Genomic DNA, 99577 nt, shown 5'->3' with positions numbered 1-99577 from the left:
CCCCCCCCCCCCCCCCCCGACTGCCTTACTGGCTCACCACCTCGAAGCTGCTTTTGCGGCTGGCTTCATAGGCGTCCTTTTCCAGCGGTTTGGCCTGCGGGTTACCCAGGTCTTCCATGGCCAGCCGGTAGGTTTCAGGCGCCACATAGGCTGCCAGTGCGCACACGCAGGTGATGGCGAAGGCCAGGGCACCGACCACCAGCCAGATATGCTCCGAGCCAGGTGGGGCGACGGCCGCGAACAGCGCCGGCAGCATCGCAGTGAGCATGGTGCCGATGTTCTGTGCGATGGCCATGGCCGACACCCGGTAGCGGGTCTGGAACAGCTCCGGGTAGAAGCTTGGGAACACGGCGTTGTAGCCCTGGTAGACCATGCCCCACATCAGGATCGAGCCGACGAAGGCAAGTGGCACGTTCTGGATGCTGATCGCATACAGGTAGACGAACGCCAGCAGACCCGATCCCAGGCACCCGGCAATCATGGTCGGACGTCGGCCGATGCGGTCCGACAGGTTGCCCACGAACGGAATCACCAGCACCGCGACGATATTGCCCACCACCGGGATCCACAGGTACACGCTCTTGTCGAAGCCGATGCCGTAGGCCGGCTGTACCGCATAGGCCGCGCCGAAGATGGTGGCGACCACCGGGATCACGTTCATCAGTGCCATGAACATCACCAGCACCATGTGTTTCCAGCTGTGGCGGAACGCTTCGCCGATCGGCGACTTGGCCACCTTGTCCTGTTTTTCTTCCTGAACGAATGCCGGGGTTTCATGCACCTCCTTGCGGATGATGAAGCCTGCGATCAGCACCACCGCGCTCATCAGGAACGGAATACGCCAGCCCCATTCGTTGAACGCTTCGCTGGGCATGAAGTAGGCCAGTGGCAGGAACACCGCGGCGGCCATCACCTGGCCGGCCTGCACGCCTTGCAGTGTGTAGCTGGCGTAGTAGCCGCGACGCCCGAAGGGCGCGTGCTCCATGATCATGGAACTGGCGCCGGAGATCTCTCCGGCCACGGCGAAGCCTTGGACCAGGCGCAGGACCACCAGCAAGGCAGGGGCGAGGAGGCCGATGTCGTGGTAGGTGGGCAGCAGGCCTACCGCCATGGTCGAGATGCCCATCAGGAACATGCACAGCAGCAGCACGTTCTTGCGTCCTCGCGTGTCGCCCCAATGACCGAGCACGAAGGCGCCGACCGGACGGGCCAGGTAGCCGACGCCATAGGTGGCCAGGGAGGCGATGATGGCCATCTTCGGGTCGCTGGACGGGAAGAAGATCTGCGGGAAGATCAGCGCTGCCGCCTGGGCATAGATGAAGAAGTCGTAGTACTCGAGGGCCGAGCCGATCCACCCGCTGGCGGTGGCTTTCTTGGCCTGTGAAGAGTGGGCCATGGTGTCTCCGTTGTTCTTGTTGGTTGTCGGATGGCGGTCGCACTCGGGCAGGCATGAGCCCGGATGGCGGCGACTGAATCCATGGTCGTCCAGGGATCTGCGCTGAATCAATTCGTCTTGCTGGCTTCTGTTCGGTTATCGAACACAAACTAACCATTTCGTACAAAGTGCATTGCCGCCACGACTTTACCTGCGAATAATCGATCCTGCCATCGTCGAGAACAAGCAGGTTCACAGGTCAGACGAACCTGCCCCTGTACAAACAACAAGGAACTCCACATGCAGCGTTCGATCGCCACCGTCTCACTCAGCGGTACCCTGCCCGAAAAGCTCGAGGCCATCGCCGCCGCAGGCTTTGATGGCGTCGAGATCTTCGAGAACGACCTGCTCCATTACGCCGGCGCCCCGCGTGAGATTCGTCAGCGGTGTGCGGACCTGGGGCTGGCCATCACGTTGTTCCAGCCGTTTCGCGACTTCGAGGGCTGCCGCCGTGATCGTCTGCACAAGAACCTCGATCGCGCGGCGCGCAAGTTCGACCTGATGCAAGAGCTGGGCACCGACCTGGTGCTGGTGTGCAGCAATGTGCAGCCCGATGCGCTGGGCGATGAGCAACTGCTGGTCGATGACCTGCGCCTGTTGGCCAAGCATGCCGGTGACCGAGGCCTGCGCATCGGTTACGAAGCGTTGGCCTGGGGGCGTCACGTCAACACTTGGCAGCAGGTGTGGCACCTGGTGCGTGAGGCTGATCATCCGGCGCTGGGGGTGATTCTCGACAGCTTCCACACGCTTTCGCTCAAGGGGGATCCCCGTGGGATCCGCGATATTCCCGGCGAGAAGATTTTCTTCGTGCAGATGGCCGATGCGCCGATCCTGGCCATGGATGTGCTGGAGTGGAGCCGGCATTTTCGCTGCTTCCCCGGCCAGGGTGAGATGGACCTCGCAGGTTTCCTGGCGCCGATCATCGCCAGTGGGTATCGCGGCCCACTGTCGCTGGAAGTCTTCAACGATGGTTTTCGCGCCGCGCCTTCGCGTCAGAATGCCGCCGATGGCCTGCGCTCGTTGCTGTACCTGGAGGAAAAGGCCCGTGTGCGCCTGGCCGAGCAGTCGGTCGCGGTGGAACCCGGCGTGCTGTTCACACCGCCTGCGGCGAGCCGCTATGACGGGGTGGAGTTCGTCGAGTTCGCCGTGGATGACGCGGTCGGTGCGCGGCTGGGTGGGTGGTTGAAGCGCCTGGGGTTCGCCGAGGCTGGGCGGCACCGCAGCAAGGCGGTCAGGCTGCTGCGCCAGGGAGATATCAATATCGTGCTCAACGCCGAACCCTATTCCTTTGCCCACAACTTCTTCGAGGCCCATGGTCCATCGCTGTGCGCTGCAGCCTTGCGTGTGGATGACGCCCAGGCCGCGCTGCAACGGGCCGTGGCCTATCGCGGTCAGCCATTCCGTGGTCTGGTCGGCCCCAACGAGCGGGAAGTCCCGGCGGTGCGCGCGCCGGATGGCAGCCTGATCTACCTGGTGGAGCGGGCCGGGGCAGGGCAGAGCATCTACGACAGCGACTTCTGCCTTGATCCGTCGGCTTCTACCGATGGCGGGCTGCAGCGCATCGACCACATGGCCTTGGCCTTGCCGGCCGAGGGTCTGGACAGTTGGGTGCTGTTCTACAAGAGCCTGTTCGACTTCACCGCCGACGACGAAGTGGTGCTGCCTGACCCTTATGGCCTGGTCAAGAGCCGCGCCCTGCGCAGTCCGTGCGCAACGTTGCGCCTGCCGCTGAACATCTCCGAGAACCGCAACACTGCCATCGCCCACGCCCTGTCGAGCTACCGTGGTTCGGGCGTGCACCATATCGCCTTCGACTGTGCCGACATCTTTGCCGAGGTCACGCGGGCCAAGGAGGCTGGCGTGCCGTTGCTGGAGATCCCGTTGAACTACTACGACGATCTGGCGGCACGCTTCGAGTTCGACGATGAGTTCCTCAGCGAGCTTGCGTACTACAACGTGCTGTACGACCGCGATGCGCAGGGCGGCGAGCTGTTCCATGTGTACACCGAGCCGTTCGAGGGGCGTTTCTTCTTCGAGATCCTCCAGCGCAAGGGGGACTACGCGGGGTATGGCGCGGCGAACGTGGCCGTGCGCCTGGCGGCGATGGCCAAGCTGCGCGCGAGCCCGGGCAGCTAGCACGTTCCACATCCACCCTTGCGCTTCCCTGCACCGCCCGGCTCACGGATAATCCCCGCACATTCCAAACAACAGCCTGTGAGTCGGTATGAGTGATCCGCAAGTCAGCCTCGGTCAGTCCGAGGCCGGGGCGCGCAAGTCGCGCAAGAACAACCCGGAGAAAACCCGCGAGGACATCCTCCAGGCTGCGATCCACGAATTCGTCCAGCAAGGCCTGGCTGGCGCGCGGGTCGATGCGATCGCCGAACGCACCGCCACCTCCAAGCGCATGATCTACTACTACTTCGGCAGCAAGGAACAGCTGTACCTGGAATGCCTGGTCAAGCTCTATGGCGACATCCGCAAGACCGAGCACAGCCTGGACCTGGAGTCGTTGCCGGTCGAGCAGGCGATCCGCCGGCTGGTGGAGTTCACTTTCGATCACCACGACCACAATGTCGACTTCGTACGCATCGTCTGTACCGAAAACATCCATTACGGTGAGTTCGTCAAGCAGGCGCCGGTGATCCGCGAAATGAGCAGCCTGGTGCTCGAGTCACTGGCGCGCACCCTGCAGCGCGGGGTCGAGGAAGGCATGTTCCGTGCGGGCATCGAGGTCATCGACCTGCATATGCTGATGAGTTCGTTCTGCTTCTATCGGGTCTCGAACCGGCACACCTTCGGCGAAATCTTCCAGATCGACCTGGCGGACGAGGCGATCAAGCTGCGGCACAAGCAGATGATCTGCGAGGCCGTGCTCAGCTACATCCGCGCCTGATCGCCAGGCGCCGCATCACTCGCCGAGCCGCTGCTCGCGTGAGGGCGGGTAGCCGAAATACGCTGCGTAGCACTTGCTGAAGTGCGACACCGAAACGAACCCGCACGCCACCGCCACTTCCATTACCGACAGGTCCGAGTACTGCAGCAGCCGCCGGCTCTTGGTGATGCGCAGCTCCATGTAGTAGCGCCGCGGCGAGGTGCCGAGCTGGGCCTGGAACAAGCGGTCGATCTGCCGACGCGAGCGGCCGCTGTAGGCGGCCAGCTGATCGAGGCTGAGGGTCTCCTCCAGGTTGTTTTCCATCAGCTCGACAATGGTGCGCAGTTGCAGGCTCATGGACTTCTTCGCCCCGGGCCCGACCTGGCGATAACGGGCACCTGAGAACGACAGGATCTCTTCGACACCTTCGGCCAAGGCATCGCCATACAGCCGGCGTACCAGGCCCAGCATCAGTTCCATGGCGCCATTGGGGCTGGCGGCGGTCAGGCGATCGCGATCGAGGGTGAAGCTGGCCGGCGTGATGCGCGTCTGCGGGCTGCGTTCGGCGAGGCTGGCGCGCTGTTCGGGGTGGATGCTGCAACCGTAGTCGCCCAGCACCCCGGCGCGGCCGAGGAACCATGCACCGCTCCACAAGCCCCCCAGGGCCATGCCGTGGGCCGCGCAGTCGCCCAGCAGGCGGTCGAGTTCGGGATATTTGAGCGGGGTGCGCAGGCCGGCGCAGATGACCAGGAGGTCGGGCTCCTTGAGCTTGCGCGGGTCCAGCTCGCTGGCCACCAGTTCCAGGCCCAGGTCACTGAGCACCCGGTCACCTTCGAGTGACAGCGGAGTGAAGCGGAAACTCTCGGCTCGCAGCAGGTTGGCGGTGACCAGCACGTCCATCGCCACGGTGAAACTGGCCATGGAAAAATGCTCGAGCAGAACGAAGTCGACGCGGTACGGCACCTGTTCGTCGCTGGCGCCGGATTTGAGCCGCAACATGTTACTGGTGCTAGTCTTCTTGCTGAACTGGCGAGGCGTGGGCACAGCGGACTCCGTTTCCTTCGAGGGCGCAGGAAGTGTGCTGGGAGTTGCGGGGAAAGACAATCACTGGCCGGATAATGCCGCGAGCCCTGGCACTGGCGGTAGGCGGATTGGAATGAACCCTTGGCGCCTGGCGTGAACAAATGCAGTACATGCTCACAGGAGAACGCTCATGGAAATCGGAACGGTCTGGATCCTCGTCGCAGTGCTGGTGATTCTTCTGCAGATCTGGGCGATATGGCACATCATCGGCAGCGAGCGCCGTGCCGAGCGCAAGATGTTGTGGGTCGTGTTCGTGGTTTGGGCGCCGTTCCCCGGCCTGTTGTTCTGGGCCTGGCGCGGGCCGCGGGCAGTGAAGGGCAGGGCCGTGCTGGAAGAGAAATGAGCCTTGCCTGGCGCCTGTCGCAAGGACAGGCGCCACGGACTTGGATCGAGGTGCCGATCCCTGGAAAAACCTGTCTGGGCGGGTAGAATTGGCGCTCCTGCCTTCAGCGAGTCCGCCCCATGTCAGCGCCGACACTCGAGCTGTTCCCAACCGGCGCTGAACACGCCGACGTCATCCGCAATCTGTACCAGTTCTATGCCTACGAGTCCTCCGACTGGGAGCAGGAGGACGTCGAGGCGGACGGGCGTTTCTACCTGCATGAGGCGCATATGGCGCGCTACTGGCAATCGCCCGGGTGGTGCGCCAGCCTGGTGCTGGTCGACGGTTTCATCGCCGGTTTCGTGCTGGTCGAGCGCAGCGAGCTGCCAGGCGTCGAGGCCCTGGAACTGGCCGACCTGTTCATCCTCAAGCGCTACCGTCGCCAGGGCATCGGCCGGGCGGTAGCGTCCCAGGTGCTTTGCAGTGGCGCCCACGACTGGCTGCTGCGCTGCTTTCGGCAGGATGAAGTGTCCATGGCTTTTTGCACCCGCATCGTTGCCGAGTTGCCGCGCGCCGTGCAGGTGATCGCGCTGGAAGATGATCCGCAACTGCATTCCTGGCGCGTCATGGCGGTGCGCCACTGAAGTGCCGCACGCGCGAATTTTTGTGAACCACTTCACAAAATCCTGTCGCTCAGCGGCATAATGCCAGTATCTTGAAAAACGGCCCCGCAGGTTCAGGAAGAATGCCATGTCGCTAGTCGCGAGCCCCGACGTCATGTACCGGTTGTTGATCCAGAGTGTGGTGGACTATGCCATCTACCTGCTGACCCCGGAGGGGATTGTCGCCAACTGGAACCCGGGGGCGCAGCGCGCCAAGGGCTATGAGGCCAGCGAGATCGTCGGGCAGCACTACTCGCTGTTCTACAGCGAGGCGGACCGCGCTGCCGGACTGCCGCAAGCCAACCTCGAGCAGGCACGCCGCAGCGGTCGTTTCGAGGAGCATGGCTGGCGCCTGCGCAAGGATGGCAGCCTGCTGCGCGCCCATGTGGTGATCGAGGCGGTGCATGACGACGACGGGCAACTGGTAGGATTCGCCAAGATCACCCGTGACTGCACCGAGCAGTACCATGCACAGATGGCCCAACGCGAGCAGGAGCGACATTTCCGCCTGCTGGTGCAGGGCGTGCGTGACTATGCCATCTACATGCTCGACAGCGCCGGTCATGTGATCAACTGGAACGCCGGTGCCGAGCGAGCCAAGGGCTACAGGGCCGATGAGATCGTCGGCCAGCATTTCTCGGTGTTCTACACCCACGAAGACCGCGTCCGCGGCCTGCCCGAGCATGGGCTGGAGACGGCACGGCGGGAAGGGCGCTTCCAGGCCGAAGGTGTCCGTCAGCGCAAGGACGGCTCGCATTTCTGGACCAGCGTGGTGATCGAGGCCATCCATGACGAGGACAGCGGCCAACTGATCGGTTTCGCCAAGGTGACCCGTGACATCTCCGAGCGTCGCCGCTACGAGCTGGAGCTTCTGCAGGCCAAGGAACTGGCCGAGCAGTACAGCCAGGAGATGAGCACCCTGTCGCAGTTTCTCGATTCGGTGATCGCCAATATTCCGGCCTGTGTCATCGTCCAGGACCTGGCCAGCCAGCGCATCCTGTTGGCCAACCAGCAGGCCGAGCGTTTGTTTGGTGGCCAGGGGGCGAGCCTGATCGGTACGCTGCCCGCCGAGTGCGTGGTGCCGGCTGCCGCCGAGTTTCTCGAGCAGCAGTTGGCGCGCGGCGCACGCAGTGCCAAGGGCTACGCCGCTGAAACCCGTGTCGAAACCCTCGCAGGTGCCCGCACCTTGCGCAGCCGCGCGCTGCTCAGCCAGAACCGCGACAACCAGGCCGATTACGTGCTGTTCATCGCCGAGGACGCCACTGAGGAGCTGGCAGCCCACGCGCAGATCCACCACATGGCCCATCACGATGCACTGACCGGCCTGCCCAATCGCACGCTGTTCCACGAGCGTCTCAAGCAGGCGCTGGCGCGCGGAGAGGACAGTGGCAAGCTGACCGCCACCTTGTGCCTGGACCTGGACAACTTCAAGAACATCAACGACTCCCTCGGCCATGCCTTCGGCGATAAACTGCTGCGTGCCCTGGGCAAGCGCCTGCGTCGAGAGCTGCGCGAGCACGACACCCTGGCCCGGCTAGGCGGCGATGAGTTCGCCGTGGTTCTAGCCGGGCTGGACAACCGCGAGGCGGCCTGCAATACCGCCCGGCGCCTGATCGATGCGATCTGCCCGCCATTCCAGATCGAAGGGCACCAGTTCACTGTCGGCGTAAGCATCGGCATTGCCTTTGCGCCTGAGGACCAGGACAACGCCGAGCTGCTGCTGGGTTACGCCGACATGGCCCTGTACGAAGCCAAGCGCAATGGCCGCAACCGCTACGAATGCTTCCATGTCGAACTTGACGTTGCCGCACGCCAGCGCCGCCTGGTGGAGACCGACCTGCGCACGGCCCTGCACCTGGGGCAACTGCAATTGCACTACCAGCCGGTGGTGGACCAGCAGAGCAACAGCGTCACCGGCTACGAGGCGCTGCTGCGCTGGGAACACCCCAGTCGTGGCATGATCATGCCCATGGACTTCATCCCCATCGCCGAGGAAACCGGGCTGATCCACGAGATTGGTGCCCGCGTGCTGAACCTCGCCTGCCAGGAGGCGGCAACCTGGGAAGGGCAGGAGGTGGTGTCGGTCAACCTGTCGCCGGTGCAGTTCAAGAATACCGGGCTGGTGCATACCGTTTCCCTGGCACTGTCGGACTCAGGGCTTGACCCGCAGCGCCTGGAGCTGGAGATCACCGAGTCGGTGCTGCTGGGCAACAGCGAGGAGAACGTGCGCATCCTGCGGGAGCTGAAAGACCTGGGCGTGTCGATCTCGCTGGATGATTTCGGCACAGGTTATTCGTCGCTGGGTTACCTGCGCTCGTTCCCGTTCGACCGGATCAAGATCGACAAGTCTTTCGTCCACGACATGTGCGACAGCCGCGAGGCGATGTCGATCATCCGCGCGATTACCGAGCTGTCCAACAGCCTGATGATCAAGACCACGGCCGAGGGCGTGGAGTCGGTCGAGCAGATGGAGCGTCTGGCCGCAGAAGGGTGTTCGCACTTCCAGGGCTACTTCTATGGACGACCGGCACCGGCCAGCGAGCGCTTGAAGCAGATTGTCAGGGATTGACGGGCTGGCAAAAACACTTGCCACCCGACGCCCCATCTCTTCTAAACTCGCAGGGTTCGCCTCACCCAGAGATCCGCATGACCACCCGTACCCCGCTGTCCGGCGTCAACCACCCCTTGCGCGGCATCGCCCTGGTGGTGGCCGCGACGTTCCTGTTCGCCAGCCACGACGGGCTGTCGAAGTTCCTCGGTGGGATCTACCCGGTGATCATGGTGGTCTGGGCCCGCTATGTGGTGCATACGCTGCTGATGGCCGGCATCTTCATGCCCCAGGCTGGGCTGAGCGTGCTGCGCACCCGACGCCCGTTGCTGCAGACCTTGCGTGCCTTGAGCCTGCTCAGCACCAGCCTGCTGTTCACGGCGGGGCTTCAGTACTTGCCGCTGGCCGAGGCCACGTCGGTCAACTTTCTCGCCCCGGTGCTGGTCACTGCGCTGTCGGCTCCGCTGCTCAAGGAGCGGGTCACGCCGGGCCAGTGGCTGGCGGTGGTGATGGGCTTCATCGGGGTGCTGGTGGTGGTGCATCCGGGCGGGGCGATGTTCACCCCGGCGATCCTGTTTCCCTTCGGTTCTGCCCTGGGCTTCTGCTTCTATCAGCTGCTGACGCGGATTCTGGCCGCCCACGACAGCCCAACCACCAGCAATTTCTACGCAGGGCTGTGCAACACCCTGATCATGAGTGTGCTGGTGCCGTTCTTCTGGCAGACGCCGCAATGGCAGCACGTGCTGCTGATGCTCGCGCTCGGCGGTTGCGGCATGACTGCTCACCTGCTGCTGACCAAGGCCTTCCGCCACGCAGCGCCGGCGCTGCTGGCGCCGTTCAGTTACTGCCAGATCGTCTTTGCGGGGGTGCTGGGCCTGGTGGTGTTCGGCCAGGTGCCGGACACCACCAGCATCGTGGGCATCGCCATCATCTGCTTGAGCGGCCTTGGCGCCGCCTGGATGCAGCGGCGCAAGTGACCGTCAGCCGTTGACCATCGCCTTGAGCGAGGCGTCGAAGCTGCGCAGGGCATCGGCCTGCACGTTCTGCTCGACCTGCAACTGGTGGGCAAGATTCGTCATGTCACTGGGCAACGCTTCACGGGCCTGACCTTCGGCGCGGCCGATGTAGGTCAGTTGGTCATCGTAGAAGCGTGCGACCACCTGGGTTTCGATGTCTGGGCTGGTGGCGCTGGCGAGGCGGCTCTGGGCATCGAGCAGCACGATCACGTCGGGGTGGTCGGCGAGCAGGGTATCCAGATCGTCGTAGAAGGTGACCTCGGCGAAGGTCTGTGCCAGCGACTGGGCCAGCCAGCTGTAGGCCTGGCTGCCACCGTTGAGCGTGGCCACTTGCACGGCACGCGAGGCGCCAGGCACTGAAGGCGGGGCTTCGCGATGGCGCTGCAGGTAGTCCAGGGTGGCGCAGGCATTGCGGCCCAACAGCACGGCGACATGCTGGCCCGGTGTCAGCGACACGCTGGACAGCTCGGTGGCCGAATAGAAGTGGCCGTAGGGTTGCGCCACCTGCGAGGTGGCCGAGGCGGCACAGCCACCCAGGGCGGCCAGCAGGGCCAGGATCGCGGCAAGCATGCCGCCTTTGCTGATCGATGCCATGATCGTTGCCTCATCGAAGGTTCAATGAAGCCATCTTCCGCCTCCGGTTCTCGCGGTGGAACTTGAAGATATTCATGGTCGCTATCGACGATGTCGATGGGCGGCGCTGCCAAAGCCCGGCCTGACAGACCCAGCCTATCGCCTTTCAATAGTCGCTCTATTAGACCTCTGCCCATGCTGGGCTAGTCTTTCCCGTGGCCTCCCGATTTGCGCGTGCAGCGCCGCGGCCCCGCGTCGGCAAAAGACCGACCACCACCTGATGAAGAGAAGGCCCGAGCCTTGCGGCTCGGGCTGCAGAACACCTGGCATAGACCGGAAATCTGGACAACCGACCCATAAGGTACCCGCAGATGTCGAACGAATCGAAATGCCCGTTCCATCAAACCGCAGGCGGCGGCACCACCAACCGTGACTGGTGGCCCGACCAGCTCAACCTCAGGATTCTCCACCAGCATGGCAGCCAGTCCGATCCGATGGACCCGGCATTCGACTATGCCAAGGCGTTCAAGAGCCTTGATTTCCAAGCCCTGAAAAAAGACCTCACAGCGCTGATGACCGACTCCCAGGATTGGTGGCCTGCGGACTTCGGCCACTATGGACCGTTGTTCATCCGCATGGCCTGGCACAGCGCAGGCACCTATCGCATCGCCGACGGCCGTGGTGGCGCGGGCTCCGGCCAGCAGCGCTTCGCCCCGCTCAACAGCTGGCCGGACAACGTCAGCCTGGATAAGGCCCGGCGGCTGCTGTGGCCGATCAAGCAGAAATACGGCAACAAGATTTCCTGGGCCGACCTGATCGTGCTCACCGGCAACGTTGCGTTGGAGTCGATGGGCTTCAAGACCTTCGGCTTCTCCGGTGGTCGCGCCGATGTCTGGGAGCCGGACGAAGATGTGTACTGGGGCTCGGAGAAGGTCTGGCTGGGTGGCGACACCCGCTACGGCAAGGCCCAGCCACCTGGCAAGGGTGATCTGGTGGCCGAGCCTGGCAAGCATGCGCAGGAGCAAAGCCGCACCGAGCCTGCGGGACGCAATCTGGAGAACCCGCTGGCTGCCGTGCAGATGGGCCTGATCTACGTGAACCCCGAAGGCCCGGAGGGCAATCCTGACCCGGTCGCTTCGGGCAAGGATATTCGCGAGACCTTCGGCCGCATGGCGATGAATGATGAAGAGACCGTGGCCCTGATTGCCGGCGGCCACGCCTTCGGCAAGACCCACGGTGCAGGCCCTGCGGACAACGTCGGCCCCGAACCTGAAGCCGCCGGGCTCGAGCTGCAAGGGCTGGGCTGGGCCAACAAGCTCGGCAGCGGCAAGGGTGGCGATACCATCACCAGCGGCCTGGAAGTGACCTGGACCTCGACCCCGACCCGCTGGAGCAACGAATACCTGAACAACCTGTTCAACTTCGAGTGGGAACTGACCAAGAGCCCGGCGGGCGCCCACCAATGGCGTCCCAAGGACGGCGAGGGTGCCAACAGCGTGCCCGATGCCCACGACCCGACCAAGCGCCATTCACCGATGATGCTCACCTCCGACCTGGCCTTGCGCTTCGACCCGATCTACGAGCCGATCGCCCGGCGTTTCAAGGAGCATCCCGAGCAACTGGCCGACGCCTTCGCCCGTGCCTGGTACAAGCTGATCCACCGTGACATGGGGCCGCTGGCCCGTTATCTGGGCCCGGAAAACCCACAGGAAGAACTGCTCTGGCAGGACCCGATCCCCAAGGTCGATCACCCGCTGGTCGGCGAGCAGGACATCGCGGCGCTCAAGGCCAAGGTGCTGGCCTCGGGTCTGAGCGTTGCCGAACTGGTGTCCACCGCCTGGGCGGCAGCCTCGACCTTCCGTGGCTCGGACAAGCGCGGGGGCGCCAACGGCGGGCGTCTGCGCCTGGAGCCTCAGCGTTCCTGGGCCGCCAACCAGCCTCAGCAGTTGGACAAGGTGCTCAAGGCGCTGGAGAACATCCAGGGCGAGTTCAACAGCGGCGGCAAGAAGATTTCGCTGGCCGACCTGATCGTGCTGGCTGGCTCCGCTGCGGTCGAGAAGGCTGCCAAGGACGCTGGGCACACGGTCAGCGTGCCGTTCCGGCCGGGTCGTACCGACGCCTCCCAGGCGCAGACGGATATCGAGTCGTTCGCCGTGCTGGAGCCGCTGGCCGACGGCCTGCGCAACTTCACCAAGGCCAGGTACAGCGTCAAGGCCGAGAAGCTGCTGCTGGACAAGGCCCAGTTGCTGACCCTCACCGCGCCGGAACTGACCGTGCTGGTCGGCGGCCTGCGGGTGTTGGGCGCCAACCATGGCGGCAGCCAGCATGGGGTGTTCACCGACAAGCCTGGCACCTTGAGCAACGATTTCTTCCGCAACCTGCTGGATATGGGCGTGGAATGGAAGCCGACCTCGGCCGACAACGAGACCTTCGAAGGCCGTGATCGCAAGACCGGGCAGGTGAAATGGACTGGCACCCGGGTCGACCTGGTGTTTGGTTCTCACGCCCAGTTGCGGGCGTTGAGCGAGGTGTACGGCAGCAGCGATGCCGAGGAGAAATTCGTCAAGGACTTCGTGGCGGCCTGGGTGAAGGTGATGGAGCTGGACCGGTTCGATTTAGATCGCGGGGTCCAGAGGTGATGTTGCCATAACGCTGGCATTACTCGCACAAAGTGCTTCTGCGCGCCCTCCGGCTCCCACATCAGCGGAGGGCATTCAGCGACCATCAACCTAGCATCCTTACCAATACCGGTTACCGGCCACGATTTCGAGGTTCAGGATGTTCCAATGACTACGAAGCAACCCGACTGGGAGGCGATCAAGCGAGCCTCTCCGGCCGGGCTGAGTGTGGTCAGGCCCGAGAGGCCTAGTTTTTACTGCACGTACTTGACGGTCGCGCTAACCAGCAACTGATCGTTAACTGTAACTTTGCAAAAGCGCTTCGTAACTGTTTTGTTATCATTCGCGAGCGTGGGGGCGCATTGCAAGAGCACCTTTTTGCCCTCCCAGTCCTTAGCTACACCAGAAGTTGTTGCGCTCGCATACTCTTTCATGAATTTGCGATTCCAAGGCCCGAAAAAGACCTCCGGCTCGCCGCCTCCGAAGAAACCAGATTCATCAGTGGCGCAGATCGTACCTTCCACCCGTTTGCCGTCGATGATATTGGCATCGGTATAGCAATTCATCTGACCGTTCCAGGCGTCTAGATCCACTGGGCCCCTGTTAACCCAAGTGGGCGCGGTAACGCATCCCGAGAGAGTTGCGACTGCGAGAGCGCCAAGGCAGAGGCATTTCATGCAAGACATTGAATTGAGCTTCCTTACTTTTTGAAGCCGCCACCAATACTCGTAATACCCCAAAATTTCAAGTTCAGAGTGATCCATGGGAAGGCCGTACTCTCCATCGTCACTTTCGACCTGTCCGAGCTTTCCTACTTCGGCATCCTTCTGATACCAGCAACCTGGCGTAGTAGGGCAACTCGTCCCTGAGTGGTTGTTGGCATCCATTGGTCCTTGCGTGCAAAAGGAGCCCAGCGCTCGGCCGGGCTTGGGGTGACCTGTTGTTCAGAGGCTTGGTGCCTGTATCGTCGCACGGAGCTGGGCTAGATCCTTGGACGGTATGACATAGGTTCTAGAGAGCATGTCACCGACCCGCTGGCACCTTGCGGACTGCGTATAGATGAAGATCGTTATGATCCCCAGAGGTACGTCAATGTGTCTCATGAACCCTCGGATCAGAGCTTGAACAAGCGTTGGCGGCCCGCCTGCTCCGTTGATGACGGTCAGTCCAAAGACGTACTTTCCTGGTGTTCTACCTTTGAAAAGCCACTCGCACAGGGGATATAGGAATATATGGACGAAGACCAGTTCAAGCCCTGCGAACAATAGGGTCTCTTGATTAGCAAGCCCGAGGCCGAGCAGGACGATTGCTCCGTAATCGATGATGTACGCCCCTATGCGTTTCATTAGAAGGGACGTTCTTGAGACTTCCATCAGGTGCTCCGTGCTGTGGTGTTTGTCATACGAGAAGGGCTCAGTGCTTGGCCGGGCTTGGTTTATCTAGGAATGGGCATGTGACGCAAGTAATGCAGGACGCCGATTTATGCACTTAGAGATCCTCCTGGTGTTCGTGTGGCTTTTTCACGGGCTCCCTTGCCCTGAGGGCTCTACTGTATCTAGCCGGTAAAGCAATCGCCATCACCCGACTCAGGCGACAGCCTTCTGCACCTCGGCCACCTTGGGTTTGGCCGGCTTGAGCCGCGATACCCCCAGCAACACCAGCACCAGCCCGGCAATCTGATACCCCGAGATCGCCTCGCTGAGGATGGCCCAGGACGCCAGCATGGTCAGCACCGGCCCCAGGTTGCCGACCGCCGCAGTGTGCGTCGGCCCCAGGCGCTGGATCGCCAGGGCTACCCAGTAGATCGGCAATACCGTGGAAAACAGCGCCATCATCGCCGCATTGGCCCACACCGCAGCGGGCAATTGCGTCAACTGGGTGACATCCGCCACCAGCAAGTAGTGCGCCAGCACCATCAGCGACGATGCCGAACCACACAGCCCGGCCATGCGCATCGAGCCCATGCGCTTGAGCATCATCCCGGTACCGGAGTAATACAGCGCGTAGGTCACTGCGCTGGCGAACACCCACAGCGACCCCACCAGCACTGCGTGCCCGCCGCCGGCGGCACCCAGGTCGTGCACGAAGGCGATGCCCAGCCCCAGGTAGCACAAGCCCATCGCCAGCAGGGTGCGCGGGGTAGGGCGCTCACGCATCGCGATGGCCTGGAATACCAGCACCAGGGTCGGGTAGGTGAACAGGATCAGGCGCTCCAGCCCCGCGCTGATGAACTGCAAACCATAGAAATCGAACAGGCTCGACAGGTAGTAGCCTAACAGGCCGAGCACTGCCACGCGAAACCCGTCGCCCAGGGTCAGCGGGATGCTCGCCGGGCGACGGCTGGCCCACACCAGCCAGGCGAACAGCGGCAGCGACAGGCCCATGCGCAGCGCCAGCAAGGTCACTGCATCCACAGGCCCCGCAGCGTAGGCAAGCTTGACGAAGATCGCTTTGAAGCTGAAACCCAGGGCGGCCAGGACTGCATAGAGGCTGCCGTTTTGCAGGTGTCGTTCAAGAGAGGTACGCAGGCTGTTCATGCTGAATCCGCAACAAAATAAGTCAGAGGCTTATTCTGGATAGAAGGCCCGAAAGCTAGAATCGCTTTTTCTGGAACATGGCGTTCGCTTTTGGAGAAACCCCATGCACTTCGATCTTCAAGACCTGCGCTTGCTGGCTGCCATCGCTGCGACCGGTAGCCTGAGCAAGGCCGCAGCCGGTTTTCCGGTGGCGGTGTCGGCGGCAAGCACGCGCTTGCGCCTGTTCGAGGAGCGTAGCGGTCTGACCCTGTTCACCCGCAAGGCCGACGGTATGCAGTTGACCCCTGCCGGGCGGCTGGTGCTGGAGTCGGCCCGTGGGGTGCTGGGCGAGGCGCAGAAACTGCAGGACACGCTCAAGGAGCTGGCGGGCCAGCGGCGCATCAACTTGCGCCTGGCGGCTTCGACGGTCACCAACAGCACCTTGCTGCCAGCGGTACTCGGGCCTTTCCTGGCCGACTACCCCGAAGTCGACCTGCTGCTGGTCGAGCACAAGAGTGTCGATGTACTGCGCGTGGTGCTGGCCGGGGAGTGCGAGATCGGCGTGTTCGACGGCAACCTGGTCAACGATGGCCTGGTATCGCTGCCGTTTCGCACCGAGCGCCTGGTGCTGTTGGTGCCCGCCGATCACGAGCTGGCCGGGCGTGAGCAATTGCGGCTGATCGATGCGCTGGATCATGCCTTCGTCTGCCTGCCGGCAGAGCGCGCCATGCAGCGATTCGTCGAGGAGTTGGCGATGAACCTGGCCATGCCGCTGAAGATCCGCGTGCGTGCGCCCAGTTTCGAGGCCATTGCCCAGTTGGTCGCCCAGCGTGCCGGGCTGGCGATTGTCCCGCAGATCGCTGCCGTGCGTGCCGAGCAGGAGCTCGCAGTGCGCCGGGTGGCACTGGAGGAGCGTTGGGCCACCCTTGAGCTGCGCATCTGTTTTCGCAGTTGGGAAGGTCTCAGCTCCCATGCCAGGCAACTGGTCACCTTCCTTTCCGGGCAGTAATCCGATGAGGTGGCACTCTGCAATCCTGCCGGGAGCGCTTACAATCACCGCTTTTGCACTCCAAGACAGGCACGCCGGTCAATGACGCTCGACCCCCCAACCCTCCTGGCCCTGACCGTTGCCCTCGCGGCAGCGGCGGCGCTTTACCTGACGATCGAATGGCGCAGTGTGCGCGAGTCGTCGTTGCTCTACTGGAGTGCCGGTTTCGCCACCATCACCGTTGGCTCCACCCTCGCGCTGCTGCGCATGAACGGCTTCCTGCTGATTGGTATCTGGTTCGCCAACGGTCTGCTGGTGTTCGCGCATTTCTGCTTCCTGCTGGGCGTTGCCCGATTCACCGAAGTGCGATTGTCACGGGGCTGGCTGCTGGTCGTGCTGCTGTGGGTGAGCCTGCTGCTGCTGCCGGAAGGGCCGTCGTGGTCCAAGATCATGCTGGTGGTCAATTCGCTGCTGGTGGCCCTGGTGTCGCTGCGGGCCAGTTTTCTGCTGCGTCCGCACGGTGTGTCGCTGAGTGTGGGGGCGGTGCAACTGCGCTACGTGATGCTGATCCACGGGCTGTTCTACGTGATCAAGGCCCTGACCGTGGTGATTCCGGGAACCTTGATCGACCTTGCGGCCTTTCGCGGGGAAATCATCCAGATCTCGCTGATCGAAGGGGCGATGGCGATCATGCTGATCGCCCTGTCGATGACTGGCACCGAGCGCTACCGTCGTGAGGAGCGTATCGCGCTTTTGGCCGCGCGTGATCCGCTCACGGCGTTGTTCAACCGCCGCGCCCTGGAAGTGCGCGCACCGGCGCTGCTGCGGGCGACCAGCCACGAGCGCCCTGGCGCCGTGCTGTTGATCGATATCGACAACTTCAAGCTGGTCAACGACCTGTACGGTCACACCGCCGGTGACCGGCTGCTGGTGGCGCTGAGCGAAACCATTCGCGGCCTGCTGCCGGCCAATGCCCTGGCCGCGCGACTGGGTGGCGATGAATTCGTCATTCTGCTGGGCAACGCGCGCCGCGACGAAGTCGAGGTGCTGGGCGCGATACTTCGTGAGCGCTTCCAGGACATCGCCGCACAATCCTTCGTCACCCCGATGGCGGTGACCTTGAGCATCGGTGCCAACCTGTTCGATCATCCGCCGGCCAGCCTCACGGCGCTGATCGAACAGAGCGATGCCGCGCTGTATCAGTCCAAGCGCAGTGGACGCGACAGCATGCGCCTGGTGGACGTGACCTTGACGGGCAATTGAGCCTGCGTCGGGTTTTCACTTGTTGTTGATGCATTCGGACTGCACCGAATAACGCACGGTACGCAAGGTGCCCTGGCTGTCCTCGAAGGTCATCAGGCGCGGTACCACCTCGCAGGTGCGCGGGTCGCCCGACTGGCGCACCAGGCGCGCCACATCCAGTGGCATGCCGTAGCGGTAGTCGACGATCTGCGGCATGGGTTTGTCGCGCTTGATGGCGTAGGCGGCCACGGCTTGCTGGTGGGCCTGCAGCAACTGCTCGCTGCGCTGAGCGGAAAAGCCGGTGGCCTGGACGCCGAAGGCCAGCAGGAGCAGGGCGATCGCTGTGCTCAGTCGTTTCATGGGGTGTCTCCGGAAGGGCTGTGGTTTCCGGATCACGCTAGCGAGCAGCAGCCAACAGGGGCATGACGACAGCCTTACAGTTGTGAAAGGTCCGCACGCATGACGCGATTGTAATGTGCCGATCACCTTCCCGTTATCCACCTGCGGCGAGCATCGATGCTGGCCGCGAACGCACCTACGCAACGGCCTGACAAGAACAACAGCCGTTATCGAAGGAGCATCGCATGAGATACCGACCAGGACTTTCCCTGGCCGCGCTGGTGGCGCTGGCCGGTCCTTCGGCGTGGGCCGAGGACGCTGCGAAGGAAGGGTTCATAGAGGGCAGCCGCCTGAGCGTGCTGAACCGCAACTTCTACTTCAACCGTGACAACCGCGACGGGGTGGCGCCGACCTACAACCGGGCCAAGGCGCCCGACAATGGTTATTCCGAAGCCTGGGCGCATGCCGTCATCACCCGCTTCGAGTCCGGCTTCACCGAGGGAACCGTGGGAGTAGGGGTCGATGCCTTTGCCATGCTCGGGCTCAAGCTCGACAGCGGAGGTGGACGCAACGGTGGGCGCAGCTCGTTCGATGTACTGCCGGTGGATCGTGACGGCCAGGCGCGCGACGAATACAGCAAGCTTGGCGGCGCGGCCAAGGTGCGGGTGTTCGACACGGTGCTGCGGGTGGGCGATGTGTTTCCGGCCAACCCGGTGGTCGCGGCAGGGGATTCGCGCCTGTTGCCGCAGAGCTTTCGCGGCGTGACCGTCGAAAACACCAGCCTGGCGGGGCTGAGCTTGCAGGCCGGGCGCCTGCATGCCATGAGCCAGCCGATGTCCAGCGACATGCGCGAGTCTTTCGCGACCTTCTATGGTGGGCCCGTGGACTCGCCATGGATCGTCTATGGCGGCGGCGACTATGCCGTCAACGAACTGGTCAGCGTCAGCCTGTTCGGCAGCCGCCTGAAGGATGTGTGGAACCAGTACTACGCCGGTATCAGCGTTACCTGGCCGTTGAGCGATGAGCTGGCGCTGATCGGTGGCTTCAACTTCTACAACGCCAAGGACGAAGGGCGCAAACGCCTGGGCACCTTCGACAACGACATCTGGAGCGCCAAGGTGGGTGTGCGTTACGGCGCCCACACCCTCGCGTTGACCCACCAACGCAACAATGGCGACGACGATTTCGATTATCTGCGCCAGTCCGACTCGATCTTTCTCGACAACTCCATCCAGTACAGCGATTTCAACTCGCCCAAGGAGCGCTCATGGATGCTGCGCTATGACCTGAACATGGCCGGGTACGGGATTCCCGGGCTGTCGTTCATGACCCGTTACGGGCGCGGCAGTGATGCGGATTACTCGAACGCCAACGCCTACTACATGCGTCGCGACGGCAATGGCGATCCGCTGACCGACCAGAAGCGCTGGGAGCGCGACATCGAGGTCAAGTACGTGGTGCAGACCGGCGTGGCCAAGGATCTCTCGCTGCGCGTGCGCCAGGCGACCACCCGGGCGACGGCGTTCGAGTCCGACCTGGATGAGGTGCGGGTGATCGTCGAGTATCCGTTGTCGATTCTTTGAGCTTGAGCCCATTCACCTTCAGAAGCCTTGCGCTCCTTTGGTTGCAGGTGAATGTCTTGGCGCCTCGATGAGGCGCCTTTTTTACGCCTGTCATTTCGGCAGCGCACATCACCCTTTGTCGGCGGACGGCAGGATGCGATTGATGACCGTGCTGCCGTTGTCGTTACGGGTCAGGTAGATCGGCAGGACCTTGGGCAGGTTGTCCACCAGGCGGCTGACCTCACGGGTGTCGTAGATGCCGCTGATGCGAATGTTACCGACACTGCTGTCGGCCAGCAGCAGGGGTTTGTCCAGGTAGCGGTTGATCACCGGCAATGCCTGGGAGAGGCTGAGGTTGTCGAGTACCAGGCGACCGCTGCGCCAGGCCAGGCTGTTGGCATAGTCGTCGCTCTGTGCCAGTTGCGGCTCGAAGTCACCGATGCGGTAGCTGGCCTGCATGCCGGGGCCGAGGCGGTAGCCGCCTTCGCCACCATTGCTGGAAACCAGCACTGAGCCTTCGACCAGCGTCACCTTGACCTGGTCTTCGTACTTCCACACGTTGAACTGCGTGCCGGTGACCCGCGTCTGGCCGTGACCGGCGCGCACGATGAAGGGGTGCTCGCTGTCGTGGGTCACCTTGAAGAAGGCTTCGCCCTGGATCAGGTCGACCTGGCGCCGGTCCTTGTAGTTGAGGTAGCGCAGCTCGCTGTTCAGGTTGAGTTCGACCTGGCTGCCGTCGTGCAATTGCACTGTACGCACCTGCTGGTCGCTGTCGAAATGCTGGTAGCGATTGGGTAGCCAGCCTTGCTCCCAGCCAATCCAGCCGGCCAGGGGTAGGGCGAGCATGGTGATCACCGCGGCTGAAGCCAGTGGGCGCCAGTTGCGTTGGCGGGGTCTGGCCGCAGGCAGTTCGATCACGTTGGCGGCACGCGGCAGCATGTCGGCGGTCTGCCAGATCTCCAGCATCGCCTGGTATTCCTCGGCATGCCGGGTGTCGGCGGCCAGCCACTGAGCAAACGCCTCACGCTCGTCGGCCGAGCAGTCCTCGGCGTGCAGGCGCATGCACCAATGCGCAGCGGCATCGGTGATGGCATCGTCGTCGAGGGGGGTGAAGCGGTCTTGGTTCATTGCGGCTCCCGGTTTTGCGCATTCTACCTTCCAGAAGGGCTCCGCGAGAACCGAGATAATGGCGAATGACTATCAGTTGCGATTTTTTTCGTCGGTTTTCCGGCGCAAGCGCATGGAGACAACCGAGAGGGCTGGCGGAACAATGACTTAGATAGCCTGCTAATAAAAGCTTTGACATTAACTGCCTAGGCAGTAATATTTTCTAACATCTTTGTTGAGCGATGCCGATGGCCCATTTCACCCCGGAAAATTTCCAGACCTGCGCCATTGGCATGTTGCTCGGCCGCGCCTCGTTATTGAAGGACCGCATTCTCGACTGGCACCTGGAAGCTGATGGCGTTACCGCTGCGCAGTTCAAGGTGCTGATCATCGTGACCCAGTACCAGGTGGATACCCCGGCCGAGCTGTGCCGCTGCCTGGGGCTGGACAGCGGTTCGATGACGCGCATGCTCGACCGCCTCGAGCAGAAGGGCCTGATCCTGCGCAACCGCTGCCCCGACGACCGTCGCCAGGTGCGGCTGGTGCTGACCGAAGACGGTCAACGCTTGGCTGACCGCCTGCCGGAGATCGGGGCAATGGCGATGAACGAGCTGGTCGGTTCACTCGAAGCCGGCGAGCTCAAGACCCTCGAGACGCTGCTGGCAAAGATTCTCTTGGCCGCCAGCGACCCGTTGACGATTGCCCGTTTCGGCGATCGCACCCCTGATCCGACTTGATTCAAAGGTACTCTCATGGCCACACCCTCGGATGCACCCACTCCCGCTGAAGCGCCCGACGCCACGCGCAAGCGCAAGACCTGGCTGCTGGCCCTGCTGCTGGTATTGATATTGGCCGGCGCTGCCGGCTGGGCCTGGTACACGTTGATCGGGCGCTGGCACGAAAGCACCGACGATGCCTACGTCAACGGTAATGTGGTGGAGATCACGCCGCTGGTGACGGGAACCGTCACCAGCATCGGCGCCGACGATGGCGACCTGGTGCATGCCGGCCAGGTGCTGTTGCGCTTCGACCCCAGTGACAGCGAGGTGGCCCTGCAGGCCAGCGAGGCCAAGCTTGCGCGCACGGTGCGCCAGGTGCGCGGCTTGTACAGCAACGTCGATGCGCTCAAGGCTCAGGTGCAGACGCGCCAGGCCGAACTGAAGAAGGCCCGCGAGAACTACGACCGCCGTAAGGTCCTGGCTGACAGCGGGGCGATCGCCGCAGAAGAACTGTCGCACTCACGCGACGACCTGACCGCCGCGCAGAGCGCCCTGGACAACGCCCGCCAGCAACTCAACACCAGCACTGCGCTGATCGACGACACCGTGGTGTCGTCGCACCCGGAGGTGATGGCGGCCGCTTCCGACCTGCGCCAGGCCTACCTGGACAACGCTCGCACGACGTTGGTGGCGCCGGTGACCGGCTACGTCGCCAAGCGCACCGTGCAATTGGGGCAGCGCCTGCAACCAGGCACCGCGACCATGGCGGTGATTCCGCTCGACCAGGTCTGGATCGACGCCAACTTCAAGGAAACCCAACTGCGTGACATGCGTATCGGCCAGCCGGTGGAGATCACCGCAGACCTGTACGGCAGCGAAGTCAAGTACAGCGGCACGGTCGACAGCCTGGGCGCGGGCACCGGCAGTGCCTTCGCTCTGCTGCCCGCGCAGAACGCCACGGGCAACTGGATCAAGATCGTCCAGCGTGTGCCGGTGCGCGTGCACCTGAACCCCGAGCAGCTCAAGGATCATCCGCTGCGCATCGGCCTGTCCACCGTGGTCGAGGTCGACCTGCACGACCAGAGTGGCCCGGCCCTGGCCCAACAGCCACCGCAGCAGGCCAGCTACACCACCCAGGTGTATGACCGCCAACTGGCCGAGGCCGATCGTCTGATCGCCCAGCTGATCCATGACAACAGCGCCGCCAGTGGCAAGACGGCGCAGCGATGAGCAACGGCGCATCCGCCCAGTTCACCCCGCCGAGCCTGCTGCTGACCACCATCGGGTTGTCGCTGGCAACCTTCATGCAGGTGCTTGACACCACCATCGCCAACGTGGCGTTGCCAACCATTTCCGGCAATCTGGGGGTGAGCTACGAGCAGGGCACCTGGGTCATCACCTCGTTTGCGGTAAGCAATGCCATTGCCCTGCCACTGACGGGCTGGCTGAGCCGCCGCTTTGGCGAGGTCAAGCTGTTCATCTGGGCCACCTTGCTGTTCGTGCTGGCGTCGTTCCTCTGTGGTATCGCCCAGTCGATGCCCGAGCTTGTGGGCTTTCGCGTGCTCCAGGGCGTTGTTGCCGGCCCGTTGTACCCGATGACCCAGACCTTGCTGATTGCTGTCTACCCGCCTGCCAAACGGGGGATGGCCCTGGCGTTGCTGGCAATGGTGACGGTGGTGGCGCCGATTGCCGGGCCCATCCTCGGCGGCTGGATAACCGACAGCTACAGCTGGCCGTGGATTTTCTTCATCAACGTACCGATCGGTCTGTTCGCGGCCGCCGTGGTGCGCCAGCAGATGCGCACGCGTCCAGTGACCACCAGCCGCCAGCCCATGGATTACATCGGCCTGCTGACGCTGATCGTCGGTGTCGGCGCGTTGCAGGTGGTGCTCGACAAGGGTAACGACCTGGATTGGTTCGAGTCCTCGTTCATCGTGGTGGGTAGCCTGATTTCCGCGGTGTTCCTGGCCATCTTCGTGATCTGGGAGCTCACCGATCGGCACCCGGTGGTGAACCTGCGGCTGTTCGTGCACCGTAATTTCCGCATCGGCACCCTGGTGTTGGTGGGCGGGTATGCGGGCTTTTTCGGCATCAACCTGATCCTGCCCCAGTGGCTGCAGACGCAGATGGGCTATACGGCGACCTGGGCGGGGCTTGCGGTAGCACCGATCGGCCTGTTGCCGGTGATCATGTCGCCCTTCGTCGGCAAGTATGCGCATCGCTTCGACCTGCGCCTGTTGGCAGGGATCGCCTTCCTGGCCATTGGTGCAAGCTGCTACATGCGTGCGGGCTTCACCAGCGAGGTCGACTTCCTGCACATCGCCCTGGTGCAGTTGTTCATGGGGATCGGGGTGGCGCTGTTCTTCATGCCGACCCTGACCATCCTGCTCTCGGACCTGCCGCCGCATCAGATTGCCGACGGCTCGGGCCTGGCCACGTTCCTGCGGACACTGGGCGGCAGTTTCGCCGCCTCGCTGACCACCTGGATCTGGATCCGCCGGGCCGACCAGCACCATGCCTACCTGAGCGAGCACATCAGCCAGTACGACCCGGCAACGCGTCACACCCTCGAGCAACTCGGTGGGGCGAGCCCGCAGAGCTATGCGCAGCTTGAGCAGATCCTCAACAGCCAGGCCTACATGATGTCGACGGTGGACTACTTCACCTTGCTGACCTGGGTGTTCGGCGCCTTGATTTTGCTGGTGTGGCTGGCTCGCCCGCCCTTCACGGCCAAGGCAGGGCCGGCTTCGGCGGGGCACTGAGGTATACTTGCGGCACGGCTCCGTGCAGCCGTTGCCGCGATCGGGGCTTTTCCCCTAACCTTGTAGGTCTATTCCCTCGACAGTGGCAGTTTCATGGACAAGGTCATTCTCATCACTGGCGCCAGCCGCGGTATCGGTGCCGCGACCGCGCGGTTGGCGGCGCAACAAGGCTATCGCATCTGCATCAATTACCACGCCGACGATCACGCTGCCGAACGCATCCTGGACGAGGTTCGGGCGCTGGGCGCCCAGGCCATCGCCGTGCGAGCCGATGCCAGCGTCGAGGATGAGGTGATCCAGGTGTTCCAGCGGATCGACCAGGAGCTCGGCCCTGTCACGGCATTGGTCAATAACGCCGGGACCATCGCGACCCAAAGCCGGGTCGACGAGATGTCCGAGTTCCGCCTGCTCAAGCTGATGAAAACCAACGTGGTCGGCCCGATGCTCTGCGCCAAGCATGCCTTGCTGCGCATGTCGCGCCGCCATGGCGGGCAGGGTGGTGCGATCGTCAACGTGTCGTCGGTGGCTGCACGCCTGGGTTCGCCCAACGAGTACGTAGACTATGCCGCCTCCAAGGGCGCGCTGGATACCTTCACCCTTGGGCTCGCCAAGGAAGTGGCGGGCGAGGGTGTGCGCGTCAACGGCGTGCGTCCTGGCTACATCCATACCGACTTTCACGCCCTGAGCGGTGATGCCCAGCGGGTCAGCAAGCTCGAACCTGGCCTGCCCATGGGACGTGGCGGGCAGCCGGAGGAGGTGGCGGAGGCTATCCTCTGGTTGCTGTCGGACAAGGCGTCCTATTCCACCGGCAGTTTCCTTGATCTGGGGGGCGGGCGCTGAGCCTCAAGCCAGGATCTTCGTCACCCGTTCGAGCAGTGTTTTCAACTCGAACGGGTTGGAAATGACTTCGGTGTTCGCGGGCAGACCGTCATGGGCTGCCTGTGTTTGCGTGGCATAGCCGTTGATGAGCAAGGTCGTGCAGCCAGGCGTCAAGGCCACATTCATTTCTATCAGTTGCTGGCCCTTCGGGCTGTCCGACAAGGCGGTGCCACCGACCAGCAGGTGCGGGCGCAGCCCCTTGCGCAGGGCGGCAAGCGCTCGATCGGGGCTGGCAAAGGCGTGTACGTCATAGCCTGCCTCGCTCAACAGCTCGCTGATGACCAGCCTCATCGCCGCTTGATCTTCGACCAGCAGGATCGACTGCGCATTTGGCGGGGGCGACAGGCGCTGCGGTTCGTGGGCTTGCAGGGTTTCAGCCCTGGGCAGGTAAAGGTGGACGCAGGTGCCGCTGCCCGGGATCGAATCGAGGTGCATCTGCCCACCTGACTGACGCACGAATCCGTACACCATGGACAGCCCAAGGCCGGTGCCCTGGCCCAGTGGCTTGGTGGTGTAGAAGGGTTCGATGGCCCGTTGCGCGACATCCGCAGGCATGCCCTGGCCGTCGTCCTCGACACGCAAGTGCAGGTATTGGCCCGCAGCGAGCCCCAGGCGCTGCGCTTGCGCCGGGGCCATCTCCAGGTTTTCGCAATGGATCTGCAGGGTGCCACCGTGGGGCATGGCTTCGCGGGCGTTGAGGCACAGGTTCAGCAGCGCGCTTTCCAGTTGCGAGGGGTCGATGCAGGTTGGCCACAACTGTGAGGCTGTGCGGTCGATGAGCTGGATGTCCGAGCGCAGCGAGCTCTGCAGCAGCGCAAGCATGTCGCCGACCAGTTGCTGGATGTCGGTGGCGCGGGGCAGCAGTGTCTGTCGGCGCGAGAAGGCCAGCAGACGCTGCACCAATGACGCGGCCTTGGATGCATTTTGTTCGATGATGTCGAACAGGCGGCTCACCTCATCGTTATGCGGCCCGCCCAAGCGTGGCTTGGCGAGCTCCAGAGCACCGAAAATGCCGCCCAGCAGGTTATTGAAGTCGTGGGCGATGCCGCCGGTGAGCTGGCCAACCGCTTCCATTTTCTGCGCCTGGCGCAACGCCTGCTCGGCTTCGTACAGGCGCTCCTGTTCGAGCGTGCGCTCGGTGATGTCGTAGGCGAACAGACAGGCGCACAGTAGTGGGTTGTCGTCGCTGCGTAGCGGGGTGATCCGTAGCTCGTAGTAGCGCCGATAGGGTGGCCCGTCGAAGGCGACGCTCTCGATCAGGGTTTCACCCGCCAGCGCTCGGGTAACCAGCGGCAGCAGGCAGTGGAGCGGTTGTTCCAGGCCTGCGAGTGACTCGTCGATGCGATCGCCAATCCTCGGGCAGAAGCCATGCAGGCGTTGGAATGTCTGGCGGGCGGTACGGTTGATCGCTTGCAGGCGCAGGTCCGGAGCGATGACGAAGACATTGGCCAGGCTGTGATCGACCAGCTCGATGAACAGCCGGCGTTCGGCCAGGGTCTGGTCGAAGCGCTGCTCCAGTTGCTCGTGCACCCGGCGCATCAGGACGTTGTTCAAGGGCGACATTTCGGCTTGCTGCGCCAGCCTGTTTTCCAGCTCGCCGTTGCGCTGCTGCAAGGCCAGGATCTGTTGGCGCAGTTGGGTGGGATCGTCCATCGCATGCTCATCCTTGGGCAGATTAGCCTCACTATAGCGGCTGATCCTTCAAAACGAGCGTACGATACGCCCCAGTGTCTCCATTGCAGTCTCCGTGGCGTCGTTCCAGGGGCTGCCGTAGTTCAGCCTGATGCAGTTACCGAAGCGCCGGGTCGGCGAGAAGATAGGCCCCGGTGCGATGCTGATGCCTTGCGCCAGGGCCATGTGGAAGAGCTTGAGCGCATCCATCTGCTCGGGCAGTTCCAGCCACAGGAAGTAGCCGCCGGCGGGCTGGCTGACCCGTGTCTGCGCCGGGAAGTGGCGGGCGATGGCGGCGAGCATGCTGGCCTGCTGGCCTTCCAGGGCATAGCGCAGCTTGCGCAGGTGGCGGTCGTAGCCGCCATGTTGCAGGTAGTCGGCGATGGCGGCCTGGGCCGGCATCGAGGCGCACAGCGATGTCATCAGCTTGAGCCGCTCGATCTTCTGTGCAAAACGCCCGGCGGCGACCCAGCCCACTCGGTAGCCGGGCGCCAGGCTCTTGGAGAACGAGCCGCAGTGCATTACCAGCCCGTCGCGGTCGAAGGCCTTGGCCGGCTTGGGCGCTTGCTGGGCGTAATACAGCTCGGCGTAGACGTCGTCCTCGATCAGTGGCACCTGGTGGCGGTGCAAGAGTTCGACCAGTGCCTGCTTTTTCGCCTCGGGCATGCTCGCACCGACCGGGTTCTGGAAGTTGGTCATCGACCATACGGCCTTGACCGGGTGTTTCTCCAGGGTTTGTGCCAGTACCCCCAGGTCCATGCCTTCACGTGGGTGCACGGGAATTTCCACGGCCTTGAGCTTCAGGCGTTCGAGTACCTGCAGGCACACATAGAAGGCCGGGGCTTCGATGGCAACCAGGTCGCCAGGCTCCGTGACGGCCTGCAGGCACAGGTTGAGGGCCTCCAGCGCGCCATTGGTGATCAGCAGCTCTTCCATCGGCAGCATCAGGCCGCCAACCATGTAGCGCAGGGCGATCTGGCGGCGCAACTGCGGGTTGCCCGGTGACAGGTCGGTGACCACCACGCGTGGGTCCATGGCGCGGCTGGCGCTGGCCAGCGAGCGGGCCAGGCGCTGCAGCGGGAACAGGGTGGGGCTGGGGAAGGCCGAGCCGAAGGGGACGGTATGGGGGTCCTTGATCGAATCAAGGATGGAAAACACCAGTGCACTGACGTCGACATCGGTGGATTCACTGACCGGTGCCTGTGCCTGTGGTTCGCTGAACTGGCGAGGTGCGTGGGTATTGACGAAGTAACCCGAACGCGGCCGGGCACGAATCAGCCCGCGGCGCTCGAGCAGGTAGTAGGCCTGGAACACCGTGGAGGGGCTGACCCCGTGGGTCTGGCTGGCGTAGCGTACCGAGGGTACACGCTGTCCGGGGCCAAGCACCCCGGAGCGGATCAGTTCGGCGATATCGTCGGCGAATCGTTCGTAACGTTTCATCGTTGTGTTTTTTTCGGCCTGGCAGGCAAGGTTGAAGGCAGTGTAAGGGATCAGCGGTTCAGTGGCGCGACGAAACGGCTGCGTGCACGGCTATACACCTGCGGCTGGTCGCTGTCCTGTACTTCGAACGTGAGGTCTACCGAGCTGCTCGTCGGGCGATCGGCGAGCATCGCCACCGATACCGGCAGCTCGCTCATTTCTCCGGCGGGAATGAACACCGCTTGCTTGCCGTGCAGCACGAAGCCTTCGGCGTCGACCAGACGCAGTTGATAGTGCTGGGGCTGCTGGGCCTTGTTGATGATCTTTAGCAGGTAGATGTTCTCGATCTGGCCCTGGGCGTTCTCGCGGAACAGGCCGCGGTCCTTGATGACGTCCAGCGACACCATGGGGCGCATCTGCAAGGCAATCACCAAGGCACCGATCATGACCACCAAGGCCGTGGCGTAACCCAGCAGGCGCGGTCTCAGCCAGTGGGTGCGGCCGCCTTGCAGGTTGTGTTCGGACTTGTAGCCGATCAGCCCGCGGGGGTAGCCCATCTTGTCCATGACCCCGTCGCAGGCGTCGATGCACGCGGCGCAGCCGATACAGGCCATCTGCAGGCCGTCGCGGATGTCGATGCCGGTGGGGCAGACCTGCACGCACAGGGTGCAGTCGATGCAGTCGCCCAGGTGCTGTGCCTGGCGATCGCTGCCTTTCTTGCGTGGGCCACGGGTTTCACCACGACGTGGATCGTAGGCCACGGCCAGGGTGTCCTTGTCGAACATCACGCTCTGAAAGCGCGCATAGGGGCACATGTGCATGCACACCGCTTCGCGCAGCCAACCGGCGTTCAGGTAGGTGGCGGCAGTGAAGAAAACCACCCAGAACAACGCGACGCCGCCCAGTTGCAGGGTCAGCAATTCCTGGGCCAGCGGGCGGATGGGGGTGAAATAGCCGACGAAGGTGAGGCCGGTGATCACGCCGATGGCCAGCCACAACCCGTGCTTGAGGCTGCGGCGGACGAGCTTTTCGAGGCTCCAGGGCGCGGCGGCCAGGCGGATGCGCTGGTTGCGGTCGCCTTCGGTGACTTTTTCGCACCACATGAACAGCCAGGTCCAGACGCTCTGCGGGCAACTGTAGCCGCACCACACCCGCCCGGCGAAGACGGTGATGGCGAACAAGCCGAACGCGCAGATGATCAGCAGTGCCGACAACAGGATGAAGTCTTGCGGCCAGAAGGTCGCGGCAAAGATATGGAACTTGCTGTCGGCAAGGTCCCAGAGCACGGCCTGGCGGCCGTTCCAGTTCAGCCAGGCCGTGCCGAAGAACAATACGAACAGCAGGCCGGCGAAGCCAATTCGCAGATTGCGGTACAGGCCTGTGAAGCTGCGGGTGTGGATGCGCCCGTTTGCTTGGCGCTTGGGGGTGTTGGCCGCAGGCTCGATCTGGATGATTCGGAAGGGGATTCTCTCGCTCATGGTGGTTCGCTCATCAGGCCTCGATCAGGCCCGGGCACTATGGCCCCCGATCTGTTTACAGCACAGGCTCAGGTAGGGCGATAAAAACCATATCAGATGAACGAGAACTCCCTTGCAGGCCTCAGATCACGGAGCCTGGAGCACTGCTCTTGAGATGTCTGCGACTATCCACCGCACCGATCACGGTCAGGGCGTCGGCTTCGGCTTCGGTGATCGGTATGCGTTCACCCGCCAGCACCGCGACCGACATGCGCAGCTGTTCATCGGTGAAGATCTCGATCTCCGGCCCCAGGCCTTCTATGCGTAGCTTGTCACCGATCAAGCCTGGCAGACGATGATCTTCTTTTGCTCGGGCAGATTGAGGCTCGGCCAATTAGGCGTAATAGCCGCTGGGATGCACCTTGAGGGTTTGGCAAAGGCGCCGCACCGGGTAATCCGTCGAGTGCTTCTTGATGAAGGCGTACTTCAGCCGCACTCCTTGGCAAAGTACGCGGCGGCCTTCTTTAAGATGTCTCGCTCTTCCGTCACGCGCTTGAGTTCAGCGCGCAGCTTACGCAGTTCGGCTTGCTGGTCATCGTCTTGCTGACGCTGCTCTTGGGGTTTGATGTAGAGCTTGATCCAGGCGTAGAGGCTGTGAACAGACATGCCCAAGCGCTGGGCAATATCAGCGACAGGCTTGCCTTTCTCGGTCACTTGCTTGACCGCTTCGATCTTGAATTCTTCAGGGTAACGCTGACGACTCATGGCACCTCCTATTTGGGCCTCATTATGAGGCTTGGAGGTGTCTAGGAAACCAGGGGCGATTCAGTTCACAGAAACCATGGAGCCATCATCGCTTACTCGTTGGTGACCAATCAAAACTGTGTGACCACTAACGGTATAAGTTATGGTCGTTGACCAAGTATTATTCTTCACTTTACCAGGTTTTGCAGCATAGCCACCCATGTTGCTAAAAAAGTAGTCAGATTGCCCCGCTCGACCATTAGATCTGTTATTGAAATATCTAAGCTCGGCTTGTAGTGATTGTCTTTCGTCAATTTTAAAAGTTCTTGCTAAGCCAAAGAAAATCCTGATCATAGTAATCTTTCAGAGTAGCGTGATAATACTGCAGCAACAGATCATTTCGCGGTCGCCAATCTCCACCCCTATACTGGAGGTCATTGCTACCCTTAGCCCCCCCTGCGACAGCGAGCCCCGAGTAGTTGCTGGATGCCCGGCTAGCAGTTTGAGTCAGCTTACCAGCTGCTAGTGTCAGTCCAGGGATCTCCTTGACCGTGAGCATTGCTCCACCGAACGTCTGTGGAAACAGCCGGCCATCATTAATAACCAAGATTGGCAGGGTAGATGAAAGTGCATTCCCCACGACAAGTTCGGACTCGGAAACCTTAGCTTTGAGATTCCCACCTCCCCGAGACCAACTGGAGACAGGAGTACCATCGCTGTCGACAGGAGTCATTGAATTGGAAGTTGCCTGCGTAGGGTGATCAATGCCGCCATCAATGTTAAATCCAGCTATTGCTTGAATATCAAGACCGAATCCCACAATTCCAGATGTATAGCCAGAAGAGAAGTCTACTTTAAAGCCCTGTGCTGTTTGGCGTTGATCCTGAGCGTCTGTTTCTCGATTGTTGTTGTTGAAGTAAAGTGTTCGCGAGCTAACTACTGCTTTGCTGTCTTGGATGAAATCAGTGGCATTGGTTTGCGCGACCATAACTGCAGCCGCTGATACAAAAAAGTAACGTACTACACACATGAGCTGCTCCCGGGGAATAGTTTTAGTTATAGGCAGTCAGTCTTTTTCTTGCGGAGCATTAAGCTGTTACGCTGTCGATCCAGCTCAAGCACGCTCGCATTCAACAAATCAGGTATGTCAGCCCCGCTTTCTACTCTAGATATCCATTCCAGAACAGCATGTTTAAGAAGCCAATGCGGGGAACGATCTATCCTTTCGGCAGCTGACTTAAGTCTTTGCTTTGTTATTGTGTCAACCTTAACGCCCAAGGTGGTATGCGACATCGGAACCTCCACTTATCCTGGGCATTGCGACAGAGCAGATCTCCCAGTTGCTAACGCCAGCTACGGCAGTGCCGCTCCGGCCATCAAAAAAATGCCCAGTTAATTAACACTAAATATGAGCACGAGCTCTAGCAAATAATCCACAAATCAATAGCAGGCCTTTTTCGCCCAGTAGTAAACGTACCAGTGAAACAGCTAATCTATCCTTTGAAAGTTTTATTCCACATTTCCAGCATGCTGGATTGATTTGCAATGATGTATGCATAATCAGGTTTCATCATTCGATCTTTCTCTGCTTGGGTGAAGTTGATCTGCTTGTCCAGCTCTGCTGGCAATGAGGCATTAGAGACTGTTGGGACGTAACCCATTTTTTGAGCGAACGCGATTTGTGCCCGTGGATCAAGCATGGCATTGAGGTATTGGGAGGCCTCTGGCTTCCTTCTAGATTTTTTAGGAATTCCCGCACCGTAAACGTTGGGATACCCACCTTCTGTGGGTACGACAGATGCCAACGGCATCCCGGCTTTTTTCCACATGTATCCCCGAGCCTTCGAGATGACTGTGATCCAAATATCTTCCGACTTCAAGGCAGCAGCCACGGCCTCGGTGGAGGGAAGAATTTTCACACCAAGAGCGCGAAGCTCTGCTAGCTTGGCCTGGGCGGGGGTAAAATCAGTCATTGATCCGCCACCCGCTAAGGCAGCTACCGCGATATTTGTATTGAAGAGGAAGTCAGACAGTCCGATTCGCCCTTGATATTTGGGATCCCAAAGGTCGGCAAAGGATTTCGGCGGAATTTTGATACGGTCAGTGTTATAGACAATGACATGTGCCGAGTAGATAGTCGGTATCGAAAATTCCTGCCTTAGGAAGGGAAGTACATTTTCGAGGTTCGGCACCTGATCAGCGGTGATTGCTTCCAATGCATCACGCTGTGCTACGGCCTGCATATCAAAGTCAGCCAGACAACATATGTCCATCGAACTGCGTCGGGAAAGTCTCTCAGCTAGCACCTTGGTACGGCGCTCCGTTGGTGAGCCAATGCTTTGAATAACCTCGATGCCTTGCGGCTTCAAAAGCACGTCTACACTCGAACGAAGCAAATCGCCAAAGTCTCCGCCCCAAGTTCCTACCACCAAGGGCGTATCAGATGCACCGAAAGAGAATCGGGGTAAAAAAAGTGCGGCAGCAGCAGTGGCAGTAGTGACGGCAGCACCACCCAAAAACTTACGCCGAGTAATATCAAACATAGCGAACTCCAGGTTTAAGGATGAGATTTATATCTCATTATACCGCTGACCCTTGCGATCTAATGGAGGGGGACTCATTGAAAAATGATGACACAAGTTGAAGCGCCAACTTCACTTTTCCGTGATCATAGTAATACTCATCGTGCATGAGGTTGACTTGACCAATTACGCCTTCAGGCGATTTGATTGGAACGTTCAACAGAGAGGCGCATCCCATAGCGAAAACTTTTTGGTGGTCTGGGTAATCACGTTCAATTTCAAACCGATCAATTGCAACATAGGCTAGGCCTGTATCGCGAACGAACGCCATTTTTGGCCCTTGATCCATTGGTTTCCGTCCTCGATCAGGGAAAACCTGAGGGTTGCTGCTATAAACGCGCTCTGCCTCATCGGCACCGCTATCGTAAAGCAGTACCGTCATGTATTTATGACCTACTTGCTGAGCGAGCCTTTCATCTAGGTCACCCAGAGCCTTCATGAAACTGACGTTTTGAACGACCATCGTCAGGCTCCCATGGTTTTGACGTAATTGCGGTGAATCAACCAGTTTGACAGTGTTGCGAGGAGCAATGTTGTGACGATGAGTACCAACGCCATGGCGGCGCCGAATGGCCAGTTTGATGCTTTTGCGATCTGGTCATACAGCGAAGGAGCCATCATGGTTAAACCAGTACCGCCCAGCAAAACCGGGGTCGCATATGCGTTCATGCAGAGAATGAACACAAGCATGGTTCCCGCTGCTACGCCAGGAGCTGCAATGGGTAGCACGACGCGACGGAAGGTGGTAGCGAATGTAGCCCCCAAATTCTGGGCCGCTTCCTCAACCGAGAAGTCGATGCCCTCTAGAACGCTTTGAAGAGTAAGAATCATGTAGGGCATGACTACTGCAGTAGTGCCAACGATCACTGCAAAGGGCGTGTACATGAACTTGATAGGTTCATCGGTGATACCCAGCCACATCAGCGTTGCGTTGACCACACCGACATTACCCAGGATCACCATCCAACCAGCCGCACGAACAACGTTCCCTACCATGAGTGGAAACACGAGCAGCACAATGAACAGGCTCTTGTAGCGACTCTGGGTTTTTGCCAAAAAGTACGCGACAGGGAAGCCCAGTACAAGAGCAAAAACCGTACACAGGGCGGCAACGCCGAGGGTGGAAATAAAGACCTTACGGTAATACTCATCGCTAAAAAACTTTACATAGTTCTCTAGTGTGAAAGTTTCCACCATCAAGTCCATTGGATCAAAATGGTTAAAGCTGTAACCCATCATGAGAAACAGTGGTACGACTATGATGCCTAAAACTACGACAGATGCTGGAAACGCAATGCTTGCACCTGTAACTTGAGAAGAGCCGCTCATACTTTCACCTTTTACTCTGCAAACAGAACGCAATCACTGGAGCGGAACGAAGCAACAAGTGGCGATCCAGGGGCGATGGCTGTGTTTGCTGAGGAAGCATTATTGGGTACGTGCAGATTTAAGATGTCCCCACCCTGCAGGCGCAGGCGGATGTCGATGAGGGAACCAAGGTAAGCAGCCGATTCGACCCAGCCATCAAATACGTTGTCGGACTCCGGATGGGCTCCCACATTGATACGCTCCGGACGGATACCAATTCGTCCAACCTTCTGACCGCTGGCGACTTGGATGTTGGTGCCGGCTTCGCTCACAAAACGCCCATTCGCCACGAGGTTTCCTTTGAAGAAGCTCATCCGTCCAAGGAAGTCAGCTACAAAGTGGTTGCTCGGAGAATCGTACAGTTCCTTTGGTGAACCAATCTGCTGAACTCTGCCGTTGTACATAATTGCCATGCGGTCAGAAATGGCAAGGGCTTCTTCTTGGTCATGCGTTACGAAGACAGTGGTAAGACCGAGATTCTGTTGCAGCGAGCGAATCTCTTCACGCACCTCCACGCGAAGCTTGGCATCCAGGTTGGAGAGTGGCTCGTCGAGCAGGAACACTTTGGGCTGAATGGCCAATGCTCGGGCAATCGCTACGCGCTGCTGCTGGCCTCCAGACAATTGGCGAGGGTAGCGATCACGGAATGAGGTCATCCGCACCATATCCAAGGCCGTGGCGATTCGACTATCACGCTCTTTGCCGGAAACGTTATGCATCTCCAAGCCGAATGAGACGTTCTGGGCCACCGTCATATGTGGGAACAGGGCGTAACGCTGGAAGACCATACCAGTGTTACGCTTATGAACTGGCAGGTTTGTGACGTCAGTTTCGCCGATATGGATGCTTCCCGCTGTCGGTTCAATGAACCCTGCGATCATCCGAAGCGTGGTCGTTTTACCGCAGCCGCTTGGGCCTAGGAATGCGACCAACTCGCCGTCTGCGATCTCCAGCGAAAAGTCTTCGAGCGCTACCGCATCGCCAAACTGTTTTTTCAACTTGTTGATAGATACTTTGGACATAGCGCTACACCACTTGGCTGAGTTTGACGAAACGGTCGGTCACCAACATCACGATCCCTAGCAACAGAATCTGAACGGCAGAGACTGCAGCGATGGTGGGGTCGAGGTTGAATTCGAGGTACTGCATAATTGCAATTGGAAGCGTCGTCTTACCGGGGCCAACTAGGGCCAACGACAGCTCCAGGTTCTCGAAAGAAACAATGAAGGAGAACAGCGAAGCTGCAACGATTGAAGGCCGAAGCATGGGCAGCGTGACTCGGCGAAATGCCGCCCAGCTGGACGCTCCGAGGTTACGTGCAGCTTCTTCAATCGAAGGGTCTAGGCCTGCCATACCGGTGGAAACCAAGCGCACCGTCCACGGGATGGTCAGGCATACGTGAGCGATTACCAGCCCACCGAATGTGCCTACGATGTCCGTATCTAATACATTTTCAGCTCGCATGTAGAACAGGTAAATCGCGATGCCTGCCACGATGCCTGGGATAAGGAGTGGAGATAGTAGGAGAGTGTTGACGAACTTGCTCCCCAGGAAACCATTCCGAACGATCCCGAGCGCAGCGGCTACTCCGAGAATGACCCCAGTGATCGAGGCTACAGCAGCTACCTGAAAGCTAAGCACCAAGCCATTCATGAATGACGAGTTCTGCCAGGCGCTTTCGTACCACTTCAGCGTGTAGCCAGATGGTGGGAAATGCGGGATGGCATCGACAAAGAAGCTCATCCATACAACGAAAATGAGCGGGCTGAGCATGAAGAAGTACATCATGCAAACGAATACCCGGTGTAGCAAAGATGACCATCTCACTCGCCGCCTAACCTTGGGTGCCGTAGCTGCTGAGATATTTGAAGCGGCAACGCTGGACATGACGATGTCCCTCACATAGAAAAAACTTGGGCGCATCCTTGCGATGAGCAACGAGAACAACTCAAGCAAATGCGCTTTTAGCTTTTCTCTGGATAGGGATAGCACTCATTGCCCAAGCCTTCTGATGGCTGGCGATGAACGTCACTACGATGAGGGTGATAGGAAGGAAAACTCATTGACGTACTCCTCTCGGAAGCCTGGTTTTTGTGATTAGTGGCAGCATACGAGTAAGCAATCTTCGTTAAGAAGATGAAGCCCTTGATCAGGGCAACGGGATTTCTTCCCGAATTGTTGTAGGTCGAGAATGATCCGTCACAAAACCTGTGTAAAGTGCGAAAATTTTTGCTATACATGCGAAAAATGCATGTTTGGAGCAGGCTATGTTGACGACGAAAGGCCTTGAGGCCCTCCGCGCTTTTGTCGAAACAGGTTCAGTGACTCAGGCTTCGGTACGCCTGAACCGCACGCAACCGCAAGTGGGTAGGCTGCTATCCAATCTTGAGGAAGAGGTCGGATTTGCGCTGTTCCAACGCACCAAAAAACGACTCAGTCTTACTCCAGATGGATGGAGCTTTTATCGTCAGGTTGAACGCCATTTGGCTAGCCAGGAGTCTCTTCAAAAGCTCGCTGGCCGTCTAAAAGCCAGACAAAATAACCACGTTCGAGTACTGACTGCCCCTCATCTCAGCAACGCCATCGTGAACGATGCGCTAGCCATAATGGCCGAACGCTCAGCGCGATTTTCCGCAAGCATCGATTCACGGGTGAGGCTCGATATTGAGACATGGGTTGGTCAGGAAAACTTCGATCTCGGCGTGACCGTACTCCCCCTAGAGAACCCCCTGTTAGAGGTTGAGCCATTCATCAGCGTAGAGGTGGTAGCTGCCATGAGTGCCGACCACCCTTTTGCATCCAAACCAGTCATTACCGTAGACGACCTTTCGGGGGAGTCGCTGATTGCTCTCCATCCTCGCTCCTTGATTCGTCAGTCATTGAGTCTAGTCACGGAGTCCCTGCAACCTCAGCCAAACATCAGGTTCGAAACGACTAATGGCATCCTCGCGTGCCAGCTTGCTGCTCGAGGATTGGGTATCGCAATCTCGGATCCTTTCATCGCAACCTCAAGCGAGGTGCCTCTTGTGCTTCGACCGTTTCAGCCAGCTATCACTTTGGACTACGGTTTCATTTTCCCAGCCTGGCAGGAGCGCAGTGGAGTGGTGAACGAACTGGCCAATTTGATCAAGGAGCATGCGGAGAAGCGAATATCAGCAATCCGGGATCAGCAACGCTATGCTTAATATGCGTTAAACGCACATAATCATGAAATTTACGAACTTTACGCACGTTGCAAGAAGTCGCAATCTGCTGCCGTCAACCTTGATTTGCGGTGGAGAGATTTGATGTCAGATGCAGATATTGGCAGTGTAGCTTGGCGGCTGCCCCCGAGTGAATACCTGGCTAGGCGGGAACGCGACTTCACCGTTCCTTCGGCCCCCGCGTCCCAGTACATCGCTATGCGAGATGGCTGCAAGATCGCGATTGACGTTTTTCTCCCTCAGACGGAAATCGATGCTCACGCTGATCGGCAATTCCCAGCAATCGTCGTCTTCACGCCCTACTATCGTCGTTTCAAGGTTGCAGAAGGTTCGAAGCAAGAATGCAGTCCCAACACCTTCAAGTACCGTGACCAGTTCGTGCCCTATGGTTACGCAGTGGTAGTGGTCGATGTTCGTGGTACAGGCGCAAGCTTCGGTAGCCGTGATAGCTTCCGCTCTCCAGCTGAGCGAGCTGATACTGTCCAAGTTGTGGATTGGATCATCGCCCAGTCATGGTCGAACGGGCGCGTTGGTGCCACAGGCGTTTCGTACCTCGGCGCCTCATCTGACTTCCTCGCAAGTACCGGCCACCCTGCGGTCAAGGCCATCGCACCTCTGTTTTCGGTATGGGATACCTACCGTGACAATTATTACCCTGGGGGTATCCAGGTTAAGTCACTAACTCGCCTGTACGACGACATCATGATTGGCTTAGATCATGACCGCCGCGACGTCTTGAGGCAGTTCGCGTACTTTAATCATCCAGACTTCCAAGGCCCACAGCCGGTCGACGAAGATCACAACGGCGAGATGTGTGCCGCTGCTATTCAAGAGCACTTGGCCAACTTCAGGCAGACTGACTTCATGGCTGAATTCAAGTTCAGCGATGACTGCCTGCCCTACGATAAAAACTTCACGCCCGCGACTTTCAGCCCCCACTCTTACTGTGCAGGCACCCGCAGTGACCTCGCCATCTACTCGGTGTCTGGCTGGATGGATGGCACCGGGTACATGAACGGAGCAATCTCGCGGTTCCTCACTCTGAGTGAAAACCCGAAGCACCTGCTGCTAGGCCCCTGGGATCATGGGGCACGTATCAATGTGTCCCCGTGGCGTCTCGAGGAAACTGCTCAGTTCGGTTTGATGCCCGAGTTGCTGCGCTTTTTCGATCATTACCTGCAGCAGCGCCCAACCGGTCTCGACCAAGAAGCACCAATTCACTATTTCAGCATGCACGACGAACAATGGTGTGCTGCTGAGCAGTGGCCACCGACCGAGATTGATTCGGTGCTGTTCTTGGGCAACAACCAAAAGCTGTCCGCCGAGCCGCCCCAGGAAGGTGCCAAAGACGAGTATCAAGTCGACTTCCGTCATGGCAGCGGTAACGGTACTCGGTACGAGCGAATTGCTGGCGTAGACAGCCGTATTTACTATGCTGACTGGCAAGGGCGAACAAAGGATCTATTGAGCTACACAACAGCATCGCTACCTGATGGCCTGGATATCTGCGGCCATATCGTTGCGGACTTCTGGGTCGAATCCAATCAGCCTGATGCCGCACTGTTCGTCTACGTCAGCGAGATCGAGTCAGACGGAACAGAGCGCTATGTCACTGAGGGGCTGCTGCGAGCACTTCTGCGCAAGGAAACGACGCCACCAGCGACCTACCGCACCACCTGGCCATATCAGAGCCTTGCGCGGAAAGACGCGCAAGTAATGCATCCGGGAACAGCGGAGCATATTCGCCTTGCACTAACTCCAACGGCTTGGGCGTTCAAGCCTGGCAGCAAGATTCGGGTGTCGTTCGCAGGAGCAGATAGCGATCACTGTGGCCAAATTCCTCACGGTCGCCCACCACGATTGAAAATTCTGCGTGGCGGTTCGCATCCATCGAAGATCATCGTTCCATCACGGTGAGGTGTGGCCAATACAGATGTACCAGCTATGAGTTGGAGCTTGAGGGTTCTTCAGCATCCAGTATGGCTTGAACCACAATAAAGTAGGTCACAAAAATGCGAGGTCTGGCATGTGGTGAGGCCTCGCAGCAAGTGTGGAACTATTCTGGGCAGCATACGTATTACACGTAATAAACCTCCGCGCAGTACCCTTTAAGACGAAAAAAAACCGCCAGAAATGGCGGTTCTTTAAAATCTTGCTCGGAGTCTCCGACTCTCCACGGCTGGGTTTAAGGTGCCGTTAAAGAGGTCACTTCCTCTAAGAGGGTTTGGTGTCGGATACATACACAATCAGGCTAACTTTCGTATACTCATTGCGTCAAGGCGCAATATTCACTGGCGCCAGGACTCGACGGTTTCAGCGCCGTGCTCAGCTTTCCAGGCCTTCAGAACCGCATGATTCCCGCCCTTGGTCTGAACAACTTCGCCGTGGTGCGGGTTTTTATAGACCTTTACTTCGCGAGGCTTACGGCTGGTCTTCTCTTGGGCGGCAAGGGCGGGAGCACGTGCCGAAGCCTTGGGATCAAGGATATTGATCACCTCGCGCAGGCTGTATCCGTACTCACCGAGCAAGGCTCGCAGTTTCTCTTCAAACTCCATCTCCGCCTTGATGCCCGAGTCACCCTTCATGGCTTCGAGTTCTGCCAATTGCTGAGCGAGTTGTTGCTCCAAACGACGGAATTCTACGAGACGAGACATGGGGACGGTTTCCTTTAGGAGGCTAATGATCTATCAAGATTACAGAATCGGCTGAAGAAAGTCATAGCATTCTCAGATCGGCCAAGCCCCATGATCCGGCAGAGCGGCCCGCCCTTCAGTGACTAGGGTTGTAACGCTAATTCTGGAATGTAACAGCGCCAACGTTGCATTCCCAAAACCACGTTACAAGCCCCATAACCATTGGGTTTGCGACCAAATCGCAAGCGGAGCGCGCAAGCTAGGAAGGCTGAAGGCGTGAGTATGGAAGCCCGCAGGGCCGGGCAGCACGAACGTGAGGCCTGGTTCACGACAGCCGTCCGCGAATGCGGCCCGCCCAAGGATCAGCGGTGCAGTTTGCTGAAACGCTCTACAAGCAACGAGGGTGCAATTGAATTCCACGTGTCAAGGCCTGAAGTTTTGTGAAACAGGTAAATACCGCAACCCACAAAGAATCCCCCTGTCAGCAGTCCTATGACTGAGGCGCCCGAGCTGATAAAAGCCCATTGCAGCGACATCGAGCGGCTGCCCATCAAAAAATCCGATCCGAAGACCAGGGCAATCCAGCTCAAAACAAATGCCACAGCAGCCCAGATCGTAGCAATTACCCAAAAATGCAACTGCACTTTGTAGCGCATGCTTGGCACGCGTAGGAGCCTGCCACTGGCAGTCTTGGCTGCAAGAACAATTGCAGTATTTTTAACCTTGTTTTTTGAGTTCTGCACAAGAGCATAGAACTCAACATGAGATCCTTGCTCTAACTCTTCATAAATCTGAATCGGAACTTTGACATTGGGGGGCTAACACCCCATCAATTTTCATGATGGCTTGCACGAAACCCGAGAGATGGTCGAAAACTCGAATATCCTCTAGGCAGCCAGCAAATTTTAGGTATTCAAACTTTATAAACACTTACAGCTCCTTGCTCGGGCCCAAATTTCAGGCAGGGGAAGGCCTTGGGCACACCTTGGCGTGCTCAGGCTCGATCTAAATCAGTGCAGTTGAGTATTGGGGAAGTGGTCACCCACCAGGCGGCAAAAGTCCCTCAAGCTATGGCGCCCACCATCACGGCGAAAGGTAGCCACGACGTACTTGGAGTTCATGGTCGTGATCACCCAGAACTTGCCTTCTTTCTTAATATTCACGATGTCGGATGTCTGGATCAGATGCCCATCGGAGAATCGGCGAATCGGCTATGAGGCCCTTGCCGCACATGCCCGAAGACGACGCCAACGGCACTGAGTCGATGAATGTGGACATTCACCAGAGACGCGGTGACCTCGTCCTCGTACTCTTGGCCTACAGCTCGAGCAATACGCAACAGGTCGAAGTCCGAATAGCGCTTCACGAGGTAGTCCACCTTCACCGTGTTGACCTCTGACATCCCTAAGCCCTCCGAGGCTCTCCAGCGTTGGCCTGAGCCATACCGCGTCGATAGAGCTCTTTGACCCCGTTTAGCGAGTCGACACCGAGACCCTGCTCATGCGTATCGATGTACACAGCACCACCCTCTACTTCCAGAACACAGACGGCCACACCAGCCTGGTTGTGTCCCATCGAAAGCGACGTGAGCTTCTCCATCTTCCAACTGCCATCCTTGTTCATCCAGGATGGAGTGACAGTTTGGACTTCCTGCACAACCAAGCTCTCATCTTGGGCTACCAGCAGCGTTGGTTGCTTTCGTCGATTTCTACCGGCATGACGTTACCCTCCGCAGGTGGTTACGAGTGTGACCACAGCGTGCTTCGGGTTGCTGCATCGTTCCGCCGGGCGGATGCTGCCGCACTCCGGGCAACTGTCGCGGTCCACCTTTCAATACGCCACGAGGCGCTGGTGTGGAGAAGCCCATGGATTCCTGGTGGCAGAATGTCTGGCAAGCGATACGGGTAGAGTTCACCGACATCACCGATGAAGGCGAGGTGACGCGGATTCTCGTGCGTCTGCTGATGGCGGCGGTGCTTGGCGCGGTGTTGGGTTTCGAGCGCGAGCACAAGGGCAAGTCGGCCGGGGTGCGGACACACATGCTGGTGTCCATGGGTGCAGCCCTGTTTGTGCTGGCACCGAGCATGGCCGGTGCCGATGCACAGGCGCTGAGCCGGGTGATACAGGGGATCGTCGCCGGGATCGGTTTTCTCGGCGCGGGCACCATTCTCAAGGGCCATGCCCAGGACACCAATCACGTCAAGGGGCTGACGACGGCGGCAGGCCTGTGGATGACGGCGGCGATCGGCACGGCGGCGGGCATGGGTCGCGAGGCGACGGCGTTGGTCAGCACGGTGCTGGCGTTGCTGGTGTTGAGCAGCATGCCGGTGCTGGTGGAGAAGGTCGAGGGGGAGGGTGGTGAGGCGAATAATGAGGAAAACACAAAGCACTGAGGGGAGCCGAAGCTCCCCTCAAAGCGTTGTTGCCTGCTCTTTTTATTATTGAAAACCGGCCTGTTGTTGTTTTTGTCAGCCTGTTTCGGTGTAACCGGGCCCCTATCCGGGGCCAAGAGCAAACGTATTTTTTTGGGCGCTGACCTGCCTTCATCATTGCTGATCCGATCCTGACAGTCGCTACCTCAAGGTAGTTTTGTTGTTCTGCGTCAGGTCGCGGGGACGAACCCCTGGAACGCGTGTCTACTCCAAAAAAATCTGCTTGCTGCGCCTCTGCCGTGTTGTTCTTGTTATGTCAGAGCCGGTGCATGTTGTTTTTATTGGGGTGTCACGTTTTTTTATTTTTGTTGTGCCAGAGATAAAGCAGATGCCGTGCCAACTTTTCAATATCCATTAAAATCAATGGCTTAGAGATTTGAGGCGATTTTTCACGACCTGAAAATCTCTCGAATTGTTTCCGTGTTACCCGACTTTTTGCTGGGTGGACGGGGCCGGGTAACACTTTTGACACAGTCGTGTGGTCGGGCGCGGCTTACCCCTGTGCGAATGCCTTCAGTCGCTCGCCATCCAGGCGATAACGTACCCATTCATCTTGCGCTTCTGCGCCCAGCGCCTGGTAAAAACCGATAGCCGGTTCATTCCAGTCCAGTACGCTCCATTCCAGGCGCCCGCACCCTCTGGCTACGGCCTCGCGAGCGATGTGCCGCAGTACCTGGCGACCAGCACCGCCGCCGCGTTGTTCGGGGGTGATGTACAGGTCTTCGAGGTAAATGCCGTTGCGGCCCAGCCAGGTTGAGTAGCTATAGAAGTACACGGCAAAGCCGATGGCCGTGCCGTCGCGCTCGCACATCAGGCTGTGCACGGTGCTGCCTTCATCGAACAGGCTGTGCTCGATATCAGCCAGGGTCGCTACCACTTCGTGGCGGGCGCGCTCGTAGTCGGCAAGCTCGGTGATGAAGGCGAGGATCTGGGCGGCGTCGGTGCGGCGGGCAGGGCGAATGGTCAGACTCATGAAGGCTTCCTTGTGGTTGGCGGGCACCATGGTAATGGGCCTGGGCCGGCTTGCCGAGATGTAAAGCAAGCTTGACATTGTGCGCGGCCTCGCCCTCAATGTAAAACACACTTTACATCCGAGGCTGTTGGCATGCTGCACAAACGTCATGTGATTTCATTCGTCCTGTTCCTCGTCGCCTATATGGCCTGTGTGCTGGTCAGCAGCCATTTCCTCGCGTCCATGGCGCCAGGGGTTGCCAAGACCCTGGTGGCGCTGGTGCCGGTGCCGGCCATGATCGGTATGGCCTGGGCTGTGGTGCAGCAACTGCGCAGCCTCGATGAAATGGTCCGGCGCATCCAACTGGAGGCATTGGGGCTGGCATTCGTCGCGACGGCGCTGTTGACCTTCAGCTACGGTTTTCTGGAGACCGCAGGCTTCCCACGTTTGTCGATGTTCATGGTCTGGAGCCTGATGGGGCCGTTGTGGGCGCTGGGGACCTTCATCGGGGTGAGGCGTTACCGTTGAACAACCGCATCCGTGAATTGCGAAGTGGGCGTGGCTGGTCGCAGGCCGAACTGGCCGAGCGACTCGGTGTTTCGCGCCAGACTGTCAACGCCATCGAGACCGGCCGCTACGATCCCAGCCTGCCGCTGGCCTTCAGCATTGCCGGCGTTTTCGAGTTGAGTATCGAAGAGATCTTCGATCCCTCTGCGGCGGTACAGTGATGTGTATAGGTGTAATTTAAGGTAACTGTACCGGTCTGCGCGAGAGGGGTTCCGCTAGTGTGGCAGGACACGATAATCAGTACCTGACGGAAGTCCCTGCCATGCTCGGCTCATACGATCTGCTCACCGCATTCATCCTGTTTGCCTTCGTTTCTTCGATCACCCCAGGGCCGAACAACACCATGTTGCTGGCGTCCGGCGTCAACTTCGGTGTGCGCCGTTCGATCCCCCATGCGATGGGCATCAGCATCGGCTTCATGCTGATGGTGCTGGGCGTGGGGTTCGGGCTGGGCGAACTGTTCAAGGCCTGGCCGCCGCTGTACAGCATCCTGCGCTACGTGGGGGCTGCCTACCTGCTGTACCTGGCATGGAAGATCGCCACTTCCGGGCCGGTCTCCGGGGACGCCGCAGGGACGCGCAAGCCCCTGAGCTTCTGGGGCGCGGCTGCTTTCCAGTGGGTCAACCCGAAGGCCTGGGTCATGGCGGTCGGTGCGATCACGACCTACACCCCGGCCCAGGGCTATGTGCTCAACGTCATCGTCATCGCCGCGCTGTTCGCCCTGGTCAACCTGCCGAGCGTTGGGATCTGGGTCATGTTTGGCAGCGCCTTGCGCAACCTTCTGCAAAATCCTCGCTGGCTGATGCTGTTCAATGTCCTGATGGCCTTGCTGCTGGTGATTTCGTTGTATCCGCTGCTGTTTGTAGAATCGTCGTTTTCCTAGTTCGATGAGTGCGGTACACGATGCAGCTGATTCCCTGGTCCCATGATTGCTCGGAAGGTTTCACGCTACGCGGCTGGCATTCCGAGCCGAGCGGCAAGCCGTTGCTGCATTTCTTGCACGGCAACGGTTTCTGCTGCCTGGCGTACGAGCCCATGCTGATGCGCCTGGGGGAGCACTTCGACCTGTGGTTGTGCGACGTCCAGGGGCACGGCGACAGCGATCACGGCGGCGCCTTTCGTGGCTGGAACCGCACTGCGGAGTTGGTGCTGGAGGCATTCGAGGCGGGGCGCCCGGTGTTTGACGATGTGCCGCGCCATGCGCTCGGGCACAGTTTTGGCGGGGTACTGACCGGGCTGATCCTCGCCAGCCGGCCTGGATTGTTCGAACGTGCCGTGCTGCTCGATCCGGTGTTGTTCAGTCGCCGCATGATCGGGGTGATGGGCGCAGCGGCACTGGTGGGCCTGCACCAGCGCCATGCCCTGGCGCGCAAGGCCGCAACCCGGCGCAGCCATTGGCCGGACCGCGAGGCGGCGCTGGCGTCGCTGCAGGGGCGGGGCATCTTCAAGGGGTGGAGTGATGCGGCGCTTCACGCATATATCGGCCATGCCATCGGCGATTGCGGCGAAGGTGTGGTGCTCAAGTGCCGGCCCAGCCGCGAGGTGGAGATCTTCAGCTCGTTCCCGGCGCGGATGTGGCCAAGCCTGCAGCGCATCACCACCCCGACGCTGATCCTGCATGGTGAAACCACCTACCCGTTCGTGCCGCATTCGGTGCGGCGCCTGGTGGGGCTCAATGCCAATGTCAGCGAGCGGCAAGTGGCGGGTGGGCATTGCTTCATGCAGGAAGACCCGGTGAGCGCCGCGCAGGCGGTCGAGGCGTTCCTGCGCGGTTGAGCCTGGTCAGGCCAGTTCCAGCCAGATGGGGGCGTGGTCCGAAGGTTTCTCCATCGCCCGCAGTTCGTAGTCCACGCCTGCCGCCTTCAGGCGTGGAAGCAGTGCCTGCGACGCCATGATCAGGTCGATGCGCAGGCCGCGCTTGGGTTCGTCCTCGAAACCGCGGCTGCGGTAGTCGAACCAGCTGAAACGGTCTGCCACTTCCGGGTGCAGGTGACGGAAGCTGTCCACCAGGCCCCAGCCCTTGAGGCGTTCCATCCACTCACGCTCTTCGGGCAGGAAGCTGCACTTGCCGGTCTTGAGCCAGCGCTTGGCGTTGTCGGCGCCGATGCCGATGTCGCAATCCTGGGGCGAGATGTTCACATCGCCCATCACCACCAATGGCTGGTCATTGCGGAACTGGTCTTCGAGCAGGGCCTGCAGGTCGCTGTAGAAGCGTTGCTTGGCCGGGAACTTGGTAGGGTGGTCGCGGCTTTCGCCCTGGGGAAAGTAGCCGTTCATGATGGTGATCGGGGTGCCGTCGGCATCGGCGAAGGTGCCCCAGATGAAGCGGCGTTGGGCGTCCTCTTCATCGGTACTGAAGCCCTTGACCAGCGACAGTGGCGCCTGGCGCGAGAGCAGGGCAACCCCGTAGTGACCCTTCTGGCCATGGAAATGTACGTGATAGCCCAAGGCCTGTACTTCGGCCAGCGGGAACTGATCGTCACTGACCTTGGTTTCCTGCAGGCCGATAACGTCTGGCTGGTGCTTCTCGATCAGCGCAGCCAGCTGGTGCGGGCGGGCGCGCAGGCCATTGATGTTGAACGAGACGATCTTCATGGAAAGCCGATCCTGGTAAAAGCTTCGGATGCTAGCTGACATCGGCCGTCATCACCAGCGTGGCAGCGTGGGGGGCGCGCTGCTAACGTGCTGGTGGGGGAACGATGTGCGATAGGACACCTCCAAGGCTCTGATACGTACATTCCAGGAGGATCATCGCAATGTCCGACGCCCCGGCGCATATCAGCCTGCTCGACGATGGCTACAGCCGCGAAGTGCGTTCGCTGCTCTACCATGCCTATCGCCACGAGCCGACCTTTGCCTACCTGTTCGATGCACAGCGCAGGGGTTATGAGCGACGCTTGCGAGTGATGGTGCGCGAATGGGTGCGCCAGCATTTCTACCTGCAGTTGCCGGCAATCGGTGTGCTGGTCGATGATCGCCTGGTCGGTGCGGCGCTGATCGTGCCGCCGCAACGTCGCCTGGGGGTGGCCGACAGTTGGGCCTGGCGCCTGCGCATGCTGTTGGGCGCGGGCAGGCGCTGCACGCGTCGTTACCTCGAGTACCAAGCGGCACTGGCCGCGTGCATGCCGAGCCAGCAGGTCCACGTGCTGCCTCTGCTGGGGGTGCACCCGCAGTTCCAGGGGCGGCATTATGGTGAGCAATTGTTACAGGCAGTACACGACTGGTGCGCCGACGATCCGGATACCCAGGGCGTGATACTGGACACTGGCAATGTCCATTACCTAGCGTTTTACGAGCGCCAGGGCTATCAGGAGATTGGCGAGGTCGCGATCGGACCAATCCGCGAGAGGGTATTCTTTCATCCGAATCCGCTGTCCTCTAATCCAGCAATTGCTTGATCGCAACTACCCGCAGCTTACGCTGCCGCTTCGCTCTGGTAGCATGCCCCGCATGACGTATTCAGGAAGACTCGGTTGGGGCGTGCTGTTGCTCGCCGCCAGCTGCACAGCATGGGGCCAGAGCGAACTGCTGGTACGGGTCAAACCGTCCAACAAGGCGCTGCAGGCCAATATCGAAGGCTACATCGGCAGCCTGGGCGATCGCGACGAGGAGGCCTTGCTGCGGTTCAGCCGGGGCGCCGAGGAGCAGGCGCGCAAGGCGGCCCAGGCGCTGGGCTACTACCAGGCGCAGATCGACACGCAGGTCAAGCCGCCGAGCAAGGCCGATCAACCCGTACAACTGATCATTCGCGTCGACCCGGGCGAGCCGGTGCGCCTGCGCAATGTGACCGTGCGCATCGAAGGCCCGGCGAGCGAGATGAAGGCCTTCCGCATTCCCGACAGCAAGGCATTGCGCCAGGGCGAACAGCTCAACCATGGTGTCTACGAGGACGCCAAGCGGCTGATCCAGAACCAGGCTTCGCGCTATGGCTTTTTCGACGGGCGTTTTTCCCGTCAGCGCCTGGCGGTAGACCCGCAAGCGGGCGTCGCGGATATCGAACTGGTGTACCAGAGTGGGCCGCGTTATCGCCTGGGCAAGGTGACCTTCGGCGGCGACGCACCACTGGACGACGACCTGCTGCAACGCATGGTCGGCTTCAAGCCAGGAACGCCCTACGACTCCGAGCTGGTGGCCGAGCTGAACAACGACCTGCAGTCCAGCGGCTATTTCGACGGGGTACGGGTCGATGCGGCGCCGACCGCGGCGGTCGATGACGTCGTGCCAGTGGACGTGCGCCTGGACACCCGCAAGCCGCGAACGCTGGGGCTGGGCCTGGGCTTCTCGACCGACGTGGGGCCACGGGGCAAGGCCAACTGGACGCGGCACTGGGTCAACCCCCAGGGCCACAGTTATGGTTGGGAGACCGAGCTCTCGGCGCCTCGGCAGAACGTCGGCCTGTGGTATGACATCCCCCTGGACCCTCCGCTGACCGACAAGCTGCGTTTTGCCGGTGGTTACCAGAACGAAGAGATCTCCGGCACCGACACCCTCAGCAAACTGCTGACTGTCGGCCCCGAATGGCACAGCAAGCTGCCCAGCGGCTGGCAGCGGGTGATCTCGCTGAAGTACCAGCGCGAGGAGTACCGCCTGGGCGACGATTCCGGGCTGAGCAACCTGCTGATGCCTGGCGTGAGTTTTTCCTACTTGCGCAGTGACAACCGCATCGACCCGCACAATGGCTATCGCCTGCAGTTCGACCTGCAGGCAGCCAAGGAAGGGCTGGGTTCCGACACCAACCTGGTGCATGGCAATGTCCTGCTCAAGGGCCTCACCACCCTGGGGCAGAACCATCGCTTCCTCGGGCGCGTGCAGTTCGGTGGCAGCGCTACCAACGGCTACCAGCAGAACGTCCCGCCCTCACTACGCTTCTTCGCCGGTGGCGACCAGAGCGTAAGGGGCTATGACTACCAGACGCTGTCGCCGAAGAACAACAAGGGCGACCGTATCGGTGGCCGCTACCTGGTGGCCGGCAGTGCCGAGTACCAGTATTCGCTCACGGAGAAATGGCGCGTGGCGACCTTCATCGACCAGGGCAACTCGTTCATTTCGCTGGAACTGCCCAGCCTCAAGACTGGCGTCGGCATCGGCGTGCGCTGGGTTTCGCCGGTCGGGCCGCTGCGCCTGGACCTGGCGCGCGCGCTGGATGATGACGGTGGTATCCGGCTGCATTTCTCCATGGGGCCTGAACTGTGATGCGTCTGCTCAAACCTGCGTTGTCGATCGTATTGGGCTTGTTGCTGCTGGTGGGGCTTTGCGCAACGCTGGTACTGGGAACGCAAGCGGGCAGCCGCTGGGTTCTGGGCCTGGTACCGGGGCTTGAGGTCGAGGACTTCCAGGGCCGACTGGGAGGCCAATGGCAGGCTGCGCACCTGGTCTGGGCCCAGGATGGCAGTCGGGTCGAGCTGCAGGCACCGCAACTGCAATGGTCGCCGTCGTGCCTGTTGCGCGCCACGCTGTGCGTGCAGCGGTTGCAGGCCGAACGTATCGACATGGCGTTCGCTGCGAGTGAGTCGCAGCCGGACACCGGGCCGTTGCAACTGCCTGAGTTGCTTTTGCCGATCGCCATCGAGCTGGGTGAGGTCAAGGTCGGTCAATTACGCCTGGATGGCAGCGAGCTGCTCGGCGACCTGCAACTGGCAGCCCACTGGACGACCGAAGGCCTGCGTATCGACGCCCTGCAATTGCAGCGTGACGACCTGCACCTGAGCCTGCAGGGCAGCCTGCTGCCCCAGGGAGATTGGCCGCTTCAGGCCGATGCCACGCTGCAGTTGCCGGCAGTGGATGGTCAGGCCTGGCAATTGGTGCTCAATGCCAAAGGCGACCTGCAGAAGACCTTGACCCTCGAGGGCACCAGCACGGGTTACCTTGAGGCTCAGCTCGAGGGTGAGCTGCAGGCGCTGGCCGATCACCTGCCCGCGACACTGCAGATCCGCGCGCAAGCGTTCCGTCCATCTGCCTCGTTACCTGATCCGCTGCAACTGAACCAGGTCAACCTTCAGGCCAAGGGTGACCTGCTCAAGGGATACCTGCTCAAGGGCACGGCCAGCCTTCCGGCCGAGCAGGGGCCAATTGCCCTGGCCCTGAATGGCAAGGTCGATGCCAAGGGTGCCCGGCTCGAGACACTGGATCTCACGGCCAGTGAGACACAGCGACTCGCGCTGCAGGCCAGTGCCGACTGGCAGCAAGGGCTGACGGCCGATGCCAGGATCGACTGGCTCGACTTTCCCTGGCTGCGCCTGTACCCGATGGACGAAGCACCGCAAGTTACGCTCAAGCGTTTCAATGCCCAGGTGCACTATCGTGACGGCACCTACAACGGTGATTTCAAGGGAGATCTCGATGGCCCGGCCGGTGCGTTCAGCCTGGCCAGTCCGTTCGCTGGCGACCTGACCCAGGTGCGCCTACCACAGCTGGCACTGCTTGCTGGCCAGGGCAAGGCGTCGGGAGCCGTGACGCTGGGCTTTGCCGACGCGATTACCTGGGATGTCGATCTGCAATTGTCGGCGCTCGACCCAGCCTATTGGCTGGCGGAGCTGCCGGGCACTTTGGCAGGTCCCTTGCGCAGCAAGGGCGAATTGAAGAACGAGCGTCTGCAGCTCGAGGCCCAACTTGACCTCAAGGGGCGCCTGCGTGGTCAGCCGGCGGTGCTCAAGGCTGATGCCAAAGGTGCAGGTGAGGCGTGGACGCTCGGTGCGCTGGCGATCCAGTTGGGCGACAACCGGATCAACGGCAGTGGCAGCCTGCAGCAGCGCCTGGCCGGTCGCATCGACCTCGACCTGCCGCGCCTCGGCCAGCTCTGGCCGCGTTTGCAGGGGCAGGTCAAAGGCCGCCTCGACCTTGCTGGCACGCTGGCCGCGCCGCAGGGTGTCTTTAGTCTTCAGGGGCAACAGCTGTCCCAGGCCGACAACCGCATACAGCGCCTGGACCTCGACGCACGCCTGGACAGCGCCCAGCGTGGACTGATCACCCTCAAGGTGGGCAATATCCGCCTGGGCGAAACCGCCTTGGGCAATCTTGATGCCACGGGCAAAGGTGATATCCGTCAGCAGGCGCTGACAGTGGCGCTGAATGGACCCCAGCTCAAGCTCGACCTTGCACTGGATGGCACGCTCGGTAAAGGTGATTGGCGTGGCCGCCTGGCCAGCGGGCGTATCCAGGCGGGCGGTCAGGACTGGCAATTGCAAGCCCCCGCACGCCTGCAACGCCTGGCCAACGGCCAGCTCGACTTCGGTGCACATTGCTGGCGCTCCGGCGCTGCCAGCCTGTGTGGCGAGGATCAGCGTCTGGCGCCGGATCCACGCTTGCGCTACCACCTCAAGCAGTTCCCCATCGACAGTCTGGCCCAGTGGCTGCCGAAGGATTTCGCCTGGCAAGGCATGCTCAATGCCGACATCAACCTGGATATGCCGGCCAGCGGCCCCAAAGGCACGGTGCGCATCGACGCCAGCGGCGGCACGCTGCGGGTCCGCGATAACGGGCGCTGGATCGACTTCCCCTACCAGACGCTCCGCCTGGACAGTACCTTGGCTCCGCGGCGGGTTGACACGTCGCTGGCGTTTCGTGGCGACCGGCTGGGTGAGTTGAACCTGTCGACACGCATCGATCCCTTGGGCCGGGACAAACCGCTTTCTGGCGAGTTTCGCCTTTCCGGGCTGGATCTGTCGATCGCCCGGCCTTTCGTGCCAATGGTCGAGCGCCTGGCTGGGCAACTCAACGGAGACGGGCGCTTGTCAGGTACCTTGCTGGCGCCACAGATCAACGGCAACCTGGTGCTTAGCGGCGGGCATGTCAGTGGCGCCGAGTTGCCGGTCAGCCTGGAAGACCTGTCGCTGCGTGCGCTCGTCGCCGGGGAGCAGGTACGGATCAGCGGTGATTGGCGAAGTGGCGAGGTCGGTCGCGGGCAATTGACCGGCGAGTTGGCCTGGGGGCAGGCGTTGGCTGTCGACTTGCGTTTGCAGGGCCAGCAACTTCCGGTCAACGTTGAACCCTATGCCGCTCTGGAGGTTGCGCCGGATCTCAACATTCGTCTGTCCGGCGACAAGCTGGCAGTGACCGGCAAGGTGCAGGTACCCAAGGGCAAGATCACCGTCCGCGAGCTGCCGCCTTCGACGGTGAAGGTCTCCGACGACACGGTAATTGTCGGCCACCAGACCGAAGAGGGCACGCCGCCGATGGCGGTCGCGATGGACATCGATGTCGAAGTCGGTCGTGACAAGTTGTCGTTCAGCGGCTTCGGCCTGACCGCCAATCTGCTGGGCCATGTGCACATCGGTGACAACCTGGATACGCGTGGTGAGCTGAGCCTGGCCGACGGTCGCTATCGGGCCTATGGCCAGCGCCTGACCATTCGCCGTGCGCGCCTGCTGTTCGCAGGCCCCCTCGATCAGCCATACCTGGACATCGAAGCGATTCGCAAGGTCGACGACGTCATCGCGGGTATTCGCCTGAGCGGCAGTGCCGAGCAGCCGACCACCCAAGTGTTCTCGGAGCCGGCCATGAGCCAGGAGCAGGCGTTGTCGTATCTCGTGCTGGGACGTCCCCTGGGCAACTCGGGCGAGGATAACAACATGCTGGCTGAAGCGGCCTTGGGCCTGGGCCTTGCCGGGAGCGCCGGGATTACCGGCAGCCTGGCCTCGAGCCTGGGGATCGATGATTTCCAACTCGATACCGAAGGTTCGGGCAACAAGACCAACGTGGTGGCCAGCGGCAACCTGACCGAGCGCCTCAGCCTGCGTTATGGGGTCGGTGTGTTCGAGCCGGCCAACACCATTGCACTGCGGTACAAACTGAGCAAGAAGGTCTACCTGGAAGCGGCCAGCGGGCTGGCGAGCTCGCTGGACATCTTCTACAAACGCGACTTCTGACCTGCTCGGCGGACAGTGGCGGCTTCTATGAACTGGTTGCTGTCCGCGCCCGGCTCCGGGGTGGGTTTGGGCGGTGTGCGCAGAGGCAGGATCAGGTTGGTGTACTCCTCGATCAGCCGGTTGATCGCTTCGGGCGGCTCGCAGGCCTGGAACTGCATGCGGATCTGTACTTCGTCGGGGTCGCGTCCTTCGCCACGGCGCGCCTGGGCGCCCACGGTGACTTTGAAGTGCGAGCACGAAGTGGTCTCGTTCGCCTGCTGCAGCACTTCCTGGCGGGCCTGTGCGTTCTTCACGTGAACCGACAGGTCGACCTGCATGCGCTCCAGGGCCAGGCCCTTGGCAGACACCAGGGCAATCAGTGGGATGCGCAGGGTGTGCGTGTCGTCCATCGCCACTTCGACCATCTTGGCACGCATCGGCATGCCGGGCTGCTCGGCGTCCACGTCGAAGAACTGATCGAAGAGTCTGAGGTACTGTTGGGCAATCAGAGTATTGGTTGCCGCGGCGGCTTCCTGGAGTCCGCGCGTGATGTCGCGCAGGTCGGTGGAAGTCATGGGCGTCGGTTGAGGGTGTTCGCAGGGCTGATCCAATCATCGGTCTCCAGTGCTGATGCCGCAGGTGTCCGGGCGGAGACCTGCGGCAGGTGGGGACAGGGCACGGCGCTGGGCATCATGGCGTTGCGGAGGGTTTCTCTGCGCCGGGCAGGGTGTCTTCGCTGGAGATGTTGTCGGTATTGCGCAGTTCTGCGCTGGCGAGCACGGTAGGTTTGGTTGCGGCATCGGTGAGGAATTCCATCACGCGCATGAGGGCTTCCGGTGGTTCCTGGCGGCGCACGGTGGTGTTGAAGGCATAGCGCGCTCGGGTATCGGTCTTGCGGGTTTGTTCCGACTTGTGGCTTACACTGCCTTTCACATTCAGCTTCAAAGGTCCCCAACCGAGCGAGGCCTCCATGCTGCCTTCCATATCCTTGGCGGATCGATCCTCGGCCATCTGGTTGATGGTCATCTCGAACTCGATCTTGCCCTCGTCGATGGCAATGTTCGGGTGGGTGATGGCCGCCAGCAGCGGCACCTTCATGCTCTTGGCAACGACGCCTTTGTACTCGCCATCCTCACCGACGACGGTTTCGTCGTAGTCGAACTGGATGGCGACTGCCTTGCCGTCCTGGATGCAGACATTCATGAGGAAGTCGGCGTATGACTTGCTCGCGGTGACCTGCGCCTGGACCATGGCCTGCAAGGGGCCGGCGATCATTCGGTCCATGGGCAGAGAGTTGATGACGGAGCCGATCAGGCTGCTGTCAATGGACATAGGCATTACTCCTTGGTGGGTGGTGACCGTTCAGGTCTGTTTTCAGTGAGGGTGATTGTCTTGGCGCCGGATGTTGCCAATCTGACGCAGGCTCAGTCCGTACTTGTCTGCGAGCAGGCTGCGCGACAGCCCGCTGGCGCTTTCTTTCTGAATTTGCAGATTGCGCAACTGGCGCTGGAAGTGATCGGCCTTGGGGATCTCCAGTGCGACACCAGCGTAGCGCTTGATCAGTGCGTCCAGTGCTTCTGCCGGCAACAGCTCGGCCAGCCGTGTACGGTCCCGATGTTTGGGGATGTACTTGGGGCGGCCACCGTAGGCGCACGTCAGCCGGTAAGCATTTTCAAGGCTGACGCACTCGATCAGTGATTGCAGCGAATGGGGTAATAGAGTGACATCGATTGCAGTCAGATCTGGCAGTTCCATATGCGATTTCCTTTTGTCTTTGAAGCCTGCACGGTTGGTGTGCAGAGATTCTCAGCCACCCCTCCCAGTCATTCCTAGGCGCCAAGTGGCCCATGCTTTGTAGTTTCAGTAGCGCGTCTCTTGCAGGCAGAGGCGAGCTTTTACGTAGGAAGTTGATCCATGATTTCGCTGTAGGTCTTGATCTATCTCGATCGAGTTTTTGGTTGTGCTCCAAGGGTGTGCTCACCCATTTCATTCACAGGGATAGGCTTTACGCAGGCTTACCACGCCCAGATAGTGCTGAGGGTTGTCTACCGCGCCGGCGGGGAGTGCGCGCCAGTCCACGTCCACGCACAGCGCTTCGAGCGCCTGGCCGCCGCGATAGCCGATGACTTGCGGGCTGAATACCCGGCGGTAGCGCGCATGGGTGCTGGCGAACGCCTCCACCTGCTGCGCCTGTGCCAGGGTCAACCTGGCCAGGACCGGCAGTTCCGAGGGTTGGAGGACGAAGTGCAACTGGCTTGGCTGCGCCTGCAGCAAGCCGCTGCCACGCACTTGCTGCCACAGTTGCTGCCACTGGTTGTTACTGCTGGTGGCTTCGAGGCGTGCGCCGAGTTCGAGCAGCTGTTCGCGGGGCAGGGTGCTGGTGTCAATGGCGTGGGCGAAGGTGAGCGGGACAAATATCAGGGTGCAAAGTAGGAAGGGTCTTGTCATGGGTGCTCCAGGGCATGAGCCGGGCGTCCATGTTTTCAATCTTGAGCGGTGAAGCTCAGCAGGAAATGCATCGCACCTGGATTTGGCCATGTATCATGTGGCCGGCTCGTGACGAGCTTTTTTGTCCCCGATGTTCCAAGGAATTGCCGATGACACACATGCAGCGCTTCAAATATTCGATTCTCATCATCGCGGTGATGATGGGGGTGATGTTCGGCCTCAGCTATCTGCAGAAACAGGGCACGATCAGCGAGCAGACCTTCCAGTATTTGGCCATTGGTATCGCCGTGGTCGTCGTGGTGATCAACGGCATCATGCGGCGCAAGGTCAAGTCCTGAGACAGGCGAGCCGGCCGTCCTGGCCGGCCCGGGATTCAGCGCAAGGCGTTCTGTTCCAGCACGGCGCGGGCTGCGGGCTGGAGGCTGTAGCACTTGTCATCGCCCAGGCTGATGACGCCCTCGGTGCAGAGTCGCTTGAGCACTTCGCGCACACTGAGGAATGACAGCGGGATATCCAGTTGCTCCAACTGCGCATGCACCCCGCGCACGCCGATGCTGCGCCCGCTGCGATCGGCCGAATGCAGCGCATCGATGACCTTCAGGCGGATCAGGCTGGTGCGCAGACCGTAGGCGCGCAGCAGCTCGCGGATCTGTTCGTTGCCGATCCGTTCCTGTGCGCCAGCGCTGTCTTGCGGCGTTGCACGGTCAGCGGTGCGCTGGCGCTGCGGCTGCAGTTGCGGGTTGTACATGTGAATGCTCCTTTTCGTGGACTGTCCCGAAATCATGAGTACCTAACTACTAGGACGAATGAGCGCGGGAAAACTGCAGTTCTTGCTGAAAAAAAACTGCCACGTCCTTTTCAAGACGTTCTCGCGCAGCGCAATACGTAAAATTTTCATCCGGCCGCTCGTCTGATCGGGATGACCTCTCATTCCCCAGGAGTGCCCGTGATCACACTATCGCGTCCCTTGTCCTGCCTTGGCCTGGCCATCGTGCTCGCCACCGCTGCCGCCGGCGTGCAGGCGCGGGAAGTTGCCGGCGATGCTTCGGCGCAGATCCGTCGCACCAGCTTCGGTGTGCCGCACATCCTGGCCAGCGACGAGCGTGGCCTGGGTTATGGCATCGGCTACGCCTACGCCCAGGACAACCTGTGCCTGCTGGCTGGCGAAGTGCTTACGGTCAATGGTGAGCGGTCGAAGTATTTCGGTGTCGAAGGCAAGACGGTCGAGCAGCGCGACAACCTCGACAGTGACCTGTTCTTCACCTGGCTGAACGACAATGTGGCGGTCAACGGATTCCTCCAGGCGCAGTCGGCGTCAATTCGCGATCGTCTGGAGGGCTACGCTGCCGGCTACAACCGAGCGCTTGCCGAGCGCAAGGCCCAGGGGCTGCCGGTGGAATGCGGGGCGGGCGACTGGGTCAGGCCAATCACCAGCCTGGACCTGGTGAAGCTGACCCGCCGACTGCTGGCTGAAGGGGGCATCGGCCAGTTCGCCGAAGCGGTGGTCGCGGCGACGCCGCCGAGCCTTGCCATGCACAGGCCCAAGGCCGACTACAGCGTGGCCCTGGCGCGCCAGCAGGCGTTCGCCAGCGAGCGCGGCAGCAACGCCGTGGCCGTCGGTGCACAGCGTTCGGCCAATGGGCGCGGCTTGTTGCTTGCCAACCCGCACTTCCCTTGGGTGGGAGGCCTGCGGTTCTACCAGATGCAGTTGACCATTCCTGGGCAACTCGATGTCATGGGGGCGGCGCTGCCGGGGTTGCCCGTGATCAATATCGGCTTCAACCGCGACCTGGCCTGGACCCACACGGTCGACACCTCCAAGCACTTCACCCTCTACCGCCTGCAGCTCGATCCGAAGGATCCCACCCGCTACCTGCTTGATGGCCAGTCGCTGCCGCTCGAACAGCAGACCATCACTGTTGCGGTGAGGGGGGTAGATGGAACGCTCAGTCAGGTGCAGCGCCAGGTCCATGTCTCGAAGTTCGGACCTGTGGTGCAGTGGCCGGGGCGCCTGGACTGGGATAGCCACTATGCCTACAGCCTGCGCGATGCCAATCTCGATAACACGCGAGTGCTCGAGCAGTGGTACGGGATCAACCGCGCCAAGGACATCGATGGCCTCAAGGCCTCGGTGGCCAAGCTGCAGGGTATTCCCTGGGTCAATACCCTGGCAGTGGATGCCGGTGGCCGTGCGCTGTACCTGAATCAGTCGGTGGTGCCGTATGTCGACAAGGCCCTGCTTGCCCAGTGCAGCGACCCGTCGCTGGCGGGGCCGTTGGTGGTCCTGGATGGTTCGCGCAGCGCATGCCAGTGGAAGATTGACGCCGACGCCGCACAACCTGGAATCTTTCCGGCGCGCCTGCAACCAAGCCTTGAGCGCGGGGACTTCGTGCAGAACTCCAACGACTCGGCCTGGCAGGTCAACCCGGCCCAGCCACTGACCGGCTTCTCGCCGCTGGTCAGCCGTGAAGACCAGCCCTTGGGCATGCGCACCCGCTTTGCCTTGCAGCGCCTGCAAGGCCGCGACAAGCTCGGTGTGCCGGAGCTGCAGCGAATGGTGATGGACGACGAGGTGTATCTGGCCAGTCAGGTGCTGCCAGAGCTGCTGGACTGGTGCAAAGGTGCCGAAAGCGAGCTGCAGAAGCTGTGCGCGAGCCTCAAGGCCTGGAACGGCAAGGCCGGCACTGATAGCGGCATGGGGCTTGTGCATTTTGCCAACATCATGGAGACGCTGGGCGACCAGCCACACATCTGGCGTATGGCGTTCGATCCGGCCGATCCGCAGCACACGCCGCGCGGTCTTGCGGTAGAGCAAGCGGCAGTGCGCAAGCTGCTCCGCGAGGCGGCGCTGGCTTCGTTGGCGCAGGTTCAGGAAGGCGGCATGGTGCAAGAACAGCAGTGGGGGCAGGTCCAGCAGGCGCTGGACGGCACGCCGGTGCCTGGTGGCCCGCAGGAGCTGGGGATCTATAACGCCATGGTCAGTGTGCCCCATGGGGCAGGGAAGCGTCTGGTGGTCAGCGGTACCAGCTACCTGCAACTGGTCAGCTTCACCGAACAGGGGCCTCAGGCTCAGGGGCTGCTGGCGTTTTCACTGTCGAGCGAGTCGGCCTCGGTGCATGCCTTCGACCAGACGCGTGCCTTTGCTGCCGGGCAATTGGCGCCGATTCCGTTTACCGAGGCGCAGATCACGTCCGATCCTCAGTATCGCCAGTATGTCGTGCGCGAACGGGATGAGCAGGCGTTGGTCAGCACGGGAAAATAGGCGGAATCAGTGGCCCTGCGGTGGCGCAAACCACCTCAGGGCCGCTGCACATCAGGAAAATTCGAATGGCGCCAGGTGCATGCCCTGGTCGTCCACCTGCAGCGCCCAGCCTCGGCGATCCCAGTCTCCCAGTACGATGCGTCGCGCCGGCTGGCCTTCGACCACCAGCTTGTGCAGGGCAGGGCGGTGGGTATGGCCGTGGATCAGCGTACGCACATTGTGCTCGCTCATCACCTTGGGCACTTCGTCGGGGGTAACATCGACGATTTCGGTGTTCTTCATCCGCGTCTGCGCCTGGCTTTCACTGCGTAGCTTGCGTGCCAGCTTCTGGCGCGTGGACAGCGGCAAGTGACGCAGGATCCAGAGGCTCAGCGGGTTGCGCAGGTAGCGGCGCAGCTTCATGTAGGCGACGTCGCGGGTGCACAAGGTGTCGCCATGCATCAGCAGTACCGGCTCACCGCCCAGCTCAACCACGCTGGGGTCGGCCAGCAGGGTGCAGCCAGCGGCCTTGCAGAAGTCCTGTCCGATGAGAAAGTCGCGATTGCCGTGCATCAGGTAGATGGCTGTGCCGCTGTCTGACAGCGTGCGCAGTGCCTGGCAGATCGATTGCTGGAAGGGCGTCATGGCATCGTCGCCGATCCAGGCTTCGAAGAAGTCGCCAAGGATGTACAGCGCCTTGGCGTGCCGCGCCCGCCCATCGAGCAGATCTAGAAACGCCCGGGTAATGTCCGGGCGTTCTTCTTGCAGGTGCAGATCGGAGATCAGCAGGATCACTCAATGATCTCGGCTTTCTCGATGATCACGTCGTCCTTCGGCACGTCCTGGTGGCCAGCCTTGGAACCGGTGGCGACTTTCTCGATGGCATCGACCACTTCACGGCCTTCGGTCACTTCGCCGAATACCGCGTAGCCCCAGCCCTGCACGTTCTTGCCGCTGTGGTTGAGGAAGTCGTTGTCGGAAGCGTTGATGAAGAACTGCGCCGAGGCCGAGTGCGGCTCCATGGTGCGGGCCATGGCGATGCTGTACTTGGTGTTCTTCAAGCCGTTGTCGGCTTCGTTTTCGATGCTGGCGCGGGTTTTCTTCTGGTTCATGCCAGGCTCGAAGCCGCCGCCCTGGATCATGAAACCCTTGATCACACGGTGGAACACGGTGCCGTCGAAGTGGCCGTCCTTGACGTACTGAACGAAGTTCTCGACGGTTTTCGGGGCTTTTTCGGCGTTCAGTTGCAGAACGATGTCGCCGTGGTTGGTGCTCAGTTTGACTTTGGACATGCTGAAATTCGCTCTTTCAAGGCATTCGAGAATAGGGTGCACAGGTCGCGTACTGTACCTGACGCAGGATCTGGCGGCGGCGACACAAGGCGCGCGGCGGCCATTTTGCCAGCTGGCGACAAAACGCTGCGAGAAATCGCGCCAGTTTGTCGGTGCCCGGCTGTCAGCAGCTTGACTGCTTCGGCTATGATAGGCCCTTTGATTCAATCGGCCTACCCGGACCGGACATCTGCATTCAAGGATCCTATGAGCAAGCCCACCGACAACGCGACCAACGCCGCTGCCAAAGGCGCCCCCGCCGTCCCTGCGAACTTCCTGCGACCGATCGTCCAGGCTGACCTGGACTCGGGCAAGCACAGCAGTATCGTCACCCGCTTCCCGCCGGAACCGAACGGTTATCTGCACATCGGCCACGCCAAGTCGATCTGCGTCAACTTCGGTCTGGCCCAGGAGTTCGGTGGCGCCTGCCACTTGCGTTTCGACGACACCAACCCGGCCAAGGAGGACCAGGAGTACATCGACGCCATCCAGCGTGATGTCAAGTGGCTGGGCTTCGAGTGGACAGGTCCGGTGCGCTTCGCTTCCGACTATTTCGACCAGTTGCACGACTGGGCGGTCGAGCTGATCAAGCGCGGCAAGGCCTACGTGTGCGACCTCACCCCCGAGCAGGCCAAGGAGTATCGCGGCACCCTGACCCAGCCCGGGAAGAACAGCCCGTTCCGCGAGCGCAGCGTCGAGGAGAACCTCGACCTGTTCGCACGCATGAAGGCCGGCGAGTTCAAGGACGGCGAGCGTGTGCTGCGTGCCAAAATCGACATGGCCTCGCCGAACATGAACCTGCGCGACCCGATTCTTTACCGCATCCGCCATGCCCACCACCACCAGACCGGTGACAAGTGGTGCATCTACCCCAACTACGACTTCACCCACGGCCAGTCGGACGCCATCGAGGGCATCACCCACTCGATCTGCACCCTGGAGTTCGAAGGCCATCGTCCGCTGTACGACTGGTTCCTCGACAACCTGCCGGTACCGGCGCATCCACGCCAGTACGAGTTCAGCCGCCTGAACCTGAACTACACCATCACCTCCAAGCGCAAGCTCAAGCAACTGGTGGACGAGCAGCACGTCGAGGGCTGGGACGATCCGCGCATGTCCACGCTCTCGGGCTACCGCCGTCGTGGCTACACCCCGGCCTCGATCCGCAACTTCTGCGACATGGTCGGCACCAACCGCTCCGATGGCGTGGTCGACATGTCGATGCTCGAGTTCAGCATCCGTGACGACCTCGACCGCACCGCGCCGCGCGCCATGTGCGTACTGCGTCCGCTGAAGGTGGTGATCACCAACTATCCAGAAGGCCAGGTCGAGCAACTCGAATTGCCGCGCCACCCGAAGGAAGACATGGGCGTGCGCGTCCTGCCGTTCGCCCGTGAGCTGTACATCGACCGTGATGACTTCATGGAAGAGCCGCCCAAGGGGTACAAGCGCCTGGAGCCAGCCGGCGAGGTGCGCCTGCGCGGCAGCTACGTGATTCGTGCCGACGAGGCGATCAAGGATGCCGAGGGCAATATCGTCGAGTTGCGCTGCTCGTACGATCCGGACACCCTGGGCAAGAACCCCGAGGGCCGCAAGGTCAAGGGCGTGATCCACTGGGTGCCGGCCGCCGCCAGCGTCGAGTGCGAGGTGCGCCTGTACGACCGCCTGTTCCGCTCGCCCAACCCGGAGAAAACCGATGAGGGCGGCAGCTTCCTTGAAAACATCAATCCGCAATCGCTGCAGGTGCTGACGGGTTGTCGTGCCGAGCCTTCGCTGGGCCAGGCCCAGCCAGAAGATCGCTTCCAGTTCGAGCGCGAAGGCTACTTCTGCGCCGACCTGAAAGACAGCCAGCCGGGTCGCCCGGTGTTCAACCGCACCGTGACCCTGCGCGATTCGTGGGGCAGCTAAGGAATCCTCGTGCTTAACATCTACAACACCCTGAGCAAGACCAAGGAAGTTTTCAAACCCCTGGATGGCAACAAGGTGCGCATGTACGTCTGCGGCATGACCGTGTACGACTACTGCCACCTGGGCCATGGTCGCAGCATGGTGGCGTTCGACCTGATTACCCGTTGGCTGCGCAAGAGCGGCTATGAGCTCACGTACGTACGCAACATCACCGACATCGACGACAAGATCATCAACCGCGCCAACGAAAACGGCGAGCGCTTCGATGAGCTGACTGCGCGCATGATCGATGCCATGCACGAGGATGAGCGGCGCCTGAACATCCTCAAGCCGGACCTGGAGCCGCGTGCCACCGATCACATTCCTGGCATGCACGCGATGATCCAGACCCTGATCGACAAGGGCTATGCCTACGCACCGGGCAATGGCGACGTGTACTACCGCGTCGGCAAGTTCGTCGGCTACGGCAAGCTGTCGCGACGCAAGATCGAAGACTTGCGTATCGGCGCGCGCATCGAGGTCGACGAGGCCAAGCAGGATCCGCTGGACTTCGTCCTGTGGAAGGGCGCCAAGCCGGGCGAGCCGAGCTGGGATTCGCCCTGGGGCCCGGGCCGTCCGGGCTGGCACATCGAGTGCTCGGTGATGTCCACCTGCTGCCTGGGCGAGAGCTTCGACATCCACGGTGGTGGCAGCGATCTCGAGTTCCCGCACCACGAGAACGAGATCGCCCAGAGCGAGGCGGCCACCGGCAAGCCTTATGCGGCGGCCTGGATGCACTGCGGCATGATTCGCATCAATGGCGAGAAGATGTCGAAGTCGCTGAACAACTTCTTCACCATTCGCGACGTGCTCGAGAAGTACCACCCGGAGGTGGTGCGTTATCTGCTGGTGGCGAGCCACTACCGCAGCGCCATCAATTACTCCGAAGACAGCTTGCGCGATGCCAAGGGCGCCTTGGAGCGTTTCTATCACGCACTGCGTGGCCTGCCGCGCGTAGCTGCCAAGGGTGGCGAGGCGTTCGTCGAGCGGTTCAGTGTGGCGATGAACGATGACTTCGGCACCCCCGAAGCCTGCGCCGTGCTGTTCGACCTGGTGCGAGAGATCAACCGCCTGCGCGACAGCGACGCTGATGCAGCGGCAGGTCTTGCCGGTCGCCTGCGTGAGCTGGGTGATGTGCTGGGTGTGCTGCAACTGGATGCCGACGACTTTTTGCGTGCCGGTGCCGAAGGCCGTGTCGATGCTGCCGAGGTCGAAGCCTTGATCCAGGCGCGTCTGCAGGCGCGTACGGACAAAAACTGGGCGGAGTCCGATCGCATTCGCGATCAACTGACTGCCATGGGTGTGGTGCTGGAAGACAGCAAAGGCACCACCACCTGGCGTCTGGCTGACTGATACAGCTCGAGGGCTGCCCTGCAGCCCTATCGCGGGACATGTCGTGGCGCCGAACCGCCGCTCCGACTTGTCCCGCGATGCTTTTCAGGCAGTCGAGCAGTGCAGTACCAACTTCGCCCCGCCTAGCTCGCTACTGCCCACTTCCAGTCTGAACCCGTGCAGGTCGACGATCGCTGCGACGATCGACAACCCCAGCCCGAACCCTGGGTGACGATGGCCTTCCTCGCTGCGATAGAAGCGCTTGAGCACCGCCGCCCGCTCCTGTTCCGGAATCCCTGGCCCGCTGTCCTCGATGGCGATATGCACGCCATCGTCGTCCTGCCGTGCCTGGATCCGTACCTGCCCACCCTCTGGGGTGAACTTGATGGCATTGCCGACCAGGTTGGCCAAGGCCTCGAACAGCAGCTCCCGGTCGCCGTGCAGCGCGGGCAGTTGCGCAGGCTGCTCCAATTGCAGTCGAATGCTGCCATCCTCTGCAAGCGGCAGGTAGAAGTCGTGCAGCTCCACCAGCAAATTGTGCGGATCAAGCTCGACGAACCCTGCGCGGCGCTGGCGGTCTTCCAGCTCGCTGATGCGCAGCAGGCCGCGGAAGCGTGCCATCAGGGTGTCGGTCTCGCTGATGGCCTGATCCAGCGCTTCGGCTTCCGGCGAGTTCGCTCCACTCTGCTGGCGAATGCGGTAGAGCTGGGCCCGCAGGCGGGTCAGCGGCGTGCGCAGGTCGTGGGCAATGTTGTCGCAGACACCCTTGACCTCGTGCATCAGCCGTTCGATGCGGTCGAGCATGGCGTTGACGATCGCGGCCAGCATGTCCAGCTCGTCTCGTCGTGCCGACAGCGGCAAACGGTGGGTGAGATCGCCGGCGACGATCAGCTCGGCGCTGGCCTGTACCGCGCGGATACGCTTGAGCGGGCGCCTGCGTAGCAGGTACCAGCCGGCGAAACCGGGAATCAGCGTCAGTGAAATCCCCCAGAGCAGCGCGTGCAGAATGATCCGAGTCACCACGAACAACGAGCCGTTGTCGCGCACCAGCACCAGCCAGCGGCCATCGGGGATATGGATCGCCACGGCATCGCAGCTGTCGCGCGGCAAGTGCGGATCGTCGGCATCCAGGCAACGCTTGAGTTCGTGAACCTTGCCATCCAGGCCCAACTCCGCCGGGATCGAGCGGATACGACCGCCGATGGGGTTGAGTTGCGGGTCGAACAGGCCGTAGGCGTCGAAGCTGCGTTCTTCGAAGGCCTGGCTGGCGATCAGTGCATCGTCCAGCTGCTTGCCGGTCATGTGCGCGAAGAGGTGCTGGCGTTGCAGCATGGAGTGGCGGGTCAGCTTGTTCAGATAGCTGGTGACCTCGAAGTACAGCACCCCCATGAGGATGCTGCTCCAGGCCACGAACAGGAAGCTGTACAGCGCCAGCAGGCGGCTGGTCGAGGAGCTCCAGCCTTTAGACGGGTTCAGCAATGGCATAACCGGAGCCCCGTACGGTTCGGATCAGCGGTGTCTGGCCGGGTGGATCGATCTTCTTGCGCAGACGACCGATGTGGACGTCGATCAGGTTGGTGCCTGGATCGAAGTGATAGCCCCAGACTTCCTCGAAGATCATCATGCGAGTGATGACCTGCCCGGAGTGGCGCATCAGGAATTCGAGCAGTTTGTATTCGGTTGGCAGCAGGTTCAGGCTGCTCTCGCCGCGTCGGGCTTCATGGCTGATCAGGTCCAGCTCCAGGTCGGCGACCTGCAGGCGTGTCTGGGTCATGGGCACGCTGTTGCGCCGCAGCAGCACTTCGACACGGGCCGCCATTTCGTCAGAGGCGAAAGGTTTGGTCAGGTAGTCGTCGCCGCCGGCACGCAGGCCGCGCACGCGTTCGTCGACATCGGACAGGGCGCTGATCATCAGGATTGGCGTGGCGATCTTCAGGCTGCGCAGGGTGGTGACGATGGTCAGGCCGTCGACTTCCGGGAGCATCCGGTCCACGGTGATCAGGTCATAGCCGCCGGCAATAGCCTTGGCCAGGCCTTCGCGGCCATTGTCTGCCCAGTCGACTTCCAGCCCGTGGCTGGAAAGTTCGGCGACGATTTCCTGGGCGGTGACGGCGTCGTCTTCGATGGTCAGTACGCGGGGCATGCTAGTACCTGGGCGGCGATTGGATGACTGATTGTGCCAAAGAATAGACAAACGGCGATTTAAGAAAAATTCATCTATCGGGGGCATGGTGCCAGTATCGGCTTTTCCCGCACAGAGACCGGCCCTGACAGCAATGAAAACGGGGCGTGCCATCGCTGACACGCCCCGTTTTCATTGCAAGGCGACGCCTCAGGCGACCTTGATGATCCAGCCCGCCGGGGCTTCGACGTCACCGCTCTGGATGCCGGTCAGCTCGTTGTAGAGCTTCTGGGTGACCGGGCCGACCTTTTCCAGGTCGTGGAACACGTGCAGTTTGCCGTTGTACTCGATACCACCGATCGGGGTGATCACTGCGGCCGTACCGCAAGCGCCCGCTTCGATGAAGCGATCGAGCTTGCTGATTTCGACATCGCCTTCGATCACGGTCAGGCCCAGGCGCGATTGCGCCAGTTCCATCAGCGACAGGCGAGTGATACCTGGCAGTACCGAGGCCGATTTTGGCGTGACGAACTCGTTGTTGGCGGTAATGCCGAAGAAGTTGGCCGAACCGACCTCCTCGATCTTGGTGTGGGTCAGCGGATCCAGGTAGATGGCGTCGGCGAAGTTGGCTTTCTTCGCTTCGGAACCCGGTTGCAGGCTGGCGGCGTAGTTGCCCCCGACCTTGGCTGCGCCGGTGCCCTGTGGGGCGGCCCGGTCGAAGCTGGAGATCTGGAAGTTGTGCGGCTTCATGCCGCCTTTGAAGTACGAGCCCACCGGGATGGCGAATACCGAGAAGATGAACTCCGGCGCGGTACGCACGCCAATGTTGTCACCGGTGCCGATCACGAACGGACGCAGGTACAGGGCACCCTTGCCGTGCGGCGGAACGAACTTCTCGTTGGCCTTGACCACCTGCTTGCACGCCTCGATGAACACATCGGTCGGCACGTGCGGCATCAGCAGGCGGGCACAGCTGCGCTGCATGCGGGCGGCGTTCTGGTCCGGGCGGAACAGGTTGATCGAGCCATCCTTGCAGCGGTAGGCCTTCAGGCCCTCGAAGCATTGCTGGCCGTAGTGCAGGGCAGTCGAGCCTTCGCTGATGTGCAGCACGTTGTCGTCGGTCAGGGTGCCTTTGTCCCACTCGCCGTTGCGCCACACGGACAGGTAGCGCTTGTCGGTCTTGATGTAGTCGAAGCCCAGCTTGTCCCAGTTGATCTCGTTGCTCATGACACCCTCTATTGTCTTGCAGAGGCCCGATCGCTCGGGCTGCTTTTAAATGCGCACCTCGCCACGATAATACATCCGCAGAGGATGGGGAACGGTCAGTCATGAATTGGTTGACTGGCTATCGGATGATCTGCAGTGCAGTGCTGGTGGGGGCTCTGGTCGGACGCGAAGTATTTTGCGTAGCCGTGTGGCCTATCCGCAGTACTCGCTCTGTGCCGCTGTGCTAAGAGCCTTCTTCCTGATCGGCATCGGGATAATGTTTCGTCTGATTGGTAAGCAAGTGGATTCCTGTGGCGGCCAGAAATATAGGCCATAGAAATCCTGGGATGCCCAGCAATGTTCCATGTCCGAGGAAGAAGAGGCTTGTAATGGTGCATGACATTAGAGCGATCCCCGTCCACTTGCGCCTGTTTGGGCGACGAAGGGTTTGGTCTGTGAGGAACGCAATCAGTGACAAGAAGGCGATGCTGATCAGATCGTTCATCATGCCGCTCGGCTGTTGATGATCAGGCTCTTGATGGTCCGCTCGTGATGACCGACGACGTGATATGTACTTGTAGCCTGCAAGCGAAGTCCCTTATTGGTGCCGAATCTGTTTCAGATGCGCGCACAATGCAGAACTTTCGCTGCTGAGCCTATTCAGGGGTGTCTAAACAGTGTGTGGGAGATTTCAGCAATGTTATTCATCCCCAATCTGCTGACAAAACCGCAGCAAATTGCCGAACGGATCACGGATCTGCATTTGCAGCCCCCAGTCCACCCGCTCGGCTTCGGGGCGTGAATAACCGTACTGCTTGGCCTGCAGTTCGCTTTCGAGCGCCTTCAGATCCTCGACCCGGGCAAACACGGTAGAGCCCGGCGTGGCGTCGCCATAGTGCTCGGACAGGTGCAGGATCAGCCCGTCGCGGTGTATTTGCGCGTACAGCGGCAGGTCGGGGGCGAAGCGGTGTTCCCAGTCGAGGCTGAAGCCCAGGAAATCGAGGTAGAACTCCTTGGCCTTGTCGACCGAGAAGATGCGCAGCACGGGAATGGCGGGGGCGAATTGCATGGGGGCATCCTTACCGGGTGAGAGGTCGCCACTCTAGCGCATCGCGGTCGGCCGTGGCGATTGGCTCACAGCCCCACGCTGGCGCGTACCATGGCATAGGCCTGGCGTACCAGGGGGTTGACCGTGTTGGCCCGCACCCACAGGTGATAGGTGACGTCAGGCAGCGGCGGCAGGCCATCACTCTGGCCGAGCACACGCATGTCCGGGCCGACCATTTCCTGGCTGCGCGCGGTGATGCCCAAGCCTGCGCGCACCGCAGCCTTGATGCCGATCAGGTTGGACGCCAGGTAGGCCTGGCGCCACGGGATGCCGGCCTGTTCCAGGGCGTCCAGGGCCAGTCGGCGATACAGGCTCGGTTCGTCCACCAGCACTAGCGGCAGCGGTTCGCCGGGGATGTGCTGGTACTGCGCTGCACAGATCCACCACACCGGCGATGTACGCAAGGCGAAACCCTCGACGCCGGGGGCGTTGACGGTGGAAATGACCATGTCGACCTTCCCACGCTGCAGGTCGTCCATCAGGAACGGGCTACGGCCGACGTCTATCTCCAGGCGCAGGTTCGGCGCCGAACGGGCGATATGGCCGAGCAGCGGTGGCAGGATGGTGTCGGCGATGTCGTGCGGCGAACCGATCCGCAGCACGCCGCTCAGGCCGTCCTGGCGCAGGCCGGCGAGGGCTTCGTCGTTGAGTGCGAGCATCTGCCGGGCATGGCGCAGCAGCTGCCGGCCGGCGTCGGTGAGGGCTTTGTGCCGGCCCTGCTTGCGCAGCAGCGCCACGCCCACCTGCTGTTCCAGGCGTTGCATGTGTTGAGTGACCGAGGCCTGGGTGCGGGCCAGGTGACGACCCGCTTCGGCGAAGCTTGTGTGATCGACGATGGCGACGAAGGTGCGCAGCAAATCGAGGTCCAGGGCGGGTGTGGTCATGGGCGGGCCTGCGGTTGGAATGGGGGCGGATCGCCTGTTTTTACATTACTGTCGATCAATAAACGATAAAGAAACATTATGTTTTGTTGGCCTGGATTTGCAATGTCTGGGTGCAATCCCCTTTGTTTTCGCTGCTTATGCCAAATAAAGCTGCTGGTCACGCGATCAAAGTTATAACGATAGGCAATATTTGCATTTCCCCTGATCCTGCCAAGTTTCTAGGATGCGCCCTCATTGGCCGGGTGTTCCGGCTGCCGGGATCAGGAGCCCACCATGTCGCTGTCCACCGTTGCCCGTCGCGGCCTGTTTGCCGCGTTGCTCGCCACCACCGGCCTGGCCGCCAGCGGCCTTGCCCAGGCCGATGCCACCCTGGACAAGATCCAGCAGCGCCACAAGCTGGCGGTGGGTGTGGTGCTTTCCGGTGGCCCCTTCGGTGCCATCGACCCGAATACCCGCGAGCCAATCGGTTTCAGCGTCGACCTGGCTCGCGACCTGGCACGCCAGTTGGGCGTCGAGGTCGATCTGGTCGCCGTACAGCCGGCCAACCGCGTGCAGTTCCTGCAACAGGGCAAGGTCGATCTGCTGATCGCCAACATGGAATGGACACCTGAGCGCGACAAGCTGCTGGGCCACGTGCCCACGCCGTTCTACCGGGTCGGCGGCACCGCCGCGTTGGCAGAGGACAGCCCGGTCAAGACCTGGGCCGACCTCAAGGGCCAGCCGGTGTGCACCTCCCAGGGCAGCAGCTACACCCAGGCGCTGATCGACCTGGGCGCCGACCTTAAGGCCTTCAAGACCTCCGCCGAATCCCTGCTGGCCCTGCGCGGCAACAACTGCGTGGCCGCGGTGCATGACGCCACGCTGATCAATCCGCTGTTGGCCAAGGGGGGAGAGTGGAGCGGCTATCGTGCCCTGGCCCCGGAACTGAACCCCGCGCCCTCGGTGATCTGGACCCGCCTGGGCGAAACCGATACCCAGCAGCGCCTGGACCCCTTCGTCAAGCAGTGGCACCGCAGTGGCTGGCTGATCGAGCGTGAGCAGGCCAACCACATCACCCCGGCCTCGCCGGCGCTGGTGGAGTTGCGTGCCAAGCTGCAGGGCGAAGGCGCCTGATGAGCGACAGCCTGCACTGGCTGGTGGGGCAGCTTGCCCATCTCGGCCTGAACTACGCGTTCCTGCTCGACGCCTATGCCAGCGGCAAGCTGCTCGACGGTGCGTTGACCACCCTCGGTCTGTGCCTGTTCAGCATCGTCGGCAGCCTGCTGGTGGGGGTGTTGTTGGCTGCTGCGGTCACGTCCGGGCAGCGCTGGCTGGCCTGGCCGGCGCGGGCCTTCATCGAGGTGACGCGTAACACGCCGACCCTGGTGCAGCTGTATTGCGCTTTCCTGGTGCTGAACATGCTGATCAACCAGAGCCTGGGCAGTGCCAACCCCATGACCCCGTTCGCCTGGGTGGTGCTGGTGATCTCCCTGCACAAGGGCGCCTTTCACGCCGAAGCCCTGCGCGCCGGGATCGAAGCCGTGCCGGCGGTGACGCTCGAAGCGGCCAGCTCGCTGGCCTTCAGCCGTCGCCAGCAACTGCTGCAGGTGCAACTGCCGCTGGCCGTGCGTTTCGCCTTGCCGGCGCTGGTCAACAACCTGATCGACCTGGTGAAGATGACCGCGGTGGCCTCGGCCATCGCCGTCAACGACATTACCTATGCGTCGATCATGATCTGGACCCAGGGCGACAACGTCATCGAGTTGATGCTGCTGATCCTGGCCTTTTTCGGACTGCTCAGCTTTGCAGTCAACTGTATCGGTCGCGCCCTGGAAGCGCGCTTGAGGATGCCGGGTTATGGCCATTGAGCATTTCGCCACGCTCTGGCAGTGGTCGCCCACCCTGGGGGCAGGCCTGCTGCAGAATATCCAGATCAGCGTCGGCGCCATTGGCCTGGGCACGCTGCTGGGGCTGCTGGTGGGGATCCTGCTGCTGTCGCCGCTGCGCCCCCTGCGCGGCGTGGCGCGGTTGTGGGTGCAGGTGTTTCGCAATGCACCCTGGTTGGTGCTGATCTACTTTACCTCCTATGTATTCCCGTTCGATGTGCAGATCGCCGGTACCTGGGTGGCCTTTCCCGACTGGCTCAAGGTCACCGTGGGCCTTGCGCTGCCAGCCAGCGCCAACGTAGCCGAGATCTTCCGGGGCGCGGTCGCCTCGATTCCGGCCACTCAGTGGGAGGCCGCGCGCTCGTTGGCCTTCAGCCGTGGCCAGATTTTCACCTCGATCATTCTGCCGCAGTGCCTGCGGCGCATGTTGCCGCCGTGGATGAACCTGTACGCGGTGGTGACCATGGGCACCGCGCTTGCTTCGCTGGTGGGCGTGCACGACCTGATCGACAGTGCGCAGATCGCTGCCAACACCGTCAACCGCAGCGGTTTCACGGTGCTGGTGTATTTCAGTGTGCTGGCGCTGTTCTTCTTCTACTGCTACCCGATTGCCCGCCTGACCCAACGCCTGGAGCGTCGCTATGCCTTCTGAACCTTTGATCCAGCTTCGCGATGTGCACCTGGCCTTTGGCGACAATCCGGTGCTGCGCGGTATCGACCTGGACGTGCAGGCCGGGCAGGCGGTGTCGATCATCGGCCCGTCCGGCTCAGGCAAATCGACCATCCTGCGCTGCATGACCGGGCTGTTGCGCCCGCAGCACGGCAACATCCGCATAGGGGATACCGCGGTGGAGCAGTTGCAGGGCGAAGCCGGGCTGATCGCCCTGCGCAAGCAGGTCGGTTTCGTCTTTCAGCAGTACAACCTGTTTCCCCACCTGAGTGTGCTCGACAACCTGCTGATCGCCCCGACCAAGGTGCTCGGCCGCCCGCGCCAGGCTGTGCGCGACGAGGCCCTGGCGCTGCTCGACAAGGTTCGCCTGGGGCACAAGGCCACGGCGTTCCCGGGTGAGCTCTCCGGTGGCCAGCAGCAGCGCGTGGCGATTGCCCGCGCCCTGGCCATGCGGCCCAAGCTGATCCTGTTCGATGAAGTGACCTCGGCGCTCGACCCAGAGATGGTCGGCGAGGTGCTGGCGGTGATCCGCGAGTTGACCGAGGAGGGCATGACCTGCGTGCTGGTCACCCATGAGATGCGCTTTGCCGAAGAGATCAGCGACCAGGTGTACTTCACCGAGCATGGCCGCATCGTCGAGCACGGCAGCGCCGAGCAGGTGTTCCGTGCCCCGACCCATGCGCGCACCCAGGCCTTCCTCCAGCACGCGCTGGGCGAGGGCAGCCAGCGCCCGAGCCGCCCGGCGCCCGATGTATTGACCAACCTGGGGCGCTACAGCCTCAGCGTGTGATTTCAGCCTCCAGCCAAGAGAGACCGACCATGTCCCGTGATTCCGTGATCCAGCCGTTCCTTGCGCAAGTGCGTGCCATCCATGCGCGCGGCGTCGACCGTGCAGCCCTGCAGCAGATCGTCAAGCTGCTCGAGCGCCTGGCCGAGCGCCGCGAATTGTTCAACTTCGAGCGTTTTCCGGCCCCGGATGCCGCCACCGGCGAAACCCAGTTTCGCTATCGCCTGAATGACGACGGCGAGTCGCCGACCCTGTACGTCAATTCGCTGTTGCCAGGCAAGGCGACCCTGCCGCACAACCACGAGACCTGGGCGATCATCGTCGCCGTCGAGGGCCAGGAGCTCAACCGCGTGTACCGCCGCGAGGACGACGGCAGCGATCCGGCCCGTGCCACCCTGGCGCTGGAGCGCGAGATCGTGGTGCAGCCGGGAACCTCGGTGGCCTTCCTGGGCGAGGACCTGCATGGCATCCGCGTCGAGGGCGACAGCCCGACGCTGCACTTCCACCTCTATGGCCGCCCGCTGGAGTCTCTGGAGCACCGCTACGGCGTCAAGGATGACGGTAGCGTGGTGAACTACAACAAATCACAGATGGCGCCTTCGATCGAGGCTTACGGGCTTTGAGATCGGTGTCGCGCTTTTCGCGGGCAAGCCCGCTCCTACATCTAAGGCACCTGTAGGAGCGGGCTTGCCCGCGAAAGGAACGACACGATCTCCCAGCGCTGCCCCCCACCAACGACCACGGACTGCGTCCCATGATCCCCAGCATCACCCCCGAGCTTCTGCACACCTGGCTGTTCGACGGCCAGGAAATTGCCCTGTTCGACCTGCGCGAGCACGGTCAATACGGCGAGGCCCACCTGTTCTACGCCGTCAATCTGCCCTACAGCCGCCTTGAGCTCGAAGCGCCGCGCCTGGCGCCCAATCCTGCGGTGCGTGTGGTGGTCTACGATGAGACCAGCGGTGCGTTGGCCCAACGCGGAGCCGAGCGTCTGCAAGCGTTGGGCTATACCGCCGTGCATTGCCTGGAGGGCGGCAGCCTGGGCTGGCAGCGCGCCGGTTTCGAGCTGTTCGCCGGTGTGCACCTGCCTTCGAAGGCCTTCGGCGAGCTGGTCGAGCATGCCTGCCACACCCCGCGCATCAGCGCCCAGGAGCTGGCTGAGTGGCAGCGCCAGGGCAAGCCGTTGGTGCTGCTCGATGGTCGCCCGCTGGAGGAGTTCGCCAAGATGAGCATCCCCGGCGCCACCTGCTGCCCGAATGGCGAGCTGGGCTATCGCCTGGAAGACCTGGTGAGCGACCCGCACACCCCGGTGGTGATCAACTGCGCCGGCCGCACCCGCAGCATCATCGGTGCGCAGACGCTGATCAACCTGGGCATAGACAACCCGGTCTATGCCTTGGAGAACGGCACCCAAGGCTGGTACCTGGTGGACCTGCCGCTGGATCACGGTAGCCAGCGTGGGTACTCCGAGCACAGCGGCGCCGCGCTGACCAGGCAACGTGCGCGGGCGCGGCAACTGGCCCAGCAGGCGGGGGTCGCCTGGGTGGATGCAGAGCAGGTCCGACAGTGGGCCGCCGACGCCGGGCGCAGCCTGTTTCTCTGCGACGTGCGCACCCCCGAAGAGTTCGCCGCCGGCAGCCTGCCGGGCGCACAGCATTGCCCTGGTGGCCAGCTGATCCAGGGCACCGACCTGTATATCGGTGTGCGCAAGGCCCGTGTGGTGCTGTTCGACACGGATGGCGTGCGCGCGCCAGTGGTCGCCAGTTGGCTGCGCCAGATGGGCCACGAGGCCCATGTGCTCGAAGGGGGCCTGGACAGCGGCCTGGCTCTGGACGTGGCTGCACCATTGCCGGTGACCCTCGCCGAAGCCCGCGTCGATGAGCTTGCAGACGCGTTGCTGATCGACCTGCGCTCCAGCACCGCCTACCGCAAGCGCCACCTGCAAGGCGCCCGGTGGTCGATCCGTCCGCAGCTGGCGCAGCAGGTGGGCGGGGCTGGGCAGCGCCTGGTGTTCATCGCCGACGATCCGCGCGTGGCGCAGTTGGCGCTCGCCGAGCTGACACCTGCTCAGCAACAGGCCGCACGCCTGTTCCCCCGTGCATCGCTGAACGACTGGCCGCAGGTGGAGAATGACCTGTCGTTGCCGGATGCAGCCTGTATCGACTTCCTGTTCTTCGTCCATGACCGGCACAGCGGCAACAAGGACGCGGCTCGACAGTACCTGGCCTGGGAAACCGGCCTGATCGCCCAGATGAACGAGGCCGAAACCGCAAGCTTCAGTCCGTTGACCCCTGTCGACCCGGTGGCCACGCGCCTGGTGCACGGTGGTCGGGGCGAGCCGGGTACAGGTGCGCATGGGGTCAATCCGCCTGTGAGCCGCCTGAGCACGGTGCTGTTCGACAGCGTCGCCGACATGCGCCAGGCCCGCAGCCGCCGCGACCAGGAGCGTGTGCTCAGCTACGGAGCCCGTGGCAACCCCACGGCCTTTGCCCTGGAAGACCTGGTCAGCGAGCTGGAAGGGGGGTATCGCACCCGCCTGTACGCCACCGGCCTGCAGGCAATCGCCCAGACGTTCCTGGCCTACTTGCGTCCGGGAGATCATCTGCTGATCAGCGATGGTGTCTACGATCCGGTGCGGCGCCTGGCGCGTGAGCTGCTCGAACCCTTCGGCGTGCAGGTGCAGTACTTCGCCGCCGACGGCCGTGACCTGGAGCAGGTGCTGCGCGCCGAAACACGCATGGTCTACAGCGAAAGCCCCAGCTCGTTGCTCTACGAGCTCAACGACCTGCCGGCCATGGCTGCCCTGTGCAAGGCCCGCGGCGTGCTGTTGGCCGTCGATAACACCTGGGGCTCGGGCTACCTGCACCGGCCGCTGACCTTGGGCGCTGACATTTCGGTCATGGCCCTGACCAAGTACCTGGGCGGACACAGCGACGTGATGATGGGCAGTGTCTGTACTACCCGCGAAGCCTTTGCCGCGCTCTCGCGCATGAGCGACAACTGCGGCTGCACCGTAAGCCCCGACGATGCCTGGCTAGTGTTGCGTGGTGCGCGTAGCCTGGCCAGCCGCATGGCTGTGCACGAGCGTCAGGGGTTGGACATCGCGCGCTGGTTGCAGCAGCGCGAGGAGGTGGAACAGGTGTTCCATCCAGCCTTGCCGGAGCACCCTGGGCACGCCTTGTGGCAGCGCGATTTCAGCGGTAGCAATGGCTTGCTCAGTTTCACCCTGGCGAACCCATCGCTGGCGAGCGCCGAGTCCTTTGTCAATGGCCTGCGCCTGTTCGGGATCGGTGCATCCTGGGGCGGCTACGAAAGCCTGGTGACCTTGGCCGGGACCCGCGAGCGCCAGTGTGCGCCAACCCTGGTCGGGCCCCTGGTGCGCCTGCACGTGGGGCTGGAGGACGTGCGTTCGTTGCAACGCGATCTGGACCAGGCCCTGCGCCGGGCGCGTTGAGTCAGAGCATCGGCGGTCCCTCACGCCGACGCTGCGCCCACAGGCATGCTGCAGCACACAATCCGCCGCCGCACGCGGCGGTGACCATCAGCGCGATGAACATGCTGCCGGGCATGCCTGTCCCCAGCAGGTAGCCGCACAGTACCGGGCTCAGTGCGCCGCCGACTGCCGCCAGGTTCTGGAATCCGTAGTAGCTGCCCTTGAGGTGTTCAGGGGCAATGCTGTCGATGAACAGGAACTCGCTGGGCAACAGGATCATTTCGCCGAGGGTGAAGACGAACATTGCCAGACACCAACTGATCAGATTGTCGGCATACAGGAACCCCGCCAGCCCGCCGATGAACAGCACCGCACCGATGCTCATCCAGCGCCCCAGGTTGTCGCGGCTGAGCAGCCGGCCGAACTGAAATTGCAGCACGATCACCACCAGGGCGTTGCAGGCCAGCAGCGCCGAGAGGGTGGTCATGGCCTGCGCCGGTGGGTACTTCACCAGCAGGTACTGCGACAGGTAGATGGTGAAGCGTCCGTGCACCAGGGCGTTGAGCAAGCTGCCCGCGGTGAACAGCAGCAGGATGCGGTCGCTGCGCACCGCCGCCAGTACGGCCATGAAGCGCGTTGGCGGCTGCGCGGTAAGGGTGGTGTTCGCCGTGCTGGCGGGCACCGCGCTCATCACCCACAGGCTCAGCAGGGCCACCGTGCTGGCGGTCCAGAAGGGCGCCAGCGGGTGCAGCCCGACCAGCACCACGCCGAGCATGGGGCCGGTGGCGTAGCCGATGTTGGTGAGGGTGTAGCGCAAGGAGAAGGCCTTGGCGCGCTGCTCGATCGCCAGGTATTCGCCAAGCATGGCCTTGGAACCAATGACGAACAGTGCCGAGGCCGACTCGGTCAGCACCAGGGTCAGCGCGGCCTGCCAGGCGTCCTGGGCGAAGGTCAGCAGCAGGAAGCCGATCGCGGTCGAAAGCATTGCCAGGCCCAGCAGGCGACGCTTGTCGAAGCGGTCGATCACGTAGCCGCCGTAGAGGCCGAACACGGTGCCCGACAGTGCGGCGACACTGATCAGCAGCCCCACGTCATGCTGGGCCATGCCCAGTTGTGTGGTGAGGAACAACGCCAACAGGGGGCTGGTGAGCGAGCGGCTGATCACCAGGGTCAGCGAGCTCAGCATCAGGCGGCGGATGACGGGGGAGTAGGTGGCCACAGTCCATTCTCGGGCATTGGGAAATGTCGGTATGGGCCTTTTCGCGGGTTCACCCGCGAAAAGTACGCCGCAATTTCAACCTGTCGAATCACTTCCCGCCGTTGATGGTGATCGGGTTCAGCTCGCCATCGGCTGCGCCCCATTTCTCCAGGATCTTGCGGTAGCTGCCATCGTCGACCATCGCCTGCAGTTCGCTGCGGATCGCAGCCGACAGCGCAGCGTTATCCTTGGCCACGCCCAGCCCGGTGAGCTGGGTGGTCAGCGGGGTACCCAGAATCTTGAAGGTGCCTTTCTCCAGGTCCTGGATATAAGGCAGCGTTTCGCTGCCTTGCACGGCGGCATCAAGGCGCCCTTGGCGCAGTTGCGCGCGCGCATCGGCACTGCCTTCGGAACCGAGCACGATCACTGCCGGCTTGCCATTGGCTTCGCAGTTGGCCTTGCTCCAGGTGGCGACATCGTTGGGCCAGGTAGTGCGGCGGCTGGTGCCGACTTTCTTGCCGCACAGGTCGGTCATCTCGTTGATCTCGCCGCGGCTTTGCAGGGTGTAGAACTGCGGGCCGCTGGTGAAGTAGTCGACGAAGGTCACCACCTGCTGGCGTTCCTTGGTGTCGGTCATGCCCGAAAGGATGATGTCGACGCGCTTGGTGACCAGGGCGCTGATCATCTGCTCGAAGGCGGTCTCCTGCCACTTGATCTTCACCCCCAGGCGTTCGGCCAGGGCGTTGCCCAGGTCGACATCGACGCCGGTCAGCTGGTTGGTGGCCGGGTCCTTGAAGTCCATCGGTGGGTAGTTGGGGACGATCGCAGCGACGATTTCGCCCTTGGCCTTGATCGAGGCCGGAAGTTCCACGGCGGCCTGGGCGTTGAAGGCCAGGGCGGTCAGTACGCTGCACGCAAGAAGGGTTTTTTTCATGCCTAGGGTTCTCTTTATGGTTGTGGGCGGCAGTCAGGTACGAACCGCGGAAATGAAGTTCTGGGTCCGCGGGTTCTGGGGGGCCAGGAGCACCTCTTCGGGGCTTCCTGCTTCTACGATCTGTCCGGCGTCCATGAACACCACTCGGTTGGACACCTCGCGGGCAAAGCCCAGCTCGTGGGTGACCACGACCATGGTCATGCCGGACTTGGCCAGGTCACGCATGACCGACAGCACCTCGCCGACCAGCTCGGGGTCCAGCGCGGAGGTGGGTTCGTCGAACAGCATCAGTTTCGGGCGCATGGCCAAGGCGCGGGCGATGGCGACACGCTGCTGCTGACCACCGGAAAGCTGGATGGGGTAGTGGTCGCGCTTGTCGCTCAGGCCGACCCGGGCCAGCAGTTCGAGGGCATCCTCGGTGGCTTCCTTGGGCGAGCGGCGCAGCACCTGGCAGGGCCCTTCGATGATGTTCTGCAGCACGGTCAGGTGGGGGAACAGGTTGAAACGCTGGAACACCATGCCGGTGGCCAGGCGCTGGCGGGCGATCTGCGATTCGGTCAGTTCGTGCAGCTTGTGGCCGGCCATGCGGTAGCCGACCAGCTCGCCGTCGACCCACAGACCGCCGCCATCGACCTTTTCCAGCTGGTTGATGCAGCGCAGGAAGGTGCTCTTGCCGGAGCCCGAGGGGCCGATCACGCAGAGCACTTCGCCTTGCTCGATCTCCAGGTTGATGTCGTTCAGCGCGTGGTAGTCGCCGTAGTATTTCTGCAGGCCAACGGCCTTGACGATGCTTCTCATGGGCATGTTCTCTCTAGGACCGATCAGGAGCGCTTGCCGGCGCCCTTGGCGAAGTGACGTTCCAGTCGGCTCTGGCCGAACGACAGCAGGGTCACCACTGCCAGGTACCAGATGCCGGCAACGATCAGCAGCTCCATCACCCGCGCGTTGGCGTAGTAGATGTTCTGCGCGTTGTGCAGCAGCTCCGAATACTGGATGACGCTGGCCAGGCTGGTCATCTTGACCATGCCGATGAACTCGTTGCCCACCGGCGGGATGATGATGCGCATGGCCTGGGGCAGGATGATCCGGCGCAGCGCCTGCAGGCGCGGCATGCCGATCGACTTGGCCGCTTCGTACTGGCCCGTGTCCACCGACAGCAAGCCGGCACGCACCACCTCGGCGGTGTAGGCGCCCTGGTTGATGCTCAGGCCCAGCAGCGCGGCGACGAAGGGGGTCATCAGCGTCACGGTGTCGAACTGGAACAGGCCAGGAATGCCGATGGTGGGGAAGATCAGCGCCAGGTTGAACCACAGCAGCAGTTGCAGGATCAGCGGCGTACCCCGGAACAGCCAGGTGTAGGCCAGCGCCACGTACTGCAGAATCGGGTTCTGCGACATGCGCATCACTGCGGTGATGACGCCGAAGACGATGCCCAAGGCCATGGCGATCACCGACATGACGATGGTGTTGCCCAGGCCCCAGAGGATCGCCTCGGAGGTCAGGAACTGGCCGACGAAGGCCCATTCGATCTTGCCGTTGGCAAAGGCATTGGCCAGCCCCAGCAACAGCACGACGATCAGCGTGGCGAAGAACATGCGCCCGTAGTAACGGCGCGGGACATGTTCGTAGCGGCTGATGTCGAACTCGTTTTCCTGTTGCCTGCGCTCATCGGCGAGGCGTTTGGCGTGTATCTGACTCATGGTGTGGCTCCGCAGTCGGCGCAGGGCGCCTGGGCGTGTCGATCGGTGGCGGGCAGCGGGTCCTTGCGAAACCGCTGCCCACAGGTCTTCAGGTGCGCGGCCCTTGGTAATGGGCAGCCCAGGCCTGTTGTGCTTCAAGGGCGACTTTCAGGCGCACGATCTGCTCGCGCACGCGTTGTGGCGCAGTACCGCCGTGGCCGCTGCGCATGGCGATGGCCGCTTCCAGGGTGAGGCTCTCGCGCACCTCGGGTGTCAGGCGCGGGTCGATGTCGGCGAGCATCGCAGGGCTCGCCTGCCACAGCTCGATGTCCTGCGCCTCACAGGCGCGCACCAAGGCTCCGGTGATCTCGTGGGCCTCCTTGAACGGTACGCCGCGCATGGCCAGCCAGTCGGCGACCTCGGTGGCCAGGGTGAAGCCCAGCGGCGCCTGGCGGCGCAGTTCGTCCACGCGCACCTGCATGGTCCGCACCATGCCGGCCATGGCGGGGAGCACCAGGCCTAGCGTGTCGAGCGTGTCCATCACCTCGCTCTTGTCCTCGGCCAGGTCGCGGTTGTACGACAGCGGCAGGGCCTTGAGGGTGGACAGCAGGCCGGTCAGGTTGCCGATCAGGCGCCCGGCCTTGCCACGGGTGAGCTCGGCGATGTCCGGGTTCTTCTTCTGCGGCATGATCGAACTGCCGGTGGCATAGGCATCGTCCAGCTCGACCCAGCGGAACTGGCGCGACGACCACAGGCAGAATTCCTCGGACAGGCGCGACAGGTTGATGCCGAGCATGCTGGCGATGAACAGGAACTCGGCGACATGGTCGCGGCTGGCCACGGCGTCGATGGAGTTCTCGCACGGGCCGCTGTAGCCCATTTCCAGCGCTGACTGTTGTGGTTGGCGGGCGATGGCCGAACCGGCCATCGCCGCAGCGCCCAGGGGGGACAGGGCCGTGCGCGTATCCCAGTCGACCAGGCGTTGCACGTCGCGCAGCATCGCTTGCGCATGGGCCAGCAACTGATGGGCGAAGCTGATCGGTTGCGCCTGTTGCAGGTGGGTGAAGCCTGGGCACAGTGTGTCGACGTGCTGTTCGGCCTGGCTCACCAGGGCGTCCTGCAGGGCCAGCACCTGTTCGGCGAGCTTGCGTGCGTGATCGCGCAGGAACAGACGCAGGTCGTTGGCCGCCTGATCATTGCGCGAGCGCCCGGCGCGCAGTTTGCCGCCCAGCGCGCCGAGACGCTCGGTCAGCACGCGCTCGAGGAACGTATGCACGTCCTCGTCGTCCTCGATCGGCTGCACGCGGCCGGCACGAAAGTCGGCATCGAGGGTGTCGATGGCGGCCAGCATGCGCGCGGTCTCGTCGCTGTCCAGCAGGCCTGCGCGCTGCAGCTCACGGGCATGGGCACGGGAGCCTGCGAGGTCGTAGGGCGCCATCTGGAAGTAGCGTTGTGGCGAGCGCGACAGGGCGGCGAGGGCGGCTGCCGGGCCTGAGGCGAAGCGGGCGCCCCAGAGGCGGTCGGTGGGCTGAGTCATTGTTGTCGTTCCTCGAAGGAAAATCTTGTGTCAGCAGGTTCGGGCCGTCATGACGCCTGCGAAGGCAGGTTTCACATAGGCTGGGGCAGGGTATAAAAATGAATTAAATCAATCGCTTGCGACTGAAATAGAAAGTTTGGAGAGTCTTGCAATATGCCGTTGCATAGGGTCATGATGGCGAGATGGGCTGATTTCTTGTTGTGCTATCCAGCCTGTTGAAAGCCGAGCGCGAGGTAAATACTTACAATGGAAACCTCACTTTCCACTGCGGGAAACCTGCCGGAAAAAACCCGGATTCGTGCGCCACTGGCCTTGAGTGGCCAGGACTTCAAATTGCTCAAGGTGTTCAAGGCAGTGGTCGAGGCAGGAGGCTTCAGCGCCGCGCAGAACGAATTGAACGTGGGCCTGGCAGCCATCAGCAAGCAGATTTCCGATCTGGAAATCCGTATCGGCATGCGTTTGTGCAGCCGCGGGCGGGAAGGCTTCAGCCTGACCGAAGAGGGGCAGGTGGTGTACCAGGCCTCGATCGAGCTGTTCAACTCGGTCGACAACTTTCGCGACCGCATCAGCAGTGCCCAGAACGAGCTGATCGGCGAACTGGGCGTGGGCGCCATCGACAACACCCTGTCCGACCGAAGCTCGCCCCTGATCGCCGCGATCCGGCAAATTTCCAGCGATCATCCGAAGGTGCGTGTACGCCTGAACGTGGCGCAACTGGACGAGGTGGAGCGCGGCGTCATCGAGGGTCGGTTCATTGCCGGCATTGTCCCGCTGTACCAGCGCCGGGAAGAGTTCGACTATTTCGAGATGTACCAGGAAGCCTCGGCGCTGTATTGCGGCGAAGGCCATCCATTGTTCGCCCGAAGCGATGCCGACATCCCCCTCGACAGCCTGCGCGAACACAACTTCGTCCACCACCGCTATGCCATGCACACGGCCAAATGGCAGTTCTTCGAGCAGGAGAACAACCAGACGTCGGCCACCCAGGTCGAGGCGGTGGCGATGCTGCTGCTCACCGGCAACTTCATCGGTTTTCTGCCGTGCCACTATGCACAATCGCTGGTCAGCCAGGGCCGCCTGCGTGTGATCCATGCCGAGGTGGTGCGTTTTCACACACCGTTCTGCCTGATCCTGCGCCACAACACCCCACGCAGCCCACTGGTGAAAACCTTCGCCCAGGCCATGGGGGTAAACCTGCGTTTGTCCGGGACTTGAGAAATAGCTACCACGTGCGTCCCTGCACTCGCTGGCTTCATGCGCGTTTTCAATGCCATGGAGCAGCATCATGCCGACCCGATCCCTTCCCGATGAAACGATCGATACACTGATCGCCAGCCGTCTGCCCAATTGGTTGAGTGCAGCCACGCCCGAACAACTGGACGCACTGCACCGGGCGTTGCGCGCCCAGCAACACACGCAACATGCGGTGCGTGCCTTGCTTGGGCAGATCCAGCCACTGGAGGAATTTGCCGCGCCCCTGCTGAGCGAGGCGCTGGACAAACAGGTTCAACCCTCGCTGGATGTGCGCCGCAGCATGCTGCGGCGCGAGGTCCAGATCCGCTTCCCGTCGAGCGTCGGCTGGGCCCCGGATGGCATCGTCATGCGCAGTTTCGAACACAGCCTGCTGGCCTCGGCGCTGCATAATTTCGAGCGCGCCGAAACATCGAAGGTCGCTTGGCGGGCAGCGTCGGCAGTACTCGATGCCGAAGGCAATACTCTTGCCCTCCAGCCCCGGGTCTTCGCGGGCCTGTGTCGCACCCTGGATCTGGGGGGGCTCTACCAGCAGCATCTCAAGCACGTGCTGTTCGGCAACGATGCGATACGCCGACACAACGAAGCCCTGCTCGAACAGGGCTGGCGAGAGGGGCTGGAGGCCACAGCGTGGCTGGCGCGGCTTAAGGGTGATATCGACGAGCACATGCTGGCGGCGCTACAAAAGGTCTGCGCTTCGCCATCCCAGCCAGCCTCGCTGACGGCACTGGACATACGCCTGTTGGGCCGCAGGATCCAGGGGGTGGTGGTGTTCCAGATGCCCGGGCAAGAGGGAGCAGAAGGTCAACCTGAGCAGTTGATCGCCTGGATACCGGACGATCCGCAGGGCGCCTTGAGTGTCCACAGCTCCTGGTCCGAGCTGTTCAAGGCGCTGGGCCGGCGTTTTCGCCAGGCGGGTTACTGGTCGTTCTTCCAGCGTTTCGTCAGCGTAAAGGACCGCGTGCATTTCGCCCAGGTGCTGGAGCGCTTGCTGGCCCAAGGCGGCCCGCAGGTTGCCATCGAGCTGGATGGTCGGTGGCAGCCTGTCGCAGGCCCGTTGTTCGCCCACCTGCGCCAGGTGCAGGTCGATACCCTGCTGGACGATGCGAAGGTGCTGGCCGTGCCGACCAGCCTGGTCGACAGCGTCGAGCGTGATCGTCGACTGCACTGGCTCAAGGGGCTGGGGCTCGACGTTCTGGGAATCGCCAGCTTCTTCGTTCCAGAACTCGGCTTGCCACTGCTGGCGATCACGGCCGAGCAACTGACCGAAGAGGTGTATGAGGGGTACCGTGACTGGGAACTCGGCGATCGGGAGGCAGCGCTTGGCCATCTTGTGGCGGTGGCGCAGAACCTTGCCCTGCTCGGCGTCACAGCCGGCGCCAGCAAGGTGCTTGAGCGGGTAGCGCAGGTCGACGAACTGGCCCCCCTACGGGGCGCCGATGGTCAATTGCGCCTGGCGCGTGCCGATCTTCCCGGTTATGCCACGCAAGAAGTGGCGCTGGCGCACGGTGAGCGGGCAACCCTCGACGGGCAGACGTATCAGGGGATCGAGGGTACGACCTATCGCTTGGGCGATGACCCGGATGTAGCGGCAGCGGCGCACCCGAACCGACCCGAGGCATCGACCATTGCGCTTGAGGACAACGGTGCCGGTGGCCTGCGCCATGCCCTGGAGCCTGCCCAGCAATGGCAGGGGGAAGGCATGCTGATACGCCGTCTGGGCAGAGGGTTGCGCCAGGTGAGTGACGATATGGCCGGTCCGCTGCTGCGCAGTATCGGGATGGACGAGGCGCAGATACGGCGCCTGCACCTTGAAAATGCACCTGCGCCAGCGCGTCTCTACGATGCGGCGCAGCGTTATCAATTGCACGACAGCTTTCCCAAACTGCGTGGCGCCGCGTTCGAAGCTCACGTCCAGGAGCTGCAGGCCACACCCGTCCCGGCAGCGCAGCCCTTGCACCGTGATTTTCCCTCCCTCACGACGCGTGCCGGCCAGGAGCTGCTCGACCAGGCCAATGCTGACCAGCTCCAGCAACTGCTGGAGCACGGACGGGTGCCACTGGCGTTGGCCGAGCGTGCGCGCTGGCAGTTGCGTGACGCCCGTCTTGATCGGGCCTGTGCAGGTTTCGAGCAGGCCGCCGCGGTGGTTCAGGATACCGAACAACTGGCGTTGGGACTGTTGCAGGCCTGGTCGCCCTGGGACAGCTCTGTACGTATCGAGGTGCGTGACGGACAGTTCGACGGCCAGGTGCTGGCACAGGTAGGCGATTCGCTTGCCAGCCAGACGCGTCGAATGATCAAGACCGCGAAAGGCTATCTGGCAGTCGATGCTCAAGGGACGCCCATGCCGAGTGCCTACGCCACGGACGATCTGTTCCAGGCCCTGCTATGGCATCTGGATGCACCACAACGGTTGCAGTTGGGCGAGGCGGCCCGTTCTGCCCGGCACCTGGCCGATGCCCTGGCCGCGCGCGCCTTTGCCCAGCGCGAGCAGGCTGCCCGCCTCATTGGCATGGCGCCCATCGGTACAGGGCTGCGCCCTGCGCAACGGTTGGGCGACGGACGCATCGGTTACCTGTTGAGCGGCCGCCCCGAAGGGTCACGTCGTGCCTTGCTGCGGGGTTATCAGCAAGTCTTTCCGACCCTGTCGGATGTAGAGGTCGAAGCGTATCTGGAGACTGTGCGCCAGCGCGGCGAGGGCCTGTGGGATCACCTGCGCAACCTGCAACAGCAAATGATTAGCCTCAACCAAAGCCTGGGCACCTGGCGGCGCGAGATCATCCGCGCGCCCATGATCGAGCGACGTCGCCTGATCGCCCAGCGCATCCGCCATTGCTGGCGGCGCAAGCGCGTCGAACACGATGGCACGTACCGACTGATCATCGACAGCGAACGGCTTGATAGCCTGCCCACACTTCCTGAGGGCGTGACGTTCGAGCATGTCACCCAACTGACATTGCGCCGCCTGAACCTGCAGGCGATCGACGCAGATTTCCTCTCGCGCTTTGCCAACCTGCGCAGCCTCGATCTGCGTGACAACCTGATCGACAGCATCCCTGAAGGGCTGCAACTACTGACGCAGCTCACCGAACTGCACCTGGCCGGCAACCAGATCGTCATCGACGAAGCCGGCATGGCCAGGCTGAGCGTGCTGACGCAATTGCGTACCCTGGACCTTGCGCACAACCCCATCGGCCGACTGCCGCCGCTTGGTCCCCTGGAGAACCTGCAGCGTCTGTCATTGCGCGGTACGGGGTTGGTCGAGCTGCCAGTCGAGGTGTACATGCATCCGCAGCTCGAGGATATCGACCTGCGCGACAACAACATCAGCGACATGAGCCCGACTCTTGCGCGTTCGCGTCGTCGCCTGGCCGGCCTGAGCCTGCATGACAATGCGCTGCCTGAAACAGCACAGGCCACACTGCGTACCGCAATGGGAGAGGATGCTGCGGTGATCGTGCCCCTGCGCCGACATGCCCCGGGAGGGCAGGAGTCGCTCGAACTCTGGCTGGCAGGTTCCACCGATGCGCAGCGGACGGTGCGCGAGGGCCAATGGAATGGTCTGTTGCACGAGCCGGGTAGCAGTGACCTGATGCGCTTCCTGCATGATCTTGGCCGCTCCCGTGATTACGCAATGCAGGGGCTGGATCTGCGACGCAGGGTCTGGCAGGTGATCGACGCCTGCGTACAGAACAGCGAGGTTCGCGAGGCGATCTTCCAGCAGGCTGCCGGGCCACGTACCTGCTCCGACCAGATGCTGCTGATTCTCAGCCTGCTGGAAGTTCGCGCCCTGGTCGCCACACGTACCATCGGGCTGGCCCCCGCTGCGGTTGGCCCCGCATTGACGCAATTGGGCCGCGAGCTGTATCGGCTGGACGAGGTCGACAGCATCGCCGCCCGGCACATTCAGCAGGCACGTATCGCCAATCCCTATGGTTTGCACGACGAGGTAGAGGTGCATCTGGCTTACCGGGCCGGGCTGGTCAAGCCGCTCGGGTTGCCGGCCCAGTCACGTTACATGTACCACCGGATGTTCTCCGATGTCGGGGAGGCAGAACTGCGTCGGGCGAGCACGGCGATCCTGCAGGCGGAAACCAATGCCCGCATTGCCGCATCGTTGGTACAGCGCAGTTTCTGGCAGGACTACCTGCGCAACACGCAGGCCGAAGCCTTCGAAACGCTCAACCAGCCCTACCATGAGCGCCTCGAAGCACTGATGGCCGAGGTCGAGTCCTCGCCTGAGCAGGGCGTGCTCGACGATATCCAGACGTTGGCCGAGGAGCGCAGTACTGCCGAGCGCGAGTTGGTCCTGGGGTTCACCTTGAGCATGCTGGACGCGCATCCGTGGGTTGGAGGCTAGCTGCTTGAGCGGGCGCTGTTTCAAGACCTGCAGGGCAGGATGGGGGCGCTCGCGAGAATGTGCCAGGTCGATAGGCAGGTCTTCGCGAATGCGCCCCGGGTGGGCATCCATCACGATCACTCGGTCACCCAGGTACAGCGCTTCTTTGAGGTCATGGATGACCTACACCCAGACATTGTTCGCTCATTCGCCGCGTTTGCACCTGTGTCCTGCAGGTGCGGCGGCGTACCTCTGTCGCAGCGGACACCAGGAAAAAATCATCAAGTGCGGAATTATTTAGTGTCCATTTGTATCTGACCCCATAGGGCCCGTTGCCACTATTGCTTTGGCTGCGTGGCCAAAAACCGTTCGCCCGCCCGATCTGCCCCGGGGACAGCGGATTGTCACGACAGGTCAGCTACAGAGTAAGCACTTATGAAATCACGCAAGAGAGTCAAGCCGATCGGCTTGAAAGACATCACCATCGTCGACGACGCCAAGATGCGCAAGGCGATCACCGCCGCGGCGCTCGGCAACGCCATGGAGTGGTTCGACTTCGGCGTCTACGGCTTCGTCGCCTACGCCCTGGGCAAGGTGTTCTTCCCCAACGCCTCGCCCAGCGTGCAGATGATCGCGGCTCTGGCTACCTTCTCGGTGCCTTTCCTGATCCGGCCGCTGGGCGGTCTGTTCTTTGGCGCCCTGGGTGACCGCTACGGTCGCCAGAAAGTCCTGGCGGCGACCATCGTCATCATGTCGCTGAGCACCTTCGCCATTGGCCTGATACCGTCCTATGCCTCGATCGGCATCTGGGCGCCGATCCTGCTGTTGCTGGCCAAGATGGCCCAGGGCTTCTCGGTCGGCGGCGAGTACACCGGCGCCTCGATCTTCGTCGCCGAGTACGCCCCGGACCGCAAGCGCGGCTTCCTCGGCAGCTGGCTGGACTTCGGCTCGATCGCAGGCTTCGTGCTGGGTGCCGGTATGGTGGTGATGATCTCGGCCATCGTCGGCGAGGAGAAATTCCTCGACTGGGGCTGGCGCCTGCCGTTCCTGGTCGCGCTGCCGCTGGGCATCATCGGCCTCTACCTGCGCCACGCCCTGGAGGAGACGCCAGCCTTCCAGCAGCACGTCGACAAGCTCGAGCAGGGTGATCGCGAAGGCCTGGCCTCGGGGCCCAAGGTGTCGTTCAAGGAGGTGGCCACCAAGCACTGGCGCAGCCTGCTGACCTGCATCGGTGTGGTGATCGCGACCAACGTCACCTACTACATGCTGCTCACCTACATGCCCAGCTACCTGTCGCACAACCTGCACTACAGCGAAGACCACGGCGTGCTGATCATCATCGCGATCATGGTCGGGATGCTGTTCGTGCAGCCGGTGATCGGCTTCCTCAGCGACAAGGTCGGCCGACGTCCCTTCATCGTGGTCGGCAGCGTCGGCTTGTTCGTGCTGTCGATTCCGGCGTTCATGCTGATCAACAGCGGCAGCCTCGGGGTGATCTTCGCCGGTTTGCTGATCCTGGCGGTGCTGCTGAACTTCTTCATCGGTGTGATGGCCTCGACCTTGCCGGCGATGTTCCCCACCCACATCCGCTACAGCGCCCTGGCGAGCGCCTTCAACATCTCGGTGCTGATCGCCGGCCTCACCCCGACCATCGCCGCCTGGCTGGTGGAAAGCACCGACAACCTGTACATGCCGGCCTACTACCTGATGGTCATCGCCGTGATCGGCCTGCTTACCGGGCTGACCATGAAAGAGACCGCCAACAAGCCGCTGCGCGGCGCGGCGCCTGCGGCCTCGGACCTGGAGGAAGCCAAGGAACTGCTGCAGGAGCACCACGACACCATCGAGCAGAAGATCGAGGACATCGACGAGCAGATCGCCGAACTCGAGGCCAAGCGCAAGGTGCTGGTGCAACAGCATCCGCGGATCGAATGAGTCAGGAAGTGATGATGGCAAAATGATGCGGCCCCCTCGGGAGTGAACCAACTTTCCGGCTCCACTATGGACAGTGAGTCGGAACCATGGAATCCACCCTTACCCCGCAATCGCAAACCCCAGCAGCGCAGGACACTGCGCTGCTGCCCACCTTCAGCAGCTCTGCTACGCACACCTCGGTCCAGGATCTGGCCCACTGGCAGTTGCTCGCCAGCGTGCTGTTCGATGTCGGTGCTCGCAGAGCCACGCCTTTTCGCACTTCCCTGACGGTCTACCACTTCAGTCGTTTTCTGTTTTGCAGCGGCCATCTGGACGCAGCCCGTTATCGGCGCGACAGCACCCGCCTGGGGTGGTGCGACCTCGATCACTACCTGTTGCACTTGCCACTGCAGCGTGGCCTGGCCTGCGCCAATGGCCTGCGGGTGCGCCCGTGGGACGTGGTGTTGCTCGATCTGGCGCAACCGGCCACGTTCAGCATGGCGGCCAGTGAGGGGATCAGCCTGCTCATACCGCGCACAGCGCTATCGCTGCTGTTGTTCGACGCCGGCCAGTTGCATGGCCTGGTGCTGCGTCGGGAGACGGCCGCCGGTATGTTGCTGGCGCGTCTGTTGTCGTCGCTGGCGGCAACCGCGCCGCAGCTGGGCATGGATGAAGCGCTACGTCTGGCCTTGCCGCTACTGGGGATGGTCGCGGCCTGCCTGGCCAAGGCCATGGCTGGCCAGGCGCAGGTCCAGGTCGCAGGCCAGGCTGACCTGGGGCGTCGTGTACGCCTGCACATCGAACGCAACCTGCACCGTGAAGACCTCACCCCGGCGGTGCTGGCCAAGGAAGTCGGCACTTCGCGCAGCCAGCTGTACCGCTCGTTCGAGCGCTTCGGCGGGGTGCGCCACTACCTGCTGCAACGCCGCCTGCGTCGCTGCCTGTTCGCCCTGTGCGACAGCACCAACGCCGGTCGGCGCATCGGCGACCTGGCCTACGACCATGGCTTTGTCGACGAAACCCATTTCAGTCGCCTGTTCCGCAAGGCGTTCGGTCTCTCGCCGCGGGCTGCGCGTACGGCGCTGAACAATGGCGGCGTCTCGGGATTCTGCTGCCTGGTGCCGGTCAATGGCGAGCGGCCTGTGCTCGATCACTGGATCAGGGAACTGATCCATGGCTGAGTGCACGGCCAGATGAACCTGGGACGCACATCCTGGTTTTCGGGACGCCCATGCCGGGACGGCGCCTGTCACTGGCCATAACCTGAGCTCACCCACCCACAACAGGTGTCAGCCGCAGATGGCCCGTTCCCGTGACGGCCCGCGCCCGGCACCGACAATCGACAAGGAGCGTCTGTCGTGGCGAACCACTCCCTTCATCACTTGATCCAGAGCATTGCCGGTGCCGTGGCCGAGGCCCAGGACAAGATCCAGCGCTTCCAGATGGCGACCGTGCGCCAGTACTTCGATGACGACAACCGTCCGGTCAGTGTCGATGTGCGCCTGCCGCTGCAGTCGCCCGATGCCAAGGAGGGCGAGGAGCGCCTGGTACGGGTGCCCCTGCTGTCGCTGGTCGGCTCGCGTTTGCTGACCGTCAAGGACATGCAGATCGACTTCGAGGTCGGCCTGCATGCCGATCACCGTGAGCCGAGCGCTGCACAGGCCGGCGAGGTCGACCCCGACTCGCCGTGGCCGACCGATACACACACGCCTTTGAACGTCGATATGGGCGTTCGCCGAAATGGTGAAAGCGGGCCAGTGGCGCGCGTCACCCTCAGAGTCGAAACCCAGCCCTCGTCCGAGGGCATGGCGCGACTGATCCACAACCTCGATAAATTGATCTAGGAGAGACGTCATGTCTGACTTTGTTATGGGTAACCAATTCCGCGGCCTGCCGATGGCAGACCTGATCGGTGCCCCCCTGAGCGCTGCCTGCGACGCTCAGGTCCGCCTGGCCAATGCCACCGCGAACTTCATCAAGGTGATTGGCTTCCTGCCCCCGGCCGACCCGGCCAACGCCGGCCCCAACGATGTCGGCGACATCCGCAACGTGTCGTTCCGCTACGACCGTTCGGCACCGACCGAAGACGATCCGGCCGCCATCGAGAAAGTCGAGCTGCAACTGCCGCTGCTGGCGGTGGTGAAGGTGCCCAACCTTGCGATCAACAAGGTGGACATCAGCTTCGACATGGAGGTGCGCAACTCTGAGCAGTCACGCGACACCGAAGACCGCTCCGGCAGCTTCTCCGCCGAGGCCAAGTTGGGCTGGGGGCCGTTCAGCGCCAAGGTCAACGTGTCCGGTTCGGTGGCCTCGCACAAGGAGAACACCCGTTCCACCGACCAGTCGGCGAAGTACCACGTCGAGGTCCATGCCGTGGACGATGGCATGCCTGAAGGCCTGGCGCGGGTGATGGACATCATCGCCCAGTCGGTCACGCCCAAGATCGCCGCGTGATGCGCGGATGTCCTGAGCGACACGCTGGCGAGGGATGGGCCTGATCCGCAGGCCGACGCTGGCAACCAGTTTTTCCGGAGAGGGAATGCCGTGATGTTTGATTTGACGGATGTTGGATATGTGAAGCGCATCGTGGTCGGCAGCCTCGATCCGGAAAAGCTGACCCCGGAGGAGGCGGTCGAGGCACAGGCCGCATTGCTCAACCGCTGCCTGAGCGGCACGCCGCGCGGGCGGGTGCTGGGCATCGAGAAGAGCTTCAAGCTGCTCAACATCGGCGAGCACCAGGTCGTGCTGCAGGCATTGACCTACCACGTCGGTTTCGCCCGCAGGCCCTACTGGCTGACGGACGAGGCGGAGCAATCGTGATGGGCAGCCTGGAACAGTTCGTGATGGCGCTGGGCGCCGAGATGCAGCGTGCGCAGCAGGCCTGCAATCGACTATGGCCGGGCACCCAGGTGGCTTCGTTGAGCCTGGTGCTGGACGCCACGGTGGAGCCGGTCGGGGACGGTCTGGCGTTGCGTGTCGGCGGTACGCCTGCACGCGGACGGGGCAGTCATGCGTTGAGCATCGAGGTGCCGGGCTATGGCAACGAGGCCATCGTCGTGCGCGTGGATGGCGAGCTGCTGGGGATCTACAGGAGGCCAGGCGATGAGCAGGCGCAATGACCGTTCGATGCTGTTGGTTCTATCCCCGGAGGAGGGCAGTGCCTTGAAATCGATCATCGATCTGAAGTCGGTTGGCAGCCGCAGGATGTCCGGCCCCAGGCGACTGGTGATCGGCATCGGTGCCGGCCTGCTGGTAGCGCTGATGGCACTGGGCCTGGTGCGTCCGGAGTTGGCGATCGCCATCGCCGAATGGGCGGGCTTGCTGTTGGCGTTCTGAACATGTGCATTCATTCAACAAGGAGAGTCGAGATGAAATCCACCCTTGCAACACTGGCTGGTGCACTGGCACTGGCGACACTGCTGCCGGCGTTTGCCGAGCAGAAATTCGTCGGGCATTTCGAGACCGACGACGAGTTGCTCGACCTGATCCTGGTCATTCCCGACGAGGGACGTGAAGGGAAAGGCCGACTGCGCATCGATACCTGGTCGTGCAATCTGGAGTTGGGCTCGCCATCCCGGATCGCCGATGCCATTCGCTACCCCATCACCAAGGCCGATGCTGGCTACTGCGCCGCGCTGGACAAGGGCTACGTGCTCGGTTGGCCGGTCGGCAACGATCTTCAGGTCCAGGTGTTCAGCCGCAACAAGAAGGACAGGTTCGGCGCTCGCCTGACCCTCGTTCGCAAGTAGCGGCCAGACCCGCTCGACCCACCGCAATCCCTATCGAAACCAGCGCAAGGCAGGCAATCGCCGTCGCCGACGGGAAAGTCGTGCCCGCTGCAAGGAGGCAAGCATGTGCATCAAACAATCGGTTGGTGAAGGTGGCAACAACGACAAGGGCGATGTCCGCACCCTGCAGTTGTTGCTCAACATGAACAGCGGGCGCGGCGAATTCGTCTGTGCCCTGGTTACCGACGGGCTCTGGGGGCCGGGCTCGCGCACGGCCCTGAAGCGCTACCAGGAACTCCAGGGCATTGCCCAGAGCAAGACGGTCAGCGCCAACGACAACACCCTGAACGCCCTGCGCGCAGGCCTGCCGTCGACGATCGGCACGGCGACCTTGTGGGCGGTGCTGATCCATGCGACCGGCGCCAAGGTCGAGGCGTTTCGACAGCCCATCCTCGATGTGTTCGCTCGCTACAAGATCGACACGCCACTGCGCCAGGCGCACTTCCTGGCGCAGATCGCTCATGAAAGCGGGTGCCTGCTCTACACCGAGGAAATCGCCAGCGGCAGCGCCTATGAAGGGCGCAAGGACCTGGGCAACACCCAGTCGGGCGACGGCAAGCGTTTCAAGGGACGAGGCCTGATCCAGCTGACCGGGCGGGCCAACTACCGCCAGTACGGCCAGGCCTGCGGGCGCGACTTCGAACTCAAGGATGCGCCCACCCTGGTCAGTACCGACCCGTTCCTGGCGGTGGATGTCGCGGGCTGGTTCTGGGACAGCCGCAAGCTCAACACCTACGCCGACAAAGACGACGTGAAGGAAGTCACCCGCCGCATCAACGGCGGCTTCAACGGCCTCGACGACCGCATCGCCTACCTGACCCGCGCCAAGTGGCTGCTGGGGCTGTGACCGCTTTGCCGGGCACTCGCCCGAGCAACGCATCAATGATTCAACCCAACGAAAAGGAGCTTCACGATGAACAAGCGTATTGTCAGAAACTGCACACGCCTGGCCCTGGTCAGCCTGGTGACCCTGGCCGGCATCGGTGCCGCCCAGGCCGACCCGACCTGCAGCAAGGGAATCCTGGCCGGCACCCCGCGGATCAATGCCCAGCACATCTTCTGCGGTGAGGTCAGCGCACCTGACGTTGCCAAGGGCTTCCACAGCCGTCCGGGCGGGATCAACCCCGACAGCGTCAGCAATGCACCGGCCGGAACGCACGGCGCGGGTGATATCTACACCTTGAAGAACTTCACCATCGCCGAGGGTGCCAGAAGCGGGACGAAGAGCATTTCCACGATGTTCCCCGATCGCTGCACCGAGACCCAGGTGATCGCGGCGGTGCGCAATGCCTACGCCACCAAGGTCCAGGATGCCTCGAACAAGAGCAAGTATGTGGGCTCGTCGGGGACCGAGTGCCAGAAGGGCACACCGGCCGCTGCGTTCGATATCGTGTTCTATTTGAACGGCGATCTGATCAATACCGCCTATCCTAAACCCTGATTGCATCCACTCGTCGCCACGGGGCAGGTACCCGTGGCGACCGTTTTTTTACCGTGCGACAGGAGTACGCCCATGACCGTTTCCGATGGCTTGCAGGCATTCATCGCCGAAGAGTTGACTCGCGAAAGCATCGATACCCTGCTGGAAAAGGCAGAGGCCGTGCGCTACGGATCGGCCGATGTCACCTACAGTGGCAACGCCTTCCTGGTGACTTTCGAGGCGGACACCGCTGTGCTGCGCCATCACCACGTGGCTGACTGGCCGGTAGTGCGGGTTCCACTGGCCGAGTTCATTCAGCGCTTGCGCGAGTGGGCCGAGTAGGGTGATCCGAGAGCGTTTCATGCGATGATGGCCAGCCGCTTTTAGCCGGGACACCCCAAGCACAGGGCGGCTGCCTTCGACCAACCATGGATGATCATCGTGTTCAAACCGCTACTCCCTCTCGCCCTGAGCGCCCTGTTCCTGGGCGGCTGTGCCGGCCACTCGCCGAGCAAAGACCAGGTTTCCCTGCGCACCGACAAGGGTGCGATCGTCGGTATCTGGGCGATGATGCCGCTGAAGAACGGCATCGCCAACGTCGCCGAATACAAGGCTGACGGCAAGGTGCTGCTGCACCCGTTCAACTGCGCCGAGCCCAAGACCCAGGCCGTAGAAGTCTCCGACTACAAGGTCGCGGAGGACGGCAGTTCGATCCACGTTCAGTCCGAGGCGCGTGCGTTCGACCTGAAGGTCTTGGGTTTTGCCCCGAAGGTCATGATGTTGAGCATGCCGGTCGCCGATGCCCAGCTCACCTTCCTCTACCGCAAGGTCGAGCAGGTGGCGCCGCTGTGTGACCTGTACGTCGATACCAAGGGCGAGACTGCGCGGCGCACGCCGTTTCAGGCAAGTGACTTCACCCCGGCGCCGGCGGTGCCAGCCCATGCGGGGCTGGAGCGCTATATCGGCAAGTGGGCGAGCAAGGCCGGGGCGGTGCAGATCGAGGTCGTGCGTGACGCCAGCGGCGTCTACCTCTATCACCGCCCGGACGAGAACTGGCACTACCTGTACAACAACGTGCGCTGGACCGGCGATACCCTGGCCTTCAACAGCTACGCCTACACCGAGAAGCCGGCGCTGTTCCGCCATCCCTACCACAAGACCAATACGCCCATGACCCTGGAGCCGCTGGAAAACGGCCAGGTGCGCATGACCTACCTGATCGACGGCAAGCGTTTCGACAGCCTGCTGCAACGGACCAAGGACTGAGCCGAAGCCTGTAGAGGTGGGCCTCCATCATGGCGGCCTGTCTCTACAGGGTTACGACTTATAAACTAATTTGCATATTAGTTTATTACTGAAATAAATTTAATTTATTTATTGCGACTCGGTACAGTCAGTGCTCCAGCGCACGTCCATCCCCCGAGGAGCGCCATGCCGATCCGTTCCCGCCTTCTGCTGATTGCCGCCAGCCTGCTGCTGGCAACCCAGGTCTTTGCCGCCGAACGCCTGACCCTGCGCATCGGTGACCAGAAGGGCAACATGCGCGCCCAGCTCGAAGCTGCCGATGCACTGCGCGACCTGCCCTACGACATCCACTGGGCCGAGTTTTCGGCCGCCGCACTGGCAGGGGGTCGATGAGCACACCGTGGCCCAACAGCAGGAGACCGCCGACTTCTACCACGCCCATGGCCTGATGACGCAACGGCTGGACGTTACCCCAACCTTCGCCAAGGGTTTCAGCGTACCTGCCGACTGAGGCACGCGGCGAGGTTCATACCCCTCGGGTCAGTCCGCCATCGACCTTGATGTTCTGCCCGGTGATGTAGGCCGCGCCTTCGCTGGCCAGGAAGGCAATGGTCGCGGCGATTTCCTCGCTCTTGCCGTAGCGCTTGAGTGGCACGCTGTCGCGGCGCTGCTCGGTGGCCGGCAGGCTGTCGATCCAGCCGGGCAGGACGTTGTTGATCCGCACGTTATCCTTGGCATAGGTGTCGGCGAAGATCTTGCTGAAGGCTGCAAGGCCGGCACGGAACACGGCCGAGGTCGGGAACAGGTCGCTGGGTTCGAAGGCCCAGGCGGTGGAGATGTTGATGATCACGCCGCTTTGCTGTTTCTGCATGGTCGGGGTGACCAGGCGGGTCGGGCGAATGACATTGAGCAGATAGGTGTCCATGCCCTTGTGCCAGTCGTCGTCGCTGATTTCCAGGATCGGCGCGCGCGGGCCATGGCCTGCGCTGTTGACCAGCACGTCGATGCGCCCCCATTTCTCCAGCACGTTGCCGACCAAGCGTTGCAGGTCGTCGTTGGACTGGTTGCTGCCGGTCACGCCGATGCCACCCAGTTCGCTGGCCAGGGCCTCGCCCTTGCCCGATGAAGACAGGATTGCCACCTTGAATCCGTCTGCGGCCAGGCGCCGCGCCGCGGCTGCACCCATGCCGCTACCGCCGGCGGTGATGATCGCTACTTTTTCTACTGACATGTGACCTCCAATGGAATGCTTGGCTGATGTGATGGGATCAGCCTAGCACCCGTGCGCCGCTGGCAGGGAGGCAGCAGGGGCTTGTCTATTCAGTAGAAAATCTATTGCCTCAGGGCGTTTCTACCTGCTCCAGCAGCCAGCCGCGAACCACGTCCAGAGCGGTAGGCGTGCCGCCCCTGCGGGGCCAGACCAGATAGAAGTGCTTGTCCATCTCCAGCGCCTGCTCGAACACCTGCACCAGCCGCCCGGTCTGCAGGTCTTCCTGCACGAACAGTTCGCTGGACAGCGCCAGCCCTTGCCCGGCCACGGCGGCTTCGATGGCCAGCGAGGTCTGGTTGAAACGCACGTTCTTCGGCATCGGCTGTGTCGGCTGGCCGAACAGCTGGGTGATGAATTCAGGCCAGAAATTATGCGCATCGTGCAGCAGCAGGAAATGCTGCAACTGCTCGAGGCTGTGCGGTGCACCCCATTGCGCCAGCAGTACAGGGCTGGCCACCGCGACCACCCGCTGCCTGAGCAGCAGTTCAGTGTTGAGCCCGGCGCCGAAAGGCGGATGGCCGTAGCGCACGGCAAGGTCCACGCCGTCGGCCTGGAAGCGCGACAGGCGATCGGTGGCCAGCACCCGCAGGTCGATCTCGCCATGGGCCTCGGTGAACGAACTCAGCCGGGGGATCAGCCATTTCGAGGCGAAGGTCGGGGTGACGCTGACGGTGAGGTGAAGGTTGTCCGGGCGCAGTGCCGCAGTGGCTTCGCCGATCAGGGCCAAGGCGTTGCGAATACTGTGGCTGTAGCCCAAGCCCGCGTCGGTCAGGCGCAAACCACGTGGCAGACGTTCGAACAGCCTGATGCCCAGGCTCGCCTCCAGTCCCCGTACCTGCTGGGCCACGGCAGCCTGGGTGACACCCAGCTCCTCGGCCGCCAGGCGGAAATTCAGGTGGCGCGAGACAACCTCGAACACACGCAGGGCATTGAGTGGGGGGAGGGCGGTCGGGCCTTCGGTCATGGTCGTGTCTGCTGGTGGGGATTGAGGGAGGATAACAGTTTGCGCCGCCAGCCCTGTTGCAGGATCGGTGTAACCGGTACCCTCGACGGCCCACCGTTTTCAGGAGCATGCCCATGCCTATGCCTATGCCCATGCCTCGAGGTGCCGTGATCGCAGCCGGGCTGCTGCTGTTCGCCAGTGCACAGGTGCTCGCCGAGCCCCCTGCCGTGATGCAGCGCTACGCCTGCAGCGCTTGCCACCAGTTGGATGTGCGGGCCGTGGGCCCGTCCTGGCGAGAGATTGCCGCGCGTTATCGCGATGGCAGCAAGGGCACCGGGCAGCTGGTGCAAAGCATTCGGCAGGGCAGCCGGGGGCAATGGGGCGTGGTGCCGATGCCGCCACAGGCGCAAGCCCGCGAGGAAGATTTGCAGGCCATTACCCAGTGGATTCTCGAACAGCGTTGAGTGCTGGGTTGACTATCCTGAAAATCGCAATGAAACGTCCTGATTTATCCTTCTTATCGAGACGATCCTGAACGCATAACCTGTGCCTCACCGACATCCGGCGAGGCCGTCAGCCCATGCAGCAAGTCCCTGTCTCACGTGCCCTCGCGGCACGCCTGCTCTGCCACTTCCCGAGCCAGTGCGAGAAACGCGGTCATGCCTGCCGAGGGATTGCGCCGCCCCGCGTAGTACAGGCACAGCCCCGGCAATGGTGGCGTCCAGTCGTCCAGCACGCGCACCAGGCGACCGGCCGCGATGTCCTCGCGCACATCCTGTTCCATGAAGTAGCCAAGGCCCACGCCAGCCATGACGGCAGTACGTGCCAGGCTGGCCTCATCCAGGGTGATTGGCCCTTGCACCTCGATCTGCTGTGCGCTGTTGCCGTTGGCGAAGCGCCAGCGGAACAGTGCGCCATCGGGCAGGCGCACGCGGATGCAACTGTGGCGCTGCAGGTCGGCTGGCAGCCTTGGCGTGCCCCGCGCGGCCAGGTAGGCAGCGGAGGCGACCACGGCATAGCGCTGCGGCCGGCCGAGGGACAGGCTGATCATGTCACTGGGCACCAGGTCGGCGACCCGCACGCCCAGGTCGAAACCGTCGGCGACGATATCCACCAGCCGCCCCTCGGTGACCAGGTCCACCTGCATCTGCGGATAGCGCCGCAGGAACTCCAGTACCAGCGGCCCGATGATCTCGCGTGCGGCGAAGGCCGCAGCGTTGATGCGCAGCATGCCGCTGGGCTGTTCGCGCTGGGCGCGTACTACCTCCAGGGCGCCTTGTACCTCGCCCAGCGCCGGGGCGACGTGCTCGACGAACAGGCGCCCTGCATCGGTCAGCGACACGCTGCGCGTGGTGCGGTTGAACAGGCGCACGCCAAGGTTCGCCTCGAGCTTGCCGATGGCGTTGCTCAAGGCAGTGGTGGACATCCCCAGGTCGATGGCCGCCGCGCGAAAACTGGCGCGTCGGGCGATGGCGAGGACGGCATCGAGGTCATTGAGGCTGACGCGCTCCATGGTTCGGCTCGTTCGGACAAAAACACGATTCTATCCGCAACCCAGGTTGCTACCACCGGAGAATATCCATGAGTGATCCATCAGAAACCCTGCGCGGCAAGCGCGTACTGGTCACCGCCGGCACCAAGGGCCTGGGCAAGGCCACGGTCGAGCTGTTCGTCGAACTGGGCGCCCGGGTGCTGACCTGCGCGCGCAGCGCGCCCGCCGATGCCCCTCAGGCGTCGTTCGTCAGCGCCGACCTCACCACCCTCGCGGGGTGCGAGCAGTTGGCGGGCGAGGTCGAGCGGCAACTGGGCGGGGTCGATGTCATCGTTCATGTGCTGGGCGGCTCCAGCGCACCGGCCGGGGGCTTTGCCGCATTGGGCGAGGCGCATTGGCAACAGGAACTGGACCTCAACCTGCTGCCTGCCGTGCGCCTGGATCGCGCCCTGTTGCCCGGCATGCTGGCGCAGGGCGGCGGGGTGATCGTTCACGTCACCTCGATCCAGCACCAACTGCCGCTGCCGGAGGCCACCACCGCCTACGCGGCGGCCAAGGCGGCGCTGTCGACCTACAGCAAGAGCCTGTCCAAGGAAGTCGCGCCCAAGGGCGTGCGCGTGGTGCGGGTCGCGCCCGGCTGGATCGAGACCGAGGCCTCGGTAGCCCTGGCCGAGCGCCTGGCCAGCGAGGCGGGCACCGATTACGAGGGTGGCAAGCGCATCATCATGCAGGCCTTGGGCGGCATCCCCCTGGGTCGGCCCGCCAGCCCTAAGGAGGTGGCCAACGTCATCGGCTTCGTGGCCTCGCCTGCCGCAGCAGCGGTGACCGGCACCGAATTCGTGGTGGATGGGGGGACCATTCCGACTGCCTGAGCCGCGTTACGAGGCGGTCCACACCGCCAGTTCGTAGCCGTCCGGGTCGATGAAGTGGAAGCGCCGACCGCCAGGGAAGGCGAAGGTGGCGCGGCTGATGCGAGCGCCGGCGGCTTCTACACGCTGTTGGGTGGCGTCGAGGTCGGCGGCGTAGAGAATGACCAGCGGCCCTCCGGGCCGTACCGCTTCGCCGGTGGTGAAACCGCC

The 99577-nt window shown here is 62.1% G+C and carries 97 protein-coding genes and 3 pseudogenes (1 of these 100 cut by a window edge); 51 read left to right on the top strand and 49 right to left on the bottom strand.

The annotated features are described in order from the left end of the window. Positions 1–25: 25 nt before the first annotated feature. Positions 26–1396: an MFS transporter gene (locus HU748_RS12870; RefSeq protein ID WP_186720619.1), complete on the bottom strand. Its 1371-nt coding sequence runs from the start codon at positions 1394–1396 to the stop codon at positions 26–28. Positions 1397–1675: 279 nt separating this feature from the next. Between HU748_RS12870 and quiC the strand changes: the two genes are divergently transcribed. Both quiC and HU748_RS12860 read left to right on the top strand, forming a co-directional pair. Beyond that, positions 1676–3571: a 3-dehydroshikimate dehydratase QuiC gene (gene quiC / locus HU748_RS12865; protein ID WP_186720617.1), complete on the top strand. Its 1896-nt coding sequence runs from the start codon at positions 1676–1678 to the stop codon at positions 3569–3571. A gap of 88 nt (positions 3572–3659) precedes the next feature. Continuing rightward, positions 3660–4328, top strand: coding sequence for a TetR/AcrR family transcriptional regulator (locus HU748_RS12860; protein WP_186663922.1), 669 nt, complete (start codon positions 3660–3662; stop codon positions 4326–4328). A 15-nt stretch (positions 4329–4343) separates the two neighbouring features. On the opposite strand, the gene HU748_RS12855 is transcribed toward HU748_RS12860, so the two are convergent. Further along, on the bottom strand, positions 4344–5351 hold the full coding sequence (locus HU748_RS12855; protein ID WP_186720616.1) for a helix-turn-helix domain-containing protein: 1008 nt from the start codon (positions 5349–5351) through the stop codon (positions 4344–4346). Positions 5352–5520: 169 nt separating this feature from the next. On the opposite strand from HU748_RS12855, the gene HU748_RS12850 reads away from it, so the two are divergent. The 4 genes from HU748_RS12850 (at position 5521) to HU748_RS12835 (ending at position 9899) form a co-directional block, all read left to right on the top strand. Further along, the gene (locus tag HU748_RS12850; protein ID WP_054891554.1) at positions 5521–5733 is read left to right on the top strand and encodes a PLD nuclease N-terminal domain-containing protein; all 213 of its coding nucleotides are present in this window, start codon (positions 5521–5523) and stop codon (positions 5731–5733) included. A 119-nt stretch (positions 5734–5852) separates the two neighbouring features. After that, positions 5853–6356, top strand: a complete 504-nt coding sequence (locus HU748_RS12845; protein ID WP_186720615.1) for a GNAT family N-acetyltransferase — start codon at positions 5853–5855, stop codon at positions 6354–6356. A 106-nt stretch (positions 6357–6462) separates the two neighbouring features. Further along, positions 6463–8943, top strand: a complete 2481-nt coding sequence (locus tag HU748_RS12840; RefSeq protein ID WP_186663928.1) for an EAL domain-containing protein — start codon at positions 6463–6465, stop codon at positions 8941–8943. 77 nt (positions 8944–9020) lie between these two features. Further along, positions 9021–9899: a DMT family transporter gene (locus tag HU748_RS12835; RefSeq protein ID WP_186663930.1), complete on the top strand. Its 879-nt coding sequence runs from the start codon at positions 9021–9023 to the stop codon at positions 9897–9899. A gap of 3 nt (positions 9900–9902) precedes the next feature. Here the strand turns inward: HU748_RS12835 and HU748_RS12830 are convergent, their stop codons facing one another. Beyond that, entirely contained in the window at positions 9903–10532 is a 630-nt protein-coding gene (locus HU748_RS12830) for a hypothetical protein (protein WP_186720614.1), read from the bottom strand. 350 nt (positions 10533–10882) lie between these two features. Between HU748_RS12830 and katG the strand changes: the two genes are divergently transcribed. Then, complete coding sequence (gene katG, locus HU748_RS12825) at positions 10883–13150, top strand: catalase/peroxidase HPI (RefSeq protein WP_186720613.1); 2268 nt, start codon at positions 10883–10885, stop codon at positions 13148–13150. 233 nt (positions 13151–13383) lie between these two features. Here katG and HU748_RS12820 read toward each other — a convergent pair whose 3' ends face one another. The 3 genes from HU748_RS12820 to HU748_RS12810 all read right to left on the bottom strand — a co-directional run bounded on the left by HU748_RS12820 (position 13384) and on the right by HU748_RS12810 (position 15666). Next, a complete protein-coding gene (locus HU748_RS12820) occupies positions 13384–13695 on the bottom strand; it encodes a hypothetical protein (RefSeq protein WP_186720612.1) in 312 nt (103 codons plus the stop codon). A gap of 378 nt (positions 13696–14073) precedes the next feature. Further along, entirely contained in the window at positions 14074–14502 is a 429-nt protein-coding gene (locus tag HU748_RS12815; RefSeq protein WP_186720611.1) for an RDD family protein, read from the bottom strand. A 213-nt stretch (positions 14503–14715) separates the two neighbouring features. Beyond that, positions 14716–15666: a DMT family transporter gene (locus HU748_RS12810; RefSeq protein ID WP_186720609.1), complete on the bottom strand. Its 951-nt coding sequence runs from the start codon at positions 15664–15666 to the stop codon at positions 14716–14718. A gap of 103 nt (positions 15667–15769) precedes the next feature. Between HU748_RS12810 and HU748_RS12805 the strand changes: the two genes are divergently transcribed. Both HU748_RS12805 and HU748_RS12800 read left to right on the top strand, forming a co-directional pair. Continuing rightward, a complete protein-coding gene (locus HU748_RS12805) occupies positions 15770–16654 on the top strand; it encodes a LysR substrate-binding domain-containing protein (protein ID WP_186720607.1) in 885 nt (294 codons plus the stop codon). 81 nt (positions 16655–16735) lie between these two features. Next, positions 16736–17896, top strand: coding sequence for a GGDEF domain-containing protein (locus HU748_RS12800; protein WP_186720605.1), 1161 nt, complete (start codon positions 16736–16738; stop codon positions 17894–17896). Positions 17897–17911: 15 nt separating this feature from the next. On the opposite strand, the gene HU748_RS12795 is transcribed toward HU748_RS12800, so the two are convergent. Further along, on the bottom strand, positions 17912–18235 hold the full coding sequence (locus tag HU748_RS12795) for a DUF2790 domain-containing protein (protein ID WP_186720603.1): 324 nt from the start codon (positions 18233–18235) through the stop codon (positions 17912–17914). Between the two features lie 224 nt (positions 18236–18459). On the opposite strand from HU748_RS12795, the gene HU748_RS12790 reads away from it, so the two are divergent. Next, on the top strand, positions 18460–19797 hold the full coding sequence (locus tag HU748_RS12790; RefSeq protein ID WP_186720601.1) for an OprD family porin: 1338 nt from the start codon (positions 18460–18462) through the stop codon (positions 19795–19797). A gap of 108 nt (positions 19798–19905) precedes the next feature. Here HU748_RS12790 and HU748_RS12785 read toward each other — a convergent pair whose 3' ends face one another. Then, complete coding sequence (locus tag HU748_RS12785; protein WP_186720600.1) at positions 19906–20904, bottom strand: FecR family protein; 999 nt, start codon at positions 20902–20904, stop codon at positions 19906–19908. Positions 20905–21131: 227 nt separating this feature from the next. Between HU748_RS12785 and HU748_RS12780 the strand changes: the two genes are divergently transcribed. From HU748_RS12780 to HU748_RS12765, 4 genes are all read left to right on the top strand, one after another. Next, the gene (locus HU748_RS12780; protein ID WP_186663951.1) at positions 21132–21620 is read left to right on the top strand and encodes a MarR family transcriptional regulator; all 489 of its coding nucleotides are present in this window, start codon (positions 21132–21134) and stop codon (positions 21618–21620) included. Between the two features lie 15 nt (positions 21621–21635). Continuing rightward, the gene (locus tag HU748_RS12775) at positions 21636–22832 is read left to right on the top strand and encodes an HlyD family efflux transporter periplasmic adaptor subunit (RefSeq protein ID WP_186707844.1); all 1197 of its coding nucleotides are present in this window, start codon (positions 21636–21638) and stop codon (positions 22830–22832) included. Continuing rightward, complete coding sequence (locus HU748_RS12770; protein WP_054891541.1) at positions 22829–24364, top strand: DHA2 family efflux MFS transporter permease subunit; 1536 nt, start codon at positions 22829–22831, stop codon at positions 24362–24364. The genes HU748_RS12775 and HU748_RS12770 overlap by 4 nt, the downstream gene beginning before the upstream one ends. Before the next feature lie 93 nt (positions 24365–24457). Further along, on the top strand, positions 24458–25204 hold the full coding sequence (locus tag HU748_RS12765) for an SDR family oxidoreductase (protein WP_186663955.1): 747 nt from the start codon (positions 24458–24460) through the stop codon (positions 25202–25204). 3 nt (positions 25205–25207) lie between these two features. On the opposite strand, the gene HU748_RS12760 is transcribed toward HU748_RS12765, so the two are convergent. The 12 genes and pseudogenes from HU748_RS12760 to HU748_RS12710 form a co-directional block, all read right to left on the bottom strand. Next, positions 25208–26896: an ATP-binding protein gene (locus HU748_RS12760; RefSeq protein ID WP_186720599.1), complete on the bottom strand. Its 1689-nt coding sequence runs from the start codon at positions 26894–26896 to the stop codon at positions 25208–25210. 48 nt (positions 26897–26944) lie between these two features. Next, a complete protein-coding gene (gene mapR, locus HU748_RS12755) occupies positions 26945–28354 on the bottom strand; it encodes a GntR family transcriptional regulator MpaR (protein WP_186663959.1) in 1410 nt (469 codons plus the stop codon). A gap of 50 nt (positions 28355–28404) precedes the next feature. Continuing rightward, a complete protein-coding gene (gene ccoG, locus HU748_RS12750; protein WP_186720598.1) occupies positions 28405–29811 on the bottom strand; it encodes a cytochrome c oxidase accessory protein CcoG in 1407 nt (468 codons plus the stop codon). A gap of 121 nt (positions 29812–29932) precedes the next feature. Continuing rightward, the gene (locus HU748_RS12745; RefSeq protein ID WP_186665398.1) at positions 29933–30142 is read right to left on the bottom strand and encodes a DUF3203 family protein; all 210 of its coding nucleotides are present in this window, start codon (positions 30140–30142) and stop codon (positions 29933–29935) included. 45 nt (positions 30143–30187) lie between these two features. Beyond that, positions 30188–30555 (bottom strand): annotated as a pseudogene (locus HU748_RS12740) (transposase); the annotation flags it as partial. A 60-nt stretch (positions 30556–30615) separates the two neighbouring features. Then, entirely contained in the window at positions 30616–30888 is a 273-nt protein-coding gene (locus HU748_RS26605; RefSeq protein WP_272979738.1) for an OprD family outer membrane porin, read from the bottom strand. Continuing rightward, positions 30851–31564, bottom strand: coding sequence for an OprD family outer membrane porin (locus tag HU748_RS12735; RefSeq protein WP_272979737.1), 714 nt, complete (start codon positions 31562–31564; stop codon positions 30851–30853). Before HU748_RS12735 ends, HU748_RS26605 begins: the two co-directional genes overlap by 38 nt. A gap of 463 nt (positions 31565–32027) precedes the next feature. Then, positions 32028–33077 (bottom strand): extracellular solute-binding protein, encoded by a 1050-nt coding sequence (locus HU748_RS12730; RefSeq protein WP_186720597.1) that lies wholly within the window; start codon positions 33075–33077, stop codon positions 32028–32030. Between the two features lie 37 nt (positions 33078–33114). After that, on the bottom strand, positions 33115–33579 hold the full coding sequence (locus HU748_RS12725) for a hypothetical protein (protein WP_186720596.1): 465 nt from the start codon (positions 33577–33579) through the stop codon (positions 33115–33117). A 2-nt stretch (positions 33580–33581) separates the two neighbouring features. After that, positions 33582–34445: an ABC transporter permease gene (locus HU748_RS12720; protein ID WP_186663967.1), complete on the bottom strand. Its 864-nt coding sequence runs from the start codon at positions 34443–34445 to the stop codon at positions 33582–33584. An 11-nt stretch (positions 34446–34456) separates the two neighbouring features. Continuing rightward, positions 34457–35506 (bottom strand): ABC transporter ATP-binding protein, encoded by a 1050-nt coding sequence (locus tag HU748_RS12715; RefSeq protein ID WP_186663969.1) that lies wholly within the window; start codon positions 35504–35506, stop codon positions 34457–34459. Positions 35507–35510: 4 nt separating this feature from the next. Then, positions 35511–36272, bottom strand: coding sequence for an ABC transporter permease (locus HU748_RS12710; RefSeq protein ID WP_238343341.1), 762 nt, complete (start codon positions 36270–36272; stop codon positions 35511–35513). A gap of 479 nt (positions 36273–36751) precedes the next feature. Between HU748_RS12710 and HU748_RS12705 the strand changes: the two genes are divergently transcribed. Both HU748_RS12705 and HU748_RS12700 read left to right on the top strand, forming a co-directional pair. Further along, positions 36752–37669, top strand: coding sequence for a LysR family transcriptional regulator (locus HU748_RS12705; RefSeq protein WP_186720595.1), 918 nt, complete (start codon positions 36752–36754; stop codon positions 37667–37669). 102 nt (positions 37670–37771) lie between these two features. After that, complete coding sequence (locus HU748_RS12700) at positions 37772–39604, top strand: CocE/NonD family hydrolase (protein ID WP_186663975.1); 1833 nt, start codon at positions 37772–37774, stop codon at positions 39602–39604. A 371-nt stretch (positions 39605–39975) separates the two neighbouring features. Here HU748_RS12700 and HU748_RS12695 read toward each other — a convergent pair whose 3' ends face one another. From HU748_RS12695 to HU748_RS26430, 5 genes and pseudogenes are all read right to left on the bottom strand, one after another. Further along, positions 39976–40341 carry a histone-like nucleoid-structuring protein, MvaT/MvaU family gene (locus tag HU748_RS12695; RefSeq protein ID WP_186663977.1) on the bottom strand — a complete coding sequence of 122 codons (366 nt, stop codon included), beginning with the start codon at positions 40339–40341 and terminating at the stop codon, positions 39976–39978. 341 nt (positions 40342–40682) lie between these two features. Then, a complete protein-coding gene (locus tag HU748_RS26245) occupies positions 40683–40976 on the bottom strand; it encodes a hypothetical protein (RefSeq protein ID WP_189657655.1) in 294 nt (97 codons plus the stop codon). A 354-nt stretch (positions 40977–41330) separates the two neighbouring features. After that, positions 41331–41483 (bottom strand): hypothetical protein, encoded by a 153-nt coding sequence (locus HU748_RS26720; protein ID WP_346655470.1) that lies wholly within the window; start codon positions 41481–41483, stop codon positions 41331–41333. 17 nt (positions 41484–41500) lie between these two features. Then, positions 41501–41722 (bottom strand): hypothetical protein, encoded by a 222-nt coding sequence (locus HU748_RS26715; RefSeq protein WP_346655469.1) that lies wholly within the window; start codon positions 41720–41722, stop codon positions 41501–41503. 2 nt (positions 41723–41724) lie between these two features. Next, positions 41725–42006, bottom strand: a pseudogene (locus HU748_RS26430) (hypothetical protein); the annotation flags it as partial. 179 nt (positions 42007–42185) lie between these two features. Between HU748_RS26430 and HU748_RS12680 the strand changes: the two are divergent. Continuing rightward, positions 42186–42713, top strand: a complete 528-nt coding sequence (locus HU748_RS12680; protein ID WP_186663979.1) for an MgtC/SapB family protein — start codon at positions 42186–42188, stop codon at positions 42711–42713. Between the two features lie 532 nt (positions 42714–43245). Here HU748_RS12680 and HU748_RS12675 read toward each other — a convergent pair. Beyond that, entirely contained in the window at positions 43246–43725 is a 480-nt protein-coding gene (locus HU748_RS12675) for a GNAT family N-acetyltransferase (RefSeq protein WP_186663981.1), read from the bottom strand. 132 nt (positions 43726–43857) lie between these two features. On the opposite strand from HU748_RS12675, the gene HU748_RS12670 reads away from it, so the two are divergent. The 4 genes from HU748_RS12670 (at position 43858) to HU748_RS12655 (ending at position 46047) form a co-directional block, all read left to right on the top strand. Continuing rightward, positions 43858–44232, top strand: coding sequence for a hypothetical protein (locus HU748_RS12670; protein ID WP_153772723.1), 375 nt, complete (start codon positions 43858–43860; stop codon positions 44230–44232). After that, entirely contained in the window at positions 44229–44432 is a 204-nt protein-coding gene (locus HU748_RS12665) for a helix-turn-helix transcriptional regulator (RefSeq protein WP_054891534.1), read from the top strand. Before HU748_RS12670 ends, HU748_RS12665 begins: the two co-directional genes overlap by 4 nt. 101 nt (positions 44433–44533) lie before the next feature. Then, on the top strand, positions 44534–45154 hold the full coding sequence (locus HU748_RS12660) for a LysE family translocator (RefSeq protein WP_186663983.1): 621 nt from the start codon (positions 44534–44536) through the stop codon (positions 45152–45154). 20 nt (positions 45155–45174) lie between these two features. Further along, a complete protein-coding gene (locus tag HU748_RS12655; protein ID WP_186663985.1) occupies positions 45175–46047 on the top strand; it encodes an alpha/beta hydrolase in 873 nt (290 codons plus the stop codon). 6 nt (positions 46048–46053) lie between these two features. On the opposite strand, the gene xthA is transcribed toward HU748_RS12655, so the two are convergent. Beyond that, positions 46054–46866, bottom strand: a complete 813-nt coding sequence (gene xthA, locus HU748_RS12650) for an exodeoxyribonuclease III (RefSeq protein ID WP_186663987.1) — start codon at positions 46864–46866, stop codon at positions 46054–46056. Positions 46867–47027: 161 nt separating this feature from the next. Between xthA and HU748_RS12645 the strand changes: the two genes are divergently transcribed. The 3 genes from HU748_RS12645 to HU748_RS12635 are packed head-to-tail and all read left to right on the top strand — an operon-like array spanning position 47028 to position 53135. Then, the gene (locus tag HU748_RS12645) at positions 47028–47669 is read left to right on the top strand and encodes a GNAT family N-acetyltransferase (protein ID WP_186663989.1); all 642 of its coding nucleotides are present in this window, start codon (positions 47028–47030) and stop codon (positions 47667–47669) included. A gap of 52 nt (positions 47670–47721) precedes the next feature. After that, entirely contained in the window at positions 47722–49464 is a 1743-nt protein-coding gene (locus HU748_RS12640) for an autotransporter assembly complex family protein (protein WP_186720594.1), read from the top strand. Next, positions 49464–53135 (top strand): translocation/assembly module TamB domain-containing protein, encoded by a 3672-nt coding sequence (locus HU748_RS12635; protein ID WP_186720593.1) that lies wholly within the window; start codon positions 49464–49466, stop codon positions 53133–53135. Before HU748_RS12640 ends, HU748_RS12635 begins: the two co-directional genes overlap by 1 nt. Here the strand turns inward: HU748_RS12635 and HU748_RS12630 are convergent. The 4 genes from HU748_RS12630 to HU748_RS12615 form a co-directional block, all read right to left on the bottom strand. Then, positions 53117–53689: a DUF2589 domain-containing protein gene (locus HU748_RS12630; RefSeq protein ID WP_186663995.1), complete on the bottom strand. Its 573-nt coding sequence runs from the start codon at positions 53687–53689 to the stop codon at positions 53117–53119. The genes HU748_RS12635 and HU748_RS12630 overlap by 19 nt on opposite strands. A 115-nt stretch (positions 53690–53804) precedes the next feature. Next, positions 53805–54446, bottom strand: a complete 642-nt coding sequence (locus HU748_RS12625) for a DUF2589 domain-containing protein (RefSeq protein ID WP_186720592.1) — start codon at positions 54444–54446, stop codon at positions 53805–53807. Between the two features lie 42 nt (positions 54447–54488). Further along, positions 54489–54869, bottom strand: a complete 381-nt coding sequence (locus HU748_RS12620) for a Mor transcription activator family protein (RefSeq protein ID WP_186720591.1) — start codon at positions 54867–54869, stop codon at positions 54489–54491. 231 nt (positions 54870–55100) lie between these two features. Next, the gene (locus tag HU748_RS12615; RefSeq protein ID WP_186720590.1) at positions 55101–55562 is read right to left on the bottom strand and encodes a hypothetical protein; all 462 of its coding nucleotides are present in this window, start codon (positions 55560–55562) and stop codon (positions 55101–55103) included. Between the two features lie 149 nt (positions 55563–55711). Between HU748_RS12615 and HU748_RS12610 the strand changes: the two genes are divergently transcribed. Next, positions 55712–55900 (top strand): hypothetical protein, encoded by a 189-nt coding sequence (locus HU748_RS12610; protein ID WP_186665399.1) that lies wholly within the window; start codon positions 55712–55714, stop codon positions 55898–55900. A 35-nt stretch (positions 55901–55935) separates the two neighbouring features. Here the strand turns inward: HU748_RS12610 and HU748_RS12605 are convergent, their stop codons facing one another. After that, positions 55936–56310 (bottom strand): fe2+ zn2+ uptake regulation protein, encoded by a 375-nt coding sequence (locus tag HU748_RS12605; protein ID WP_186720588.1) that lies wholly within the window; start codon positions 56308–56310, stop codon positions 55936–55938. Between the two features lie 198 nt (positions 56311–56508). Between HU748_RS12605 and HU748_RS12600 the strand changes: the two genes are divergently transcribed. Further along, complete coding sequence (locus tag HU748_RS12600) at positions 56509–58824, top strand: acylase (protein ID WP_346655468.1); 2316 nt, start codon at positions 56509–56511, stop codon at positions 58822–58824. Positions 58825–58875: 51 nt separating this feature from the next. On the opposite strand, the gene HU748_RS12595 is transcribed toward HU748_RS12600, so the two are convergent. After that, positions 58876–59598 carry a UDP-2,3-diacylglucosamine diphosphatase gene (locus tag HU748_RS12595; RefSeq protein WP_186664007.1) on the bottom strand — a complete coding sequence of 241 codons (723 nt, stop codon included), beginning with the start codon at positions 59596–59598 and terminating at the stop codon, positions 58876–58878. Next, the gene (locus HU748_RS12590; protein WP_186664009.1) at positions 59595–60095 is read right to left on the bottom strand and encodes a peptidylprolyl isomerase; all 501 of its coding nucleotides are present in this window, start codon (positions 60093–60095) and stop codon (positions 59595–59597) included. Before HU748_RS12590 ends, HU748_RS12595 begins: the two co-directional genes overlap by 4 nt. A 246-nt stretch (positions 60096–60341) precedes the next feature. On the opposite strand from HU748_RS12590, the gene HU748_RS12585 reads away from it, so the two are divergent. Beyond that, positions 60342–62042 (top strand): glutamine--tRNA ligase/YqeY domain fusion protein, encoded by a 1701-nt coding sequence (locus tag HU748_RS12585; protein ID WP_186664010.1) that lies wholly within the window; start codon positions 60342–60344, stop codon positions 62040–62042. A gap of 9 nt (positions 62043–62051) precedes the next feature. After that, entirely contained in the window at positions 62052–63434 is a 1383-nt protein-coding gene (gene cysS, locus HU748_RS12580; protein WP_186664012.1) for a cysteine--tRNA ligase, read from the top strand. A gap of 84 nt (positions 63435–63518) precedes the next feature. On the opposite strand, the gene HU748_RS12575 is transcribed toward cysS, so the two are convergent. The 6 genes from HU748_RS12575 to HU748_RS12550 all read right to left on the bottom strand — a co-directional run bounded on the left by HU748_RS12575 (position 63519) and on the right by HU748_RS12550 (position 68733). Continuing rightward, on the bottom strand, positions 63519–64898 hold the full coding sequence (locus HU748_RS12575) for a HAMP domain-containing sensor histidine kinase (protein ID WP_186720583.1): 1380 nt from the start codon (positions 64896–64898) through the stop codon (positions 63519–63521). Then, positions 64876–65556 (bottom strand): response regulator transcription factor, encoded by a 681-nt coding sequence (locus HU748_RS12570; RefSeq protein ID WP_186664016.1) that lies wholly within the window; start codon positions 65554–65556, stop codon positions 64876–64878. The genes HU748_RS12575 and HU748_RS12570 overlap by 23 nt, the downstream gene beginning before the upstream one ends. A 189-nt stretch (positions 65557–65745) precedes the next feature. Continuing rightward, the gene (locus HU748_RS12565; RefSeq protein WP_054891515.1) at positions 65746–66762 is read right to left on the bottom strand and encodes a branched-chain amino acid aminotransferase; all 1017 of its coding nucleotides are present in this window, start codon (positions 66760–66762) and stop codon (positions 65746–65748) included. 223 nt (positions 66763–66985) lie between these two features. Continuing rightward, positions 66986–67246 (bottom strand): hypothetical protein, encoded by a 261-nt coding sequence (locus HU748_RS12560; protein ID WP_186720581.1) that lies wholly within the window; start codon positions 67244–67246, stop codon positions 66986–66988. A 195-nt stretch (positions 67247–67441) separates the two neighbouring features. Continuing rightward, positions 67442–67810: a glyoxalase superfamily protein gene (locus HU748_RS12555; protein WP_186720579.1), complete on the bottom strand. Its 369-nt coding sequence runs from the start codon at positions 67808–67810 to the stop codon at positions 67442–67444. A gap of 65 nt (positions 67811–67875) precedes the next feature. Beyond that, on the bottom strand, positions 67876–68733 hold the full coding sequence (locus HU748_RS12550; protein WP_186664022.1) for a LysR substrate-binding domain-containing protein: 858 nt from the start codon (positions 68731–68733) through the stop codon (positions 67876–67878). A gap of 273 nt (positions 68734–69006) precedes the next feature. On the opposite strand from HU748_RS12550, the gene HU748_RS12545 reads away from it, so the two are divergent. The 6 genes from HU748_RS12545 (at position 69007) to metC (ending at position 75509) form a co-directional block, all read left to right on the top strand. Continuing rightward, positions 69007–69846 carry a transporter substrate-binding domain-containing protein gene (locus HU748_RS12545; RefSeq protein ID WP_186720577.1) on the top strand — a complete coding sequence of 280 codons (840 nt, stop codon included), beginning with the start codon at positions 69007–69009 and terminating at the stop codon, positions 69844–69846. Then, a complete protein-coding gene (locus HU748_RS12540; RefSeq protein WP_186707805.1) occupies positions 69846–70580 on the top strand; it encodes an amino acid ABC transporter permease in 735 nt (244 codons plus the stop codon). Before HU748_RS12545 ends, HU748_RS12540 begins: the two co-directional genes overlap by 1 nt. Continuing rightward, positions 70570–71250 carry an ABC transporter permease subunit gene (locus HU748_RS12535; protein WP_186664028.1) on the top strand — a complete coding sequence of 227 codons (681 nt, stop codon included), beginning with the start codon at positions 70570–70572 and terminating at the stop codon, positions 71248–71250. Before HU748_RS12540 ends, HU748_RS12535 begins: the two co-directional genes overlap by 11 nt. Continuing rightward, on the top strand, positions 71240–72058 hold the full coding sequence (locus tag HU748_RS12530; RefSeq protein WP_186720575.1) for an amino acid ABC transporter ATP-binding protein: 819 nt from the start codon (positions 71240–71242) through the stop codon (positions 72056–72058). The genes HU748_RS12535 and HU748_RS12530 overlap by 11 nt, the downstream gene beginning before the upstream one ends. 29 nt (positions 72059–72087) lie before the next feature. Then, positions 72088–72678: a cysteine dioxygenase family protein gene (locus HU748_RS12525; protein WP_186720573.1), complete on the top strand. Its 591-nt coding sequence runs from the start codon at positions 72088–72090 to the stop codon at positions 72676–72678. A 131-nt stretch (positions 72679–72809) separates the two neighbouring features. Further along, entirely contained in the window at positions 72810–75509 is a 2700-nt protein-coding gene (metC, locus tag HU748_RS12520) for a cystathionine beta-lyase (protein WP_186720571.1), read from the top strand. 1 nt (position 75510) lies between these two features. Here metC and HU748_RS12515 read toward each other — a convergent pair whose 3' ends face one another. The 5 genes from HU748_RS12515 to argH all read right to left on the bottom strand — a co-directional run bounded on the left by HU748_RS12515 (position 75511) and on the right by argH (position 80836). Then, the gene (locus HU748_RS12515; RefSeq protein WP_186720569.1) at positions 75511–76707 is read right to left on the bottom strand and encodes an MFS transporter; all 1197 of its coding nucleotides are present in this window, start codon (positions 76705–76707) and stop codon (positions 75511–75513) included. Positions 76708–76795: 88 nt separating this feature from the next. Continuing rightward, entirely contained in the window at positions 76796–77620 is an 825-nt protein-coding gene (locus tag HU748_RS12510; protein WP_186664038.1) for an ABC transporter substrate-binding protein, read from the bottom strand. A 33-nt stretch (positions 77621–77653) separates the two neighbouring features. After that, a complete protein-coding gene (locus HU748_RS12505) occupies positions 77654–78418 on the bottom strand; it encodes an amino acid ABC transporter ATP-binding protein (RefSeq protein WP_186665400.1) in 765 nt (254 codons plus the stop codon). A gap of 23 nt (positions 78419–78441) precedes the next feature. After that, complete coding sequence (locus HU748_RS12500; protein ID WP_054891502.1) at positions 78442–79320, bottom strand: amino acid ABC transporter permease; 879 nt, start codon at positions 79318–79320, stop codon at positions 78442–78444. A gap of 88 nt (positions 79321–79408) precedes the next feature. Further along, positions 79409–80836 carry an argininosuccinate lyase gene (gene argH, locus HU748_RS12495; RefSeq protein ID WP_186720567.1) on the bottom strand — a complete coding sequence of 476 codons (1428 nt, stop codon included), beginning with the start codon at positions 80834–80836 and terminating at the stop codon, positions 79409–79411. Positions 80837–81082: 246 nt separating this feature from the next. Between argH and HU748_RS12490 the strand changes: the two genes are divergently transcribed. The 15 genes and pseudogenes from HU748_RS12490 to HU748_RS12420 form a co-directional block, all read left to right on the top strand. Further along, positions 81083–82051, top strand: a complete 969-nt coding sequence (locus HU748_RS12490; RefSeq protein WP_186664042.1) for a LysR family transcriptional regulator — start codon at positions 81083–81085, stop codon at positions 82049–82051. Positions 82052–82121: 70 nt separating this feature from the next. Next, a complete protein-coding gene (locus HU748_RS12485; protein WP_186720565.1) occupies positions 82122–86447 on the top strand; it encodes an NEL-type E3 ubiquitin ligase domain-containing protein in 4326 nt (1441 codons plus the stop codon). A 414-nt stretch (positions 86448–86861) separates the two neighbouring features. Then, on the top strand, positions 86862–88361 hold the full coding sequence (proP, locus tag HU748_RS12480; RefSeq protein WP_186664046.1) for a glycine betaine/L-proline transporter ProP: 1500 nt from the start codon (positions 86862–86864) through the stop codon (positions 88359–88361). Between the two features lie 86 nt (positions 88362–88447). Next, entirely contained in the window at positions 88448–89521 is a 1074-nt protein-coding gene (locus HU748_RS12475; RefSeq protein ID WP_186720563.1) for a helix-turn-helix domain-containing protein, read from the top strand. 177 nt (positions 89522–89698) lie between these two features. Further along, on the top strand, positions 89699–90184 hold the full coding sequence (locus HU748_RS12470) for a DUF2589 domain-containing protein (RefSeq protein ID WP_186720561.1): 486 nt from the start codon (positions 89699–89701) through the stop codon (positions 90182–90184). Positions 90185–90194: 10 nt separating this feature from the next. Continuing rightward, a complete protein-coding gene (locus HU748_RS12465; RefSeq protein WP_063545193.1) occupies positions 90195–90794 on the top strand; it encodes a DUF2589 domain-containing protein in 600 nt (199 codons plus the stop codon). Between the two features lie 93 nt (positions 90795–90887). After that, the gene (locus HU748_RS12460; RefSeq protein WP_063545192.1) at positions 90888–91160 is read left to right on the top strand and encodes a hypothetical protein; all 273 of its coding nucleotides are present in this window, start codon (positions 90888–90890) and stop codon (positions 91158–91160) included. Further along, entirely contained in the window at positions 91160–91459 is a 300-nt protein-coding gene (locus HU748_RS12455) for a hypothetical protein (protein WP_186664052.1), read from the top strand. The genes HU748_RS12460 and HU748_RS12455 overlap by 1 nt, the downstream gene beginning before the upstream one ends. Then, the gene (locus tag HU748_RS12450) at positions 91443–91676 is read left to right on the top strand and encodes a hypothetical protein (protein WP_186720560.1); all 234 of its coding nucleotides are present in this window, start codon (positions 91443–91445) and stop codon (positions 91674–91676) included. The genes HU748_RS12455 and HU748_RS12450 overlap by 17 nt, the downstream gene beginning before the upstream one ends. 32 nt (positions 91677–91708) lie before the next feature. Further along, positions 91709–92089: a hypothetical protein gene (locus HU748_RS12445; protein ID WP_186664056.1), complete on the top strand. Its 381-nt coding sequence runs from the start codon at positions 91709–91711 to the stop codon at positions 92087–92089. Positions 92090–92192: 103 nt separating this feature from the next. Next, on the top strand, positions 92193–92975 hold the full coding sequence (locus tag HU748_RS12440; RefSeq protein WP_186664058.1) for a glycoside hydrolase family 19 protein: 783 nt from the start codon (positions 92193–92195) through the stop codon (positions 92973–92975). A 66-nt stretch (positions 92976–93041) separates the two neighbouring features. After that, positions 93042–93569 carry an EndoU domain-containing protein gene (locus HU748_RS12435; RefSeq protein ID WP_186664060.1) on the top strand — a complete coding sequence of 176 codons (528 nt, stop codon included), beginning with the start codon at positions 93042–93044 and terminating at the stop codon, positions 93567–93569. A gap of 72 nt (positions 93570–93641) precedes the next feature. Continuing rightward, a complete protein-coding gene (locus tag HU748_RS12430) occupies positions 93642–93890 on the top strand; it encodes a hypothetical protein (protein WP_186664062.1) in 249 nt (82 codons plus the stop codon). A gap of 99 nt (positions 93891–93989) precedes the next feature. Beyond that, positions 93990–94814, top strand: a complete 825-nt coding sequence (locus HU748_RS12425) for a hypothetical protein (protein WP_186664064.1) — start codon at positions 93990–93992, stop codon at positions 94812–94814. Between the two features lie 165 nt (positions 94815–94979). Further along, positions 94980–95165: pseudogene (locus HU748_RS12420) on the top strand (aliphatic sulfonates ABC transporter substrate-binding protein); the annotation flags it as partial. A gap of 154 nt (positions 95166–95319) precedes the next feature. On the opposite strand, the gene HU748_RS12415 reads toward HU748_RS12420, so the two are convergent. Both HU748_RS12415 and HU748_RS12410 read right to left on the bottom strand, forming a co-directional pair. Continuing rightward, complete coding sequence (locus tag HU748_RS12415) at positions 95320–96024, bottom strand: SDR family oxidoreductase (protein ID WP_186720558.1); 705 nt, start codon at positions 96022–96024, stop codon at positions 95320–95322. 109 nt (positions 96025–96133) lie between these two features. After that, the gene (locus tag HU748_RS12410) at positions 96134–97027 is read right to left on the bottom strand and encodes a LysR substrate-binding domain-containing protein (protein WP_186720556.1); all 894 of its coding nucleotides are present in this window, start codon (positions 97025–97027) and stop codon (positions 96134–96136) included. A gap of 113 nt (positions 97028–97140) precedes the next feature. Here HU748_RS12410 and HU748_RS12405 point away from each other — a divergent pair, with 113 nt between their 5' ends. Next, positions 97141–97470, top strand: coding sequence for a c-type cytochrome (locus tag HU748_RS12405; RefSeq protein ID WP_202885227.1), 330 nt, complete (start codon positions 97141–97143; stop codon positions 97468–97470). A 134-nt stretch (positions 97471–97604) separates the two neighbouring features. Here the strand turns inward: HU748_RS12405 and HU748_RS12400 are convergent, their stop codons facing one another. Further along, complete coding sequence (locus tag HU748_RS12400) at positions 97605–98519, bottom strand: LysR family transcriptional regulator (RefSeq protein WP_186707772.1); 915 nt, start codon at positions 98517–98519, stop codon at positions 97605–97607. 68 nt (positions 98520–98587) lie between these two features. Here HU748_RS12400 and HU748_RS12395 point away from each other — a divergent pair, with 68 nt between their 5' ends. Then, entirely contained in the window at positions 98588–99370 is a 783-nt protein-coding gene (locus HU748_RS12395; RefSeq protein ID WP_186720554.1) for an SDR family oxidoreductase, read from the top strand. 6 nt (positions 99371–99376) lie between these two features. On the opposite strand, the gene HU748_RS12390 is transcribed toward HU748_RS12395, so the two are convergent. Continuing rightward, positions 99377–99577 carry the 3' portion of a VOC family protein gene (locus tag HU748_RS12390; RefSeq protein WP_186664074.1) on the bottom strand. 153 nt of this gene lie beyond the right edge of the window, so only the last 201 of its 354 coding nucleotides appear in the window; the start codon falls outside the window, past its right edge — the gene reads right to left on this strand; it ends in the stop codon at positions 99377–99379.

This window comes from Pseudomonas sp. RW3S2 (assembly GCF_014268955.1).
Taxonomy (GTDB): domain Bacteria; phylum Pseudomonadota; class Gammaproteobacteria; order Pseudomonadales; family Pseudomonadaceae; genus Aquipseudomonas; species Aquipseudomonas wayambapalatensis.
This window is presented reverse-complemented; position numbering and strand designations above follow the sequence as displayed.

Bases quoted from the DNA above. Each gene is read 5' to 3' on its own strand.
- HU748_RS12400 (WP_186707772.1), bottom strand. From the start codon at position 98,519: ATGGAGCGCGTCAGCCTCAATGACCTCGATGCCGTCCTCGCCATCGCC.
- HU748_RS12700 (WP_186663975.1), top strand. From the start codon at position 37,772: ATGTCAGATGCAGATATTGGCAGTGTAGCTTGGCGGCTGCCCCCGAGT.
- HU748_RS12575 (WP_186720583.1), bottom strand. From the start codon at position 64,898: ATGCCATTGCTGAACCCGTCTAAAGGCTGGAGCTCCTCGACCAGCCGC.
- HU748_RS12830 (WP_186720614.1), bottom strand. From the start codon at position 10,532: ATGGCATCGATCAGCAAAGGCGGCATGCTTGCCGCGATCCTGGCCCTG.
- HU748_RS12850 (WP_054891554.1), top strand. From the start codon at position 5,521: ATGGAAATCGGAACGGTCTGGATCCTCGTCGCAGTGCTGGTGATTCTT.
- HU748_RS12540 (WP_186707805.1), top strand. From the start codon at position 69,846: ATGAGCGACAGCCTGCACTGGCTGGTGGGGCAGCTTGCCCATCTCGGC.
- HU748_RS12560 (WP_186720581.1), bottom strand. From the start codon at position 67,246: ATGAACGATCTGATCAGCATCGCCTTCTTGTCACTGATTGCGTTCCTC.
- HU748_RS12610 (WP_186665399.1), top strand. From the start codon at position 55,712: ATGACACACATGCAGCGCTTCAAATATTCGATTCTCATCATCGCGGTG.
- HU748_RS12675 (WP_186663981.1), bottom strand. From the start codon at position 43,725: ATGAGTCTGACCATTCGCCCTGCCCGCCGCACCGACGCCGCCCAGATC.
- HU748_RS12625 (WP_186720592.1), bottom strand. From the start codon at position 54,446: ATGTCCATTGACAGCAGCCTGATCGGCTCCGTCATCAACTCTCTGCCC.
- HU748_RS12465 (WP_063545193.1), top strand. From the start codon at position 90,195: ATGTCTGACTTTGTTATGGGTAACCAATTCCGCGGCCTGCCGATGGCA.
- HU748_RS12615 (WP_186720590.1), bottom strand. From the start codon at position 55,562: ATGACAAGACCCTTCCTACTTTGCACCCTGATATTTGTCCCGCTCACC.
- HU748_RS12805 (WP_186720607.1), top strand. From the start codon at position 15,770: ATGCACTTCGATCTTCAAGACCTGCGCTTGCTGGCTGCCATCGCTGCG.
- HU748_RS26245 (WP_189657655.1), bottom strand. From the start codon at position 40,976: ATGCGCTACAAAGTGCAGTTGCATTTTTGGGTAATTGCTACGATCTGG.
- HU748_RS26605 (WP_272979738.1), bottom strand. From the start codon at position 30,888: ATGATCAGGATTTTCTTTGGCTTAGCAAGAACTTTTAAAATTGACGAA.
- quiC (WP_186720617.1), top strand. From the start codon at position 1,676: ATGCAGCGTTCGATCGCCACCGTCTCACTCAGCGGTACCCTGCCCGAA.
- HU748_RS12605 (WP_186720588.1), bottom strand. From the start codon at position 56,310: ATGTACAACCCGCAACTGCAGCCGCAGCGCCAGCGCACCGCTGACCGT.
- HU748_RS12810 (WP_186720609.1), bottom strand. From the start codon at position 15,666: ATGAACAGCCTGCGTACCTCTCTTGAACGACACCTGCAAAACGGCAGC.
- HU748_RS12620 (WP_186720591.1), bottom strand. From the start codon at position 54,869: ATGGAACTGCCAGATCTGACTGCAATCGATGTCACTCTATTACCCCAT.
- HU748_RS12405 (WP_202885227.1), top strand. From the start codon at position 97,141: ATGCCTATGCCTATGCCCATGCCTCGAGGTGCCGTGATCGCAGCCGGG.
- HU748_RS12670 (WP_153772723.1), top strand. From the start codon at position 43,858: ATGCTGCACAAACGTCATGTGATTTCATTCGTCCTGTTCCTCGTCGCC.
- HU748_RS12765 (WP_186663955.1), top strand. From the start codon at position 24,458: ATGGACAAGGTCATTCTCATCACTGGCGCCAGCCGCGGTATCGGTGCC.
- HU748_RS12715 (WP_186663969.1), bottom strand. From the start codon at position 35,506: ATGTCCAAAGTATCTATCAACAAGTTGAAAAAACAGTTTGGCGATGCG.
- HU748_RS12695 (WP_186663977.1), bottom strand. From the start codon at position 40,341: ATGTCTCGTCTCGTAGAATTCCGTCGTTTGGAGCAACAACTCGCTCAG.
- HU748_RS12815 (WP_186720611.1), bottom strand. From the start codon at position 14,502: ATGGAAGTCTCAAGAACGTCCCTTCTAATGAAACGCATAGGGGCGTAC.
- HU748_RS12760 (WP_186720599.1), bottom strand. From the start codon at position 26,896: ATGGACGATCCCACCCAACTGCGCCAACAGATCCTGGCCTTGCAGCAG.
- HU748_RS12430 (WP_186664062.1), top strand. From the start codon at position 93,642: ATGACCGTTTCCGATGGCTTGCAGGCATTCATCGCCGAAGAGTTGACT.
- HU748_RS12505 (WP_186665400.1), bottom strand. From the start codon at position 78,418: ATGAGAAGCATCGTCAAGGCCGTTGGCCTGCAGAAATACTACGGCGAC.
- HU748_RS12555 (WP_186720579.1), bottom strand. From the start codon at position 67,810: ATGCAATTCGCCCCCGCCATTCCCGTGCTGCGCATCTTCTCGGTCGAC.
- HU748_RS12725 (WP_186720596.1), bottom strand. From the start codon at position 33,579: ATGGTCGTTCAAAACGTCAGTTTCATGAAGGCTCTGGGTGACCTAGAT.
- HU748_RS12730 (WP_186720597.1), bottom strand. From the start codon at position 33,077: ATGTTTGATATTACTCGGCGTAAGTTTTTGGGTGGTGCTGCCGTCACT.
- HU748_RS12460 (WP_063545192.1), top strand. From the start codon at position 90,888: ATGTTTGATTTGACGGATGTTGGATATGTGAAGCGCATCGTGGTCGGC.
- HU748_RS12475 (WP_186720563.1), top strand. From the start codon at position 88,448: ATGGAATCCACCCTTACCCCGCAATCGCAAACCCCAGCAGCGCAGGAC.
- HU748_RS12630 (WP_186663995.1), bottom strand. From the start codon at position 53,689: ATGACTTCCACCGACCTGCGCGACATCACGCGCGGACTCCAGGAAGCC.
- ccoG (WP_186720598.1), bottom strand. From the start codon at position 29,811: ATGAGCGAGAGAATCCCCTTCCGAATCATCCAGATCGAGCCTGCGGCC.
- HU748_RS12775 (WP_186707844.1), top strand. From the start codon at position 21,636: ATGGCCACACCCTCGGATGCACCCACTCCCGCTGAAGCGCCCGACGCC.
- metC (WP_186720571.1), top strand. From the start codon at position 72,810: ATGATCCCCAGCATCACCCCCGAGCTTCTGCACACCTGGCTGTTCGAC.
- proP (WP_186664046.1), top strand. From the start codon at position 86,862: ATGAAATCACGCAAGAGAGTCAAGCCGATCGGCTTGAAAGACATCACC.
- HU748_RS12485 (WP_186720565.1), top strand. From the start codon at position 82,122: ATGCCGACCCGATCCCTTCCCGATGAAACGATCGATACACTGATCGCC.
- HU748_RS12530 (WP_186720575.1), top strand. From the start codon at position 71,240: ATGCCTTCTGAACCTTTGATCCAGCTTCGCGATGTGCACCTGGCCTTT.
- HU748_RS12455 (WP_186664052.1), top strand. From the start codon at position 91,160: ATGGGCAGCCTGGAACAGTTCGTGATGGCGCTGGGCGCCGAGATGCAG.
- HU748_RS12415 (WP_186720558.1), bottom strand. From the start codon at position 96,024: ATGTCAGTAGAAAAAGTAGCGATCATCACCGCCGGCGGTAGCGGCATG.
- HU748_RS12720 (WP_186663967.1), bottom strand. From the start codon at position 34,445: ATGAGCGGCTCTTCTCAAGTTACAGGTGCAAGCATTGCGTTTCCAGCA.
- HU748_RS12545 (WP_186720577.1), top strand. From the start codon at position 69,007: ATGTCGCTGTCCACCGTTGCCCGTCGCGGCCTGTTTGCCGCGTTGCTC.
- HU748_RS12435 (WP_186664060.1), top strand. From the start codon at position 93,042: ATGAACAAGCGTATTGTCAGAAACTGCACACGCCTGGCCCTGGTCAGC.
- HU748_RS12785 (WP_186720600.1), bottom strand. From the start codon at position 20,904: ATGAACCAAGACCGCTTCACCCCCCTCGACGACGATGCCATCACCGAT.
- HU748_RS12660 (WP_186663983.1), top strand. From the start codon at position 44,534: ATGCTCGGCTCATACGATCTGCTCACCGCATTCATCCTGTTTGCCTTC.
- HU748_RS12835 (WP_186663930.1), top strand. From the start codon at position 9,021: ATGACCACCCGTACCCCGCTGTCCGGCGTCAACCACCCCTTGCGCGGC.
- HU748_RS12490 (WP_186664042.1), top strand. From the start codon at position 81,083: ATGGAAACCTCACTTTCCACTGCGGGAAACCTGCCGGAAAAAACCCGG.
- HU748_RS12450 (WP_186720560.1), top strand. From the start codon at position 91,443: ATGAGCAGGCGCAATGACCGTTCGATGCTGTTGGTTCTATCCCCGGAG.
- HU748_RS12710 (WP_238343341.1), bottom strand. From the start codon at position 36,272: ATGATGTACTTCTTCATGCTCAGCCCGCTCATTTTCGTTGTATGGATG.
- HU748_RS12590 (WP_186664009.1), bottom strand. From the start codon at position 60,095: ATGTCCAAAGTCAAACTGAGCACCAACCACGGCGACATCGTTCTGCAA.
- HU748_RS12440 (WP_186664058.1), top strand. From the start codon at position 92,193: ATGTGCATCAAACAATCGGTTGGTGAAGGTGGCAACAACGACAAGGGC.
- HU748_RS26715 (WP_346655469.1), bottom strand. From the start codon at position 41,722: ATGTCAGAGGTCAACACGGTGAAGGTGGACTACCTCGTGAAGCGCTAT.
- HU748_RS12640 (WP_186720594.1), top strand. From the start codon at position 47,722: ATGACGTATTCAGGAAGACTCGGTTGGGGCGTGCTGTTGCTCGCCGCC.
- HU748_RS12655 (WP_186663985.1), top strand. From the start codon at position 45,175: ATGCAGCTGATTCCCTGGTCCCATGATTGCTCGGAAGGTTTCACGCTA.
- mapR (WP_186663959.1), bottom strand. From the start codon at position 28,354: ATGAAACGTTACGAACGATTCGCCGACGATATCGCCGAACTGATCCGC.
- HU748_RS12570 (WP_186664016.1), bottom strand. From the start codon at position 65,556: ATGCCCCGCGTACTGACCATCGAAGACGACGCCGTCACCGCCCAGGAA.
- argH (WP_186720567.1), bottom strand. From the start codon at position 80,836: ATGACTCAGCCCACCGACCGCCTCTGGGGCGCCCGCTTCGCCTCAGGC.
- katG (WP_186720613.1), top strand. From the start codon at position 10,883: ATGTCGAACGAATCGAAATGCCCGTTCCATCAAACCGCAGGCGGCGGC.
- HU748_RS12550 (WP_186664022.1), bottom strand. From the start codon at position 68,733: ATGACCACACCCGCCCTGGACCTCGATTTGCTGCGCACCTTCGTCGCC.
- HU748_RS12500 (WP_054891502.1), bottom strand. From the start codon at position 79,320: ATGAGTCAGATACACGCCAAACGCCTCGCCGATGAGCGCAGGCAACAG.
- HU748_RS12820 (WP_186720612.1), bottom strand. From the start codon at position 13,695: ATGAATTGCTATACCGATGCCAATATCATCGACGGCAAACGGGTGGAA.
- HU748_RS12445 (WP_186664056.1), top strand. From the start codon at position 91,709: ATGAAATCCACCCTTGCAACACTGGCTGGTGCACTGGCACTGGCGACA.
- HU748_RS12790 (WP_186720601.1), top strand. From the start codon at position 18,460: ATGAGATACCGACCAGGACTTTCCCTGGCCGCGCTGGTGGCGCTGGCC.
- HU748_RS12795 (WP_186720603.1), bottom strand. From the start codon at position 18,235: ATGAAACGACTGAGCACAGCGATCGCCCTGCTCCTGCTGGCCTTCGGC.
- HU748_RS12770 (WP_054891541.1), top strand. From the start codon at position 22,829: ATGAGCAACGGCGCATCCGCCCAGTTCACCCCGCCGAGCCTGCTGCTG.
- HU748_RS12800 (WP_186720605.1), top strand. From the start codon at position 16,736: ATGACGCTCGACCCCCCAACCCTCCTGGCCCTGACCGTTGCCCTCGCG.
- HU748_RS12860 (WP_186663922.1), top strand. From the start codon at position 3,660: ATGAGTGATCCGCAAGTCAGCCTCGGTCAGTCCGAGGCCGGGGCGCGC.
- HU748_RS12680 (WP_186663979.1), top strand. From the start codon at position 42,186: ATGGATTCCTGGTGGCAGAATGTCTGGCAAGCGATACGGGTAGAGTTC.
- HU748_RS12635 (WP_186720593.1), top strand. From the start codon at position 49,464: ATGCGTCTGCTCAAACCTGCGTTGTCGATCGTATTGGGCTTGTTGCTG.
- HU748_RS12780 (WP_186663951.1), top strand. From the start codon at position 21,132: ATGGCCCATTTCACCCCGGAAAATTTCCAGACCTGCGCCATTGGCATG.
- HU748_RS12535 (WP_186664028.1), top strand. From the start codon at position 70,570: ATGGCCATTGAGCATTTCGCCACGCTCTGGCAGTGGTCGCCCACCCTG.
- HU748_RS12840 (WP_186663928.1), top strand. From the start codon at position 6,463: ATGTCGCTAGTCGCGAGCCCCGACGTCATGTACCGGTTGTTGATCCAG.
- HU748_RS12410 (WP_186720556.1), bottom strand. From the start codon at position 97,027: ATGACCGAAGGCCCGACCGCCCTCCCCCCACTCAATGCCCTGCGTGTG.
- HU748_RS12565 (WP_054891515.1), bottom strand. From the start codon at position 66,762: ATGAGCAACGAGATCAACTGGGACAAGCTGGGCTTCGACTACATCAAG.
- xthA (WP_186663987.1), bottom strand. From the start codon at position 46,866: ATGAAGATCGTCTCGTTCAACATCAATGGCCTGCGCGCCCGCCCGCAC.
- HU748_RS12525 (WP_186720573.1), top strand. From the start codon at position 72,088: ATGTCCCGTGATTCCGTGATCCAGCCGTTCCTTGCGCAAGTGCGTGCC.
- HU748_RS12845 (WP_186720615.1), top strand. From the start codon at position 5,853: ATGTCAGCGCCGACACTCGAGCTGTTCCCAACCGGCGCTGAACACGCC.
- HU748_RS12395 (WP_186720554.1), top strand. From the start codon at position 98,588: ATGAGTGATCCATCAGAAACCCTGCGCGGCAAGCGCGTACTGGTCACC.
- HU748_RS12870 (WP_186720619.1), bottom strand. From the start codon at position 1,396: ATGGCCCACTCTTCACAGGCCAAGAAAGCCACCGCCAGCGGGTGGATC.
- HU748_RS12585 (WP_186664010.1), top strand. From the start codon at position 60,342: ATGAGCAAGCCCACCGACAACGCGACCAACGCCGCTGCCAAAGGCGCC.
- HU748_RS12510 (WP_186664038.1), bottom strand. From the start codon at position 77,620: ATGAAAAAAACCCTTCTTGCGTGCAGCGTACTGACCGCCCTGGCCTTC.
- HU748_RS12705 (WP_186720595.1), top strand. From the start codon at position 36,752: ATGTTGACGACGAAAGGCCTTGAGGCCCTCCGCGCTTTTGTCGAAACA.
- HU748_RS12645 (WP_186663989.1), top strand. From the start codon at position 47,028: ATGTCCGACGCCCCGGCGCATATCAGCCTGCTCGACGATGGCTACAGC.
- HU748_RS12735 (WP_272979737.1), bottom strand. From the start codon at position 31,564: ATGTGTGTAGTACGTTACTTTTTTGTATCAGCGGCTGCAGTTATGGTC.